Consider the following 115,343-nt stretch of genomic DNA (forward strand, 5'->3'; position numbering starts at 1 on the left):
CGAAATGAACGCCCGGTCGACTACTGCTTTCTAGAAGTCAATACCGCGTTTGAACGACAAACCGGCATCGTGAACCCGACAGGGCGACGCATGCGTGAAATTGCTCCATTGCATGAAGATTATTGGTTTGAAATCTTTGGGAAGGTAGCTACCACAGGTGAACCTGTGCGTTTTGAAAATCATGCAAAACAACTCAACCATTGGTATGAAGTATACGCATTCCGTACCGATCCGGAACAGCGACAGGTAGCCGTATTATTCAAGGACATAGATGCTCGGAAAACGGTTGATCAATTAAAGGACGATTTTATTAGCGTTGCCAGCCATGAATTGCGTACGCCGCTCACAGGTATAAAAGGTTATACCGATCTGTTAAAACGGCAACTGCAAAAGCCAGCAAAGAACGGCGACCTGCTCACCTTGGTCAACAAGCTCAACAAACAGGTAAACAGGCTGAGCAATCTCGTCAACAATCTTTTAGAAACCACCAATCTGTCCCATGGCAAACTTGTCCTCTCTAAAAACTGGTTTGATCTCAATGAATTGATCGTTGAATGTATTTCCCAGTTACAACCTATTACCCCCAAACGCAGACTGACCTTAAAGCTGGCAACTTATCCACCCATCCTGGCCGACCGAAAACGCATCGCGCAGGTGGTGACCAATATAATTTCCAATGCAATTAAATATACAGAAACGGATGGAACGATCGTGATCAGCACGACCTTGGATGGAACGAATGGCGTAAAAGTTGCGGTACACAATATCGGAGTGGGTACTGAACAAAAATATACTGGAAAAGTATTTGATCGTTTCTTCCGGATCAGCAGTACCGACATGCCCAGTCGCTCGGGCATGGGATTAGGCCTTTACATCTGCGCAGAAATCATCAAATGCCACGATGGTAGGATAGCTTTGGAAAGCACTCAAAACAATGACATAATCGTTTCCTTTACGCTCCCGTACAAGGTCTGAGCGTTGTATGGCCTAAATGCGCAATCGCACATAACGCAACACAAGACATCCATTGTCAAGTTCCATATTGTCAAACTTACATTGCCAAGGCAAACAGCCAGCTGTAAATCAACGACAATACATATCACACATCCAACCGCCCCAAAAAAAATTAAAAAAAACAAAAGTTAGTGATCATGCCCGAAATTTGGCACTGTTTTCGCTAATGAAGGATAGGTTTAGGTTGATAGCCCCTAACCCCATTGGGGCGGCCGTCCCGACTACGTCGGGACGGTTTTTTTATGCCCCGTATTTCCCTTAACTTCGCACCATTATATCTTCAATAAAGCCCGTAGGTGCAACATATGAGAAACATAACGATACTCCTGATAATAATGTGCAATGTTTGGAGCGCTGCTGCACAGGAAGAAACCCGATTATTACGTTTTCCCACCGTACATGGTGATCAAGTGGCCTTCACCTATGCCGGCGACTTATACCTGGTGTCTACCAATGGAGGGGTAGCGAGACGCTTAACCAGTCATCCAGGCCATGAACTATTCGCTCATTTCAGCCACGATGGCAAACACATCGCTTTCACAGGGCAATACGATGGAAATACGGAGGTATTTGTCATTCCTGCAACCGGGGGAGTACCCGAGCGCATTACCTATACAGCTACCCTCAATCGCGATGACCTCGCCGATCGCATGGGGCCCAATAACATTGTAATGGGCTGGACCCCGGATAATCAACATGTCATCTACCGCAGCCGCGGCACCTCATTCAATGCCTTCAAAGGTAAGCTGTATTTAGCCCCCTTGGACGGGGACCTTAGTCAGGAATTGCCCTTTTCTGTCGCATCGTGGGCCTCCTACAACGCTGACGGATCCAAGCTGGCCATGAATCGTGTATTCCGTGAATTCAGAACCTGGAAATATTACCGCGGGGGCATGGCTGACGATATCTGGCTGGTCGATCTTACCGCTGGCGATACGAAGAATGTGACCAATCATCCTGCCCAGGATGTATTTCCGATGTATTATCAGGACAAAATCTATTTTGTAAGTGACCGGGAGCGCATAGCAAATCTGTTTGTGTATGACACGCAGAACAAGCAGACAGAGAAAATTACAAATTTCACGGAATATGATGTCAAATTTCCTTCCCTGGGAGACCAAGCCATTGTTTTTGAAAATGGCGGCTATATCTATCACTATGACCTAATAAACGGACAAATCAAAAAAATTTCCATCGTCATCGCCGAAGATTTCGCTTCAGGCCGGACGAAACAGGTTGATGCGTCCAGATTTATATACAGTGCTGACCTTTCTCCCGATGGCAAACGAGCAGTATTTGGCGCAAGGGGAGATATCTATACTGTACCCGCCAAAACAGGCGTTACCCGTAATCTCACACAAAGCAGTGGCGCACATGATCGGAATGTAGGCTGGAGCCCTGACGGACAGTGGATCAGTTACCTTTCTGACCGTACGGGTGAAGACGAACTATACATTCAAAAACAAGATGGCACGGAACCCGCCCGCCAACTGACCAAAGGAGGTGGTTCCTATAAATTCAATCCGGTGTGGAGCCCAGATAGTAAAAGTATACTTTTTGGCGACCGTAATCAGGATCTCTATCTCGTAGATATCCAATCGAGTACGCAACAGTTGGTAACCCACTGCGACGAGGGAACAATAAGTTCCTATACATTTAGTCCCGATAGCAAATGGATTGCGTATTCGCTACCCGGTAAGGCACGTGAATTTTCGGTTATCAACTTATACCACATGGATACAAAACATACCATCACGGTTACCGACACGTGGTATAACAGCAGCCAACCCGAATTTAGCCCCGACGGCAAACTTCTTTATTTTGTTTCAGAACGCGACTTTAATCCTACCTACGGCAGCACGGAGTGGAACCATGTATACAATGACATGAGCCGTCCATATTTAGTCCGACTAAGCGCGGCCACCCGGTCCCCTTTTGCCGAAGAAAGCGACGAAGTATCCATCGTAACGTTGGAGGAAGAAGACACAAAAAGAGAAGATGAAGTCATCGTTTTAGTAGATGAAGAAGGATTGGCCGACCGCATTGAAAGTCTACCCGTATCCCCGGGTACTTATTTTGGCCTAATTGCGACTGCAGAGGGCTTATATTATTCCGGCGGAAACCAACGGAATCGTGGATTCAAGTTTTTTAGCCTTTCGGACAAGAAGGAAACCGAAATCGGAAATTTCAGTGGCTACGCCGCCACTCCGGATAAAAAGAAAATATTGATCCATAGCGGGGAGGATTTTTTCATTGAAGATCTAGGCAAGTCTAAAATCGCCGCTCCTGCTAACAAAGTAAGCTTGGCAGGTATGAAAGTAATCGTCGATATGAAAGCGGAGTGGAAACAGATTTATGATGAGAGCTGGCGCCAGATGCGGGATTATTTTTATGATCCCAATATGCATGGAGTCGACTGGAAAGCGATGCATGACAAATATGCTCCGCTGTTGCCCTATGTCAACCACCGGGACGATCTCACCTACCTCATCGGCGAGTTAATCAGTGAACTCAATGTAGGCCATGCTTATGTAAACAGTGGGGACCGCCCGTCTGTTAAACGTATTCCCATGGGATTGCTGGGCGCCGTTTTCAGCCGCGATAAAAGCGGTTACTACCGGATAGATAGTATTCTTTCGGGTCAAAGCTGGAACACCACCCTAATATCCCCACTCCGCGCCCCAGGAGTAGGCGCCAAACGCGGTGAATATATCATTTCGATCAACGGCACGTCGATGAAAGACGTAAAAAACCTTTATCAAATGTTGATCGCAAAAGCCGATCAACTGGTAGAAATCGAAATCAATGATTCACCAACCGCCAGTAATGCGCGGAAGGTACTTGTAAAACCAATAACCGATGAATCAGCGCTCTACTACCACGAATGGGTCCAGCAAAACATTGCCAAAGTAACGGCAGCCAGCAACGGTCGGATTGGTTACGTGCATATACCAGATATGGGGCCGGACGGACTCAATCAATTTGCCCGCTATTTCTATCCCCAGCTTGACAAGGAGGCCCTCATCATTGACGATCGGGGCAATGGTGGCGGCAATGTATCGCCGATGATTATCGAACGGTTGCTCCGCAAGCCGGGTTTGGGCACCATGCGTCGTAATAATAAGACCGCTTCCATTAAACCTGATGCCCACGTGGGCCCCAAAGTATGTCTCATCGACCAATATTCAGCCTCCGATGGCGACCTCTTTCCCTGGCAATTCCGCTACTACGGCATTGGGCCGCTAATTGGCCAACGTACCTGGGGTGGTGTTGTCGGCATCAGTGGAACGCTTCCATTCATCGATGGAGGCGATATGCGCAAACCTGAATTTGCGCACTTTGCAGCCGACGGTTCTTCGTTCATTATTGAGGGCGAAGGCGTACATCCCGACATAGAAGTGTCGAACGATCCTTACGATGAGTATCAACAACACGATGCTCAACTGGCCCGTGGTATAGCGGTACTCCTTCAAAAACTGGCAGAAGGCGGCGTAAACGGCGTGCCAAAAATACCGGCGTTTCCGAATAAATCAAAATAGCTCGTAGAGCAGCAACTACCGATGGAAGATTTCTCACGAAAAGCGATCACGCTGCGGAGCTACTTTCTGCATCACATCAAGGATCCAATTACGCGGGCTTTGACCTTCACCTATCTTTTGAGTGTATCCTTAACCATTCTCAAAATTATTGTCATTCTCCCACATTTTTCAAACGACACCTTCCGTATTGTTGTCTTTGCCGTTGTTTCCGCTACGGCGATTTTCCTCTGTGCGCGTGCAGCGAAAGGTCCACACCTCATTAGACGATATTATCACTTTGGCCTGATGGTGTATGTCGGCTACCTTGCCACCAGCATATTTCTACTCAGCAAGGGAATCAATATCTCCACGCTACAGGAATTTTACCTTGTCATCATGTGGTCTTTCTTTGGTCTTGGAATACATTGGGGCGTTTTGTATGCCGCATTGACAATCGGGATGGCTGTCGTCTTTTTGGTCTATTCCAACCAATCCATCACAATCATTGATCTTTTGCCTCCCCATATTCCATTTTGGACCGCAATTTTTGTCATTATCACAAACTTCATCTTGGCGATCTTCAGCCTCTACACCTATCAGCGGGCCATCGCAAAAACGTCAGCAGAAAAAACAGCCTTAAATAAACAATTAAACAAGTTGCTTGACGCAAAAACGGACTTTTTATCCACGATGTCACATGAATTACGCACGCCCTTAAATTCAGTGATCGGCATTACGAACCTCCTCATCGACGAAAACAAAGACGAGTCACAGAATGAGGACCTTAGAAATTTACGCTTTTCAGGAGAAAGCCTGCTGGTGCTCATCAACGATATCCTTGATTTTCAGAAAATGGACTCCCACAAACTGGAAATGGAATTAATACCTTTTAATTTGTCGGATTTATTGGAGGATACCTGCGGAAGCCTGAAAACCAAAGCCTCAGAAAAAAAACTGTACTTCGAAGTCAGTAGCGATCCAAGGTTAACAAGCTTCGAAGTGATAGGCGACCCCACACGGCTAACACAGATATTGTTTAATCTGGCAAGCAATGCAATCAAGTTTACCGAAGTGGGCGGTATCAAAGTTTCCTGTCAGCTTATAAATGACGAGGACAATCAGGCGACCATACATTTTTCAGTCGAAGATACAGGCATCGGAATAGCTACTGACCAACAAACTGCTATATTTGAACCTTTTATCCAAGCTTCTCGAAATATCTCCCGAAAATTTGGCGGAACGGGGTTGGGATTAGCCATCGTCAAGCACTTGGTCAATCTTCACGGAAGTGCCATTCATCTGAAAAGCACCCAAAATATGGGTTCCTCATTTTATTTCGATATCGTCTACAAGAAATACCACCGGAATTTGACTTTGCAGCGCCCCCTTTCCACACCGAACAGCCGGGCAATCAGTAAGGAAAGCTTGAAAGGCCTTCGTGTCCTGTTAGCAGAAGACAATCAGATGAGCATCCTATTCATGAAAAAATTATTTGCCAAATGGGAGATTGAACCGGATACCGCCGCGAATGGCCAGGAAACCATCGACAAACTAGCGCAGCACGCTTACGACGTTATTTTGATGGATCTTCATATGCCGGTCATGAACGGTATCGAGGCAACTGCATACATTCGCTCGCTTCAAGATCCCTCAAAATCCCGGGTTCACATTCTCGCATTAACTGCTTCCGTCTCAGACGAAATTATTGCCAACATCAAATTACTCGGGTTTGATGATTACTTGGGCAAACCTTTTCGACCCAATGACTTACATCACAAACTTGAGAAAATATTACGGAATCAACTCTCCTAACAGTACACCACTATATTAATCCGGTTATCCATGCGGGATATACCCCAAGCAATAACGTAACCAAAATTGCCACTGTCAATACCGTTTTGTAATAGCCATTGACAACTATTTGGTCGCGGTCTAGCGGTTTAAAGTACATAGCCACGATAACACGGAAATAATAGAAAATACCTATCGCAGCATTCACCACAGCCAAAACAACCAATAAAACGTGGTAATCGGCCAATACGCTGGAAAACATCATAAATTTACCGATAAAACCAGCTGTAAGTGGTATTCCTGCTAACGACAACATAGCGATGGCAAGCGCCAGCGAGAGGTAAGGGTTTTTCTTAGCCAAGCCATTAAAAGCCTCAAAATGATCACTTCCCGTTGTTCGCTTTACCAAGATAAGGACACCGAAAGCAACCACGGATGCCAACGAGTAGGCTCCGACATACACAAGCACAGCCTCAGCAGAAGAAGGACCAGCGGCGATAATGGCAAATAGCATATATCCCGCATGCGAAATGCTTGAATAGGCCAGCATTCGTTTAAAGCTTTGCTGTATAAGTGCTGTAATGTTGCCAATGAACAACGTAACGACTGCCATGATCAACAACACAGGTATCCAAAAATCCTGCAGCGGAACGAAACAGGAATAAAACAAACGGAGGAATCCCGCGAATGCAGCCGTCTTGACGACTGTACTCATAAATGTGGTAATCAGTATGGGAGCGCCATCGTAAACATCGGGCGTCCAAAAATGGAAAGGCGCTGCGCCTACCTTAAAAGCTAGCCCCACGATTAACAGCAATATACCTCCATATAATAAGGGAGAAACCGTGTGTGGATTGGAAACCACATAATCCTTAATTGCCGCCAGATCAAAAGAACCGCTGGCACCGTACAGCAGTGCTATACCAAACAGCAGAAAACCGGTAGAAAAAGCCCCCATCAGAAAATACTTCAACGCTGCTTCGTTTGAGGCAAAATCCTTTTTCCGGATACCCGCAAGTATATATAATGCCACAGACATGATTTCTATACCAATGAACAGCATAGCTAAATTATGAAATGACACCACCAATAAAGCTCCTGTCAGAGAGAACAGGATCAGCGCATAATACTCTGCCACATGGGTGCTGCCCGCGTCGAAATAATTTTTTGAAAGCAATAAAACCAGTGCAGTTATTAACACGCACAATACCGAAAATGCAACTGCATAATGGTCAAAAAGCACCATTCCACTGTATAAAGGCACAGCTTGTCCATCCCATTGGATGCCATACAACACCAACGTACTCACCAATCCCAATAAAGATACCGGCAGCAGTGCACGCCGGGCTTTGAACAATCCCAAATACAGCACCAATATGGCCAACAAAGACAGCGTAATGATTGCACTCATGTTTGTTTATCTTAACTCCCGTCCGGTTCAATAACCGTCGGATCTGACTACGTTTACTAGTTATTTATCAAATTTACCTTTTCAACCAGCTCCGTAACGGCTGCTTCGGAGATATGTAACAACGGCTTGGGATATATACCGATACCGATCACTAACACCACGATAACAGTCAATACCAGCCATTCCGTTCGGTTAATATCCAAAAAATTAGAGGTCTGCGCATTCGAATCACCAAGCATCACTTTTTGATACATGCGTAACATGTAAACCGCTCCCAATATCAAGGTGAGCCCTCCAAAAACGGCATACCAAATGCCATAGTGATATACTCCCATCAACAACAAAAATTCCCCGACGAACCCATTGGTCAACGGTAATCCCACGGCCCCCATTACAATCACCAAAAACACAATCGCCAGCACAGGCGCTGTCTTGGCAATTCCTCCCATAGCCTGCATTTCGCGTGTCCCTAACCTTCGGGCAACGATATCCAGCACAAAAAAGAGACCTACTACGCTGATGCCGTGATTGATCATCTGAATCATTGCCCCCTGTAAACCCTGTACATTCCATGCAAAAACTCCTGCACCGATAAGCCCTACGTGTGCAATGGAAGAATAGGCCACCAAGCGCTTCACATCCTGTTGCTTGAAGGCAATAATGGACGCATAAACCACACCAATCACACATAAGATAAGCGCCAATTGCCCATAAGCCGCAAAACCAAGTGGTGCTATTGGAATCAGCCAGCGGATCACTCCATATACTCCCATTTTAAGCATAATCCCTGCCAATAGCATGGTACCTGCAGTTGGCGCTTCTGTATAGGTGTCTGGCTGCCATGTGTGGAATGGGAAAATTGGCATCTTAATGGCAAACGCAAGAAAAAATGCCCAGAAAACCCACCGTTGTGTACCGGAGTCCAAGGTAAGCTGATAAAATGACGTCAACTCATAATCACCTGATGGCACCTGTAGGTGTAAATAGATGATGGCAATCAACATCAACAAGCTTCCCAAAAATGTGTAAACAAAGAATTTAAGGTTTACACGAATCCGGTTTTCTCCGCCCCACAGTGCGCAGATAAAATAAATCGGTATTAAGGCGATCTCCCAACCTACATAAAATGCGAAAGCATCCAGCGCGGTAAAAACCAGCAATAAGCCCGCCTGCATAAACAATATTAGCGCGTAAAAGCCACCTTTATAATCATAGCTGAACGCCGACAGAATAATTAAGGGAATCAACCCATTGGTCAACAACACCAATGGTAAGCTAATACCATCGATACCAATATGGAAATGGATACCCAACGCAGGTATCCATGCAAATTGCTGTTCAAATTGGATACTGGCATCGGGCACAAAATTCAATAGGAACGGAATCGTAAGTCCCAGTGAAACCAAAGACACCGCCAACGCGAATTGTCGAGCCGACTTTACCTGATTTACAAAAGCGAGCACAATTGCTCCAAGGACTGGAAGTAATAAAAGTATAAATAGATTGTCCATGTACGCGATATAACTTCGTCTCGATTAACCGTTAAAAATACCGTAGGCCAAGAGCGCGATTACCCCAATGACCATCATAAAAATATAGAAACCCACGTTCCCACTCTGCAGCAAACGGATTCCTTTGCTCGACTCACCCGCAGCCTTCCCTATGCCATCAACGATACCATCAATCCCTCCCTTATCCACCGTACGGTAGAAGAATACGGATAGCGCATTCAACGGCCGTACTACCAAGGCATCATATAACTCATCCACATAAAACTTGCGATAAGAAAGCTTGGCTAACCAACCGCGGGGCACCTCGTCGGGATCGGGTACCACTGCCTTTGACACATATAACCGATACGCGACCACAGCCATGACCACGGCCGCCAATGCAGATATCCCCATCAAGACATATTCGGTGCTGTGCTCCAAATGAAATTCCCCGGTTTTAGCAACCGAATCCGCAAATACCGGAGCAAGGAAGTTAGCCAGCGCATGCCCCCCCCCCAATGCCGACGGTACATTGAGTAAGCCGCCTATTGCAGCCAACACGGCCAATACGATCAACGGAACCGTCATCGTAGCAGGTGATTCATGCAGGTGTTTTTCTTGTTCCGATGTACCTCGGAATCGGCCGAAGAAAGTGAGAAATAACATACGGAACATATAAAAGGCTGTAAACAGCGCTCCGATGAACCCGAGTATCCATAACAGTTTGCTATGAGCAAACGCATGAGCCAGGATTTCGTCTTTAGAGAAAAAGCCTGAAAGCGGTGGGATACCGGCAATAGCAATTGTTCCGATCAGCATAGTCAAGTAGGTCACCGGCAAGTGTTTTTTCAATCCACCCATACTCCGCATATCCTGCTCGTCGCTCATCGCGTGGATAACCGAACCGGCCCCTAAAAACAACAATGCCTTAAAAAATGCATGGGTAATTACATGGAAAAACGCACCGGTAAATGCCCCGACCCCCAATCCCAAAAACATATAACCCAATTGCGAAACCGTGGAATAAGCCAATACCTTCTTGATGTCATTCTGGGTGACGGCGATAGCCGCGGCCAATAAAGCTGTGCAGATGCCGATGGCTGCCACCACTTGCAGTGTAATCGGTGACAACGTAAAGAGGATATTAGAGCGTGCAATCATGTAAATACCCGCCGTCACCATGGTTGCGGCGTGGATTAACGCTGATACCGGTGTGGGACCCGCCATCGCATCCGGCAACCAGGTAAACAACGGAATCTGAGCCGATTTACCCGTTGCCGCGACGAAGAGCAATAACGTAATCAACAACAAGGTGGTGTCACCCGTGACCATCTTAGCTGCCTGCGGAAATACGCCCGTAAATTCAAAGGTACCAAACGTAGCAAATATCAGAAACACCGCGATGAGGAATCCCAGATCACCGATACGGTTCATCACAAAAGCTTTCTTGGCAGCGGAGGCATAGGAAGAATTTTTGAACCAAAAGCCGATCAACAGGTATGAACAAAGTCCCACACCTTCCCAACCGATGAACATCACAATGTAATTTGACCCCAGCACCAACAGCAACATAAAGAATATGAACAAGTTTAGGTAAGCGAAAAACTTTGCAAACCCAGCATCTTGCTGCATGTATCCGATGGAATATACGTGAATGAGGAAACCGATGCCTGTGACAATAAGCAGCATGACGGCACTCAGCGGATCCACCAAAAAAGAAAGTGAAACCTGTAGGTTACCGGCACTGATCCAGTCAAAAACCGGCTGTGTGAACGCAGCGACCTCTCCCGCTTGTCTGGCCGCGTAAACGGTAGAAAACACACCGCAACTCAGCAGGAAAGCAATCAATACCACCCCACACCCGATGAAACTAACCAATGACTTTGGCAATACATTCCTACCGAGTCCATTGACCAAAAATCCGACCAACGGCAGCAATGGGATCAACCATACTAAATCTATCATGCTATTTAATAGTTCAAATCTTCAAATTCAACAACAAATTCGTCATCATTATCCCCGCAGCCGATTCAATGCGTTGATATCGACCGATCGTGTATTGCGATAAACCATCACAATAATCGCCAAACCGACCGCCACTTCAGCTGCGGCCAATGCCATAATGAAAAACACGAATACCTGTCCCGAGGCATCTCCGCTGTGTGCGGAAAAGGCCGTCAACAGCAAATTCACCGAATTTAGCATTAATTCGATAGACATCATGATGATGATGACATTGCGGCGAATAAGTACGCCAATAACTCCAATGGTAAAAATTAGGCTGCAAAACAGGATATAGTGATTTAGCGGAACACCCTGTATCTCTTGTACGATAGTCTCCATTTATGCGTTTTTTGGATCGTTTTTGGCCAGTAACACCGCCCCTACCATAGCGGTCAATAACAAAATTGAAGAAATTTCAAATGGGAGTAAAAATTCGCTAAACAGCACTTTCCCTAGATTGCCTACTAAGCCTATTTCCGTATTTCCCACAGCATCCGGACCGGTCACCTCCAGCACCCGGAAGGAGCCCGCCAATGTCACCAACAAGCACAAACCGGCAATCACACCCATCACCTTAACCAAATTGGATTTAAGTGGTTCTGTATCCTTGTTCAGGTTAAGCAGCATGAGCACGAAAAGGAAAAGCACCATGATGGCTCCCATGTATACAATGAAGTTGACGATGGCGAGAAACTGGGCATTCAGCAAAATATAATGTACAGTAAAGGTGAAAAAGGTAATAACCAAATATAATACACTGTGAACTGGGCTTTTGGCAAAGATGGTCATCAATGCAAAAAAAATCGACAGAAAGGCTACAAAATAAAAAACACTCATCAGGCTATCGTTTTTTGCTCCTTTTTATAGTCAAACCGGGGTTCCACCAATTTGTCTTTGCCATAGATAAAATCCTTACGTAACTGTTCAGGTGGCACATGCGATCCATCAAGGAAAATAGCCTCTTTAGGGCAAGCCTCTTCACAAAGTCCGCAAAAGATACACCGCAGCATATTGATTTCGTACACCGCAGCGTATTTCTCTTCCCGATAAAGGTTCTCTTCCCCTTTCTGCCGCTCGGCAGAGATCATCGTAATGGCCTCCGCAGGGCATGAAAGTGCACATAATCCACATGCGGTACACCGTTCGCGCCCTTCCTCATCTCGTTTAAGCGAATGCTGGCCACGGAAGTTTTTCGAATAGGGTCGTTGCACTTCGGGATACTTATAAGTAGCTTTCGGCTGGAAAAAATACTTAATCGTGATGCCAAGCCCACGGACAATCGCGGGCAAGTACATCCGTTCCCAAAAATTCATGGGCTTCTGTTCTAGCACTTTCTTCCGATTACTTAATGATTGCATAGTCTCTCTCCCGAATCCAAATTAAAAATAGGTGTCTTTCACGATGGTCGCAATACCCGTCAATACGATATTAGCCACCGCCAAAGGTATTAAAATCTTCCATCCCAACCGCATCAATTGGTCATAACGAAAACGGGGTACAGTCCATCGGATCCACATGAAGAAAAAGATGAATGCAAGTATCTTCGCAAAAAACACTAACACGCCGATAATGGTAATCCAATTCTGAGACAACCCCAGATCATACATAAACGGAAAATTATACCCGCCGAAGTATAAAGCCGCCATCAACGATGATGACACAAACATATTGATATATTCGGCAAACATATAAAAGGCCAGTTTCATGGAAGAGTATTCCACATTGTAACCACCTATCAGCTCCGTTTCGCATTCTGCTAAGTCAAAGGGCACCCGGTTACATTCAGCAAACGCACACACGAGAAAAATCAGGAAGCCCAGCGGTTGTACCCAGATATTCCAGTTAACAAAGCCTTCCTGCTGTGCAACGATCTCCTTCAACGAAAGTGTGCCGGTTATCATCAGCAAGGCTATCAGCGAAAGTCCCATACCAATTTCGTAGCTGATACTTTGCGAAGCAGCACGCACAGCCCCCATCAATGCATATTTGTTATTGGAGGCCCAGCCACCGATCATGATGCCATATACACCCAGCGCAACGACCCCAAATATGTAAAGCACCCCAACATTTATATCGGCAACCTGCAACGTAAACACCTTCTCACCGATGGTCAATTCCTGTCCCCATGGTATCACCGCACTGCTGATACAAGCCGTAAACATGGCAATCGTCGGTCCAGCAATAAACAAAGCCTTGTGTGCTCCGGCTGGAATAATCTCTTCCTTGAAGAAAAATTTACCCCCATCGGCCAAGGGTTGCAGCAAACCAAAGGGTCCTGCACGATCCGGACCGAACCGGGCTTGCATAAAACCTGCCACCTTACGCTCCACTAATGTGGAGTACATGGCAATAAACAGGGTAATAGCAAACACCACTACCACCAAAATCGTTTTTTCTAACAATAACGCTGATTCCATCGCTTTTAAAATCGTTAAAGCAGTTCCTTAGCACGTTCAAACTGATCCTTATTTGCTTCCTGCAACGAGAGGCTCTTCTTCACTACCGGAGGCGGCGCCAGTTCATCGTAGTGATTTAATGAAATGACCGAGGTAGGTTTCACGTCACGTGGACCTTCGATGGTCCAATCCGAAGTAGCTTTCTTGTCAAAGCGGCACGTATTGCAAATAAACGCCTCAACCTCCCCATACTCATCCTTTCGGGCCGTTACCCGTAGTACTTCTTCACCTTTATACCACAGCGTCACCTTACCGCTGCATGTCGGGCAGTCGCGATGTGCTTCCACCGGTTTGGTAAACCACACCCGATTTTTAAAGCGGAAGGTCTTATCGGTCAATGCACCTACCGGACAAACATCAATTACATTACCTGAAAATTCGTTATCAATTGCATTTTCGATATAGGTTGATATTTCGGCTGCATCACCGCGGCCAAGTATCCCATGCACACGTTGCGGGGTAAGCTGATCGGCCACAAATACGCACCGATAGCAGAGTATGCAACGGGTCATGTGCAACTGGACCTTATCTCCAATATCGATCTTGTCAAAAGTTCTTCGCTCAAACTCGTAACGCGTACTGGCTAAACCATGCTGGTAACTCAAATCCTGTAAGTGGCATTCGCCCGCCTGATCACAAATCGGACAATCCAACGGGTGGTTGATGAGTAACATCTCCACCACCCCTTTACGTGCCTCCATGACCTCGGGCGAAGTAATGTTCTGTACTTCCATTCCGTCCATAACCGTCGTGCGGCATGAGGCCACCAGTTTGGGCATAGGGCGTGGGTCTTTTTCCGATCCTTTGCTTACTTTCACGAGGCATGTCCGGCATTTTCCTCCACTGCCTTGCAGCTTGGAATAATAGCACATTGCAGGAGGCACGATATCGCCGCCGATCTGACGCGCGGCATTCAATATCGTCGTTCCCGGTGACACTTCCACCGGAATACCATCGATGCTTACCTTAAATTTTACGTCTTCCGCCATCTTTATTTGCTCTCGGCCGTCAGCCATCGGCATTCAGCCCTGTTAACTTCCTCCTTCTAATCCCGTCTTACCTAATTCTCACACCACCGGTTCCAGCGGATCCGCATAATGAGCTAATCCGAAATTACGTGCCTGTGCCTCTTGGCCGTTGGTGATATGCCACTCAAACTCATCCCTGAAATGGCGGATCGCACTGGCTACCGGCCATGCGGCCGCATCACCAAGCGGGCAAATGGTGTTTCCTTCAATTTTCTTGGACACATCTACCAGCAAATCGATGTCGCTGAACGAGCCATGCCCATGTTCAATTTTATGTAACACTTTTTCCATCCAACCTGTGCCCTCGCGGCAGGGAGAGCACTGCCCACAGCTTTCGTGGTGGTAAAAGCGGGTGAAATTCCATGTATTGCGTACGATGCATTGATCTTCGTCAAAGGCAATAAACCCGCCCGATCCTAACATCGTGCCGCTTTGAAATCCGCCGTCAGCCAACGATTCATACGTCATTAAACGCGATTCGCCTTTCAACGTTTTCAGAATCAGATTCGCAGGCAGAATGGGAACCGAAGATCCTCCCGCCACAACCGCCTTTAATCGCTTACCGTTTGCAATGCCACCGCAATATTCATCCGAATAAATAAATTCTTCAACGGGCAATCCCAGCTCAATTTCATATACGCCGGGGTTATTCAAATTACCGCCCGCAGAAATGAGCTTCGTTCCTGTGCTGCGTTCGATGCCGATCTTGGCATATTCCTCGCCTCCATCGTTGATGATGGGTACGGTGGCTGCTATCGACTCAACGTTATTAACCACCGTTGGGCAATTGTAAAGTCCAGACACGGCGGGGAACGGAGGTTTTATCCGCGGATTGCCCCGCTTGCCTTCCAACGATTCCAACAACGCCGTCTCTTCGCCACAGATATAGGCCCCACCGCCGGGTTGCACATACAGCTCCAGGTCATAGCCCACACCTAATATGTTCTTACCGAGAAATCCCGCCTGCCTCGCTTCCGCAATTGCTCTTTCGAGAATACGCACTTGGGGCATCATTTCTCCACGCACGTAGATATACGAAGTATTTGCACCCAGCGCATAGCTGGCCACAATCATTCCTTCGATCAACGCATGGGGAATGTGTGTCATTAGGTAGCGGTCTTTAAACGTTCCCGGTTCTGACTCATCGGCATTGCATACCAGGTAACGCGGTACGCCCTCAGGCTTGGCCAAGAAGCTCCACTTCATCCCCGTGGGGAAACCAGCCCCGCCGCGCCCCCTAAGTCCAGATTTCTTCACTTCATCCACCACCTCATCCGGGGTAAGCGTCTTCAAGGCTTTCTCCACAGCCCGGTACCCCCCTTTCTGACGGTATACATCAAACGCCTGAATTCCCGGGACGTCGATATGTGTCAACAGTAACTTACGAGCCATAACAATTCGCTATCAGCTATCGGCTATCAGCCAATAGCTACTGCTTTTTCTTTTAGTTCATCAATTAATTTGTCTACGCTTTCCTCGGTAAGGTTTTCGTAAAACGTATACTCCGGACCGATCTGTAGAACCGGGCCGTAGCCACAGGCTGCCAGACATTCCACACCCCGCCAGCTGAACAGCCCGTCAGGCGTCACCTCGCCTTCCTTCACACCCAGTCGGCTTTCGAGATGCTTCATGATCCGCTCGGCTCCCACCAAACAACAAGGCCCCGTACGGCATACTTCCAATGCATACTTCCCCTGCGGCCGCAGGAAAAACATGGTATAAAATGTGGCTACTTCATATACCTCGATAGGTTCAATCCCGAGATAAGCAGCCACGCGATCCATTGCCGGTACACTTAGCCAACCATATACTGCCTGCACCTCGTGCAACACCGGTAACAAGGCTGATTTTTGCCGTCCTTCCGGATAACGTGCTACAATCTCGGCAAATTTGCCGAGCAGGTCTTCCGCGAACTCCACCGGTTCGTTATGTTTCACACTAAGCATCCAGTTCTCCTGCTATAACATTTAAACTACTCATGTTGATAATGGCATCCGACAGCAGCATCCCGCTGCTCATAGGCGCATACATTTGATAGTTGATAAATGAAGGCCTACGGAAATGCAAACGATAAGGCGACCTACCTCCGTCACTGATCAGGTAGAAGCCCAACTCTCCGTTGGCCCCTTCCACACAATGATATAATTCCTTTTTCGGAGCGTCTATTTCTCCCATGACAATCTTGAAATGGTAAATCAATGCTTCCATATTGTTATACACCTCCTCTTTCGGTGGCAGGTAGAAGTCTGGGACATCCGCATGAAATATGCCTTCTGGTTCCTTTTCAATCTTTGCTAAGGCTTGGTCAATGATCCGCAGACTCTGCCACATCTCACTGTTACGTACTAAAAAGCGATCGTATACATCGCCGTTGGTTCCAACGGGTACTTCAAAATCAAATTCCTCGTAAGATGAATACGGCTCGTTGGCCCTCACATCATAGTCGATTCCCGTAGCCCGGAGGATGGGGCCGCTCCAGCTATAGCTCAGGGCTGTTTCAGGATCAACGGCCGCCACACCGGCAGTCCGTTCTATAAAAATCCGGTTCCGCTCAAGCAATGCTTCAAATTCCTTCAGTACTGCTGGAAATTCCTTTGCAAATTGCTTGATTTTCGAAAATGCCGTCTCATTGAAATCCCTTTCAAACCCTCCAATACGGCCAATATTTGTCGTCAGGCGCGCACCGCAAATCTCCTCAAAAATCTCGTAAATAAATTCCCGCTTCACCATCATCGGGATGAAACCGGCAAATGTGCCGGTATCTACCCCCAAAATACCGTTACAGATAATATGGTCGGCTATACGGGATAACTCCATGATGATCACCCGCATATACTGCACCCGTTTCGGAAGTTCAATCTCCAGGAGCTTTTCTACCGTCATGTGCCATCCCATGTTATTAATGGGCGACGAACAATAGTTGAGCCGGTCGGTCAGTGTGGTAATTTGGTAATAGGCACGGTGTTCCGCTATCTTCTCAAAAGCGCGGTGAATATATCCGATGGTAGACACGCCACTGATGATGCGCTCGCCGTCCACCTGCAGCACATTTTGGAACACACCGTGTGTAGCCGGGTGAGTCGGCCCCAGATTGAGCGTAAACAATTCGTCCTGTGGATCATTGTCTACAAAAATCGGCTTATTGTTCGTAATCTTACTGATTGAATCACTCATACTGATACCGCTTACCTTCCGAAGAAATAATCCTTTTTATCCACGCGATTGGGATCTTCCAGGGGATACTCTTTACGCATGGGGAATACCTCCATATCGTCTACATTCAATATTCTACGCAGATCGGGATGTCCAACGAACTGGATTCCGAAGAAATCATACGTCTCCCGTTCCATCCAGTTTGCGCCATTCCAAAGCACAGTAGCCGTTGGAATCGCCGGATAACTGCCTTCCAAAAAGACCTTGATCCGGATCCGTATGCTGTTCACCAAACTGTGCAGGTGATAAACTACGGCAAATTCCTTTGGAAGATCCGGATAATGAACTGCGGTGATATCGGTGAGATATCCAAACTGCAACTCTCCGTCCGACTTCAAAAACTCGAGAACGTCTAAAATATCCCCTTTGCCCACTTCCAGGGTCAGCAAACCATAGGACTCGTCCAATTGATTGAATCGCCCTTCAAACCGGGAGTTAAGGCGTGCGATGATGCTTTCGTTACTCAGCTTAGCCATTGGTATTGAATCCGTATTTCTCCAGCAACGCCTTATATTCTGGCGTTTGCCTCCTGTTTAATGGTTCGTCTTTTACAATTTCCTGCAGTCGCATCACTCCATCAAGGATGGCTTCCGGCCTTGGAGGACATCCCGGCACGTATACATCTACGGGAATGATCTCATCTATGCCCTGCAATACGGAATACGTATCAAATATTCCCCCACTGGATGCACACGCCCCTACAGCGATTACCCAGCGAGGTTCCGCCATTTGCGAATAGACCTGCCGTAGCACGGGCCCCATCTTCTTGGCAATGGTACCCATCACCATGAGCATATCAGCTTGCCGCGGCGAAAAACTGTTACGCTCCATCCCGAATCGACCCGCATCGTACGTAGCAGCCATCGTAGCCATAAATTCAATACCGCAACATGAAGTCGCAAATGGCAACGGCCAAAGCGAATTGGCCCTTGCCAGGCCAATAGCCTTATCCAACGATGTTGCGAAAAAACCAGACCCTTGAATCCCCGGGGGAGCTTCCGCCAATTTTATATCACTCATTACTAACCCCTTACCTATCTAAAACAAAAACCCATCAGTTATAGACCGATGGGTACAAATTTACAATATATTGCCCTCTAATCCGGCTATTTATATTATTTAGAAACGTTCTAACAAACTTAATCCCACTCCAACACCCGCTTTTTGATGACATAGATAAAGCCCAGAAGCAGCAGCGCCATAAACACAAACATTTCGATCAGTCCAGACAACCCGAATTCCCGAAAGTTGACGGCCCAAGGATACATAAAGATGACCTCAATGTCAAAGATCACAAACAATATGGCAACAATAAAGTACTTAATGGAAAAGGGTTGCCTGGCATTCCCGACGACTTCAACCCCAGATTCGAATGACCCCAACTTGGTAGCCGTTTTCACTTTTGGCCCAATAAAATGAGTCAGTAAAATCACACCCACAGAAAACAAAGTAGCTACGCCAAATTGAATAAGAATCGGCAAATAATCCGCTGGTGTACTCAATACTTCTGATTCCATATACATAATCGTAAGACGCGTCAAAACTAAAAAAAAAAGCGCTAATTTTAAAATTAGCGCTTTACTGAATCTATAAAAATAAATGCTATGCTACTGCCCGGTTGCTGCACCCGTAGATGCTGCAGACTCTTGTTCCAAATACTGCAACGTTTGCTTAGCCCATGCATTTTCCGGATCAAGCTTAAGGATTTCACCAATCAAATCCCTACCTTTTTGATAATCGCCCCGCTTCACACTAACCACCGCAATGGTACTATACGCATCGACAAGCTTGCTCTTATTCTTTTGGATTTCAGCATCCCCGCCTTCTTTTACCATTTCAATATACTTCAAGAAATAAGGTTCTGCCAATCCTTTTGGATTTTCGGTATCATCCAGCAAATTGTTGACATTCGCACGGAACAGGTAAGCATCCTGTGTGGTAGGGGCCTTCTCAATAACCACCCCAAAGGCTGTATCGGCTTTATGCAACAAGGCAGTTTCAGCTTCTCCGCGTTGGGCTACGGGTTTTGTTGCAACGGCATAATACGCGGAGTATCCCAAATAGAAGTTATCGTAAATGAAATTCCGTGAAGTGGGTGTATAAGCTGCTATTTCAAACACTTTGGAAGCGTCTAAAAATTTCTTGGCAGTAAATAACTCCTTACCCACATCGTTCAAGTCATCCGCTATGGACGAGTCAGCAGCAACTGCTTTCTTCAATTGTTCAATACCCGTATCGAATAACGTAGCATCCGTCGGGTTATTTTGCGTGGCGAGCTTTATATCAGCCAACCCCAGGTGTAAATAATCCCGTGGAATGATACGCTCGGCTTCCATACGGGTAAACAGTTTATCCAACGCATCCTTACTTTCCTGATACTGCTTATTCTCATAGGCTGAATATCCAAGGTAACGCAAGATCTTCGGATTTACATCTTCTAACTGCGCCAATTCCGCTGCCTGCACCTGCAATTCGGTATAATCTTTTACGTATACCAGGAAGTCGGCATAACGGATGCGAGAATCTACCGTATAGTCGGTCTTATCCATATACTGCTTATAAAACTCGACCGCTTCTTTATTCCGGGCATTGTAATCGTCAATGGTGGTGGCGGTATTCGCCCAAGCGTGATAGGTTTCTGCCAATTCACGGTAAGTCGGTGCATAATCCGGCACGTCAGCCGCAATCTGCTTCAATCCATCAATTGCTTCTTGCCAAGCGTGCGATCCCCGGGTAATTACCTGCATTTGCACACGGGCGCGGGTAAGCGTATTATCCAGATTGGCTGCATCCCGATATCCTACATAGGCTTTACTTGCATTCCCCAATCCCATATAAGCATCGCCCAACGCCAAAGGAATCAAGGGGTCTTCGGCGTTCTTCGCCTTCGCTTGATCCAGGTATTCCACTGCCTTTTGGTAATTCGGCTCAGGAGCATCGATATAAGCACGTCCGATGTGGTATAATTCCAGGTAATCCCTGCGCTTAAGCTTCTCGGTCGCCGCAGCAAACTTGGTGGCCGCAGCGTTGGCGTCCTCTTTATAGAGATCCACAATACCTTTTCCGACTGTATTCAGGTTGTTTTTCGGATCGGCTGCAATCCCTTGGTCAAAAACGGTCAAGGCCGAATCCAAATGCTCATTATGTAAGTATACAAGCCCTAAATAAAAATAGTTTTCTCCGTCCTTCGGCTTGTTCTTCACAAGCGTCTCCAGCATTGTTCTAGCTTGGGCAAACTGCTCCGCATCAATCGCCTTCTTTGCATCGTCCAAACTCTGCGCACGCACCCCTGTAACCACAAAAGCAAGGGATATACCCCATATCATTGCTTTCTTCATCATGTTCATCTTATTTAGTTTTAACTTTTTATTTACTCTCTAATAATCAACTCTCTTGGTGGTATACTATCCGGCAATAAGCCAGCTTTCAGAATCACCCGCTGACCGGATTCACCGGTCAGGTGGGCGGCAAACCCCATGCCTAAACTTTTGCGCGGTTCCGCGTTGATAATGTAAACCGGCCGGGCCAGTGCATATAAACTGTCTGCCAAATTAGATTGTGAAGGCTTGTAATAACCGCTACCTGCCGGTTCACCATCGCGACCCTTTATGGCCAGGACCTTAATTCCTTCCACATACTTCTTCGTTTCATTGTCAGGTCTCACAATCCAGCTAACGCCAACCACGCCCACGGATTGAGGTGTTTCATACACATATTTCAACACATCGAGATTTGACTTCAATGCATACACACCACTAGGGGGCAAAGAATCCACACCCGCTATTTCTTTCAAAAATCTTACTGTGCTCGAATTGGGGTTATCAAACACCAATCTATTCAAAGCCGCTCCCGTTTCCTCGCCGCGCATGATTTTAACTAGATGATCCAGCGTGATCACCGAATCTGAAACCTGCTTATTTACAACCACAGCTACCGCATCGATTGCAAACCGATACACGCGAGGTGTGAATTTACGCTTTTTAAAGAACTCATTTTCCCGCGCTGTCAGTTGTCTCGTCAACACAGCCACTTCCACTTCCCCATTCAAGAGTTTGTTGATGATCTGGTTTTCCTGAGCACTCGTCATATCCACTTCTGTGCGATCGTATAAATGCTCAAATACCGCCACCTGTTCTTCCATAACCGGGAGCAGCGTTTCGTCCGTTATCACCTTCACTTTTCCGCTCACAATCGTTTGAGCCCGCTTTGGCTGTGTATTATCACAAGACCAAAAAGCAGTCATTCCAACAAAAACGAGCTGTAATAATACTAATTTTTTCACGGTTATGAAAAAATAACCAATTTTTTACAAAAAATCAAACCCACTCACATTCTACCGGTTTTGCCAAAGCCGCACAAACCGAAAGAAAGAATAAACAACGAGTAATACGCCAAATAATGTCCGCAGGGTTTTATCCAACTGAAGCGGAAAATCCTTCCAAAAAATAATTGCCAATCCCAAAGCGAAATAAACGCCGAACATGAAGAGTCCCAAAACAGACAGAAACCGCTTGGTGGGCGATTTCTGTCTGCCATTTGCTTTTTGTTGATGCTGTTTCAATGCCAAGCCTCGCCTTATTGTTGAAGGTTAAGTCGTATAGGCAATGTATACGCTACCCGCACCGGGCGGCCGTTCTGCACACCAGGGCTCCACTTCGCTGCTTTGGACAACAGCTTTGCTGCTGCCTCTCCCGTACCGTATTTCAGGTCCCTAACCACCTTAATGTCCGTTAGGCTGCCATCCCGTTCCACAACGAAAGACACCTGCACCTGCCCATTCACACCGGCTTCAATGGCCGCTTGCGGATAATCGTAATTTTTGGCAATCCATTCCATGAACGACTTCATGCCACCAGGAGGTTGAGGCTGCACCTCCACCGATTGGAAGATCTGATCACTTGAGGATTCGGTTACTTCAGCATCCACCTCACCTTCACCAACCGGCAAATCTATCCGGATTTCCGCATTCGGATCCCCTTCTATGGTTTTTGATCCCGGATCCGCCAGCTTAAGCTGTTCAACCGTAGGAGGTTCCTCATCCTGTACCTGTTCCGCCGGTACCACTTTCGGTTCAGGCATACGCACCTGGTCTACCCGAGGCGGAGGTGGCTCGACCGGTGGGGGCGGAGGTGGCTCCTCTTCATTCACGGGTGGTGGTTCGGAAAGCACCACCTCAGTTTCAATAATTTGTTCTGTCGGCTCGCTACTACCTAAGTCTATTCCCATCCACCTCGCTATTGCAGGTGATAACAGAAGCAGTACAAACGCAATGGACGCCGAAAACAACCCGATATTGGTAGCTTTGGGTGACAACTTACGGAGCTGGTATGCCCCGTAAGCCTTGTTACGACCGTCAAACACCACATCGAGCCATTCTTTCTTAAAAATATCCAATTTTGAACCTATCATAGCTATCGTATTCTGTGGTTATTCATCAATCATTATACAGGTTATCCCGTTGCAATACTTCAATTTCCGGATCGCTGATCGTACCGATCATATAGATTGGCGCCTTAATGATATTCATTTCATCCAATATGTCTACCAAATTGCGATGCGTAGATTTTTCACTGGGGCGTAACACTATGATTAAGTCTTTCCCGGTCTGTTGCTTTACCTGCTCCATCTTTTTCATTAAGATGGGCCGAATGCCCTCTTTACCGTAGTCGACGATTTCGGGCCCTTCAATGGGATTGCTATAATCGCCATGATACCACTCAATCTTGTTGTTGCTGCCGAGCAACAGCGTCAACGTCCGGGTATCAGCCACCTCCAGTCGGTCCTCCGGATCCTCTTCATTCTTATCCGGCATCGCCACATCCATGGCATTGGGCTTGTTGATCGACGTTGTAAGCATGAAAAAGGTGATCAAGAGGAAGGCCAAGTCTACCATGGCTGTCAAGTCCACTCTCGGCTGCTGCTTACCGCCGGTATTTAATTCTGCCATTTCTTATTTTCTTTACTGTTAAACCGTATTGCCTTACAATTCTTCTCCCGCACGGAGACTGGTAATCAAGCTGAACTTATTCACCTTTTGGCTTTGCAATACATCGATTACTTTTTTGATTTCCGGGTATTTCTCATCCGCATCCCCTTTAATCGAAACCCTCATCTCAGTATTTTTCAGCTCTTTGGTTGCCACACGCGCTGAGTAAATCCAATGAAACAGTTCGTTGCTTAGCGCATCGGTAGAATCGGTAGGAATCCCAGGTTGAAGTCCCGGCTTCACCCGGTCGTTCGGCCCCATGTTAATCAGTTGCTTTAAGTTACCCATTGGCACGCCGAACGTCTCGATTGTCGAAAATTGAGCCTTTTCTTCCGGTGTGAACGGAATCGAGTACTTTTCCGACATAAGCTCCAGCATCCTAGTCCGCGCATTGCGATTCACCACGCCGAAGAAAATTTTCCCCCCGTCGCCAACCGTAATCAGTCCCAAATCGTCGTCAGGTACTTTAACCTGCGTAACCGACGCGGGTGTATCTACCTGCAACGGCTCGGGTTGCCGGGCCGTAGCCGTCAATATAAAAAATGTGAGCAGTAGAAAAGACACATCGCACATGGCCGTCATGTCTATTGTCGTACTGGCTCTCTTTACTTTAACCCTTGGCATATGTGTTTCTTTTTATCTTTACTTATAGATGCATCATCCACCGGCTTTCCATAAATCGCCGGAATTAATTTTTATTTATGCGAAGCTGCATACGTTTGGACGATGGAAAACCCTGCCTCATCGATTGAGTAGGTCAACGTGTCGATCTTTGAAGTAAAGATGTTGTAAAATACAACAGCGATGGCAGAAGTAGCAATACCCGTTGCCGTGTTAATCAATGCTTCCGAAATACCGTTTGCCAATTGTGCTGAATCGGGGGTGCCACCAGTAGCCAGTGCCGAGAACGCTTTGATCATCCCTGTTACTGTACCCAACAGACCGGTCAATGTACCGATGGATACCAGCGTAGCCATAATGGTAAGGTTCTTCTCAAGCATGGGCATTTCCAATGCAGTAGCTTCTTCAATTTCCTTCTGGATAGCAACCGTTGCTTGCTCCGTATCGAGGCTGGGATTTGCAGATACATCTTTGTATTTCAACAAACCAGCTTTGATCACGTTCGCTACCGAACCTTGCTGTTTGTCACATTCTGAGATGGCTGAATCAATGTTGCCTCCGCCAATAAGAGACTGGATTTTCCGCACGAAATTGCCTACGTTACCTTTTCCGGAAGCCCGACCGATTACGATAAAGCGCTCAACTGCAAAAACCCATACCATCAAGAACAATCCCAACAACACAGGAACCACATACCCTGCGTGGTATACCATCCCTAAGTAGTTGCCTTCCACTGGACGATTTTCAGGGTTTCCATCCACGAAATTATTCGGGTCACCCATGATATATCTCCAAACCAATGCTCCGATAACGAAACAGATAATAATTGCCAGACTTGCAAAAACATTGGATGTTGAGTTGCTCTTCTCCGTTTTAATTGTGCTTGTTTTTGGTGCGTTTGCCATCTTTTTGAATTTTTAGATTTTAATGTTGTTAATTATGATTTTTAAGTAATTTGTACAATTTAATCCGTTGCCAGCCACAAAAATGGCTAAAGCAAATATAGTATTTTAAAGTAAAAACAAAATGTCCCCCGTCAATAATTGTTTAGTAACTTCTTAAGTTTAAGGAATGCGCAGCAGCAGCATCAGCACACCCTAATATTCAATGCTATTGTAATCACAAAGCAATTTCTGCACAATGAAAACTATTTTTTTTTGTAATTGCAAATTAAACATTCAAAATAAATAGGTTTTAGCAACGCATAAATGACAATTTTACATTTATTGATTCTGCTAACCGCCGTCTTAACCTCTATTAAACAACTAGTTGTCAACAATTTAATCAAAAAACACGATCCTTTTCTATCCGCCGGCAAGTTTAACCCGATATCCTTCATCGCTAAGCAATTGCAGAATACGTTGCTTAAAATCTCCTTGGATGATAATTTCTCCATCTTTTGTACTACCTCCTACCCCACATTTTTGCTTTAGCTTTTTTCCGAGGGCGTCCAGATCATCCACGGTGCCCACAAAACCCGTTACCAATGTCACTGTTTTACCTCCACGCATCTTTTTGTCCAACATCACCCGCAGCTGTTGCTTATGATTAGGCAACGTCTCCGTTTCGTCACTGTTTGCCTCCTGATAAGCGAAGGTCTCATCCGTCGAATATACGATGCCACTGTATCGCTGTTTTTTCTTCATTCAAAATAACTTATTCTTTAAACGCCTTATGCAACCCGCATTGACAGGGAAGGTCATATCCTTTACTAAACGGTGCTTTTATCAATAAATTGTTTTTCGTTTGCGGATAATCCCTTCAGCAGAGTATGCGTAGCGTATCGGGGTTTACGGTAATATCTAATGTCGCGCCCATTTCTTTGGGTTCCCCATCCACGTGCACTGCGTCTGCGGTATCTCTTTCGATACGAATCTTTTTACCCGGTACAATCTCTACATATTCCGATTGATCGGCTGTTTTGTTGAATAAATGAAACAACATCATCGGAATGGTGTATAAAGGAAATTTATGGATAATGCAAACATCCAGTGCCCCATCTGTCACGGAAGCCTGCGGAGCGACGTACGCATTGTTTCCGTATTGCGGCGAATTGGCCACACTGATCATAAATGCCTCCCGTTCAAAAATCTTCCCATCGATATCCAACACGTAACGTTTCGGCTTATAGGTACTGATTTCACTTAACACAGCTTTTAGATAGCCGATCGGACCACGAATGTTGTCATTGGCAAACCGGTCACTTACCGACGCGTCAAAGCCGATGCCTGCCATATTGAAAAAAGCCAGCCCGTTGATTGTCCCGCTATCGATGGTAATGGTTTCAAACCGGTTCAGCCGCCGCACTGCCGCACGCTCGTTAAGCGGGATTCCAAGATACAAAGCCAGCCCATTGCCAGACCCTTCGGGGATAATTCCCAAGGCCGTCTTTGTCCCATTTAATGCCGACGCAATTTCGTTGATGGTTCCGTCCCCCCCCACGGCCACCACGAGATCAAAACCGTCCTTTACAGCTTCCTTTCCCAATTGATTTGCATGGCCTGCATATTCGCTATACGTAAATTGCGCATCGTACAAATCTGCATCGAGCCCCTCGCGGGCCCGCCTTTCAAACCCCTTCTTCTTTTTGCCACCCGATATCGGATTGACGACAAATAAAACACGTTTCTTCTTCCCAACGCCCTTCATAGGAACCTGTTTATCCTTGCAAATGTATAGCATTATCCATATAAACTGCTTTCTGCTGTGATATTTTATATAAATTTAATATAAGGCCGTGGTCTCCATTTTGAAAACGACAAAAGTATCGTAGCTTTGCTGCCGAAATTACATAGCAACATGCCTTATTTATTTACATCAGAATCCGTTTCGGAAGGACATCCCGACAAGATTGCCGATCAAATTTCCGATGCGCTTATCGACAATTTCCTCGCTTGGGATGCCGACTCCCGTGTAGCTATCGAAACGCTGGTGACCACCGGACAGGTAGTATTAGCCGGAGAGGTTAAATCCAAAATATACCTGGATGTACCCAAGATCGCGCGCGCGGTCATCGAACGCATCGGATATACCAAATCCGAATATATGTTTGAAGCCAATTCGTGCGGCATTCTATCGGCCATCCATGAACAATCGCCTGATATTAATCAAGGAGTAGACCGCAAAGAGAAACAAGAGCAAGGTGCGGGCGACCAGGGTATTATGTTTGGATACGCCAGTAATGAAACCGAAAACCTCATGCCATTAGCGTTGGATCTCGCACACCGGTTGCTGTATGAGCTGGCCGCCTTGCGCCGAGAAAATAAGGAAATCACGTACCTCCGACCGGATTCAAAAGCGCAGGTAACGCTCGAATATGACGACAACCACAAGCCCATCCGTATCGATGCCATTGTTGTATCCACCCAACATGACGACTTCGATGCCGAGGAAGCGATGCTGGCAAAGATCAAGTCGGATGTGATCAACATCCTGGTTCCCCGGGTAAAATCCCAGTTAAAATCTGAACTACAGCATCTGTTCACAGACGACATCAAATATCACATCAACCCAACCGGCAAGTTCGTCATTGGTGGCCCTCACGGTGATACCGGGCTGACAGGGAGAAAAATTATTGTTGATACGTATGGAGGTAAAGGCGGTCATGGAGGAGGTGCTTTCTCAGGGAAAGACCCATCCAAAGTAGACCGTTCGGCTGCATACGCAACCCGGCACATTGCCAAAAACCTGGTCGCAGCAGGTGTGGCAGATGAGCTGTTGGTACAGATATCCTACGCCATCGGGGTGAAAGATCCCATAGGTATCTATGTCAACACCTACGGTACGTCCAAAGTCGCACTGTCAGACGGTGAAATCGCCCGCAAAATCCATGAGTTGTTCGATATGACGCCCTATGGTATTGAGACGCGACTGAAACTACGCAATCCCATCTATTCGGAGACTGCAGCGTATGGCCACATGGGACGTGAACCCCGTACCGTAACCAAAACGTTTGAAAACAGCAATGGTGAAACGACTTCTAAAGAAGTCGAATTATTCACTTGGGAGAAATTGGACTACGTAGATCAGGTAAAAGCCGCTTTTGGCTTATAAAACAGCCGCCGCGGTTTCCATTTGCCGATTTATTTTCTTCACCAACCCCTGTAACACATTACCCGGCCCCACCTCGGTAAACGAGGTTGCGCCTCCTTCAATCATGTGGAGGATCGTTTGGGTCCAACGTACAGGTCCTGTAAGCTGCTCAATCAGGTTCCGCTTGATAGCAACTGAATCTGTATATGGCTTTGCATCGATATTTTGATACACGGGACATACCGGTTCTTGGATTTCCACGGCTTCAATTGCAGCCTGCAACTCCACCCGGGCTGCCTCCATCAACGGAGAATGGAAGGCGCCTCCCACATTGAGTTTAAGTGCCCGTTTAGCACCGGCTTCCAGCAATAGCTCACATGCTTTTTCAACGCCCGCAATCGTCCCCGATATGACCAGCTGTCCCGGACAGTTGTAATTAGCGGGTACCACCACATCGCTGACACGCTGACAGACGTCTTCCACCGTGAAATCGTCGAGTCCGAGGATAGCAGCCATCGTGGAGGGTTGGATTTCAGTAGCCTTCTGCATGGCATTTGCGCGGGCAGCCACCAATCGCAAGCCGTCCTCAAAGCTCAATGCTCCCGCTGCTACCAGGGCTGAAAACTCGCCCAATGAATGCCCTGCGACCATCTGAGGATGAAAAGCTTTGCCTAAGGCTTTGGCTAGAATTACCGAATGAAGAAAAATAGCCGGTTGGGTTACGTTAGTCTGCTTTAAATCCTCGTCGGTTCCTTCAAACATCACATCCGTAATGCGGAAGCCTAAAATCTCATTGGCCTGTTCAAAAAGGAATTTTGTTTCTTCACTGTGATCGTACAGCTCTTTACCCATGCCTACAAATTGGGCTCCTTGTCCGGGAAAAATGTATGCTTTCTTCATTGTGTTGTTCAGTTAATCCAATACAGGTATTGTTTGCAGATGTCTGCAAAGATAGGATAATTCCAAATTCTACCATCGCTCTTAAAAATAAGGTCGACTTATTTTGGATAACTTGTTTTATTTAAGCCGATAATTCCCACCTGTTTGATCCAACTGCCAACAACGATTTTCAGTTAAATCCATTAAGGAAAAAAATTCCTGATTGTGGAGATTTATTGTCAGCGACCAATTTTCCATACGACCGGTTGCACGGTACTCCCCCTTTTCCCCAATCAATCTCCAATCCTCCAGTCGGGTCAGTTCGTCCATAACCAATACATGTACAGCAATCCGGTCAGTTTGCGCATCAGGTTCAATGGCGCGATAAATTAACCCGCTTCCGGGCTTCCCTTCACCCGTCCGGGCAGGTTCCGGGTGATACGCATCATGGGCGTATCCATATATTGGTCCGATGGGTACGGCGCCACCGCCTTGATGTATTTTCAGCCCCGCTAATGGCCGTTGTACCGTCAATTCCCGGTCCTTGATTGTTACGTCAGCCAATCCATCCCGGTTGTTGACTACCCAATTCCAGCAGGTCCGTACAGGTATTTCTGACCGAATCCTATCAACGACAAAGACTACATGGCTCGCCGCACTGATCCAAAAACGGGAAAATTCCGTAATCGGTTCGCCGTAAAGCGCAGCAGCCTCCGATCCAACAATAGTCACCGCACCGACTCGCTCGGTAATCAACCGTCGGTTGCCCCGAGTAACCGGTTTGCCGACAACACCATCTATTATCCAACGCTTGTTTAAGATGCTCTGCTGTTCCAGTAGCTTCGTTTTCGTAAGGTCCTCCTGTAAACCTATTCCATTCGCTTCGATCAGAAATGTACAGGTATTATGCGTTTGACTGCTGCTCTCAAGTCCGTGGATTAAATTGCGATAACAACTATGACCGGGATCGACCAATAACCGCTCTTGATTATATACCATCATAAAGCTATTCACGTCACCGTGTAAATGACCCGGCCCGTGTAAAGGCTCCGCTCCGCCCTGGATGGCGATGACTGTTTTCCCGTCCCAAGCGTCCCGGATAAACGTATTACCATTCTCAAAGGAAGCAGTAAGCGGCAAGCCCGCTTCTGCCGGGGATACAGGCTTTGCTGTATTAGTAAGTAACGGTAAGGTAAGAAATCCCCAATCGTTGATAAACCCGAAACTTGCCAAGTGATGCGGCTCTTGGTAAGGATTGGTTGAATAATACGCCTGAAAGAGATAACCCGCCAGTCCGGCGAGGACCGGGTTGTGTTGCTGCTGCCGACAGGCAATGTGCAATAAAACATCTCCTGAAGGTCTGAAAATAGCGGCACTGTCGTTAAAATTAATCGCTCTGGCCCGTGGTTCTGTACCCCAACCTGATAACGGTTTCGCATATAACATACTGGAAGCAACCCAAGGCATGCCCTTCGCATAGGAATCTATACCGATCGTAGCTGCATAATCCGGAAATAACCTCACCAACGATTCATAAACCAAACTGAGCGCCAGCATTAAATAGTTGCCATATTGCAACGACTCCGCGTAAGATCCATCCGGCTGAAATGCCGCCAAGCACGCTTTCATATGGGGAACATAAGCGGCCAACCGCTTCTTATCGCCCAACACCGCAGAAGACACAAGTACTCCGGCCAGTACGATGCCCCGCCAGTTTGCCAAGTGGGTATGTTTTGACAGCCAACGCTCGCAAAGGATCACACCTTTTTCGATCAGCATCCGCTTCACCTCATCGTACTCAGACGCTGTAAACACCGAAGCGGCCAAATCCAACACACTCGCTACCCCCCAACAGACATGGGCGGTTTCCAAATGACCCAGGTAAGGTTCGCTGTGATCCCTAAACCATGGGCCCACCCACTCGCTAACAGGACGCCGTGCAATGGAGAGCGTTACCTCCCGAAGCCACTCTGCTGTTGGCTCATGTTTTTCAATTGCATGCAACATGGCCGCATCGGATAGGTATTCAAAGGTGAAATACCACCATGCCGTTCCGTCCCCGGGTTGCGGCAACCCGGGGTACCGGATGCGATCCAATACCCGGCTACGGAGCGCTTGCCGAAAGGCATCTATCGCATTGCCTCCCGTTACGATGCGCTGTCTTTCATCACGGCTAAGGAAACAAGATAGATTATCCATCCTGATATCACTGGATTTGTTCATTACAGTGCAACAAATATTTCATTCCTGACGGGTTATCATCGATTCGTTCAAACGCTTGTTGAATATCGGTTAACGGCAGCACTTCAGTAATTATACGGGTTAGCGGCAACTTACCCGAGTCGACCAACGCAATCGCCATTTCAAAATCTTCCGGTTCATAAACCCTCGCCCCCACTAACTGCAGCTCTTTCCAAAAAAAATCAAACAGCCGTACAGGTTTAGGTTGACCATGGATTGCTACCATCACCGCCCTGCCGCGCACCCTCAACAATTGAGTCATGGTATCTACGGCCGCCGCTACGCCCGATACTTCAAACACGACATCTGCCATAGCATCTGCCGTGAATTGCGCAACCCGGTCCACCACGTTTTCCACCATCGGATTAACGGTTTCAAATCCCAGAGACTGGATAAGCTCCAACCGATGGGGGTTGACTTCGGAGACAAGCACTTCGGCACCTTGATGGCGAGCAACCAAGGCAACCAGTACACCGATGGGACCGCCGCCAAGCACTACCGCCCGGTCACCCGATTTCGATGCACTTAAACGCACGTCATGGCAAGCAACGGCCAAAGGCTCAATGAGTGCAGCTTGTTTGAGTGACACGCCGCCAGGCAATTTATGGAGCGTATAAGCCGGCACCACCCAAGACGCTTGCATACCGCCCGGGGTGTCAATTCCGATGAATTTTAAGTTCTTGCCGATATGGGTGTATCCGTTGTCGAACGCAGTTGCTTTTCCGGGTTGCAACGGGCGGACGGTAACCGCTTCGCCCACCTGGAAGCCGGTTACTTCCGGTCCAACCTCACTGACGACACCCGATACCTCATGACCAATCACTTGTGGGATTTGCACCCGCTGGTCCATGGTTCCATGGTAAATATGCACATCGGTACCGCAGATGCCACAATAAGCCACATTCAAACGCACCGTTCCTGCTTCCAACGGCGGTAAGTCTGCTAAGGGTTTTACGGTAAATTGTTTGTTTCCTTCGTAATATGCTGCTGTCATTTCCATTCAAAAGTTTCTTTCTAGAATCTGTAACAGGTTTCCCTCCGGATCGACCAAATTGCGTACGCGTCCGCCTCCAATAGCGGGCATCACGTCGCCCCCCCATTTTACCGCCTTCCCATCCAGGTAGGTAATGGCTTTGTCAATGCTTCCGACCCGTATCGCCAAGTGAGACCATCCTGGTGTCCAAGTTGTCCGTTCAGGTCGCACCGTATCATCTTTGGGCATGATTTCCAACAACGTTCCATCTGCCGCGCGGAGTATCCAAACGGGCTTATCATGCCGGAAATGCCTTTGATATCCGAGTACATCACAATACCAATCCGCCAAACGGTCTACATTATCCGCGGCCAGCGCCGGATGATCCACACCCGTAAACACCTCTTTTTTATCATCATTAGTTCCCATTGCTCCGCTGTTAAAAATACCCACCCCGCTTTACCACTTCCGTAGGTTTCAAGCCGCTTTCTACCATCGCCTTGATGTCCACTTCTTTAACCTTGATGGCCTCTGCTGCCACAAGTACATCATAGGCAATAGCTGCAGGAATAGCGATCACGCCATCGATATCGCCGAAAATCCAATCACCGGGTTTAATAATGATTTCTCCGATCAATACGGGTTTCTGGTAGTAATACATCCGGAAACGTCCAAGCATACCCGTATTGGATTTGTACTGATAAAAGACCGGAAACCCTTGATCCAAAATTGACTGCGTATCGCGGATTCCATTAATCAACGCACCACGGCAACCGGCCTTACGTGCGGCCATCGTCATCACTTCGCCCCATTGAGAAGTAACCGTATCACCGGTGCAATCCCAAATCACCACAGAATCTTCGTGCAGTGCTTCCAGCATTTCCGCCCGCAGTTCAAACTCGCCGTCGGTAGTGATATCCGGTCCGCCTTTGATCGTAAACGCCTGACCCACCATCTTCATTTCTTCCCGAAGTGGGCGGTAGCTGGCTGGCAAGCTCGTGGCGTGCATCTTATAGTTGAAACGCAATACATCGTTAATTGCTCCTGAAAATAATTGGAGATACCGTTCACGCATCTCAGTTATCGGAACAGGATACTTCGTCCCATTCACCGAAAAGTTATCTTTTGACAGTGTTCCCATCACGTATTATCCTGCTAAAAACTTCATGTTATCAAAATTAATTTCCCGGATGACCAGATCCTCCGGCTGGCTCAATACAAAGAGAATGATCTTTGCCACATCTCCTATCTTTAAAAACTTCTCCCGGGGTACCTTCCGGTCGCCCCAATAGTCGCTATCCACAGGTCCGGGGTTTACATCTGTCACTTTAATGCCCAACTTCAGCACTTGATCAGCAAAACCGCTGCTTAATCCCCGCGCACCAAATTTGGATGCACAATACAACGGTGCATTGGGGTTTGTACGTTGTCCGGCCATGGAAATCAGATTGAGAATATGTCCTTTACCTATTGGTTTCATCATCCGCACGGCTGCCCGGCTGCAGAGAAATACACCACGCATGTTTGTGCCCACCATCTGTTCGAATGTTTCTACAGTTGTATCGGCCAAATCAGGAGTCGGTAAGCCTGAACCCGCGTTATTGATCAGTACATCAACTCCGCCGAATGCCTCTTTACATCTCCGGAAGGCTTCCTCGACATCTTGTTCGCTGCTTACGTCTCCGGCAAACGTTTGGTGATTTAGCCATTCGGATATCACCTGCCGCCTGCTCATGGAAAACACCTTAGCCCCCTGTGCCAACAGTAACTGCTGCACCGCAGCTCCTATTCCTGACGACGCCCCCGTCAGGAATACCACTTTATCGTTCAACTGATTCATATTCTTTTTTTTCACTCTTTCCTATTGTTTTTTGATAGTTGTCTCGATTGTAAAACCACAGCACTAACGCCAGCACGGCACATCCGATACCAGCACCAAAGGAAAATCGTCCACTGGTGTCTTGGAAGGAAGGCACGCTCATTGTCATAAATAATATGCCGGTAAGCGCAAGGGCAAAGGCATAAAGTCGATTCATCGAACGTTGAAATTCCCAATTTTCTTTGGGTTTCTCGGCTTCTGTAAGTGGCGTAGCTAGCTTCCGGAAGAAGGCCTTAATACGCTGTTGGTAAGCCGAGGTACTGCTCCCTATGTAGCCTGAAAGTAAAAATACCCCTGTGCAGGCCATAATTTCGATCAGTGTAGCCAACTCCCAAGATAAAGAAGGAATGGTATTCAATGCCAAACCCAATACCACACCCAGTCCGAGCGTCGCCAATGCCCCCCATGGCTGGGGCCGTTTCAGGGCAATACCCAGTACCAACGGAATGGTCATCGGGATAGCGAACAATCCGGTAAACAATTTATTCGCCTCAAAGGCCCCCCCAAAACCACCGATGTACAATGCTCCCACCGTGATGACGGCCCCTAATAAAAACGTCATCACGCGTCCTACCCAAAGCAATTCCTTGTCCGTTGCACTCGCATTAAACAACCGCTGGTAGATATCTTTGGTAAGCACCCCCGCCGTGACATTGTATTCACCGCTAAGTACCGACATCGTTGCCGCAAACATGGCGGCGACCATCAGTCCCATGATGCCATGCGGAAGCAGCTCCAGGCATACACTGACATAAGCCATTTCCGGATTTTCCAAATTCGGGATAATGACTCGTGCCGCCAGCGATGGAAATAGAAAAATGACCGGAAAAATAAAGAAAAACACCGCAGTAAGTGCCGCCTGCTTTTGACTGGCTTTTTCATCACGAACACTGTAAAACCGCTGAATGAATGTCCAGTTACCACTGTATTTGATCAAAATCATTACATAATACACCATGACAAACAGGGGGGTACCCTTCGCACCATTGAACCAATTGAAATGATCGGGAATGGTATCCATGATCGTTTGTAAACCTCCACCGGCCTGAATGGTAAGGGGCACAAGTATCAAGGTAGCGACAATCAGGATGATAAATTGTACAACATCGGTAACCACTACCGCCCATAAACCGCCGATGACGGTATAGAGGGCCACAATCACGCCACATATCAGAATACAGGCCTCCAGACTCAGCGGAGTTGCCGCCTTGAGAAACAGTCCTAACGCATACAACCGTACCATGTTGTCCAACAATTTGAAAAGAACACCTCCCCACGAAAGTATCTGCCGAACCGGTGCGTTAAAGCGTGTTTCCAAGTATTCCACCGGAGTAATCACGCCTGCCCGGCGCCAACGTTTGGCGAAGAATGCCACACCCAGCAACGCCGGCAGTACCGTACTCCAGATCAATGTAAGCGCAATGATCCCATCGCTGTACGCAATGCCCGCATACGCCACGAAGATAAACGTACTGAATTTCGTCATGAAGTTACTGATGGCGCCGGATATCCAGGGAATGGCATTCCCACCCTTGAAATAATCACCCACATTTTTGATGTATTTGCCAAGAAAAATTCCAATACCGGCCATCATGACCATGTAAATAGCTATCGCGGTATAATCGAGTGGTTGGAGGGTGTTCATCGTTTCGTCAAATAATTTTGTAAAAATCCGGCAATGTACCCCGCCTGTGCCATGCGTGCGGGGACTTGGTAGTGGACATGGTCAATGACCTCTTCTCTTCCCAATGCAATGGACAGGCTATACAAGTCGATAACGGGAATTTTTTTTGCTGCACAGACCTCATCCGCAATTCGGTTGAATGCATCCAGGTCGGCGGCATACCGCTTAAATGCATTCGATCGCTGATTATGCACCGAATCAATGACCATCGTGGTTCGCATCCAGATCAATTGGATGTCATGCATGGCCAAAAGGTTGTGAATAGCAAGCAAGTTCTGGCGATATGCGGCAGAATCGACTTGCGTTCCACTGCCGTTGATGTCACGTTTTATATCGTGCAACCCACAATTTAACAACAAGTAATCCGGTTTAAAATCTCGATTGGCTATTTTCTTTCTCAGATAAGCCAATACCATACGGGAGTCGCCACCATTTGCTCCCGTAGGTACGTCCAGGTTTTTTTCAGCACTGCCGTCATTTTCCTTTCGTTCCAGTTCGGCAATTCCGTCCAGATATTGTTGCAAATAAGGTCCATATTGAATGGAAATGGAATCACCGATAAGGAAAAGCTTCGGTAGTTTGGGCCGGGTGCTTGCCACAATAGCTACGAAGATGATTACCGTTGAGAAGTAGACATACATTTTTTCTGATTTCATACAACATTTCCTTTCTCCATAATCAACAGCGGGTAGTCGCGCAAAGGAATAAATTGAAAGACCTGCGCTTCCTGGTTAATCCTCCACTTGTCATCGTCATTCATTCGCGAGGAGCTGCCCAACTCGTAAATGGCGCCCGTAAATGGATCAACAAGTACAGGTTCATGGATTCCGTTGGTCTCCCAATCCCATAACATCAAATGAATTTGTGCTTTATCTTCCAGCGTATCTGCTGCCTTCTCGGTATTCCAATAGGCCAATGCCGGTCCCATATCTGTGTTAAACAGCGCTGCCTGGAAATTGGAAAGGCTCTCTTTCTCCCCGTTGCCGAACGCACGGTAATCGGCTTCTGTAAAAGGCTGACTGGCCTGCATAGCTTGCAGGATGGCATTCCTTGTTTCTATATGACCATGGATGACACTGCCAAGATGTTGAAGTGCATGGTAAGCGGGCTTTGGCGATATTTCCGGCTTTGCCCGTAGCACACCCTTGTAGTTGACTTTTCCAGATCCTTTGGGATAATCGTGAATGTCGACGATTAAGAACCAAAGTGTCATCGGAAGGCCCAGCGAGCAATCAGTTAGTAGCCGCCGAAGCATATTTTTCGCCTGAATATTTTCGGTCCATGGGCCTTCACCGGAAAAACCCGTGCTTCCGGGCTGCGAGGGGTATCCGTTCTCCCCCTGCCAGATTTGAAGAGTCGGTTTATATTGAAGAGCCAGCTTTTGGAGCGCTTGGATACGCGCATTGTAATGCTCGGGAACAGTCGTATAAGGATGAAAAGAAAAGATATCGATATGCTCTGCAATCCCTTCTTCGAATAGCTGCCTGATATAGGTTTGGGGTAATCGGGAAACCACTCCACCAACGATCACCGCTTCCCGATGCCCCTCACGGATCAGCGATGCGGTTTCCCTAACCAATGCTACGTATTTAGCCGGGTCTGGAGCATCCGGTTTCCAAAAACCGCCGAGGTTGGGTTCATTCCAGATTTCATAATGCGTAATCCGGTCGCGGTAACGTTCCACCAACAGGCGTACAAAGTTCTTCCACCCTGATAATGCCTTGGTATCATTCATCGGATGAAAGCCAACACCGCCGCCACTGTAGTGTGGGTTACCGTACCCCACATTGAAAAATGGGTTGATTCCTACGTTGACCAAACCATCCACACTCTCATCCAACCAGCCCCAATCGTAGGTTCCCTTGATTTTTTCGACCCGCTCCCATCCGGTCTGTAGCCTTGCCCACTTCACCGGTAAAGACTTTATCCAGGGATATACTTCACTTGGTTTCCATAAATCGCGATCCAACGTTTCACAGCCGATACCAAATGGTGAGCTGGCAAATTCTGAGGGGGCTTTAAGTTTTATCCTGCCGATCTTGACAAGCGTTCTGGTAGCTGATTCAACCCACGGCGATTGCGGATTTGATCGGTTTTCCGTGGAGTTATGCAGCTGAGCCGCTAAGGGTAGTACAGCTGCTGCTTTGATAAAAGTTCTCCGGCTCGTTGTGCTCATTTTAACAAATCTTAGTTACGTTCCCGTTAAACACATTGCATTGATGCAATGAGTGTGCATTCAGCTGGTAGTCGCCCTCGTATCCGGTATCACCCAGCATATGAGCCATCAAAGCGATGGATAAGGGATAGAACCATGAACCCAACATAATGTGGGTACGGTCCGGATCCTCATCCCGTAACTCTGCTGTCGCTTCTGCCATTCCCGGCTTCCATATCCAATGTGGCCTTGGCACCCAATCTTTTGGGTTGCTGTCCTTACGATGGAGCAACCATCCGCAACCTTGTGGGTCCTCGTGCATCAGTGCATGTTGGAGATAGCGCCTCGCAGCGGACTCCAGGTCTTCCCGGCGATAGTTCGTGAGTTCCGCAAGATTTGCCATCATATAGGCTCCGTCAAAATCGGGACAATCCGATCCCCCCGGCCAAAACGAACCGTCGGCCAATTGGCACGCTAAGGTGGAATCCACATTACGCTCCGCAGCACGCAATGGCCAACCCTGGGCAAAATAAATCGGTGTGATGTGTATGGTTCCAAATAACCCATTGGGTAGGTTTGCACCGAATTGCGTACCCCAGAAACCAGTTTGCTCGTCCAATAGTTCTTCCAATGCCGGATACATACCGTATTCCATAATCCGATCTACCTCCGACTCACCGAACCAATCCCGTAGTGCAAACAATGCGGTAGCACACGCGAGCACTTGATTACCCCCTGCCCAAGAATTTGCCCAATTGTATTTTTTTACCCAGCGATAAAGTGCATCCACACTAAGCAGTGGCTCCAGGAAATCCAAACGGAAATCCGGCTTCATGCCCAGCACCCGCAATGCCCAGATATTACCCCTCGTATAGTGCCAGTAGGGTTCGAGGTCGTTAACCGCTAAACGACGGGCATGTTCTTCAGCTTTGGGCGAAAAATACCCGTGCTGCGTTTGACGGTTGGTGAAATTTCGCGCCCATATCCGCCTGTCCGATTCCGATAGTTCAGCCAACCCGCCGAATAAATCCAAAATATGGGCAGCATGATAAGAGCCATAAAAGCTCTCGCCTTCGCCGGCCTCTTTGCGGTAAATACCCGGAGTTTCACCAATTTTCATGGCGTTGACAAACCCGAGTGACGTTTGCTTGATACGGCGGTAGCCTTCTGTTACATTTCCCATCATTTCATTCGTTAATAATCAAATCTATTACCTGCATTCCTGATAGGGAATTGCCGACTGGTCGGCAACCAATATCGGATAATCAGGTATCGGGATATTTTTAATCGTTCGTTTACCGTCAACCGTTTCGATAGCAGTTGCCGGAATCGCGAAAACATTTCCCGATATGAGGTCTACATAAACCGGGTTGTTTATCTTGTCATCAATCCGGATATCCTCCATCATCGGAGGGAAACTCTCCGCAGGTCTCTTTTCATGGTTCCAAAAAACATAAACCGGCGAACCTGTAGCAAGATGGCGATAGCCGAAAGCCGATACGGATTTCGGTGTAGTTTCAACCGATAGTGCATCCGGTTCCAATCGGCTTACCTCATCCAAATTAAAGTATCCCATAATCCGCTGCGCACTGAAATAGCTGATCTTCGGCCGATCAATCGTTTTGTCCTCATGGGTCTTTAACAAACCTTTCGAGTTCACCCCCGAAAAATGATCTCCCTGCTGATAATGCAAATCGCTAAGCGTAAATAGATTCGTTTCAATACCCCTCCCGTAATCGCCCATTAAGCGTCTGGCCACATATTTGGCCTGACTAAGTTCGGTCCAATCCAACTGCCTCAATGCGCCTACGCTGTTACTGCTCGGTGTAGAAGGGCAACCGTTCTCTCCTTGCATCAGTTTAATACGAGAAGCATATCCATGGACAACTTTCTTCAAATTTTCGATCGTCGGATAAAGGTCATCCGGGTTGGGTGGATACCCATGAAAAGTAACCACATCGACCAAATCCAATTTACCCTGGGCCTTCAGCACATCGAAAAATTCGGTCAGAAAATTCACCCTGCTGACACCCGCATAGCCCAACGCCAACAAGCGTGCGTCCGGCTGAATTTTCCGAACCAATTCTGCTGTCCGGATGTAAAAATCCGCATAAGCTTTACCGGTAATTTTCGGCGTCAAATCCGGTTCGTTCCATACTTCCCATTCGATAACTTTATTTTTATTCCGGGTGACTAATGCCGTTACCCATGCGTCCCATGCCTTAAGCGCCTCTTCCGATGTGGGAAGTGCCCCGCCAAGTTTGGGTTCGCCTCCCCCTTCGTATATCGGGTTGCCGTAGGAAAATTCCACCCAGGGGCGAACACCTCTGGACAATGCATCATCAATGATCTCATCCAGCCAGGTGAAATTATACTGACCTTTCACACGCTCACATTTCGCCCATCCTGCCTGTAGCCGGATCCGTTTGGCACCTAAATCACCCAGATACTTGCTATAAGAGTGGTAATCGGCGTAATCCCGGTCAAGTGTTTCTCCACCTATAGACCACGTGGATGACTTGATCTCCGAAGCAGGCTTGCCTTTCAGCACCCCCAGTAACTCGTATTGATCCGGACCTACAGGATATTGTGCTAAGCCCCAATTTGCAATACACAAACTTACAGCGGTTAACAATGTGCTTTTTGTTCTCATCAGCATTATAGTTTTAATATATGGTTATCAATGACTTCTCTATTAGTAGCACCGGAGAATCATAAAGCGGAACGTGAAAGAAGCTGAAACCTTCAGCCCCCTTATTCCAACTCTTGTCGTCGATTTCGAAAACATCTCCAGTCAGCATATCAACATATACAGGGTCTTTAAATTGGATATGTTGGAAATTCAAATTTTGATAAAATTTACGAGTGAAATCATTTGGGATCCCATTTCTCAACCATATCGATATAACATGATTGCTCGTTTCTTTCTGTTCAAAAGCATACACAGATAATGGAATATTAGCTGATGCCTTCCACCTAAAGTCAGCTAAAGGGACTAAGGAATCATCAAATATAGATGCCAAATGCTGCAAGACGGAATAAGTCATTTTAGGTCGAACAACATGTTGCTGATTGTCGGATTCCAATAGTCCTTTGGCATTTATCTCTTCCGGATACTTCATTTCCATAATCCCGAAATAACTGGAAGGAATCGCTCTGGCAAAATCATTTAACAAACGTCTAAGCGCCCATTTACTTGCAGATATTTCAGTCCAATCGTAGTTATTCAGTGCCCTTGTACGGTTCCTTTGTGTAGGTGCGCCACTTTCTCCCTGTCGAATTGTGATGCGTGTGTCGTATCCATTAACAACCTTTCTGAGGCTATCAACTGCTTTATAATCATCCGGATCAAATTGATGTCTATGAAAGGTTATTTCATCGACTAGCGAAATCTTATTCCGCGCTTCAACGATCTTCAACACCTTATTCACATAGTGATAATCCACGCCACTACCCAACGCAAAAGCCAATATTTTGCTTTCCGGATCTTCCGTCCTAATTACCTCTGCACTGCGGATAAGGAGAGTTGCATACTTATCAACGGAAATGCGATAATTCGGCTCATTCCAAATCTCCCACTCATGCACAACACCTTTATAGCGCTTTACCATTGCCTTGAGCCAGTTATCCCAAGCCACTAGCGACTCAGGGGTATCCGGCACACCTGCTTCCGCAACCTCATCCCCTCCATAAATCGGGTTGCCATAGCCAACATTGATCCATGGCGTCACCCCCAGATTTTTCATATCGAATACGATGGAATCAAGCCATGCGAAATCGTATACACCTTTTTCTTGTTCTGTACGTGCCCAACCTGATTGAATCCGGCACTTCTTAAATCCCAAAGGAGCCAAATACGATTTCCAATTCTCATAGATTGTATAGCCGCGGTCCATGGTCTCCGCACCAATTGACCAAGTATTTGATGTTATTTCGCTTACATTTCGGGGTTTTATTTTACCGATCTTTTCCCAATAAACTCCATCTACCTGGGCCGCCAATAGCTTACATAAAAGCATGCTGGTTAGGATCATTGTGATTTTCATTGGCCTTACCTGTTATTTCTACTTACAGCACTCACCAGCCCGGGTTCTGCGGAAATGGTTTGTCTAAATTTGCGTCAATAACCGCCTGCGGAATCGGATACAGTGTATCCCTTTCGGTTACATACGGTCCCGACTGATCGTTATACTGTTTGGTACGGTCCAGCCAACGTCCCAATCGCAGCAATGTATACCTTCGGTGTTCTTCTGCGAAAAGTTCCCTGGCCCGTTCATCCAGGATGAAATCGATGGAAACTTGGCTGGCATTGATGGTAGAAGCATGGGAACGCCTTCGTATGATGTTAATATTCTCCGCTGCCAGGTCATTTTTCCCTTGCAGATGTTGCGCTTCGGCAAGCAGTAGATAGGTTTCGGCAAGCCGCAGATAAGGCTGGTCTTTATACCCCGGATCTGCCACAAGATTTTCTTCAAATACATCTTCCCATTTTTTGGTCGACGGCCAGTTGTAGGGCCTGTCTGGCGCCGTTTCTGGAAAACTGCCGATCTGAAAGGCACCCATGTATTTATCCGGATCGGTGGTGGTAAACACCGTGTCGCCATTGTCTTTAACCACGTAGCGATAAATAGCATACTCCGAAGCCCGATCATCCTGTGCTTCATACAGATCAAGGCCCTGCTTCGTTATCCCATACCATCCCGATCCTCTACCGCCTGTTTGAAATCCTACTGAAGTCCCTTTAATTTGCCAATACCATAATACCCAGCCTCGTCGCATCAAGTTCGAGCTTCCTCCCTGCACCTGCCTGTTAAACGGAATTGCCCATAACACCTCGGTATTTCCTTCACTATAAAGCGCATTTCCATCATAAAATGCATCCATAAACGGAACGCCCGGCTGGCCGGCCCGCACGCCGTAGCGCTCAGTAATTAAGTGGTAATTGGGGTTATCAATGGCCGCCTGGGCTTTTGCTTCCGCCAGGTCAGGCCTTCCTTTTATCAGGTAAAGTTCAGAAAGATAATGCTGGGCAGTCGCACGGCTTGTACTCCCTGCATTTGCCTGCACCGACGGCAGATGTTCTTCGGCAAAAAGCAGATCGCTTTCCATCTGATCATATATTTCCACTTTGGGGGTGCGCCCCCAATCGTTACCAAAATTACTTCCGGAAATCTCTTCCGTCACCAAGGGGACATCTCCCCACAAATACGTAAGGTGACGGTAAGACCAAGCCCTTATCAAACGGGCCTCTGCAATCACAGTGTTCTTCTGCGCATCTCCTCCCCATTGTACCTCTGGAGACTCCGCCCGGTTAATGATGGTATTCGCTGCGCGCACAATTTGATATAAATAATTGAACCAAGCCGTAATATCAGAACGGGCACTGTTCATATACGTTCCCCACTGTACCCAAGGCATTTCCTGATTCCGCACAATGGGGAAATAAAAATAATCCGTTGATGCAGAGATCGCCCGCCCCATCATCGTCTCCGTCCCGCTGCCCGGCACATTCCCCCTTTCGAATTCACGAAACATGCTGTACAACCCGTTGAGTGCAACTTCAAAACCTTCCGGGGAGGTATATAACTGATCTGCCGTAAGGGTTGATCTAGATTCTTCATTCAAAAAATCCTTCTCGCTGCATCCCGTCAGCAAAAGCAAAAATGACAAACAAGTCAGAAAAAATATATTGAATTTCATAACATTTCCGCGTTAAAATGTAAGGTTCAAACCAATGTTATAAATGCGATCCATCGGAGTGGCCCGCTGACTCGAATACTCGGGATCAAGCCCATTCCACGGTGTAAACGTAAATCCGTTTATCAGGCCGACAGAAATCTGGCATCTCGAAACTTTCAGGCGATCCAGCGCCTCTGCCGGTAACTCATAGGTCCCACCTATCTGGTTTATCCGGATAAAGCTTGCGTTCTTGTAGAACCTGACACCAAATGGATTTGCACCATCCCGATTAGCAGGATAGTCATTGGTGGGATTATCCGGGCTCCACCAATTCTGCTTTAATGTGTTTCTGATTGCATCCGCATAGACAATATCGGTATCCCAGAATTCATTGATCCGCGTAATGCCCGTCCGGCCGGTCACGGTGATATTGAGTGAGAACTGTTTGTAAGTTACCTGATTAGTAATGCCGAATGTAACCTTCGGTGCGCGCTGACCGATGAATGTACGATCATCAGGCGTAATTTGTCCATCTCCGGTTGCATCCATAATTTTCACATCGCCGGCCTTGGCGGTTGGCTGATGCGAATTCGGAATATCATCGTTCAATTGCCAAACACCTTCATAGAGATAGCCAAAATTTGTGCTAATGGGGCGGCCAATAAACCAACTGTTGGCAACGTCATCTTCTCCATCCCCATATAAGTCCAATATCTTATTCTTGTTATGACTCACATTGAGAGATGTCATCCATTCAAAATGCTCGTGTGTGATGTTGCGTGAGGTCAGTGACAACTCGATCCCGGTATTTTGAACCTTGCCGATGTTTGAAAGAATATTGGTCACTCCATTTACGGATGAAATTGCTCTATTCAACAATAGATCTCTTGTGTTCGATTGGTAAAAATCCAGTGCACCCGACAAGCGTCCGCCAACCAAGGCATAGTCAAGACCTACATTAAGCGAACGGGTAGATTCCCACCCCAGGAGTTCATTCTCCATGGTTCCCGGAAGATAACCTACTCCCTGCTGGTCGCCGCCCGGTCCGGTCAGGTAATCGCTCCTGCTCATTTTGGCCAACGTCGAATAAGCAGAAATCGCTTGGTTGCCATTTTCCCCATACGTGGCACGCAATTTCAGCTGGTCAATCCAGTTGACATCCTGCATAAACCCTTCACGGTGGATATTCCACCCCAACGCAATCGAAGGAAATACCCCGAACTTCTTTGCGGATCCAAACGCTGAGAAACCGTCCCGACGTACCGTGGCAGTAACAAGATACTTGTCATTAAATGAATAGAATACCCGTGCCATCTGTGACAAATAGGATTCCTGCAAAAAGCTCCTGCCCGGTGTTATAAACTCCGCCGACCCCGGTTGGTACCAGGTCAGGTCTTCGATCGGGAAACCTCTTGCATATAAGGTTGCTGTGTTGTCCCTATTTTCCTGTGAACTGTAGAGCAGGGTTACATCCAGCCGGTGCGCCCCGAACGTACGGTTATAAAACAGCAGGTTCTCAATGAGCCAATCCGTCTCTTTGGTATCACTTGAATACGCTTGCCCCGTATTCTGGATTCCTTCAATGGTATTTGATCCCCAGAAAATATCCCGGTTGGCAGACCGGAAACTGTATCCGGTATTGAGTTTGTAGGAAAGTCCCTCCAGTGGAAGTTTGACAACGAGGAAATTATTACTGAATAAACGCCTGTTGTAATCCTCATCCTGCGCATTCCGGGTAGCCAGTGGGTTGGGATAGGTAGGACGTTCTTTCCAGGGAATGATTGCCAGATTCCCGTCTTTATCATACGGAGATACCAGTGGGTTCATGAAAAAAGCCCCGCCAAGCCCTCCCGCATCATGAGGTGCACTGCCGCCACCCGAAAATGCCACTTCGATACCCGAATTATCCATAAAGGTATATTGCGAATTGGTCCCGATCTCCAGCCATTCCGTCGGTTTGACGGTCAAGTTAGCCCTACCCGTTACCTGCTGATAATCATCTCCCTTCGCGATTCCCCCAACGCCCGAAAAATTACCTGCAAACAAATAGTTGAATTTATCCGTTCCGCCTGAAAGGGTTACTGCATGCTTCTGCTGCCTACCGATCTGGGTTGCTTCCTTTACCCAATCGGTGGATAAGCCGTTCTCATAATTGGTTGTACGGGTGGAATCCGCCAAAAGCGGTCCTTCGCCATACCGCTCCACACCGAAGGCCCAATGCTCAGGCCCAGTTAATAACCGTGGAATCCCGTATGCCTGTTTCCATCCGTAGCTCCCCTCATAGGCAATGGTAGGCTTGCCTGTCATGCCTTTCTTAGTCGTGATAATAATTACGCCATTGGCTCCGCGTGCTCCGTAGATAGCCGCAGACGACGCATCTTTCAGAATTTCTACCGAGGCAATGGTACTCTGGTCAATGTAGTTTAACCCCCCGGTATACGGAACACCGTCTAAAATAACAAGCGGATCGTTGCTTGCAGAAATCGAATTCTGACCCCGGATATCGATACTGATGGATCCCGAACTAGCGCTGTTGCCCGATTGCGTAATATTCAACCCCGGCGCCGCTCCTTGCAAGGATTGGACAAAGTTAATCCGTGGTCCCTGTTTTTCCAGATCTTCGGAACGCACAGAAGCCACACTCCCTGTTAAATCACTTTTTCGCTGCGTACCATACCCCACAACAACCACCTCATCGAGTGCCGTATTGTCCGCTTGCAACGTGACGGTCAATACCCGTTGTCCTTCATACGTCAATTCTTGCGATTCATAGCCAACTGACGAAATGACCAGTACACTTCCGGGCTGGGGCGCTGGCATCCGAAAGTTGCCCGCCGCATCTGTCAAAGTCGTCACGGTGGTGCCCTTCACCAGGATGGTTGCCCCTTCAAGACCTTTTGATGATTGGTCAATTACCTTTCCCTCAAGTTGACCGGTCTGAGCCGCCAACCGTTGCACGGAAAGGACCAATACGAAGACAAAAGATCCGTAAAAAATTAGTCGAATGTATTGTATCATAATTTAAATTGGTTTATTGTTTAATTTTTACTCAATTAATATTGAATAATAATTCAACAATGCAATATTATAAACTATAATGCTTTTTGCCAAATCTTTTTCAAAAAAAATGAAGTTTGTTACAAACAACTTAATTTAAAATACGGAAACGCGTTTTTCAGCAAAGGGAATAACCTGCATCACGGCTATAAAAATTTTTCAAACCGGATACTTGTTCCATGGTATTATTTATTATTATTGAAAAATAATTCATTTCACACATGATACAAGTCATCCATAGAGCATTGAATATACTGGAATACGTAGCCAAGCATAAAGAGCGTGCATGCTCACTCACAGAGATCGCAGCCAGTCTCGAACTCAACCAGCCCACCTGCGCAAACATCTTAAAAACCTTGGTAGATGCGAATTACCTCGAACACCTTGGGCGAAAAAAAGGCTACCGCCTTGGCCCAATGGTGTATCAACTTACGGGCGACCTATCATACAATCAAAATTTGCTACAAGTAGCAAAACCCGAAATGGAAAAACTAACCGATAAGTTAAATGAAAGCTGCATCCTGGGTATTATCCGCAATCAAAAACGCTTCATCCTACATACAGTTAACTCCGACCAAGACCTCCAAGTACGAAGTAAATCCGAACGCGACATTTACGAAACCGCCAGTGGAAGGATGCTGCTCGCCTTCCTTCCTGAAAAGGAACGTGATGCGTTGACGGCTAGCATCGGCTTACCCAAGCCCGAAATCTGGAAGGGAATCAAAACTAAAGCGCTACTGGATGCAGCTTTCCAAAAAATCAGGGAAGACCGATTGGTGATTACACTCTCGCCTTCTCACATCGTCGGGCTCGCGGTACCCATCGAAAAAAATGGTACAGTCATCGCGAGCCTAAGTATATTTCTTCCCGAAAGCAGGTATAACCGAAAAGGCAATGCCAAAGTGGTGACGGAAGCATTGATCGAAGTGGGCAATAAGATCAACCGCGCAATGAGCCTGTGACGATGCTGCTGAACCGGGTGCTCACACCTCCATCAAAAACTCCGTAAGATTTTTGCTATGGGGCAGGTTTAACTTCTTCCGCAGCCGGTACCGCCTGATCTCCACCCCACGCGTGGTAATATTGAGTAAGGAAGCGATCTCCTTACTGCTCATATTCATGCGCAGGTATGCGCACAACTTCAAATCATTGGGTACCAGCTCCGGATAATCCGCCTTAAGCTTCTTGAAAAAATTTTCATGGGCCTCATTGAAACTTTCTTCAAAGATATTCCAATCGCGTTCATCGCTGCGGGCATCTTCGATAATCTTGTTGATTTTACGGAGCTGCTCCCCCGAGAGCTTACGCCCCTCATTGTCTCTTAATTCCAATAACTCATCGTGTACATTATTGAGCAGTTCATTTTTATAGACGATATTCATCGCCGAATTGGCTAATTCCCGGTTCTTGCTGGCCAGCTCCTGTTCCAGTTGTTCATTTTTGAACCGGATAAGACGCTGTTCATTTTCCTCCGCTTCCTTCCGAAGCAATTCCTGTTGCTGCCTGGTCATGTTTTCCTGCACAATCCGACGGTGCTTCCGTATCTTGTGGCGATACCAATTGCGCCCTGCAAACAAAACAAGTATAAACCCTACTGCATATAAACCAATCGCAACCCATGAAAGGTACCAAGGCGGTAAAATGGTAAACCGGAAATCGGTAATGCCCGACACGGTACCATCTGGTGCCATGGCCCGTACCCGAAACGTATAGGCTCCATACCCCAAATTGGTAAAGTCCTTTTGCGCCGCCTCATCCCATTCAGACCAAGTCCGTGAATATCCCTTCAGGTAGAACTGATACCGCAACGGAATGGAACTATACCAAGGCGCTGCATAACTGATCCGAAGGTTATTATGCCGATAGGGAATTTCTGGTATCGTATCGCTGTTATACCACCTACCCGAAAAACTATCGGTAATATTACGGACAGTCCGGATCAACGGGCGGGGTAGCTGGGGTGCTGCAACCGTCGAATCCGTGGCTTGATAAATGGCAAAGCCATCGTCCAGCCCAATTAAGTACACATCGTTCTCAATACGGTTAACGCTTTCATAATAGTTCATCATCCGACCATTGAGCACGGCAAATTGCGTGGAATCTACTTGTACAACTCCCTTCGGACCGAAGTATACCAACGACATCCGTGCGCGGTTGATAAACCAATAGCGCTGGGCATCTGCCCGAATGATTTTGTTAGCAAACGCAAACGATCCCAATTGCTCATTGAGCTGATCGTATCGATAAAACCGATCTGTGATTTCATCGTACCGGTAAAACCCACTATCTGTAGCAAAAACCGGACTGCCGCCCAATTCAAATACATTCACAAACGTACTTTCGGGCAGCCCACTCGCCGAATCGTAGGCATGTACCTGTTTCACGTTATGCAGTGCACTGTCCAGCGAAAGGAGCCGTAGTCCCTTGTATCCGCTGGCCCATACTTCGGTTTCCGAAACGGGCTCTATAAATTGAGTGGGATCGCTGTAACCCGTTACACGATTTTCAAATTGCCACCCTTTTGCGGTTTTTCCAAATACCGCCAACCCTGTATAAGTTCCCTGTAAAAGCGTATTTGGCCGGTTGACCAACGGCTTCAACGCCCAACCCCCGGTCACAGACGACAGACGCTCCAGCCGATCACCTAACACCCGGAAGGTGCCATCGTTGTGGCCACAAAGCAATTCACCGTTCACAATCGACAAGTCCCACACCTGCCCCTGCGATCCTTCAACCAAAGAGAAAGAAAACGGTTGGTATCCTTCCTCCAATAACCACCGACTGTAAAACAATCCCTGATTGGTACCGAGGTAGATATAGTTACCGAAAATCCGAGCGGTATAGACCGTGCCGATACTGCCACTGTTATCGGCATAATAATAAATGGGCGCGTTAATTTCAATCCGGTCTATACCGTTGTCCAACCCTACCCAAATATTTTGCTGAAGATCAGCGTGTATACCAAGCACGGTATTATTTTGTAGACCGTTTCCTTTATGGACATGCTGTACAATGTTGCCTCGTTCATCGATGATCACCAACCCCTGGAGAATAGTTCCGAACGCATAATACCGATCCAGCACTTTCAATCCATTGTTAAGCTGAGCAGCCCGCAGCAACCCGTTCGCCGCATTTTCCCATTTATGGATGATGCCGTCGCTATCCATCCGAAACAGACCGGATTTGGAGGTACCGATCAGAATCTCCTTTCCACCACCGAAGGGCAGCATAGTGAGTACATTCGCTCTTTGCAAAATATCCTTGTTCCGTACCGGTACCAACGCATTTCCCTGTAATTCGTGGATTCCGTCCGGAATCAACTCAATAAATATTCTGCCCCGTACCTGATGAAGGAATAAAAAAGGCTGCCCATTGCCTTTCACCGTCTGCAAGCGATTGTCTTCGTAGATATATAAAGTAGAAAATGATTGAAAAAGCACACGATTGCCGTCAATGGCAATTTTCCAGATTTCATCCCGTATCGCATCTTCAGGGTCCAGCAACCGGCTGATCGAATGATACCGCATATGTCCGCTCCCGGTATCTTCCCAATAGCCAAATTCGGCCAGTCCACCCGTATAGATTCTGCCGGTACTATCCACCGCTACACTGCGGACCGTACTTTTGTTGGGGAGATAATGCAAGTCCCAATATTGTCCGTCAAAAACCAACAACCCATCTGCATTGGCTACATACATGATGCCATCTTTCCCAGCGGCCACTGCCCAGTTTTGATTACCGGCTTTGTATTCAGCCTTCGGGTATTGCTGTACTAAAGGCGAGCCGATACGGGGTATTTCCTGCGCATTGACAGCTCCAAAGAAAAGAAGTACACCGACAAAAATGGCTACAATTGATCTTTTGAACATACTCGTCCGACAACACTAACTAGACAAACATAAGGAATTCGCAGGTGAACAACAGACCACTATGAATTTTCCATAGATTATTAAGTATTTTTTAAGGGTTTTCTAGGGGATTCCTAGGGGATTTATAGGTAATAATACGTATAGTTCCCCTATTATATAAGATTAATATAAGTCTAATATTTTGCTTAAATTTGGGTATTGAAAAGACGGTATTCTATCTGGGATAGATAAAAAAAACCGCCGCCGATTCACATCAGCGGCGGCGAACCACAAATTTATATGCCCAAACACACTAAGGCATATTAATACGGCTTTTTTCCTCGCTCTGGGTCTCCCGGCGGGCGCCGTTTTTCAGATTCCCAAAGCTGTAAGTGAAGGTAAGCCGCACAACCCTTGTCTCATTTTTTTGATTGATCACTGTATTCATGTTGTTATAGCGTGTCCGTACATCCTGTATACGGGTATTGAAAATATCGCTGACGGACAGCTTTAAATTGGCTTTCTTATCATAAAAGGATTTATTCAGTCCGGCATCAACGGACCATTGGGCACCGATATGGTATACGCTGTATATCAATGACGACTGATAGTTGACAGACGCCTCAGCTGTCAACGTGCTCAAAATGTTGAACGTATGGTTGCTGCGTAATTGCCAGGCAAATTGCCCCTGCTTCAGGTAGTCGCCGTTCAATGGTCCTTCAAATCCCATATAAAAGGCATTCAGGTTGGTATTGGTGTTCCAATATTTAGCCACTTTTATTGGCAGGTTAAGGTTGGCGTACCAAACTTCCTGCATGGCGAGGTTATCACGGGTCACCCATGTACGTTTAGTTACGGTATCCTGATTCATAGACTCCGCAATCACATCGTTTGTGCGGTTATAGCCAACACTCAAGTGATATTTTTGCTTCAGGGTATAGGAAGCATCAAATGCGTGCGTATATTCCGGCCTAAGGTAGGGATTCCCCTGTTCAAAAGTGTATTGATCCAGAAAATACTCAAACGGATTGAGGTTGCCGTAGTTCGGCCGATTAATCCGTTTGCTGTATGAAATTCCTGTTTGGTGATCGTCAGAAATGTTATAATTGATGAAAACGCTGGGGAATAGATCCAGATAATCCCGTTTGACACGATTGGATAGGGTAATGGAATTTCCGTCCGAAACCGTATATTCACCACGCAATCCCATTTGAAGGCCCCATTTACCCAATTGTGTGCTATAATTCATATAGGCCGCCGCTACCTGTTCCTCATACAGAAAGTGATTGGTTCTCCCGACATCGTTCTGCCAGCTTCCGTTCTGCTGATTTTCGAACCGCATATCGTTGTCTGACGAAACGTTGCTATATTTCAAGCCGGCCTCTACCTTATTTTTCTTGCCCATCGGATGCGTATAATCTAGCTTCGCTACCCGGATGTCAATAATAGTGGGCATGTCGCTGCGTGACAGCAGCGGCTCATCCTTTATAACTCCCGAAGGCAGGTAGAATGTATTGTTGTAGTTCGCCCGGTTGTGGTTCGAGAACCGCGACAGATCCACGTCCGCAACCAGCTTCCTGCCATTGGTATCAATGGTAAATTGATTGTTTACATTCAGAGCGAAGCTGGTATAGCTGCCATCGAAAATCGACGAGGTGGCCAGCGTAGAGTCCGGAACGGTCAGGGTACGACCGATCAACGTATTGCTCGAATTATCGTTGTCATTGCCGCTCGCATATCCGCTCAACAGGACGCCGAGCACATTTCGATCTGATGTATTGTAATCAATCCCCGCCCGGTAGTTGTGACTGCGATTCCTACGATTAAAATTAGTATATTGCTGAAAATCGGTGTTGCCATTTTCCTGCACGATGGAACGGAAAATATCAAATTCATTTCCTCCCCGGTTATTCATGTAGCTGTAGGTTCCGAACACATTGACATCACCTACCTTGTGGTTGAGGTTCACGGAAGTATTGGCTTTGTGACCAAAACCATAGCCCGCTCCCAGCGTGAATGTACCGTTCGTGCCCGCCAACCGGTTTTTCTTGAGCACGATATTAATCATACCCGCGGTACCTGAAGCGTCGTATTTAGATGAGGGGTTGGTAATCAGCTCAATGGATTTGATCGTGTTGCCATCTGTGTTTCGCAGGAAATTAGCCAGCTGTTCTGCGGACAGATAGGTCTGCTTGCCGTCGATCATCACGGTAACTCCCTGTTTGCCCATGAGGCTAATGTTGTCGTCTTTGTCTACAGTTACACCCGGAGAGCGTTCGAGGATATCCATGGCGGTATTACCTGCAGCAAGTGTAGAATTTTCCACATTCACCACCAGCATATCCGGCTTGCGCTCCACCAACGGCCGCTGTGGGGCCGCCACCGATACCTCATCCAATACGGTATTTGTGTTTTTAAGCACCAATGTGCCGACATTCCGTGAACCTGCGGCCGTAGTAATTTGGATTACCGGGCTCACTGCATCGGCATAGCCCACCAATGCCGCAGCAACCAGGTACTCGCCCCGAGCGACATTAGCAAAAGTATATTGACCTTTTCCATCCGGAAAAGCGGTCTTTAGGACCGTTGAGTCCTTCGCCTGTAATAAATTGACTGTTGCCAGGTCAAGCGGAATATGTTGTTCATCTACTACCGTACCCTCCAATGTGGCTTCCTGAGCGTATACCGCTGAGCATAGCGAAAAGGTAACTAGTAGAATTTTGATAAGATTATCCATGTTTCATATTCACATACTTGGCGCAAAAAGTTCCCCATTAAAAAACCTTGTGTTTTTTAATAATAATGGTGTCATTCTGAAAAGAGTGGGCAACTACTGTTTACGCCTGAAGAATGCTATTTTATATTTTGTTGTTCTTTATTCTTTACCTGGTAAGACGCCACGATGTCTCAAAAAGTTGCACGAGTGGCCAAATTTAATTTTTAATAGCAGCCGTATCCGGTACGTTTATACTGTCTATGTGCGTGGTATCGGTCGCCTCCGGGTTTTCTTCGATCACCGGCGCAGCTATTGCGCATTTCAATCCTGACTCCAGCATCACCCATTCGGTTTTGTCAGGGCGATTCCCATCGGGATACTGGTAATTATCTTCGCACTGGTTAAAGGGCAGATCCGAAATATGTCGTTGCAGGTCCCTGTCAATGATAAGCCGCGCTCCGACGGGGATATTCAATTTAAGGTACAACCGCTGGTCACGCATCAAATCCTCATCGGTCAAGTTGAAATGGCTGTCGAAAACCAGCCGGTCTGCCTGCTGCTGGAAATGATAGTCGATTCTGCCTGCACGCTCGGCCGCGCCTTCATACGTCGCTCCATGTGCCGAATATTCATAGGTCAGGGAAGGGAGTTGGGTGGAATCCACTTTCACGATGCGCATATACATGCGGCTTTGCCATTCCATCATGTTGCGATTGCGAATGATGGCCCGCTGACGGATCAATGAAGTCCGGTCGGTTGAGTCATTTTGCAGCCGGATAACCGTCATGTCGTTTTTCGACAGGTGGTATACGGGTTGCTTCTCCAGCGGGCGTTCTTCGACAACGGTACTCTCTTCCCGGAAATCGTTGGCCGTACGGACTGCATATACTGTCGTGAAACCCACGGCAATCAGCCAGATAGCCAGCAGGGCGAAGCCGGTATATTGCCCCATTGCAGATTTGTTGAACAATATACGGATGATCAACGCAACCAATGCTACGAATGGAATGATGGCGACAAAGAGCGCGCTGACGAGCATAGGAGTGCGATAAGCCGGCTCGATGACATTGAGCGGAAACATGGCCATATCCGTATCGCTCCCCAGGAAACCGAAGGAAGCAATGATACTGATGACTAAAACAACTAACCCACCGCATAAGCCGATGATGAAAAGCACACCGACAACCTTAGCCAAGACAATAAATGCGCTCATCAGAAAATTACCGGCCGAGTTCAAGCCTCTTTTAAGCCCTTCCTCGGCCCCCGTAAAATTTGAGCGGAGGCCCTCCATCTCCTCCTGAAAACTGCGTTTGAAATTCTGCAGATTGGGCGCCTCTCCGCGCATGGCCATCCGGTCGGCACGCGTACGGGCTAAAGGCATCACAATCCAAAGAATAATATACAGCAGAAACCCGGTACCTCCAAAGATAAATAGCAGTACGAGAATAAGCCGGATCCAGCGCGATTCGATACCGAAATAGTGGCCCAGTCCGCTACATACACCTCCGAATACTTTGTCGTCCGGGTCGCGCATCAGCTTACGCTGTCCGCTTACCGGCGGAATATCATAGGTTTCGTCTGCCGGAGCATACGCTTCATCGGAATCTCCAGCTTCAAAATCGCTTACCCTTCCCATCTGGGCGATGACATCATTGACATCCTGCATCGTGATGACTTCTTTTTTACCCTGCACAATACGCTCATTGAACATCTCGGCAATACGGTTCTCGATGTCGCCGACAATCTCGTGGCTATCTGCCGTGTACCCAAAGTGTTTTTTGACATCTATCATATAAGCGCGGAGCACTTCATAAGCATCTTCTTCAATGTGAAAAACAATGCCGTTTATATTGATAATGATGGTCCTGTTCATTTTTTTGTGGTTTTTATTGTTCGTTTTCTGATGTATTTTGAATATCGCCCTCCGTTGAGGTCTCGGATCTGATACCTGATGTCTGACGTTTCACGTCTGATGTCTCTCCACGCCCCTCCATGGATGTTCTCACAGCGAATACCAGTTCTTCCCATGTGGTATCCAATTTGTTGAGCACTTCCAGCCCAGCAGGCGTAATCTGGTAATATTTGCGGGGAGGCCCCGATGTGGATTCTTTCCAGCTGTAGCTCAGCAGTCCATTGTTCTTAAGCCGGGTAAGTAAGGGATATAAAGTACCCTCTACCACCAGCAATCGCGCCTGCTTTAGCTCGCCGATGATGTCTGAGGCATAAATCTCGCCCCGCGAGATAATGGAAAGGATACAGTATTCTAATATCCCCTTCCTCATTTGGGTTTGCGTGTTATCTACTATCATAATACAAAGATATATGTTTTAGTTTGTACTATGCAATACATAGTAGTGTACAAAAACACAATTGGCTGATTATCAAAGATAAAAAAATAATTATAGAAATAAAGATGAATGATTTAGTTGGCAGGCTCCACACGAATCCCTACATCGGTAATTTCGCGCAGCGGATTTTCGCGCATATTTTGTTCCAGCGTAAACACGTAATTGCCGGTATCCGGAAAGTGGATAGATTCCTTGATCAGGTGTTGATGGGTATACACACTTCCGTTGCCCCGGCCCAACCACCTCCCGTCGGATTCGGCAAGGGTCAGTTCGAGACGTTCGGTCGTATCACGTCCGTTGGGCTGACGTTGGTGCAGCAAAACAAATACATTGGAGTAGGCGTAATCGGGCGTATGTCTTAGGTTAAGGTAGATGTTATACGGTCTGGTCACATCCGTAATATGCGCGGTGAGCTGAGGCTGATCTTCGTAATGCCAAGCATGGTTGACAATGGCAACATTTTGATCCAATACCGCAGTATCTGTGCAGCCCCCCCCAGAGAGAGCCATTACAAACACAACGCTCATTATTCGCAAACGGTTGCCCATCGATCGTCAACTATTTTGCCCGGCTTGCGGCTGTCCTCCATTCTTCCCTTTCCGGTTATTCCCCCGGAAACGTTTTTTGGGTTTTGCCGTTTTTGCTTCGGCAGATTTGTTGTCCTTCTCCGATGCCGATTGCTTATTTCCTGCAGTCGCGCTTTTTTCCCGCGATGGATTTGAAACGGCCTTTTTCTCCTCAGGCTTCCGTTTGCTTTTACCCGAACGTCTTTTTTTCTTATTCCGCTCGTCCAAACGGGTAAGACTATCTTGCCCTACCACGTTTTCATAATCATAGCTAACCGGCTTTTCTTCTGGAGTTTCCAGTACTACGGCGCCAATCTCTGCAGGCTTCACGCCTTCCTTATTCAAGTGGTGAATTTCCTTTACCCGATCGGTCGTAAGTGGTATCCAGTTTTCCTCTCCCGGATAACTAAACCACATTAACTTCTTAAAAATGTCAGTTTTCTGCAGGAAAGCGACGCCTCGCTGCGTTTCAATCCGCTCGATATTGTTCGGAATGTCCTTCAGGGCATCCATGTAGCTATCCAGCTCATAATTGAGACAACATTTCAGTTTTCCACATTGCCCCGCCAGCTTGAGTGTATTAAGCGAAAGATTCTGATAGCGTGCCGCTGAAGTGGATACCGTCTTAAAATCGGTAAGCCAGGTGGAGCAGCAAAGCTCCCGCCCACACGAACCAATGCCGCCCAGCCTACTCGCTTCCTGTCGCATTCCGATCTGCCGCATTTCGATACGGATGCGAAATGCTTCAGCCATCCGCTTGATCAGTTCCCTGAAATCCACCCGGCCATCGGCGGTATAGTAAAATGTAGCCTTGGATTTGTCTCCTTGATAATCTACATCACTAATTTTCATGGATAGCCCCAAATCCAGCGCCAGCTTACGCGCACGGTGCATGGTTTCCCACTCAAGATCCTTGGCTGCCTGCCATTTCTTGATATCCGCATCAGTAACTTTCCGGTAGATTTTTTTAGTTACGCTGGTAGCATCTACGTTGTTCTTCTTTAGCTGCAATCGCACCAATTCGCCCGTCATAGACACATGCCCGATGTCATAGCCACCCGCATTTGGCTCTACCGCTATCATTTCACCCATTTCAAGGTACAGGTTTTCGTGGTTGATATAGAAATCTTTCCGCGATCCTTTAAACCTGACCTCCACAATATTGAAGGGTTTATAATTTGTTGGCATGTCCATGTGGGCCAGCCAATCGTATACATCCAATTTATTACATCCGCTCGTCATGCAGGCACCGTTATTCTCGCAACCTGCCGGTGTAGTGCCACACCCTCCGCCGGATGAGCAACTGCTACATCCCATAGTGATCAATATATGTTGAGTCCGCCAATTGACGGAACGTTTGATATTTAAACAGTAAAACCAACTGCAAAGATACGTCTAAAAATAATATCTTCGGATTGGCATTTCGCTCAATATGATAATGTGCCTCCTCAAACAGGCGGATTGCCGCATCGATTTGATCCATCCGGTAATGCTTGCTGAATTTCCCCACGAAATCAAGCTCTGCACCCGGCAGGTGTACCAATCGAACCATGTTTTCCTTCAACAACACCACCTGCCTCATCATATTAAGCGTGTAAAGTAAAAAACTTTTTTGGTTTTCACGTCCTAATTTCGACAATTCGTCTTCACAGACTTTTATGAGCGGAAGGCCCGTATCGGTCACGCAGCAGCGCAGCCAACGGATCATCAGATCGAAATGATCCTTTGTATCTTCGCCCAGCAAATTGATGGCCTGTTGGATACTACCGCCGCTGATAAAGGCGATTTCTTCGGCTTGGTGTTCACCTAATTGTTGCCTTTCCATCAGGTAATCCGACACCTCGGTATCTGTCAGACGATTTATCTTGACAAGCTGGGTACGGGATATGATGGTGTTGAGTATCCGGTCCTGGCTTTCCGCCACTAGAAGAAAAAGCGTTTTATCGGGCGGCTCCTCAATAAGTTTCAGTAGTGCATTTCCCTGCGAATCCAAATACTCCGGCAGCCATAAGATAAGCACTTTGTATTCGGACTCAAATGCCTTGAGGCTTAGTTTTTTGATAATATGGTGTGCTTCAGCGATGTTGATGTTCGCCTGCTTGTTTTCGGCATCAAATTGCCCTCGCCAGTAATCAAGGCCAAGGTAGGGATTCTCCAAAAAAGCCTTCCGCCATTCCTCCGCGTACGTTGCTGCGGTATCTTCTTTGTGTTTAGCAAAGAAAGGATACGAAAAATGCAGGTCAGGATGGATAAGCTTGTTGTATTTGCGACACGATGCACATTCGCCACAGCTGTCATCGGGTTGTCGGCTTTCGCAATTGATATATTGTGCATATGCTACCGCCAATGCCAGGCTTCCACTGCCCTCCGGACCTAGGAAAAGCTGGGCATGACTTACGCGGTTTTCCTTAACAGTGCTAATGAGGCTCCGCTTGATCGCGGTCTGCCCGACAATTTCATTGAATAGCATACGGCTCCTGATCCTCCTCCCTTATCAATTCCATAGTTCGTTCTTATGTGTCAGAATGGCGGGATCGCCATCCGTAACCACAATCGTGTGCTCGTGTTGCGCCACTAAGCCGCCTTTATTGCCCACCAATGTCCATCCGTCTTTTGTGGTTAGCGCAAGTGTTGAACGATTCGAAATAAACGTTTCGATCGCTATTACGGTGTTTTTCTTAAATCGGCTCCTATTAAACCGGTCATAATAGTTAGCGATTTCACTCGGCTCCTCATGCAGACTTCTGCCCACGCCGTGACCCGTCAAATTTTTAATAACCGTGTATCCACGTTTCTTTGCTTCAGTTTCAATCAACCTCCCGATATCAGCAATGCGTACTCCTCCCTTGATCTGATGAATGGCTTTCCATAAAATATCCCTGGAAGCATCAACCAACGGTTGGTAGCCACGGATATCCCGCCCTAGCACAAACGACCCGCCGTTGTCTGCCCAATAACCGTCAAGCATGGCGGAAACGTCTATATTTACCAAATCGCCCTCCTCCATGACACGATCAGAGGCAGGGATTCCATGGGCAATCTCCCCGTTCAGGCTGATACAGGTCCAGCCCGGAAATCCATACGTTAATGTTGGCGCAGACTGTGCTCCGCTCGCTTCTAAAAGCTCATGTCCGTATTCATCCAATTGCTTGGTGGTCATGCCCGGTTTAGCGTATTCCCGCATCGCCTTTAAGGTGGTAGCTACTACCTCGCTGACACGCTGCATTCCTATCCATTCAGATTCACTGGTAATTGACATCGTTATTTTTTTTGCTATCCTGATCCCGGCTAGATCGCCCTATACCTATCTATTATCGTGATAAAACTTGCATAAGCCGTTTAATCAAATTCTTTTCTGAGCGGCAGCTCACGCTCGTTTCAAAGGTACGAAAAACATCGATAATCCGTGAAGCACACCATTGGGGTGCTAATCAACGTGGATTTCACCGGTCAGGTATAATCTTGCCTGACCGCTGATTTCAACCCGGTTACCCAAATGGGCAAACCGCCGCCGGATTGCCGGAAAAAATCCGATCGGTAAATGCGTCAATCTGATAGATTCTTAGTTTCATTTCTTGCCGGCTAAGTGAAACAAAGATAAGAAATGCATCCATCTGTAACCGTTTAAAAACGGATATATTCGTTTAACATCCGGGTAATCGATTTTGATAGTCTCACCTTTGTGCTGTCGATGGTCAGGAAAATCCATCGTTCGTTAATCACAGGTTTCTATTTAATTCAACACATTATGAACACCTTAAAAAACAGTGTGCGCCTCACAGGGTTCCTAGGCAACGACCCCGAAGTAAAAACATTCAGCAACGACGGAACCTTGGCCCGTGTTTCCATTGCGACCAATGAACGGTACCGAAACGGGCAAGGAGAATGGGTCACCGATACCCAGTGGCATAGCCTTGTATTCTGGGGGAAACAAGCGTTGTTTGCTCAAAAGAGCCTCAGCAAAGGGTCGGAAATTGCAGTCGAAGGCAAATTGGTCAACCGTCAATACGTAGATAAGGATGGTGTCACGCGTTATGTCACAGAGGTCAATGTAAATGAAATACTTCAATTCAACCGCAAGCCCGAGTAACGTGTGCTTTGAGCCTGGTGGGTTTGAGACCCGCCAGGCATTCTCTCAGCGGCGTTTAACAGAACGATCCGCTAACTTCATATCCTTTTTGATTGGCAATTCATGCAGGTTTCAGTAGCTTTGCGCCGAAATATAAAAAGCCACGCATGATTAAGAATACGGCTCTTACCGATCTACACATTACCCTAGGTGCCAAGATGGTTCCTTTTGCAGGTTTCAATATGCCCGTCCAGTATTCAGGCATCAACGATGAGCATGAAACCGTACGCAACGGTGTAGGCGCGTTTGATGTTAGCCACATGGGCGAATTTATACTCAAAGGAGACCGCGCACTGGACCTGATACAGAAAATAAGTTCCAATGATGCATCAAAGCTCTATGATGGCAAAGTGCAATATGCTTACCTTCCCAATGAAACCGGTGGCGTGATCGATGATTTTTTAGTTTATCGCATCGATGAAAAAACGTATTTTCTTGTGGTTAACGCCTCAAACATCCAAAAAGATTGGGATTGGATTTCTCAACATAATACGTTTGGTGTGACCCTAAAAAATATTTCGGATGAAACGTCTCTGTTTGCCGTCCAGGGGCCCAAAGCCGCAGAAGCGTTAGCGAGTCTTACAGACATTGATCTTCCTACCATGGAATATTATACGTTCGCCAAAGGCAGATTTGCCGGTGTAGAGAATGTATTGGTTTCTGCGACGGGTTACACGGGGGCGGGCGGATTTGAAGTGTATGTAGCCAATAAAGATGCCAAAACAGTGTGGAACGCCATCTTTGAAGCAGGAGCACCTTTTGACATTAAGCCCATTGGTTTAGGTGCTCGCGATACCCTCCGGCTCGAAATGGGCTTCTGTCTTTATGGCAATGACATCGACGATACAACTTCGCCCCTGGAAGCCGGTTTAGGCTGGGTGACGAAGTTTTCGAAGGACTTTGTGAATGCAGATGGGTTAAAAAGGCAAAAAGAAGCCGGTCTGTCGCAGAAATTGGTGGGCTTCGAAATGATCGACCGCGGAATCCCCCGCCAGGGATATACCATTGTGGATGCCGATCGGATGCCGATCGGCCGCGTCACATCCGGAACGCAGTCGCCCACACTCAAAAAATCCATCGGATTGGGGTATGTCCCCACCGCATATGCAAAAGAAGGAAGTGAAATTTACATCGACATTCGTAATCATTCTATTAAAGCTTCCGTTGTCAAACCTCCATTTGTAAAGTAACGCAAGTAACACGCCAATGAGCCCGAAAAGCATCCGTGTCTGTTTGAGTCCTGCATTGTTGCCCTTTTACGATTTGAGCGATACCATTGCGGTGGTGATCGATATTTTCCGAGCCACCTCATCCATGTGTTACGGATTGGCAAACGGAGCAAACGCGATCATTCCCGTGGAAGAATTGGCTGAATGTCTTTCTTATCGGAGCAATGGGCATCTCCTGGCTGCGGAGCGTGATGGTAAGGTTGTGGAAGGATTTGATTTCGGAAATTCGCCTTTCTCGTATACAAAGGATAAGGTTGAAGGAAAAACCATTGTGCTGACCACCACCAACGGTACGCGGGCGATCCAACGATGTATCGGTGCAGAAGCCGTAGTCATCGGGTCATTTCTCAACATCAGCGCCCTTACCGATTGGCTTAAAAATCAATCGCGTCATATCTTGTTGGTGTGTGCCGGCTGGAAAAACCATTTCAATCTGGAAGATACCGTATTTTCCGGGGCACTTGTACACCGCCTCAAAACTACGGATATAGAACTGGACGATGCCGCTTACGCAGCAGAAAGCCTCTACCTTGAAGCCCAAGGCAACCTATCCACTTACCTCAGCAAGGCCTCGCATAGCAAACGGATGCAACATCTGCAAATTGCACAGGATGTTGCTTTCTGCTTACTGGAAGACCAAGTATCGGTTATACCCATACTAAAAGGCCATGAACTCGTCCCCTTAACGTTGCCGCACCTGCTTTAATAGCCGATACTTCAGGTATCCCAATATCCCGATAATTAATAACGAAATCCCGAATACCGTATATTCGCTGCTTTGATATGCAGCTACTACACTGAGGAACATTAAGATTAAACTGATGTTCAACAGGACATTATAAATGAAATATCGCTTCATGCCGACGGGTCACAGCAATCAATAAACCTGCATGTCGGGATCAAACGCATCACGCCAAGCCAATATCCCCCCCTGCAGGTTATATAGATTGTCAAAACCTTCCTGTTCCAGCAACATAATGGCTTGGGCACTGCGCTTCCCGCTGCGGCAATGAATCACTACCGGCTTATCACGGGATATCTTATCCTGCTCCAAAACCACATCAGCTAATGGGATGTGCTCACCGTCTAGGTTGGATGTTTCGTATTCAAATTCCTCCCGGACGTCTATCAATTGGAAATCTTCGTTATTATCGATTTTATCCTTAAGTTCTTCGACTGTAATCTCTTTCATAACCTTGTCATCTTTTTATGTATCCAAACTTAGCTAAAGTTGTTCTTTTATGCAATTATAATCACATTAAAAAAAGCAACCTTATTCGCCGCAGCTTGCTTCCATAAATACTCATGATTGCTTCGCAGCTACCGGTTTCTCCTCCGCCGCCGAGGACAACTTTTAATGGGGGAAATAAGTGGTTATTCAGCAAGGCGGAACAATGGAATCATGAAAATTGTTAACTTTGACAATACACAACAGATACAATGAACATTATCCATCGTTATATAGGAGTCGCTGTCTTCCTGTTGGCCGGCTGTACGGTCCGCCAGGCAACCGATCGGATCGTCGACAGGGACGAAGTGAAGCGGATACTAACCACACTGGCGGCAGACGATATGGGAGGTCGGGCTGCTTTTTCATCCGGCATCGAACGTGCAGCCGACTTCATCGCAACTGAATTCGAAAAAATCGGATTGCAACCCCACGCGCAAAATGATTTTCGCCAAACATTCCAGGTGTCCCGGGTCCTCCCTGTAACTTGGGAGGTTGCATTTGACGGAACCGATATCCCGAGCGAACATATTATTATATCCAGCAATAATCCGGGGGTCAACTGGAACGACGAACCGGACGTATCACTTATACAGATTCAAGCAGGCGATGATTTTGCACAGCGCTTCCGCGATGCGTCTGTTGGAAGGAAAGACGCCATCGTTGTTATAGATACCAGTTTCGCCTCTTTGTTTGAACGGTATCGTGGATATTTGATGCAGGGAAGAATCAACCAGCAGGGCCAGACTTCGCAGCCCCTGCCATCGGTGGTCTATGTACTTACCAATCAGATCCCCAAGTCCTTTCGTGTGAGTTTTACAAACAAGGTGGAGGAGTTACCGTTGTCGAACCTAGTGGGTATGCTCCCCGGCAAGTCAAAACCGGGAGAGTATGTCATCTTCTCTGCACACTACGATCATATCGGTATACTTCAGCCTGTCGGACAAGATTCAATTGCCAACGGGGCGGACGACGATGCCTCCGGAGTGTCTGCCGTAATCAGTCTAGCAAATTACTATAAGCGGCTCAACGACAACGAACGTTCGCTTCTCTTTGTTGCATTTACCGCGGAAGAAATCGGATTGGTAGGGTCGAACTATTTTTCTAAACAGCTTCATGCTGATAGTGTGGTGGCAATGATCAACATCGAAATGATTGGTAAGGATGCGAAATTCGGTCCCAATTCCTTATATGTGACAGGATATAACCAATCCAATTTAGCGCAAATCATGCAGCGGAATGTTCAAAATACAGCTTTCACATTTCATCCCGATCCGTATCCCACACAAAATCTTTTCTACCGCAGCGACAACGCATCACTAGCTGCTCTCGGAGTCCCAGCCCATACGTTTGCGACGGTTCAGATTGACCAAGACAGTTATTACCATTCAGTAGCAGATGAGGTTGAAACGCTGAATATTGACAATATTGTTTCGTCCATTAAGGCCATTGCGATCGGTGCAAAAAGCATCGTGGCCGGTAAAGACACGCCAAGCCGTGTTCCCAAACTGGAGCGGTAACATGTCTTTACCCTCACTTCACTCTACCAGATCATGCCTTCGTGAGATGGCTTAATCGTTCCTGTATACCATTTTGGAGCAGCTTCTTTCGTTAGCTCTTTACCGGCTTGCCGGGGTTCCGGTTGGGCTGCTTCGACCTTTTCTTTTTTTCCGGGGTTCCCTGCTGTGTCCACTACCTCGAGCAGATCAACGGCTTTGTCTTTTTTGGCCAACATCATCGTGAACTTTTACGGTGCTAACATACTTGCATCACCTTTGTTTTGGTAAACTTTGAGTTGCTAAAAATCCCAAACAAATTAAAATTCGGAGTGTTGGCAAATAGAAACTCAACAATTCACTTAATTAGGGAGGTAAGATGGGAACCGACAGACATGAAAATGATATCCGGCGAAAGGGACGACCGGGCGGACACGGCAAATCCGGCACCAACTTAGCCGATGCTTTGGCAGTACACAACGCCGAACAGGACAAACAGGTGGCAAATCGCTACCTCGATGAGGAAGGAAAGCCGGCAGGCGCAAATGCAAAACTAAAGCATCCAAACCGGAATCCCGATAAAGGCACTCAAGAATAACGTAAATTTTAGTATCATGAGCACTTCCAAACAAACCAGCGACCATGAAACCATACGGAAATGGGCAGAGCAGCGCGGTGGTGTACCCGCTAAGGTACGTGGCACCAGTAGTGGAGACGATGAAGGAGTTTTGCGCATTCATTTTCCGGAAAACAGTGAAAACGACGACCAGTTTGAAAAAATTCCGTGGACTGATTTCTTTGATAAATTCGATGCTGAAAAGCTTGATTTTCTCTATCAGGAACAGAAAGCGGATGGCGAAACCAGTACATTTCATAAATTCGTCAATCGCGAATAGCCTGCGCGCTGAAAAATTTCCATTGCATGCATGAACTCGTCACACCCCTAGGCGCTTATATTAGCGCTAACAACCGTTGTCGTTTCCGACTTTGGGCGCCACAAAAAAAAAGAGTCCAATTGCATATTGTATCGCCCGCTGAACGCCGGGTTCCGATGAAAAAAATAGATGCGGATTATTTTGAAGCCGAAATATCGGATTGCCCAGCGGATACCTTATATTTTTATATACTTGACGATGGGAATGATCTGCCAGATCCAGCATCGCACCATCAACCTCAGGGCGTACATGGCCCCTCAGCAGTAGTAGACCAGCGTACGTACCCGTGGTCGGATCAATCGTGGAACAATCATCCACTTCAGAAGTTTATACTTTATGAATTGCATGTAGGGACCTTTACGGAAGAAGGCACATTTGAAGCCATTATCCCACGATTGGATGCCCTAAAAGATCTCGGCATCAATGCCATCGAGATCATGCCGATTGCACAGTTTCCCGGCAGCAGGAATTGGGGATACGACGGGGTTTTTCCCTATGCCGTACAGCATTCATATGGCGGACCCGATGGCTTAAAGAACCTGGTCGATGCCTGCCACAACAAAGGGATAGCTGTTATTCTGGACGTAGTTTATAACCACCTTGGGCCCGAAGGCAATTATTTCACCGCTTATGGCCCTTATTTCACCGCGGCCTATCAGACGCCCTGGGGCGAGGCACTGAACTTTGATGGACCGTGGTCTGACGGCGTGCGCGATTTCTTTGCTGATAATGCCCTGCATTGGTTTCGCCATTACCACATCGATGGTTTGCGGTTAGACGCAATCCACGCCATTCTTGACAATGGCGCCGTTCATGTATTGCAATACATGAATGAAAAAATAGACCGTTATATCCAGCATACCGGGAAAACCGTTTACATGATCGCCGAAAGCGATCTCAATGCACCCCGCGTCATTCAGAATTTCAAAACGGGCGGATATGGCTTCGATGCGCAGTGGCTGGATGACTTTCATCACGCTCTTTTTGTACTGCTGTATCCCGAAGGTAAAGAACGGTATGAAGATTTCGGCACAATGGAACAGCTTGTCAAAGCCTATACGGAAGGCTTTGTACATAGTGGAGAATATGTTAACGCACGGAGACGGAAATACGGTGCATCGTCCGCAGGAGTCCTTGGGTCTAAATTCGTGGTATTTGTTCAGAATCACGACCAAGTGGGCAACTATAAAAACGGTGATCGGCTGACCCATTTGGTGTCGGATGTGCGCTTGCGCATCGCTGCCGCAGCCCTGCTCCTCTCACCCTACATCCCCATGTTATTCATGGGGGAAGAATATGGAGAAGAACGGCCTTTTCTGTACTTCACCAGCCATGACGACCCCGAACTTGCCGCTCAGGTCCGAGCGGGGAGGCAACAAGAGTTCGAGCACTTTCTGGGTAGTGACCCCCCGCCTGATCCACAAGCCGAGTCGACATTCCAGTCGTGTATTCTCGATTGGTCCATCCGAACACATGGGAAACACGGCCGATTGTTGGAATGGTACAAAAATTTGATTGCACTCCGTCGCAAACACCCTGCGTTGCAAAATTTCAATAAGGCGGATACACAAATACGGATTATTGGCTCCGGTGCCTGGGCGTTAATCCGGCAGGATGAATCAAAGCAATCGCAGCTGCTGGCGCTATTCAACCTGTCCGATCGTCCCGTACCGTTTGCATTTCCTCCAAACAGTACGTGGACCCATTTGTTAGACTCAACGGCAGCAAGTCCCACCGATACAGCCACAACAGGTCCGGACGGCCTAACCGTACCGCCGGTAAGTGTGTGGGTGCTGGCCACTAAAGCATAAATAAAACAGATAGATGAAAGCACTTGTTATTTTTATGATGTTGGTTGTTACGTTGCTTGCCTGCAACCACACGCCGCCCAATGGGACGGATTCTTCGCGGAGGGACAGCATTAGCGATCCGATAAACCCGATGGACACCACGGTAGACCGGCTAGATCCCGATTCTGTTACCGATACGTCCAAATTAGAGTTTTAAAACATAGCTAGGATGTCCATGCCCGAAAATGTTCCTTGGTGGAAAACCGCAGTTATTTACCAAATCTATCCCCGTTCCTTTTCCGATGCCAACCGGGATGGCATCGGTGATTTGCAGGGAATCATCGGTAAACTGGATTACCTCCAATGGCTCGGCATACGAGCGATCTGGATCTCCCCGATTTACCCGTCCCCCATGGCGGATTTCGGATATGACGTGTCGGACTATACAGGAATCAATCCGATCTTCGGCACGATGGCAGACTTTGACCGGTTGCTGAATGAAGCACATGCCCGGGACCTTAACGTATTATTGGATTTTGTACCTAATCACACCTCAGATCGCCATCCGTGGTTTATTGAATCCAAGCGTTCAAAAGCATCTCCCAAGCGCGATTGGTATATCTGGCACGATGGCAAGCCCGATGGCAGTGCTCCCAATAATTGGAAAAGCGTATTCGGCGGCGATGCTTGGGAGTGGGATGCCGACACCGAGCAGTATTATTACCATGGCTTTCTCAAAGAGCAGCCAGACCTGAACTGGCGCAATTCGGCCGTGCAGGAAGCGATGTACAATGCCATGCGTTTCTGGCTTGATAAGGGTGTAGACGGCTTCCGTGTGGACGTAATGTGGCACATGATCAAAGATGCCCAGCTACGCGACAATCCACCGAATCCCGATTACGTTGAAAGCCAACCCACCTACAACCAATTACTGCCCGTGTATTCCACCGACCAACCCGAGGTTCATGCGATTGTAGCCGAAATGCGTAAAGTGGTTGATGCCTACGGCGATCGTGTCATCATCGGTGAAATTTACCTGCCCATCCAGCAACTCATGGCCTATTATGGCCCCCAGAATGACGGGGCACATATGCCCTTTAACTTCTTGTTGTTGAACCTACCCTGGCATGCACCGGAAATTTCCGCAGCCATTGATCAGTACGAAGGTGCGCTACCTGCCGAGGGTTGGCCCAACTGGGTGCTGGGCAATCACGATCGTCCCCGTCTTACCAGCCGCATCGGCGAACACCAGGCGCGTGTGGCCGCCGTGCTACTGCTCACGCTACGCGGTACGCCCACGCTGTATTACGGCGACGAAATCGGCATGCATGACGTACCCATCCCCGCAGAAGAGATACGGGATCCGCAGGGCCTTAACATGCCCGACAAGGACCTGAGCCGCGATCCCTGCCGCACCCCGATGCAGTGGTCTGATAGACCATACGCTGGATTCTCGGAAGTTGCTCCGTGGCTCCGTGTCGATAAAAAATACGCACGCGTCAACGTCGAGGCACAACGCAACAATTACTTTTCGATGCTTTCGCTGTACCGCAAGCTCATCCAGTTACGAAACGGTGAACCGGCATTGAACCAAGGAACTTACACACCGATATCCTCAACTGACCAGCTGATCGCCTATCGGCGCGATTCGCCTCATGGCGATAGCTTTTTGATCATACTGAATTTAACTTCACGCCCCTGCCGATACAGGCAAACAGACCTCCTTTTAAAAGGACAGGTAGTCGTCGCTACCGCACCCGAGCTGGAAGACACACCCATTGAAGCAGACATTTACCTGAGTGGAGATGAGGGCATCGTTGTGCGGTTAGAACCGATTGGTAATACTTCTTAATAGCTTTGATCATGGACGAACGATATCACGCCTTATTGGAAAAAGTGTGGCACTGTGCCCTTATGGCTGAAAAATGTGCCACCTCCTGCTTAACCTCGGAACGCATCGGTGAACTGGCTCCTTGCATCCGGCTAAGTTTCGATTGCGCCGAGACTTGCATGCAATTGGTACGTGCTGTAAAACGGCAATCGGTGCTCGTACCCTCGTTGCTTCGCATCTGTGATTACATTTGCCAGCTTTGCGCTGAAGAATGTGATAAACATGAGGACGATGCTTGTCAGCAATGTGCCGCAGCGTGTCTCTTATGCAGTGAAGCCTGCCGCAAATTAACCGATGACAACAAAATTCCAAAATCTACATCCCTCATGTAGCTTTCGGACACTTGACCGCAATATGTTGATCTCCTTGCACTTTGCAACAACTTTATCATTTTCGGTGGTTGGTCCGCTGCGGTCCTGTCAACTATTCAATACACCGATACACCTGAATCGCCCGACCGGTTATCTGCACTTCATTGCCGGCAGCGTACGTTTCTTTCGCCGTTTCTGTCTCCTCACGGCCCGTATCGATCACTTTCTCCCATATCCTGCCATATTTCTCTTTTTTGGGCAATACAAATTCCAGCCCTTCGTAGTGGGCATTGAAAATCAGGTAAAAGCTGTCATCTACGATACGCTCACCTTCTTCTCCCACAGAGTGAATCCCTTCACCGCTCAGAAACACGGCTAGGGAACGCGCAAAGTCGTGATCCCAGTTCTCATCCGGCATTTCACGGCCATCGGGCAGAAACCATGCGATGTCTTCCACACCGATTCCCTTGATGCGTTGACCGGTAAACCACTTCCGGCGACAAAATGCGGGGTGCTCGCGACGCAGTGCAATGAGCTGGCGTGTAAACAGTAACAGATCTTCGTCCAGCTGGTCCCAATGCAGCCACGAAATTTCATTGTCCTGGCAATACGCATTGTTATTTCCCTGCTGCGTCCGCCCCACCTCGTCCCCGGCCAGCAACATAGGCACTCCCTGGGAGAGCAACAGAGTGGTCAGGAAATTACGTTTTTGCCGTGCACGCAATGCATTGATAGCTGCATCGTCGGTAGGCCCTTCCGTGCCGCAATTCCACGAGCGGTTGTGATCATCCCCATCTTGGTTATTTTCTTTATTCGCTTCGTTATGCTTATCGTTATACGATACCAGGTCATGCAGGGCGAACCCGTCGTGGGCGGTCATAAAATTGATACTTGCTGTGGGCCGGCGATAATCATCCTGATACAAATCAGAACTTCCCGTAAAGCGCTCGGCAAATTCGGAGAGCATGCTATCGGCTCCCCGCCAATAATCCCGCACGCAATCCCGGTATTTGCCGTTCCATTCGGCCCATCCCGGCGGAAAATTACCTACTTGATAGCCCCCTTCGCCCAAATCCCAGGGCTCAGCAATGAGTTTCACCTGCGAAATTACCGGATCCTGGTGGATGATGTCGAAAAAAGCGCTCAGGCGGTTTACCTCATGAAGCTCACGGGCTAACGTGGCTGCCAAGTCAAACCGGAAACCATCCACATGCATTTCCGTAACCCAATACCGGAGGCTATCCATGATCAGCCGGAGCACGTTGGGTAGATTGGCATTCAATGTGTTGCCCGTACCTGTATAATCCATGTAATAGCGGGGATCTTCAGTAAGCCGGTAATACGTAGCATTGTCAATTCCCTTAAAGCACAGGGTAGGCCCCATGTGATTGCCTTCCGCGGTATGATTGTACACCACGTCCAAAATAACCTCGATACCGGCGGCATGCAGTGCCTTTACCATGTTTTTGAATTCCTGTACTTGCTCACCCCGAATCCCTGAAGCCGCATAGCGCGCCTCGGGAGCAAAAAAACCGATGGAATTGTATCCCCAGTAATTGGACAAACCATCGGACTGCCGGTCGTTGACAAACTGGTGCACCGGCAATAACTCAATGGCGGTTATACCCAGCTTTTGGAGGTAATCCACCGTAGCAGGATGGCCCAGCCCGGCATACGTACCGCGCAGGGACTCAGGAATTTCGGTATTGAGTTTTGTAAATCCCTTTACATGCGTCTCATAAATGATGGTTTTATGGAAAGGGATATTGAGTTGTTTATCGCCTTCCCAGTCGAATGCCGGGTCAATTACCACCGATTTGGGCATATAGGGTGCACTGTCCACTTTGCTGAAGCTCAGGTCACCGTCCGGATGGCCGAGTTCGTATCCCAGATGAGCTTCGTGCGCATCGAGGACACCCGCTATCGCCTTGGCATACGGATCGAGCAGGAGCTTATGCGGATTATAGCGATGCCCTTCATTGGGTTCAAAAGGTCCATGCACACGGTAGCCATACCGCTGGCCGGGCTTCAAACCGGGAACATAGCCATGCCATACTTGATGGGTGCGCTCCGTAAGGTTGATCGTTTCCTCGTTGCCATCGGCGGCATCGTTGTCAAATAGACACAGTTGTACGTTGGTTGCATTTTCGGCATACAGTGAAAAATTTACCCCTTCCCCGTCCCACGTGGCACCTAAAGGGTAGGGTTTCCCCGGATAGATTGAGCGTTCCATAAACCAACAACCGCAGTGCGCTTACATTTGTTTTTAAATTTCTCATCGGCCGTACAGCCGCACCCATTCGTCCAAATCTTGTTGTAAACGGGTGGTCAATTGCTTAGCTTTCAACCGCCATCGCCAGTTGGCCTGCGGTGCTGCCGGTACATTCATCCTTGCTTCGCTATCCAACCCCAACAGGTCCTGCATGGGAAGGATCGCCAACCACGCCGGCGATGCATATGCCATCCGGCAAAGTGCACGGCCGGCTCGCTGCGGACTCAGACGCCGTGCGCCCGTATATGCCTTTAACTGTGATTTGCCTGCTGCCTGCAGTTCAGCGCGATACCATCCCACGGCGGTATCGTTGTCGTGTGTGCCGGTAAATACCACATCGTTTACCGTATGGAAGTGAGGCGCATGAAGGTTGGTCCCCACGTCTTCGCCGAAGGCAAACTGCAATACCTTCATGCCGGGAAAGCCCAACTCGTCGCGCAAACGGTAGATATCTTCGTGGATATCGCCCAAGTCTTCCGCGATAAAGGGGAGCTCACCCATCGCATTCCGGACGGCATTGAACAGCGCGATTCCCGGCCCTACCTGCCACCTACCCTGCTTGGCGGTTTCAGCTTCCTGAGGGATCTCCCAATAATCGTGAAATGCCCTGAAATGATCCAACCGTAAGAAGTCATATAATTCCAGGTTCTTACGTATCCGTGCGATCCACCATCCGTAACCCTGTGCAGCATGGCTTTCCCAGCGGTACACGGGCATTCCCCAGTTCTGTCCTTCGGTATTGAAATAATCAGGTGGCACGCCGGCCATACCTATCATCCGTCCCCGGCTGTCCAGGCAGAAAAGTTCCCGATGCGCCCATACGTCCACCGAATCGTGGTTAACATAGAAGGGAAGATCGCCTATGAGCTTGATTTCCGCCTGGTGACAATAGGTTTTGAGACACTGCCATTGTGTATGAAATTGGTATTGCAGCCATTTTGTCTGCTGTAGCGCATGGGCATGCTTGCGCCTGAAAGTCGCCATCGCGGTTTTGTCCCGGTCGCGGTAAGCCTTGGGCCAGGCATACCATGGTTTTCCCCTGTAGCGTTCACGTAATGCTGTGTAATCCGCATAATCGTCCAGCCAATCGGACTCGCGCACACAGAAATCGCCAAATAGGGGGTCTTCTTTACCATCCCGTTGCTGCAAGTAGTTGCGGAATGCTTTGCCAAAGAAAAAATGCTTCAATGCCTGCGCTTGGCGATAGTCCACACAGTCGGACATCGGGAGCTGATTTACCGTTAATTCACGCCCGGTAATCCACCCTTGCCGTTGCATTTCATCCAAGCTGATCAGCAGTGTATTGCCCGCCATCGCTGAACGGATACTATAGGGTGAATAATCCACTCCCTCATCTGTCGGATTATGAGGGAGCTGCAGCCAATAGCGTTGACATGCGCCACGCAGGAAATCGGCAAACCGATAGGCCTCCGGACCCAGATCGCCCACGCCATAAGGTCCGGGGAGCGAAAATAACGGCAGCAGTACCCCTGCGCTCCGCGGACTTTCACGCGATACTTCCGAAGCCGTCCATACCCCAACCGGCAACTGCCGAAGGGCATCGTTGAGCTGCACCGCACCGCCCGTTTCATATACCGCATCTATAAAAACATTTTGCCACCGCAGCGGCGCTTCCTTTGGCAGCTGTATCAGCGTGTTCCCCCAGTCGATGGGTTCTTCGCCATCCGCATAGCTTATCACCGACTGCCGCATGTGGAGCGGTACAATAACCAACAGCCATTCATTGCCCTGCCTGCGCGCAAACGCGAGTACATGTTTCCGTTGTTTTCCCGTTGCCGCTAACGGCACGTAATTCCCCTGAAAAAGTGCTTTATGCGATAGTCGCAGTTGCGCCAGCCGCTCGGTGATGCCATATTTGAGCAATCCGCTGTACCGTTCCTTCCACCATTCCGCTATTGCATCAACTCCGCGGCGTTTTGCCCTTTCTAGTTTTCGCTGCCACTTCTGCCGCATGTCAAAATCTACCTGTCGGCGATTGTCCGGATCCACGAACGACAGGTCCCATCCTTCACAGCCCTGATAAATATCTGGGATACCTGGACAGGTAAACTTCAACACTACCTGTGTGACTGAATTGACGATAGCAGCATCTGTCAATTCCCGATGCAAAGCCCCGAACTGCCGGAAAAAGGGCGTATTGGGGCGCAGCAGCCGACGAACGAATCGACAGGTTGCTTCTTCATAGGTCTGGTCGGGATTTGTCCAATCCGTATGCCGTTTGGCTTCCCGGAGCGCTTTGATTATATAGGCTTCCAGTCGGGATCGGTAGGCGCTGACTGCCTGGCCAGGCATCGGAAAGCCGCCCCACAGTGTCTGGTATATAAAATATTCATCGTTTACATCCGGCATCCCACTTGTTTTATAGGAAGCGTTTACCTTCATCCAGCGCTTTACGGCTGTCGTCCATATGCGCGGAAACGCGGTAAAGGTTTGTAAGCGTGCCCGCACATCCTCCCCCCGCTTCGTATCGTGGGTAGCGGTGGCATTCAGTGAATGTGGACATAACTGTGCCCGTTGCTGCATAAACCGGTGGAAGTCAGCAACAGCGATGCTGAATACCGCCGGCGTACCGCCCACCTCGTTGGCACCGATATAGCGGTGGTAGGTATACATGAGCGTATCTTCCAACCCTTTGGCCATCAAAGCCCCGGTAAGCTGCATGCACCGTTGATAAAATTCTGCCAAGCGTTTCACCTGCCGTTTGGAACCCGTCAGAAAAGCGGGGACTAGGTAGCTCTCCAGAAAACTCAGTCCTTCCCGTAATTCCGGCGCGGAAAGCGCCGCCTGTTGCAGCGTATGCCGCACTTCCTCCGCTTCCGGCTCCGGCAGTGGGAAGGTACGTCCATACCAACGGTATACCGGACAGTGTACCACAAAGGATGCCAATGCCGCTTTCAGCACGGGTTCCTGCACGTTTTCGGGCAATTTTTCGCCGCTTAATACTGCATCGCGAAAAAAATGAAACAAGTTATTCAGCTCGCCCTGCATGGCCGTGTGTAACTGCGTGCGTTTAGCGTCCCTCAGCAGCAAGGGCAGCGTGGTCCGGCCAACCAACTTATCATAAAACCGGGATAGCTGTCGCTCATTGCTCCCGTCTGTCAGCAGCCCGTTAACCACAGTCAGAAAGTCGTACCCGGTGGTGCCCTGCACAGGCCAATAGCCTGGCAGCGTTTCCTCCTGCTGAAGTATTTTCTCAACCACCAGATACGTGTTTTCACCGACCAGCTGCCTAAGCCGGAGCAGGTATCCAGTAGGATCAGCAAGGCCATCCACATGATCGATCCGCAATCCGGTGAATATCCCTTCCTTCACCAATTTGGCGATCATCCGATGGGTAGCGTGAAAAACACGATAGTCCTGTACGTTCATTGCAATCAATCCATTTACCGTAAAAAAGCGGCGGTAGTTGATCCGACATTCGGTTTCTTTCCAATAACAGAGTTCGTAGTGTTGACAGGAAACCACCTCCCGGATAAGCGCTTCAGGCCAGGTATCCGAATCCGTTGCCGTTTCTGCCGCCGGGTACTTCCCAAGGTGTGCACGGATCAATGCGCTTCCAGCCGCATTGATGGGCCAATGCAGCCCGTTGTGCGCCAAAAGCAACTTATTGCCCTTCGGCTGTATCGTTAATCGCCCTTCCACCATTACGTCGTTCAAAGGCGCGTCGAGAAAGGGGACCATCAGGCGGCCGTGAAAATAGCTAGAAGCTGCATAGGGGGTGTCAAAAAAACGGCTGAACGGTGAATCCGGTCCCTTTTCCAACACGTCCCAAAGCCAGGTATTTTCCGGGTGATAGGCCATGTGGTTGGGCACAATATCCTGTATCCAGCCAATCCCTGCTGCCCTCAGTTTTTTGGCTACTGCCCGCAACTGCTCCAGGGCACCGATTTCGGGATCGATCTGCAAGGGATTCGTTTGGTCGTATCCATGCATACTTGAGGGCACCGCCCGAAAAATCGGCGAAGCGTAGATAGCCCCGGTTCCCAGTTGTTGAAGATAAGGAATCAGTTGTTCCAAATCAGAAAGCGTAAAATCCGTATTGAATTGGATCCGATACGTTGTTGCGGGCACGTTATTCATACGTAATGGGTTAACCCGCTTATCGCATCATTGTTCGAAATAGTTTCTTTTTTAAAAAAAATTATTTTTTTGACGCGGTGGGCCAAACAAAGCGGCCTTCCAACTGTTGGCGCAGAAAGAGAGACAATCAAAAGAGGGATAATTATGAAAACGCTGGATAGGTATCAATTGGAAGGAATGGGATTCAATGCGCCGGAAGGCCCTTGTTTGGCCAACGGCCGACTGCTCCGATTTTTTATCTTACGCAACAAACCTTGGCTGGGTGTAGAAGAGTATCTGCCGGCTCAGGCCGACCAAAATGACGAAGCGGAGAGCGAGGTTTATGCGGTTAACTATGGAAAGCATTATATGCAACCTATTCAAACCCTGGAAGACATCCAGGATTTCCTTTATCAACAATATTAACAGCCTTCACCCGATCAGTTATCCTTACGCCTTTTTTCCATCACGTAGCGGCATCGGATGGAGCAGCATAAGCCTGTTAAGGGTTGATTAGCGCATCAAGTTCATGTGCATCATCCAAATGTGTACGCAATGTGGGCAATTTAGTGGCCGCCCATTCCCTTAGATCGTCATCTGGTACGCCGTCCGGCCCTGACGCACGTTCAAATAATGATACAGCCTCTTCATGCGACAGCACCATCTTCCGCGCAAAGTCCTGATCAAATGCGGTACCTTCAAGTACCGTCAGGTCTTCTAACATCTTAATTGTCGCCCGACGGTCTTTTTTTCAGTCGCTATCATCCTCGCTGTAATCCGGTGTGGAACCTGCATCTTCAAAAACAAACAACAGGTCGGTAATTTAGGACACTCACCCGCGTAAGGCCTTCGTTGACGGCCTTTGGTGCTTTGGCTTGAAATTTTCACTACCTCTGTTCAGTAAACCAGGTAACTGAAAAATAAAATTATTTTTTGCCCGGTAGCGTTGACACCGTCTCGTTGTCTGGCATAAGAAGCGATAAAATCAAACAAGCCATGAAAGCACAAACCACAACAAACATTCTCCCACTTATCGTATGTTTTTTGATAAGTGCTTGCAGCACTTCTACGCGCATCACCGGTTCCTGGAAAGATCCAGCTGTCGATGCAAGTACCGGTGAAAGCAAGAGCGTATTGGTCATGCCATTAAGCCGTAATATTGAGGTGCGCACAAAATTAGAGAATGCATTGGCTGCAAAAGCTGCCGAGTTAAACATCAAAGCGGTCAAAAGTTCGGATATTTTTACACCCGACTTTTTTCAGGAAATTCCACCACGTGATGAACTACTTAATAAAATCCGGCAAACGGGCGTTGATGCGATTCTCACGGTATCGCTTATCGACACGGAAAGTGATACGCGGTACGTACGGGGTACCACCCGTTATGCACCTTTGCCCCTGTATAATTGGTATGGTGGCTTCTACAGCTATTTCAATTATTGGCATCCCATTATGTACGATCCGGGCTACTATGTGACGGACAAAACGTATTTCTTGGAAACAAATCTCTATAACACCCAAACAGACCGCTTGATTTGGTCCGCGCAGTCGGAAACGGTCAACCCGTCAAGCATCGATGCTTTTGCTAAGGAATACCCGGAGGTATTGTTGGAAAGAATGATCAAAGACGGCCTGTTGCTGCAGGTCCAGCCGTAGCATCGCTGGTTACGAGATCTGAGTACGCACATTCGCCACAAGTGTTTCCAGTTCGTGAATTGAAAACGGCTTTTCAAGTACAGCATCTGCCCCGGCGGACGCTGCTAGCACTTTGATGTTGGGATCAGCAGAAACCATCACAACCGGAATACCATTTGTTTGCGTATTGGATTTAAGGATGCGGCATAATTCCAATCCATCGATTCCTGGAAGCTGCTTGTCCAACACGTATACATGAGGAACATCGCGCTCGTCCAACAGTTCTTCCGCACTATTGAAGACACGGACGGTAAATTTCGGCTCTCTGAACACCAATTGGGCAATATCCTGAAGACTTTCGTCGTCTTCAACAAAAAATAACGTCTTCATAGGTAATTATCTTACGGTATGTAATGGTAGTTCAAAATAAAAGGTGGAACCTTCGTCCAGAACACTCTCCACGCCCATCTTTCCGTGATGTTTTTCAATGATCTCATGGCAAATGTATAACCCAAGCCCGATGCCTGAGACAGCTTCGGCTGACGCGCCCTTAACTCGATAAAACCGGTCGAAAATCTTTTCCTGCATTGATTTGGGTATGCCCATGCCGAAGTCTTGTACACTCACACGGACGCAGTCGCTCCGGCTTTCAGCGCTGACGATAATATCGCCTCCTTTTGGCGCATACTTGATGGCATTGGATATCAAGTTATCCACCACTTGTCCCAAGCGTTCGATATCGGCGAGCACCAAGGGAAGTTTTTGTCCGGAAAACGCAATGTGGTGCCTTGATGTGGTAAGTTGTCCCTGAAGCACATGCTCTTCCAGCAGTGCATTCAGATCAACGGGCTCAAGCTGCAGCGCCAATTGACCGCTCGATATCCGACTTGTATTCAAAAGCGAATAGATGAGTTTAACCAGTCGGTTTACCTGTATATTCATTTTGGTAATGAGCTGCACGATGATCGGTGCCGTAGTTTTGTCCATCATCCCCACTAAAATCTCGCCATACGCTTTAATGCTGGTAATGGGCGTTTTCAGCTCGTGGCTGGCGATACCGATAAACTCATCCTTTTGTCGCTCTAACTCTTTCTGTCTGCTGATGTCGATGGAGACAATTGTTGCGGCCTCCACGTTACCCTTTTTATCAAAGATAGGCGAAACATGGTTGTTTACCCATATTACCGAACTGTCTTTCCGGACCATTCGCTTTTCGATCTCATAGGCCTCTCCCTCGGATGCTAGTTTCTTAAAAGCAACCATATTACGCTCCTGGTCTTCTCTATAAACAATGTCGTTAATGCCCAGTTTTAATAATTCGGGACTGTCATAATCCAGCATGCGGCAAAATTGGTCGTTGGCAAAAATAACGTTTCCCCGGAGACTAACTTTTAGGATACCTGCTATACTTTGGCTCACAATGGAACGGTAATTCTCTTCCGACTCGCGCAAGGCTTCTCCCGCTTTTGCCTGCTCTACCGCTACCCACGTGCGCTCAGCGGTCTCCCGCGCCATTTCAATTTCCGCCTCCGTCCAGTTTCTGGGCTCGCAACACGTGATGCATAACATGCCACACGGATTGCCTTCTTTTATCACGGGTACATCGACAAATGATATCACCTGTAACTGGATGCACAATTGCCTTAACTCCTCATCCAGTAACGTTGTGGTATGTGCATCGTAAACAACGAAGGGACTTCCGCCATTAATCGCAGCCGTTAATATCGGAAAGTTATCGAGTGGATAAACATTGGATACCGAAGTCAGATTGCCACGGAACGCATCTCTCCGGATGGTAGCCTTTCCATTTTCTATTTCACAATAATAGCACCGGTCTGCCTTGAAATGATGCATAGCCAGTTGCGTTACCGCTTCCTGTATCTGAATTGGGTCGGACAACGAGCGCAATGTATCACTTAACTGCAGCAAATACGCCTGTAGCTCGTCCCGTCTTTTGCGCTCAGCAATGTCTTTGAATAATACGGCGACCTGTGCATCTTTGGGGTCGCCAATGCGAAAGGCGTAGACATCGTAAAACCTCCCCAGTGCCTCCGCAGCGTGTTCAAAACGCTCGGCTTCTCCTGTCAGTGCAATGCGTCCATAGATCTCAAACCATTGCTGCTCGTGTTCAGGAGCAATTTCACGCATCGTCCTTCCGAGTGGATTTTGGATGCCGGTTTGTTCTTCAAAGACGCTGTTTACCTTTAAAAACCGGTAATCAATAGGGTGCGCATTGTTGTCAAATAAAATTTCAATAATGCAAAATGCCTCATCCAGCGAATTAAATAACTCATTGTACCGCTCTTCCAACTGAAAGAGTTGCCGATGTTGGTATCTGACAGTTTCTTCAGCACGCCGCAAATCCAACAAGCAGGAATCAAGGCTCTCCGGTAAATCACTGGAGCCCTCACCATGGTGGGAGAATTGACCGGGTCTTATTTTTTTTCCATCGCTTGTGTCCATCTGTTAGTTTATATAACCTTACCTAACGGAAACAGTTTACTGGGATATAAGTTTAAAAAGAACCGACTTACTAGCCGCCTCTAAAATAGTTCTTTTTTCGTAACAACCAAATAAGGCAGCCTGGAGGTGGTGCGAGGCATCCAAGCTTGCTCCGCAGGTTCCGTTTAGGTTTTGATGCGTCGCCCAGCCCCGCGCAAGCAGCCGCATTAAGATGGTTCATGCCAAGCCTCGCTTCGTTAGCAATAATTAAACTCATCGGCTATTACACCACCACATTCTTCACCAGCGTAAATTTAATCGAATGATATTCTCCCAGCTCCCGCTCACCCACCAATCTATACTAACAATCCATGCTCATGCTCCAATCGTTGAAACCGTAGGTGTTGTAGGTAAAATAGACGCCTTCCACATTGGTAGCGAGGTCAAGCTGAGAGACTATACCGACAAACGTATAAAGTAACTTGCCTGACAATTCGGTTGGTGTCCCATTTCCGCCGGGTTCCTCATCGCTCTTAGAACAAGATAACAGCACCATGCCCAAAGCCATCAGGCTTAGTGACAGCAATGCATGTAATTTTTTCGTAATCAGAATCTCCGCCCGTTGGTGAACAACAAAATTAACCGGTAGTTCCGGCACAAACAATCCACGAAAACAAGGAAATTATTGTGGTTTCTTTGCTGGATTTTTTTCAGCGACACTGAGAATAAAGATTTTGCTCTTCCTCATTAGCGATGTATGTGCGTTGAAATCACATTACATAAGGTATCGATCGAAAAGGGCTTAGTCACGGCGCCATCCGCCCCGGCCTCTTGCGCCAACTCCAGGATGTCAGGGCTTGCGGAAAGCATCAGAACCGGGACGTTACTGTATTTTTCACTGCGTTTAATGAATTGACAAAGATCCAATCCGTTTATACCTGAAATGTTTTTATCCAGCACGAATAAGTCGGGCGCGCCAATATTTCGCTGAAGAATCCTAGCTCCGTCTTCCAGTGCGACAATTTGGTAGTCTTTCTCAAGCACAATCAAGAAAATATCCCGGATATCCGGATCGTCTTCCACCAAAACAATCCTTTTCTTCTGCTGACGTGACATAGTAATATTAACGCCTTAAGCAAGAATAAGTTTAGAACAACCATCTTTAGCAAAGACATAATTACGCCCGGTGTGCGGAGTAATCAACGAAGCCCCACCCTGATTAAAAGGAAAACTCCCACTAAGAGTAGGGCTATGTACACATACCTATAAAACTCGTTGCTTCCCAGTCTATTATTCAAATACCTTCCAAAAAATATTGCCGGAAGCGCCGCAGGAATGGCATATAAAAAATTGACAACTACGCTTCCAGATATCAGCCCCTTGTATGCATACCCGATGATACTCACCGTACTTGCTACGAAAAAATAGGCCTGTAAAGTCGCCCTGAACCGATTTGCACTCCATCTTTGCAATTTTCCATAAACAACCAAAGGCGGCCCGTTGATACCGTACGCTCCGCCAAAAACCCCGGATAGAAAACCACAGATGAAAAGCCACCACTGGTCATTAGTCACCTGATGCGGCCGTTCTTTTTCCAGAAGCGAATACAAGGAATGGAACACAAGTAATAATCCCAATACTAATTCAACCCAAAAATCGCTAGCAAAAAGCAATAGCATTAGGCCTACGGGAATTCCCGGCATAGCATATAAAATAAGCCATTTAGCACTTTGGAAATGAATTTTGCGATGATCCTGAATAACCACGATTACAGCAATCAAAACCGAAAGGAGTACGGACAGGGGCACTGAAATTTCGATAGGCAAAAACAAAATCAGAAGTGGGACGGCTATGAGTGATTCTCCGAAGCCAAATGTCGATCTAACAAGTGTCGCAACAAAACTGATCAAAAGGACGAAAAATGTTGTCATAATTCTTGCTGAAAATACGCAAAATCCGTCTTTCTGTCAAGAAAAAGTTGCCTTATTCCATGCTTACCTGACCAGCGGAAACTCAGATACACGCAACGTAGTACAACCGTAAGGGATCAGTGTAATCTCTTCAACCGGCGCATCACTGTGTCCGGTTGAATACGGCAGTGGACCGGTCATTTCGTTGTACAGTTGCCAGGAAGGAATCCGTTTTGCCTTGGTTTTGATCTCGATAGGTGCATTTTGGAAATTCCAGGGATATGTTCCTTGCTGCTTCTGCTCATCGATAACTACTTCGAAATGTTGTTGGATATCCTGCTCACGGAAGGCGACAATCCCGTAATTCCAGGGTGTAACGGAAGTAACTTCCTGATACGTGTTTCCATATCGGGTTCGTTCGGCATCGTCAAAGGTTTTTGTCTCCCAACTTTCTGCCATCTTCAATCCATATACCAATGGGCCACGTTCCACGGCAATGGAGTTTTCATACCAACGGCTGGTCCTGATGTCCATCGGCAACGTCAGTTCCACCTGATCACCACTTTTCCAAGTGCGCCTGATTACCGCTATTTCTCCGCCCTTCACATGTTGATCGGGAACACCGTTGATCGTAATCGCCGCTTGCCCACACCACGCTGGCACACGAAGATGCAGGGGAAACTCCACCGTTTTGTCTTTTTTATCAACCACGTGAATGGTAAACGTTAGCAGGTCATCCATTGGGTAATGGGTTTCTTCAACAATTTTTACAAGCGATCCGTTTCCAACTTTGGCAGTCACCTCAGATGGGGAGTAGACTAAGGCAGCTAAGCCATTGTCAGGCGTAGCATACCAGAGGTGTTGCGTAAATTTGGGCCATCCCTGGTGCATGTTCGAGGCACAGCAGGGATAGCCTGTCAACAGCCCATATGTAACATCTGTACCACTGTGGTTGTGATCTTCGTAGAAATTACGGGCATGACGGGTAATCATTACCTGATTCGCCTGTTGAAGATATTGTTTGTTCATGAAGTCATCCGTTATCTGAGTGGGAAGCGCATTGAAAGCAATGCGCTCCAAATGATCTGCAAAATCGAGGTCTCCGGTCACCTCCAACATCTTTTCCAGCGAGAACATTAGCTCAACCGAAGAGCAGAGCTCCGATCCCTGTGTTGGGTTATTGCCATGCAGCCCTTCGTCGCCGCCATACATGCCCTGGGGTTGTCCGTTATACTGCCGGATATCGGCAAATCCCTTCTTAACGGCATCCAGAAAGCGCTGTTCGGGTTGCTGCTGGTAGTAGATCACCGGTGCCTTAATGCCTTGGGCAAGATTGACGCAATGAATGGTATTGAAACGTGTCAGGTCGTCGCGATTCAGGAACATATCCACAAAATCATAGCCCTGCTTATGCAACAGCTCTCCCAGATCTAGGAGAAACGGTTCACCGGTAAGGTTGTAAAGCCAGTATACCGCCTGTAAATTATCACTGGCACGGTATTCTGCCCAGAACGTCCAGTTGCCCAACGGAACGGTTGGCAGCGTTTCCAGTTGATAACGGAAATACCTTGACATAAACGTGATAATGCGCGGGTCTCCCGTTGCGGAATAATACTGTTGCAGCACCTTGAGCATCACCATACGGGGCCACCAGTCGGCTGAATTATCCCGTTGCAGGCCCGCTTCGGGCGCATAATCTTTCGCTGGCCCGAAAAAGCCATTTTCCTGCTGGCTGCCAAGCGTCCATTCGATCCAAGGTTGGACTTTTTCCTTCAGTTCCTGATCGTCCAGCAGATAGGCCAGTGGCAAGAGACCATCAATCCAATAAGGCCCTCGTTCCCACTGATCGCCGTCGCCGCCAAGCCATCCATTGCGGGGTCCCATGACCGTCGGGTACAATTGATCCATCTGGCTGGACGCACCCCGTTTCTGCCGTTCGAGCATCTCCAGCAGCCATCCCTTGGCCTTAATGGCTCCTAGGGGCAGCTCCATATAAGGTTTGCGCTTCAATGGATAGCGGTTATTGGGGTAGTGGTCGTTTGCTTTACCCCATGAACACAACAGGGGCATCAACAAGGATAGTGAGATGAATTTGAGAAGCATAGCCTATGGATTGTGATAGGGTCTTGAATGTTGTTGTACGTCGAGTGTCACCGGCCCCAGCAATCCAGACGCCCTCAGGGGCGAATCTGCTCCGGGCCCGGCGATTGTCCACGTTTTGCGTTCGTTCTCGGGCTGTTGGGCATCGTAAACGAGACGGTTGAACCACGTGCTGGTCACCTCAACGGTAAGCGTATTTTCACCAGCTTGAAGCTGATCGGTCACGTCAACGCGGTAAGGAGGCGCCCACAACGTGACGGGTTGACCTCCGTTGATCGCTACGACGGCTGCCATATCCACATCCCCCAAGTTGAGGATATATTGCTGACCCGGCTCTATTTTGTCGATGTCGATGGTGGTTGTGTAGGTTGCCGTGCCGGAAAAAGCCTTTCCCTCTGCCGAGATATCCAGGTCTTTCCAAGGTTTGAGATCGGTCAGTTGTAGTGCCTCCGGTGCACCCCACCCCGCGGGGAATGCCAGTGTCCACGATCCCGAAACCGGTAGCGATGAAACCGCCTCGCTTTGCGGTACTGCCGGGGGTTTCCCGTTGCCACCTTTACGGAAAACGACAAAACATGAACCGGCACGAGCCAAGTCGAGCTTGACGGTGGTCCGGTCTCCGTGACGTTGGCTCTCAGCCGCCATGCTGCGCCCGGTTACGGGGTCCCACAATTCCACCACCTCTCCGTTGCTGCGGAAATCGAGCGTACCCTGGAATCCGCTCCCTTTCGGTGCGGTGACGAAATACCAGTCGGCCCCTTCTGCCTGGCGATGTACCCACAGGGCATCCCCTCCGATGACATCGGGTGCGATATTTAACGCAGACAGCGCGTCCTCCAGGGATGTACCCGAGAAAACAATTCCTTTCCCGACTTTCCGCATTCCCTTGCTGCCTGCCGTTCCCCATATATCGCTCACCACTGCATCGAAGCGCCGTTGAGCATCGTCGCCACCTGAAAGCGTCGCTAGCCCCAAGGGGGCATCGCCGATTACCGTAGCGCCATCGCGGACCAATGAGCGTATTTTCTCCAGCGTCTGTGGCAGCATACGCGGCGATTCGGGCAACCAAAGAACCCGGTAGCTAACGCCCTCGGGTGTTACCAGTAACCCATTTTCTACCGCCAAACGGTTCAACAGGATATCCGGATTGCAATAATCGTATTTAAAGCCTTCGGGGAATGGAGCATTCTGGTAAGGTTTGTGGTTGATCTCATCACCAAGATACCAAAGCACATCCGATACCGGTTTGCCACGCTCCAGCAAGTAGCTGCATCGCGATAGGTAGTTGGTGAATTCCGGCATAAACTTCCACCAGGTTTGGCCCCGCAAAAAGGGTGTACCAATCTTGGCCCCAAAGGAAGTGCCCGGCGGAAGAAACGGTGTTTGCGGATTGTGTGTATAGGTATGGAACACCAAGTGGGTAACGCCCTGCGTACTGTTGAAATTGGCAACTTCCTTCAACATCTCAAAATGTTCGTCCCAGGTCAAATCAAACGAGGTAAACGACTCGGCCGCCACACGGGTCTTGCCATACAGCCTCGCTGCGGAAGCTGTGGGCCGGATGGGCTTGAAATTGGTTGAGCCCACAAATCCATCTGTCATCGGTTGCCAGAATTCACACATCGGTACGTCCGCATATTTAAAAAATTCCATGATATCGGCCGGAAAAACATCGCCGGCAGCCGTTTCAAAGGTAATGTTTAATCCGTTTTCATGGGCTAATTCCGACATACGCCCATAAAAATTATGGGTAAAAAGATCATTGATGGTTGCCCGCCAATCGTATAGAAAACGGGTAGATGTTCCATGGTCTTTGATAACATAACCGAACAACGCGGGTAACCATTTACGGAGCGGATAGTTACTGACCCGGTTAAATTCATTTTCCATATCTTCTGTCCAGGTTTGGGTATAACACTCCCAACTATCTATCAGCATCCCATCCAATAATCCGTCCGCAAGCGGCCCATCTTCACCGATAAGCCTTCCAATGTAACCTGCAAATTGTGCGTTGGGCCCGGCTTTGGAGAGCTTGTTGGCTTCCCACCCGGTGCCCTCCGGAGGCGCTGGACCGTTTTTTTGCCCCGTATTAACATGACCGATACGTAATATGGTCCATTTGCCCGCTGGAGCTTTCCAATTCAGATGGCCATTTTGATCCATTTGATCAGAAATATCTAAAATCTTATCAGGCGAAATAAATGCCTCTGCTGACTGATCCGGAAACCGCCCCGTACGCTCGATCGCCCGCAAGGTCCATGCCGCCTCTGATTCCCAGCTATGTTTACGTGCAGCTGAAAAAAGACGAAGTGATGAAAGTGCCATAGGATGTTTATTGACAAAAGAAATCCGATACGTTTTTACATCCGGGATTTCAGAACATGCCAATGTGATGGGTTTGTCATCCTGTGAATTTGCCTGTGGCATTTCGACATCCAGTATCTCTCTTAATGTTCCATCAGCCAGAACAGCCTTAATGCTAACGGTCACTCCGGGTTCATGGCACTGTGCGTGATTAAAGCTGTTAATACTGGGAAACTCTACCGAACGCAGTAAAACAGGTTCAGCAAATGTCACTTCAACCCACTGAGGCTGATCCGGAGTAGTCGGTGCAAATCTAATTGGCTTTTCAGCCTTTCCCAAAAAATAATCATTCCATGACGTTTCCGTATTGCTTTTAATAAACTTCGGCGCCAAAGGTTCTCCCGTGTCATCGGCCGGTGTCGGAAAAGCCAATACCGCAACACTTTTGTAGTTACGCCAAGGTTCATCGCTCGGCTGTGGCATATCCAATACTTGCTTGATATCCGTACCTCCCGTTACATCCGTACGACTCCACACCAAGTGGCGCATCGCATTTTCAGGCTCAATCCACGGCCCCCCAGAAGTAGCCCAGCCTGGGCAATTCAGCTTGGTGAGCCGCAGTCCCAACCGACGGCACTCCGCTGCCGTATGCCGTACGGCGTCGTCCCAGTTTTCGCTTAGACTTGTAATTTGAGGTTCAACTCCCGGCCACGGCCCCCCGAACTGTCCATGGAACAGTTGAATACCGGAAATTCCAGCTTTTGCTATAGCTTCAAGATCCCTTGTAATTCCCTCTTTCGACATGTTTCCACCAATATAATGGAACCACGTTTCGGGACGGTAAAGTTTAGTCGGCGTTTGGAACAACTTTTCATCGTGTTCCCCAAATCGACGATCAACCTCTTCCCAAGAAGGAAAAAAGGGTGTTTCTGTAACCTGTGCAATCAAACGAAACCCACCTGCAAGAAAAAGTACAATCGTTGCGGAGAGAAGTATCGGTAATTTAATATATTTCATTTTCATACAAAAACAGTTTGATTTATGAAGCTAATCATCATCACTTACAATGCTGGCTTTAATCCTTCCCATTTCACCACCCATGAACCATCATCGGGGAATCCAGGCGCATCTGTATCGGGGCCTCCATCCCAGCCCGCCGCCATCATAGCCACCGCATACAACAGTCCGCCATTGCCCGGGAAATAAGGGAAAGGCGCACGGCCACCCCCCACCAATCCGTGCTCGTCAAACAAAAATGCCGGGTACTCCAGCAGGTAGTCGACGGCCCGCTCAGGCTGCCCCAATCTCGCTGCTGCCATAGCCAGCATCGGAAAATCCCAGCCCCATGTTTCGTGAAGTTTCCATTCCTGATGTACTTTTTCGAGGGTTCTCCCCATGGTTGGAACATCCACGCCGTCGCCGGGGAGCATGCCAAATGCCCCGATCAGCGCAGGATGTTCCCAATTGTACTCCGTCCACATCTTCTCGATCCCTTCATGGGTAACATATACGCCGTCGTCAATCGGTAGCGGAGAAAGTTTATCCAGCACGTCATCCCATTTCTTATCGCGCGGCAGTTTCATCCGTTCTTTCCAGGTTTGCGCCGTGCGCAGGCCGAACCTCCAATAGGCCAATTCAAACGTTGGATTGATCGTCGTACGCGGATCGGTATTCTCCGAGACGATGTAAACCGGTGGCCCGAGCACATACCGGTCTTTTGTCGCATCGTAATGCGCAAAGTCGGCCATGAATTCAGCGGATGCAAATACTACTTCTTTCCATTTATCCAATGTGGCCGGGGTGGGATGCAACCGATAGTCCTGTTCCGCAAAGAAAATGGGGTGCGGCTGCTGCCAGATTAACGTCGCATGAACGGGATGGGGCCAGTCCCTGTCCAGATCGGCTGTACATTTTGGCCACCTCGCCCCTTTGTAGCCCTGCTCTTCTGCGCGCGCTGTGGAGGTGGACAAAAAATCGGGGTAAACATGCAGGCTTCTGTTAAATAGCGGCCAGCGGTCCCATAGCGCAAAATGAGCACCATGCCACCAGATCATCTCAAAATGAAAACGGCCATACCAACCGTTATTGACCAATCCACTCTCCTGCGGCGGCCAGCTGCCTGCTTCATTTACTTTCATCACATACTGTGATAAAACAATCCGGCGTTCCAGCTCTTTCCAACGGGGGTCGGCACTTTCCGACAGGTCAATGGCTGCACCGGACTTCCAGTAATCGTTCCACGATGTTTCGGAAGATTGGCGGCATTCCGAAAAATTCAATCGGGTTTCCACACTTGGGTCGTCGCTAAATGCAAAAACAAACTCCAGCGTATTCCCCGATGACGGCACCAACTGAAAATCGTGCTTGCCTACCTCATGAAAACCTGCTTCCGTCATCCAGCTTACGGAAACGCCGTAATCGGTATCGTCCAACGTGCGCACAAGGCGTGCGAATTTGCCCTCAGCGGTAACCCATTTCGTGGTGTGTACATCGGGCTGATCGAACGTACTGTTTACCTGCTGACTTCCATCCGGATAGGGAAAAGAAAAGGCAACGGCAATCTGTCCGCTTTCTACCAGTCCGGACGTAATCTGCACACCAATGGCATCCTTTTCGCCGTGACTCAATGTCGTTACCCGGACCGGAGTCCCTTCCAATTCGAACGTGCTGGTGATTGTGCCTGCCCACAGATCCGTTTCCTGCCGGGTATTCGCCAGATCTTCCAACGAGGCAAGGGTACCATCTGATTTTTTCAACACCAACCCGATCCGGCCCAGATTGAGCGAGTGGGGATTGCCGGCCAGCCAGGCAGATAACTCCGGGTGATCTTCATCCCAGTCGTCATAGCGAACCTGCCTACCATACGTATCCCACATTTTCCCGTTGAAATCTTTGATGTCAAGGCCTTTGGGAAGCGGAAAGCTATGCCATCCCCAATGTGCCATCGTCGCATGCGTTACGAATGTCTGGAGACCGGTGATATCCACGCCGAACGCAAATTCGCCATTGCCTACCTGCGCCGGACTTCGCGGGTTATTTTTTTCAGTGATGATCCGATGGCGGTTTACCACCGCTTCGCGGTCTATCCTGTCATTCCCGCATCCGACGAGCGGCAGTAAAAGAATCAACGATAAAAAAGTGTGTCGTATCATTCGGCGCTTTTATTTAGTATCCTTCGTTCTGCGTTAACGAGTTCAAGCTTTTTTCAACCTCTGCACGGGGAATCGGAAGCCGGTAGTGCTTTTCCTGGAAATTGCGCTCGTTGGAAAGCACGCCTATCGAATAGGTTTTGGCACCATTCGGCTGTTTCCGTATCGTGATTTTCAGCAAATCCTGATTTTCCGTTTGCTCGGCAATCATCCAACGTCGCACGTCAAAGAAACGATGTTCTTCATAGGCGAGTTCCACCCGCCGCTCGTTATAGATCCGTGCGCGCAGCTGTTCGCCTGTGTCCGTTACAGGTGGCATCTGTACGCTTTCCCGTGCCCGGACTTGATTGAGATAATTGCGTGCCGTTGCCTCGTCACCCAATTCAAATGCGGCCTCCGCATAATTGAGTAAGATCTCCGCGTACCTGAAATAAATCCACGGATTGGTGGGCCGTTCCGTATTTCCGGTAGGAGGTATACGCTCGATCAAAAACTTTTTCAGGGCATAGCCGGTAAGTGAGGCATTCCAAGGCTGCACGCTGCTTTCGGGTGAATCCAGTCCTCCCACAAATGTTTCGGTCTCACGTCCCATCCATAGGGCGCCATCGTGGAGGATGGTGGCATAAAAGCGCGGATCCCGGCCTGCATAGGGATTGTTTGGATCGTAGCCCGATTGGGAATTTACCGTCAAGTTACCGTTATCCTGCACAATGTAAGGACTTAATCCGGTGGCTTTCATCTCATAGGCGTTAACTAAGTTTTGGGTAGGTCCTTGGTAATTCCCTCCTTCATCCCCATTTCGTCCATTTTTCCAGTTATAATCGGTAGCGTTGCCCTGGGTGAAATACCGTGCCCAGATAATCTCATCGTTATCTTTCAGGAATAATTCCTGGTAATCCGGGTACAATGTATACGCTTCCAATAATGCTGCCGATGCGTCAAAAGCCCTTTGCCACTTAGCCCGGTCGTTTGAGGGGTTGTTCAATTTACTGGCGGCATACAGGAGCACTCGGGACTTGAGTGCCTTACACGCATCTCCCGATGCCCTGCCTGATTCGCTCGCGGGTTGTTTCGCCGGCAACAGCTGAATCGCCTCATCCAATTCACTGACAATAAAGTCCACACAGGCATCGTAAGAATCCCGCGATAAGGTGTAATCCTCGTTCAATTCGTATATTTTGGTAATGATGGGTACCCCTCCATACCGCCAGATCAGGTTAGCATATACGCATGCCCGAAGAAATTTCATTTCTCCTTTCATCAACGCTTTCTGACTTTCATCAATCGGAGACTCATCGATCTTAGCGAAAAAAACATTCATATTTCTGACCTGGCTGAACCCCAGCTGCCAATAGTTCACCCTTCCGGAAAGTTGGGTGATGTTATCCGCGGTCACTTCTCCCCGCTGCAAAACAAACATGTTTCCATGGTTATGCAAATCGTAAGACTCATCGCTCGCCGCAGCAAATACATCATCGACATAACCATGCAATACGGCATTATAATTCGCATTCACATACAGTTGAATCAAGGCAGGGTCAGCCCAGGTATCATCTTCTGATAATTTGTCCAGCGGTTTCAAATCCAAAACGTTACACGAAGACAGGATGATCAATATCCCGAATATATAAATAAACTTTTTCATTGCTTCAGGTTTAAAAAGTCAAATTCACACCAAAATTAAGCACACGTTGCAGCGGATAGTACCAGAAATCATGAGTTTCCGGATCAAAGCCCATATCTTTCATGTGGTCGTAAATGATGAGGAGGTTGCTCCCACTGACGGACACGCGAAGGCCTTGGGCACCAAATGATTGACAGAGGGCCGTCGGCAGGTTATACCCCAACTCCATGTTTTTCAGTCGCAGGAAGCCGGCGTTTTTCATCCAATGTGTTGAGGCGTACGAACTATTGGTACTGGTTGTCCATAATGCCGTGCTGCCCCGGGGCATGGTTGCGTCCATATTGTCAACTGCCCAACTATCCCGTGCACGCCAATCGAGGAAGTTACCGAACGTATGGCTCATCACGGGGAACCAGCCGCCAAAATATTGCTGGGCATTTTCCTGCCCTTGGAAAAACAACGATAAATCAAACCCTTTGTAGGCAAAATTAGCGGTCAACCCGAAAACTATTTCGGGGATGTTCGTTTGATTGATCCGTATCCGGTCCCGGGAATCAATCTCTCCGTCACCGTTTACATCTTCATAAATCAGATCTCCCGGTTTTGTCCCCGGCAGATGCGGCGTAGCGTCCACCTGCGCCTGGTCTCTGTACACGCCCATGGCGTTGTACAACAGTGCTGCTCCATAGGGTCTACCGGTGGCATATTGATACGGCTCCGCCGCCGGTTGTTCGTCCGCAAATACCACCTTGTTTCGCGCAAACGACACGTTGCCCGACAGTTGATACGAGAATTCGTTTACCTTGTGGGTGTGGGAGAGCACCAATTCAAGCCCCCTGTTATCCACAATCCCGATGTTCTCATCGGGAAGTGTCAGCCCGGTATAATCGGGCACGGTCGCATTCCGTTTGGTCAGGATATCCGACCGCCGCGATACGAAATAATCAAATTCAACGTTTAGCAGACCGTTCCACAGACCGGCCTCAAGACCAGCATTCCACGTTTCCGCGGTTTCCCACGTGATAAACGGGTTGGGCACATTTGTCTGCACCAATCCTGACACATCGTTGTTGCCGATCACGTAATTGTTGTTAAAACCATACGTCATCATGTATTGGAAAGCGGGAACGGCGTCATTGCCCATCTTGCCGTACGATCCTCTTATTTTAAGGTTGTCGATGAAATTCAGGTCCTCCATAAACCCTTCTTCTGAAATTCGCCAGCCTAATGAGGCACCGGGAAAAAAGCCAAACCGCTTTTCCTTTGGGAATTTCGAGGAACCGTCGGCGCGTAGCGTAACCTCAGCAAGGTACTTGCCAGCGTAATCGTAGTTTACCCGTCCGAATACATTCTGTCGGGCGTCCTGACCCGAAAAGCCCGAATTGGATTGCTTCGCTTTGTCACTGCTACCCATATTTAGTTCGGGTAAGCTGATCGACAAGAAATCACTCCTTCCCGCTTGCATGGTCGAATTCCTGACCTGAATTTGTTCGTAGCCTGCCATCAATGCTACCTGATGTGCATCGAATTGCCTTGCATAGTTGATTTTTGAATTTACATACATTTGGGTTACGGCATAGCTGGTTTGGTTCAGGTTTGCCAACGAACGGCTCATCCCCGACAATCCCTTCACATATTGTCCTCCTTCCTCGCGATACACATAACTTGGTGTTTCGAATTGTTTCCCGTAAACGCCCGAGAAATCGTAGCTACCACTGCCGTCTATGGATAACCCTTCAACCCAAGGCAATTCCCATTTGAAAAAGAGGTTGCTCTGTACCGCCCGGGTATCTTCCTGTTGATAGCCTGCATTGTCGGTTACCCAATTATGGATATTCTCACTGCCTCTCAGCGGTTGCATGTAATTCGTGCCCGGCCAATACGGCTGCCAGTTGGGTTGATACAGATAGATGTGGCTGTTTAGCTCATTATTAGTCCGGAAAGGATAATGCCTGTTATCGACCCGTCCGGAAACGTTGAGGCCCACGGTTAGCTCATCGGTTACCTGAACATCGACGTTTGAGCGTACGTTGTACGACTTGAACTTGGTGGATCCGCCTTCATACTGTCCTGACTGCGCCAGATCGCCCAGGGAAAAATAGTATTTCGATCGTTCATTGCCGCCGGACACGGAGATGTTGCCGCGGTGCTGTGGCGTAAACGGTCTTACAATGTAGTCGTACCAATCCGTATTCGGATAATTGGGGTCGCTTCCATCCCGATATTTTTGAAGTTCGTCGTCCGAAAAGATAGCTTCCCGTCCTTCGTCGATTTCGATGTTGTTGGATATTTTACCAAACGTATAGGCATCGGCCATTCTCGGATTCCGTGTTGGCTGACTAAATCCTTGATTAAACGAAAGACCGATTGTCGGCTTCCCTACAGATCCGCGTTTTGTGGTAACCAGTATTACACCATTTGCCGCACGGGAACCATAAATTGCGGCCGAGGCGTCTTTCAATACCGTTATGGTTTCGATGTCGTTGGGATTCAGCTGTCCCAATCCCCCGCGCTCTACGCCGTCGATGATCACTAACGCACCCGTGGCGCCCGTCGTACCGCGGCCCCTGATCAGGATCGACGGATCGTCCCTGCCAGGTTCGCCGCTTCGGCTGTTGATGATCACACCGGGTAACCGTCCGGCAAGCGACTGAGAAACATTCGCCGCAGGGCTTTTCACGATATCGGCACCTTTGGCTGTAACGATAGATCCCGTCAGCGACGCTTTCTTCTGCGTTCCGTATCCCACCACTACTACTTCCTCTAGATCGGCTACATATGTTTTTAGGGTAACATGAATGGTTAACGATTGGCCGACTGCTATTTCCTGGTTAACATAGCCCACGCTGGAAAACACCAGTGTATTTCCTTCCCCGGTTGGTACAGAAATTTCGTACCTCCCCTGTGTATCTGTGTAGGTTACCGCGTCGAGTCCTTTGACATGCACAGATACCCCTTCAATGGGCATACCCGCTTCATTGGTGACGATCCCCTTCAGGAGCTTTTGCACTTGGTCTGCCGCCAAGGTCAGCGGCTCGTTTTTAAACCTACCTTGAACATGCGTAGGCCGTTCTTTGATGATTATACTTTGTATTTCGTCCAGTATCGTGTAGGTAAGCGGCTGGTTTGCTATCACCCTTTTCAATACATCTTCAAGCACTTCGTCTTTTGCCTGGATCGAAATCTTTCCGACCTTCTTAGCCAACGATTTTTTGAATAGGAAGTTATAACCGCTTTGTCGGCGTAGTTCGGCAATCACCTCTGTGAAGGTGGCGTCTTTCTTGTTCAGGGTGACACGCTGTGCCTTCAGGTTTCCGGCAAATCCATAAACCATCATAACGGTTAATAGAAAACAAGTAACGGTCACGCGCATCATCAAGGCCTTTAATACGGATCCTTTTTTTCGATTTCCTGATAATTCCAGGCAGTTCCTGCGGTATTTCCCACCGCTGGTCAGCTTTTTTTCTTTCATAAAAGTTGCATCATGCAACCCGTTCGCAAACGATTAGCCTACGATGGCTCCGGTATTGCCGGAGCAACAATTATTGCCTAAGTTTGCAGGGTCTGCGTTTAACATTGGTTTTAACGAACACTGATTTTTCCGATGTATATCGGACAAAGAAACCAGACATCACGGCTTCCGGTTGCCGCCGGGGCCGTATTTGTTTGGTATCTCATACATGTATAGCTATTTCATGATGGTTAACCTCCTTTTCCGCTGATTTAATGATTCTCCCGGTTGATGCCCGGCTATTTCCTCGACCTTGAATTTCAGACCTCCGTCGATTTCATTGACCATCCGCAGGATGTCGCTCAATTTCACATCACGGGAGATCTCGCCGACCAGTTCCATGCTGGCGTCTACATTGTGTTCAAAAATCACCTCCACATCGTACCACCGCCCGACCTGAGCCATGATATGCTGTAAACTACCGTTCAATTTAAAGTAGCCGTCCTTCCAAGCTGTAAAGGACTCGGTATCGACTTCCTGTTTGGTTACCGACCCTTCTTTGGAAACCGCCTGTTCACCAGGAAAAAGTGACACACTGACGCCGTTAGTTCCAACATGTAGACGCACAGCCCCGGTTACCAACGTCGTTTTTGTCGCGCCTTCATCGGGATACGCTGATACGTTAAACTCGGTCCCCAACACTTCGATCTGCTGTTTGTCACTGACCACCCGAAATGGTCGTTTGGTATCCTTCGCTACGGAGAAAAAAGCCTCACCGGATAGTTCCACCGTCCGTTCCTTCCCGTCAAACCGGGAAGGGTATTTGAGTGTTGAGGCTGCGTTCAACCAAACCCGGGTTCCATCCGACAGCGTAACCTGATAGGTGCCACCTTTCGGGGTCGTGAGCACCAACGGCAGCAAGGCTTCGTTGAAATTGCCCAACTCCAACCCGCTAATGGGAGTATGATCGGCATAAACGATGTGTTTCCCATCCATCACGATATTCGACTGATTACTATCCAATTGCAGGGACGGACCGCCTGCTACACTCAGCACAGCACGATTACCTCCCGGTAGGATCTCCGAAGCCAATCTATTTTCGCCGGTCCCACTAGGCTTATCCAGGAATAGGTAAGCCACGGATACGAATGCCAGCAGGGCAGCGGCGGCAACAAAGGATGCCCAACGTTGCCATATGCGCCTTTCGTTCTGGGCAATCTTCCGGTGGATGCTCGCCAAACTTCCAGTCTCCAGTTGCCGGTATGCATCGTCAGATAGGGGTGCCCTGTCTGGTAACGGCATGCGGTTGAATGCCTCAAACAGCATACGCTCCTCTTCCGGCGTACATTCGCCTCTCCGATATTTATCAAGTAATGCCGAAGCCTGATCTTTATCCATATAGGTTAACCCGATACCGGGGTGTTTATACTGATGAATTGCATTATTGGGGCAGTTGTGCTACCTAATAACGGATAAAAATTATAAGCGATTGATTTACAGAAATAAAAAAATAAACGTAGTCAGTTTTTTCCGGAGGATTTTCAGGGCATCGCTGATATGGTGCTTAACGGTATTGTCGGAAATCCCCATTTTTTCAGCTATTTCCTTATACGAGTTTTCTGCAATCCGGCTGAGTTCAAAAGCTTCACGCATTTTAGGGGGTAAATGCTGGAGTTCGGCCTCGAAGCGGGCCACCAATTCCGCATTCAACAAGGATTCATCTGCCGCTGGTGTCCCCGATTGCAACACATTCCGCAGGGTTTCCAGGTAACGGGAGGCAATCTGCGAACTCCGGATACGCATCAGCACTTGGTTCCGTGCCGCGGCATAGAAGTAATGCTTCAAAGAGAGGTTATCACTAAGGGTGCTTCTTCGTTCCCAAAAAGAAACAAATACGTCCTGTACGGCATCATTTGCCAGGTCTCCATCGCCCAGCATGCGGCTTACCAACCGGTGCATGACCGGCCAATACCGATGGTATATTTCGTCAAATGCCCGGCTGTTGCCGCTTTTCAGCAACTCCAACAGGGCAGAATCGGTATAGTTACGGAAACCCTCCATGTTAATAGCGAATACAAATTAATGCAAACTTAGCGAAAGATTAACACTAGGCTGGCAAGGTTTACCCAAAAGGCAGGTCGGCTGGGAAAACTGTGCTATCAATCTATCAGTCGGTGATCCGTTTCGTCATCGTCAAGGTCATGTCGCTAGCCGACTGCATTTTTTCTCGTAACCCTATCAAAAAGGCCAACGCCGCTGAATAGGAATTGCTAACCGAATAAAGATGCGGGCAGCATGGTATAATAGGTTTTTGAACCAAACGGGTCGACGTCCCAGAAACGCATACTGTTGATAAAGCATCTGCATAACGGATGACGCCAATACATGGGCACATACTTCGTTTTGGCGGTGTGCAAATTCTGGGCGCATCACATCGAAAATGAGCACAAGCCGACGGTGCTGGCTGTTATTCCATGCGGTATGGACATGGGCATCGCAGAAGGGCAGGATCTTCCCCTCTTCCCATCGCCTGATCTGACCCGCAACCTGAAAACCACAATCGGGTAACCCCTTCGGAACTAACAATCCTAAATGGCAGCGAATAATCGCATCCGTATCTCCTTGATGAGGATTGATATTGGCGTTTGGCTCAAGCACACTGAGCGAACAGGAGGTGAGATTAGGAATGGATTTCAGGATTTTGACCGTTTCTGGACATCGCTTGCAGTTGCGATGCATGGTGTACTTCCAGAAATACAATCCCATGGTTTTCCATTTGCGCGGAGGAAAGGACATGGATTTGTTGATGAAGTAAGGCTTAAGCCGGCCGGGCTTGTCAGCCAGCAACTTGGTCATTTCATCTCGGATAATCGTCCAGTTATCCTCGAAGGTCTTTGTCCAAGCAAGTTGTTCCCGCTCGTAAAAGGCAGGTTCAGTGCCCATGTAACGGCCACCAAATATATTATACCAGGGGTCTGTGGCTTTTTTCGGAGAACTGGGTGGATTCATATGACTCATACGGCAGACAAGTTGGGGATGCGATTCGGGATCTGGGATTCAATCAGCGCAATTAATGCTTCTCGATTTTCGCGCAATAAATCATGTCCCCCCTCGAGGAAAGAAACGGAAAAATCATTTTCGGTGACATGGACCCATTCGCGGATATTTTCCGGCGGAGCAAGCACATCATTCTTCCCACCAATTGTTACTACCGGCACAGTTATCTTTTCTTCCGATGGCCTATACGTTTCCAATAGGTTTATATCAGTATGTAACGTATTTTTCCGCGATTCATCCAAGGCAGCCCCGTGCTCTTCCAATAGCGTCTTAGCGTTGAACGTTGCGTTTACACCCCCTGGGCGCCCACAACCAGAAAAGAAAATCGCGGTGGGTAGCTGCTGATTTGCCTTTTTCAGCGCGGCAAAAAGCTCATAAGCAACAAGCGCTCCCAAACTATGCCCGAAGAAATAAAAATCCCGGCCGTTTCCGTCAAAAGACGTAAGCAGCTCTGCGATAAGCGGAGCCATGGTTTTGTGGGGCTGTTCGCTGTTACGCTCTTCACGGCCCGGCGCCTGAATAGCCACCAACGCTATATGGTTGGGTAAGGCACTAATCCAACTGCTATAAACCGAAGCACCTGATCCTGCTGCAGGAAAACAGTAGAGGGTAACAGCGCCGAGACCTGTGGCCTCCTTTAGTGTCACCAGGCAATCGCCCTTTGTGTGCATCACGGCATCATCTACTACCGATTGCGATGCAGAAAGCGTTTCTACCTGATCACCATAAGGGTAGTCAAACAGCGCTTCAAATATAAAATCGTTTACCGCCCTAATGGTCGGATAGTTGTACGGGAGCATACTAGGGAGCTTTAGCCGAAAACATTCTTCCAAGTTGACAACAAACGATATGGCCATGAGCGAATCCAATCCCATGAAATTAAAGCGCTGGTGCGCATCGATCTCATCCGTGGACTCGATCAGCATCACCGAGCGCAATTCATTGCGTATGGCTTGGCCAATAAGCCGGTGCGCATCTTCTGCATTGCTGCGCTTGATTTTTGCTAACCTATCTTCGTTTCGGGAACCCAACGGTGTATCTTTTTCGGCGAAATTAGCAAATAGGGAAGGCTGCAGCGAAAAGTTAATAAATGCACTGAATTTCCCCCAATCGATGTCGGTTATTACAGCCTGTGACACACGGTGGTTCATGGCCTTTTCCATTTCACCAAGGGCAGTCTTTGCCGGAAAGAGCCGGAATCCCATTCTGCTTAATACCTCCGTTTCACGTTCGGCAGCACTCATGCCTACTTCAGCCCAAGGCCCCCAGTTGATGCTGAGTGCCGGAACACCCAACTTATTGCGTTGATGGGCCAGCATATCCATAAAATGATTGGCGGCAGTATAATGACTTAACTCCACGGAACCCCACAATGCCGAAACGGAGGAAAAAAGCAGGAAATAATCCAGATCGAGCTGCTGGCTTAACCGGTGCAATGCCCACGCAGCATGCATCTTGATCCGGAGCGTATCCAGTAAAACATCGGTATCGAGATCAGCCACTTTGGAAAACCAGTTTACACCAGCGGCATGAATGATTCCCCTTACCGGCAATTCCCTTTCACTCAGCTCTCCGAAAACCGCCTCCAACCCAGCCGTATCCCGCACATCCAATGATACGATGCGGAGTTGTGCTCCTTGGTTTTTTAACTGGATCAATCGTTGAATACAATCGTAATGCTCACATCCCGCAGGAAGTAGCTCCCACTCTTCCTGCGGGGGCAGTTGTTTGCGGCTGATGAGCAACAGGTGCCTGCTTCCATTGTCGAAGGCCCATTGTGCACAGGCGAGGCCCAATCCGCCCAAACCACCGGTAATCACGGTAACGCCATCAGACCGGAAGGGCTTTTTCAGGCCGACTGGTGCCTCGCTGGCTGGAATTGGCGTAAGCTGCTGAACATATTGCTGATTACCTCTTATCGCTACACAGTGCTCATGCTGGGGGTTCAATATTTTCGCTAACAGGCTCATCGCCAAACTTTTATGATCCACCGCTTCCACATCTACCAAGCCTCCGCGCCACTCGGGATGTTCTAAAAAAAGTGTTTTGGCAAATCCCCAGATTGCAGAATGGGCAAGCCGAAGCAGCGCATCGCCGTTTTCTGCCGTGCCGACATGCTGCGCTTGCTGTGTAACAATCCACACTTGTGGATGAACGGCATTTTTGTGAAGCGCCCGAAGGAGGAGCACCAGCGAGGTGATGCTATCTTTGATATCGCTATCAAGAGCGGATGCATCTGCACGCTCCAAAAACGCGTTTACTGCCGCGCACGAAAAGATCATCTTCCATTGATTGATGTTCTCTTTCTTCTCGCGGTGGCTGATCTTGTAAATCAACCGGTCGTAATCGGTTTGCGTGGCTTTGGCAGGTATTCGGAAAACACTGGTTCCCGCCGCTTTCAGCAGGTCTGAAAGGGCCTCATTGAACGGATGCGTCGCTCCGACAACCAACCAGTTCGTGTCGGTGGTTTCCGTTAGGTTTGTCGGAGGCAGTGCTCCCACCGGAATCCAATCAGGTATAAATTGGATCGGTTGCCCCGCCGGAGATGAAGGTACCGAAGCAAACGTCTGAACAGACGGAGTACCGGTATCGGCAAAATGTGCCAGTCGTGCAGGAGTCAATTCTTTCAACCAATACGATTGTTGCTGGAAGACGATGCCCGGTATTTTCCCCGGGAAGACATTGCCGGGGAACAAGGCATCCCACCGTATGTCAATTCCGCCCCGATAAAGTTTCCCCACTGAATCAAGGAAAAAAAAGGCTTCAGTACGATCTCCTTTTTTTACATTCAATGAACGCAGCAACAGCGCATCGGTGGCTACCCCGCATTCATTGACAGCCATCAGAGAGCTGCCTCCCGGTCCGATCTGAATGAAGGCAGCAACTGCTTCTTCCGGCAGTCGGTCGGCCGCGAGCCTAAAATTGACAGGTTGGCGAAGATGCGCCGCCCAATAAGCTGCATCGGGCCGGGTATCGACCCGCTTGCCGGTTACCGAAGATATCCATTTACGTTGCGGCACGTGAAAATCGAGCTCCGCCGCAAAGCGTTGAAACTCGTCTACAATCGGGTCGAGCAACGGAGAATGAAAAGCCTGACCGGTACGCAATAAGCTGTGCGTAATCCCATTGGCAGAAAGAACATCCTGAAGATCGGTTATTTCCTCTTGCCTTCCGGCCAGCACAATACGGCTGCTGCTGTTGATTGCCGCGATACAGACGGAACCGTTTCCGATAAATTCCTGAATCTGATCTGGACTTGACGTTACCGCAAGCATGTGCCCTTTTATCGGTAACGAGGATGCCAGCGCTGCCCGCTTCTTGAGCAGAAGCATAGCTGTTTCCGGAGAAAAACATCCTGCAATACAAGCCGCTGCGTATTCGCCAAGGCTGTGTCCAAGCACTACATCGGGTATACAACCTACGCTTTCCCAAAGTTGCGCCAACGCGTACTGCACGGCAAACAGTACTGGCTGTATATACATTTCGTCAAGCGAGCCCTCGCCGGTCTTGCCGAACGCAATCTCATACAAGGAAGGTGCTTTGCTATCTTGTTCAAAGGCGTTGCTGCACCTGTTAAAGGCTGTACGAAACGCGGGGTACCGATGATACATCTCCCTGCCCATCTCTGCATACTGCTCACCCTGCCCAGTGAACAAAAAGCAGATGTGTTTATACTGCCCGAGCGAAGAAAAGGTGTTCCCATTGCTGTTTAACAGTTTTTTACGCAAGTCAGCTGCCGTATCGGCCAACACATAGCTCCGGTACCTGAAGGTACTTCGGTTAAGTGCCTGAGCCGCGGCAAGCTCCTGTACCGATGCTTCCGGCTGATCTGCTAACCACGTAGTCCAACAATCAGCCAACGCGCTCAACGCTTGCGGTGTGTGTGCCGACAACGGAAAAATTGTCTGACCGTACTGTTTCTGTTCGGGATCCGCAGTGCATTCAATGGGCATTTCCACGTACTCTTCAAGAATTGCATGCACCAGGGACCCGCCAAATCCAAACGAACTGATGGCCGCCATGCGCGGGGATTCCTCTTCTTTCCATTCGGTCAGTGCATCGGCGATTTCTAATCTTGATCCGTTGAGCTGGATATGGGGATTGAGCCGTTGCAAGTGAATGTGTGGGGGAATTTTTTTTTGCTGGAGCATCCATACGATTTTAATCACACTAGCAATGCCGGCAGCAGCTTCCAAATGACCGATATTCGATTTAACTGACCCAACGTAGCAGGATGCTCCTCCGGCTTCTCCATACACTTTTCTAATCTGCGCCATTTCCACAGGGTCGCCCACGGAAGTTCCCGTTCCGTGCGCCTCCACATAAGAGATGGCCGATGCAGCGATACCGGATTGTTGAATGGTCTCTCGCAGCAACCGATGTTGTGCTTCGGCGTCGGGCGCCGTGATCACCGCACTGTGCCCATCCTGGGCAGCCTTTGTAGCACGTACCACGGCCAGTATGCGATCGCCGTCGCGCAAAGCAGCGGAACGTCGTTTCAACATGACCAAACCGCAGCCTTCGGAACGTACGTAGCCATCCGCCGATGCGTCAAACGTTTTGCATCGCCCCGTTGCCGACATCATCCCAAATTGGGAAAGCGTAATGGTGGGCCCGGGTGAAAGCAGCGCATTCACACCACCCACAATCGCCTGCGTGCATTCACCGTTCCGCATCGCCTGAACGGCCAGGTGAAATGCAGTAAGGGAGGAAGAGCAAGCCGTATCAATGGCCATACTCGGACCTTTCAAATCATAAAAATAAGATAGCCTGTTGGCTGCGATGCTATTTGCGTTGCCGAGCCCCGAGTAGGCATTGAAACTTTCCATTCCCGGGATCAGCTTGATTTTCATATAAAGGTAATCATTCGTGGAAACGCCAATGAAAACTCCGGTACTGCTACCAGCTAATTCCTCCTTTTTTGTTCCAGAATTTTCCATTAGCCTCCAGGATGTTTCGAGTAACAGGCGGTGCTGTGGATCAATCTCTGGAGCTTCGTGTTCAGAAATGCCGAAAAATGCCGGGTCAAAGAGGTCCATGTCTCCGACGAAGCCCCCCCATGCGGTGTTGGTTTTTCCGGGTATGGCGGGCCGCTCATCGTAGAACAAGGCGTTATCCCAACGTGACGCGGGGACCTCGGTAATGGCATCACGGCCTTGAGCCAACAGTTCCCAGAAGGCCTCAGGCGAAGTGGCTCCCCCAGGAAACCGGCAGGCCGCACCGGTAATGACGATCGGATCTGCCTCGTCGGGCGATACGCCCACCCGCATTTCTTCGTCAGCACGTTGCGTATAGAGCGGCTGAAGCTCCTCGGCAAGGTACCTTCGCAGGCATGCTTTCCGGGAGATTTTATAGTTCGCGGTACGGGGCAAAAAACCTGTGGGCAACAGAACAATCTCATCAGGTACAATGGCGTAGTTGTCAGCAAGGTTCGCCCGGATGTGGGCTACAGTTTGCTTATAGGCGACGACCCCGAGGTGGCGATCTATTTCCTGAAATAGATAAAATCGTTCACGATTGGCGGCGGTATCACTCACGGCTGCTGTGAGGTCATTGCTACGGACAAAGGGTTGGCCCATCCGGGCTGCATGTTCAATGTCTTCCGACGAATGGTTGACGCCCCGGATAATCACGATTTCCTTGCTTCGTCCCGTAATGTATAAAAAATCACCGCTGAGGAATCCACGATCGCCAGTAGCCAACCCGTCCATACCGGCTTCATCACCGTAATATCCGGAAGACACTCCATTCCCTCTGATGTATATCTCTCCTTCCTCTCCTTCGGCACACGATTTCCCCCCTGGCTCTTTTCGGATGGTAATCGTTGTCAGGTCGCTGACCCGGTAGGGTATCAATGCCCGGCCTAGCTTGTTACCGGTATCTCTTCGTTGGACAAGCTTGTCCAGCGTAGACAAACTATCACCTCCACCAGCCACCAACAGGGTAGCCTCCGCCAAACCATATACAGGCTTAAAGGCCTCCTTACGGAATCCGGTAACTGAAAAATGGCCTGCAAAGCCATCCAGTATTTCAGGAGATACGGTTTCGGAACCTACGTATGCATATTTCCAGCTTGAAAGATCCAAATCACCGGACGGATTTATTTTACGCACGCAATGCGCAAAGGCGAAATTAGGCGCGGCAGCACTATTGGCTTTATAGGTGTCAATGGCACGCAGCCAACTGTCGGGTTTCGCGATGAACGAGGTAGGAGGAAGCAAAATGGCGGTTCCAGTTTCATAAAGCGCTGTAAACAAGTGCCCAACCAGTCCCATATCGTGATGAAGGGGAATCCAGCCAGCCACGCGCACACGTTCGCTGCGCTGGAACACTTGGTACATTTGAAACAGATTCGCGATCACATTTTCATGCCGAAGCACCACACCTTTGGGCATAGAAGTGGAACCAGAGGTGTATTGGATATACGCCGTGTGGTGTGGCAGAATATCGGGAAGTGAGCAGCTGGAAGATTGGTTTTCCGATAGCCGGTCAGCGGCTACGATCGGCAAACTGAGATCGGATTCCTTGTTGAGGAATGCGTCTACGAAACCGCATTGTTCGCCGGGAACCAATAGTGCATGTGCCTTCCGTTGCTGCGCAATAGTTTTCAGCCTGCCCATACCCGACTTGTCGTTCCGGCCTCGCAAAGGAGGCAAAGGTGCAGGGATACGACCGGCTAATATACATCCGAAAAAACAGCGGATAAACGACTCGTGATCGTCTACGGCCAGCAAAACTACATCCCCGGCATCACCGACAGCTAATAAGCTTTGTGCAGCTTCCAGACAGGTGGCTCTGAGTTCTTCAAAATTCAGTCGCTTTTTTTCCTTCCCATATGAATCCAGTAATATAAGGGCAGTTTCCTGTCTAAATTCATCAGGGAAATTGAGTACGAGATCAGCTACGTTCTTTTTGTCCATTTTTGTTACCAGTATTCGTGTTGCGGTATGGTATGCCGACTACCATCACTCGTCCGTATAGCCCATAATTTACGTTGCTCTTCTTCAAAACCAAAATAAATGTTATAGGTCGCTGTTTCCCAAGTATATATATCAAAAACAATCCGGTTGTCGCCGTATCCTAACGCGTCGGCAATTGCTTCTACGCTGTCCACCTGTTGACCGTTGATAACCAGATTCTGGCATTGGGGAAGTCCATCCCAATTTGTATTCCATGTCGTGATATCGCCTAGGATGTAGAGCATATCGCCTTTAGGCTGAACATTCAGAAAGTTGCAGATTTGCTGCAGATCTTGCTGGGGAGCCTGGGGAAAGAGCACCGCATGACCTCCGCGACGCGTCGCATCGGATAAAACCGCGGTAAGGGCTAAACAGCTGTTGATACCCGGATAAAGCAAGGTATCCGCCGGATTGACGGTGTTTGTTTGTCCTTCGGTGATCGAGATAATAGGCATACTATTTCGTTAGTTACAGGGTCCGTTCACATTCTGTATTTGTCCGCCATTGAGGCTAGCCACCAATGCAGCTCTTGCGCGGCTGGCCACATAAGTTTGTCTCGCTTGGGTAGAAGCGTTTGCCAGGTTGCCTTGTATAATGGCTGCAGCGATGGTAGATGCCCCATTAACACCGTTGATCTGCACCTGCCAATTTCTTCCTCCTCCGGGCACCGCACCCTGCACATCGAGCCTTACGGTGCTTTGATTGATGCGAAAGGGGGGCATGCGCCATAAATCGCCAAAGGTAAGCTGTGCAATAACGTCGGTGGCATCTTGTCTATTTTGATTGGACGGATTCAGATAGCGGTTTGGGATCGGGCCAAGGGGTGCAATGGTGATGGTACAGTTAGGATCCGTCATCACCGCTTCGGGGGTTGCAATACGGGCTGCATCCGCATTAGTTTCTATGTTGAGCAGGGAAACGATGGTTTGCCCATTTGCAGCGGTACCCGTCAACGTGTAGGTCTCGGAAGTCGTAAGCGTAACGATTTGCGACCCGCGCTGAATACGCTCGCCGGTAATCTGGATAGTACCCGGGTTCAGCACGAGGGTACTTACGTTGGCCGTCACCCAGGTTAATTCATATTGTCCACTGCCTTTTGACTCGGCCTCAAAATACTGTATTTGTGGATGCGTGGTGTCGCCGGACCCGAGATAAAACAGTGACGTGGCACCCCCGGGTTGGTAGATGGCAAATGTATTCAGTTCGTTGCTGAGCTGAAGTTCCGTGGCGCCCCAATCGGCCGGATCGGTCTGCACCTTGACACCAGAGAGCATGCCTTCATTGTTCATCGTGCCGAACTTGAAATAGGCAAGGCCAACAGGCGAAATTTCAAAAGACATGGGAGCAGTGGCGGGGTTGAGATAGCCATTTACCGTGAGTGGGTAATTCGCGGTGGCGGGCATATTCCCGAAATTTCCCCGATAGGCTTCCACCAAATCGTTACCCGGGTGTACCTGTACCGGAGAATCGGGATTGTTGATGATCGCTGCCGGAGTGGATATCGCGGTCGACGAGCCATATAAACTTCGCCAACTCAATACCACCGTGTCGGCTGCTCCGATTTTTGCACCCTTATCCGCGTCATAAGATAGGATTAAGGGCGGTTGCTGCGTGAGCGTAACGGTGGTTTCGCGGTGTTGGTTATCGCCTGTATACACTTTTGCCGTATAGGTACGCTGCGGAATGGTGGTCGACGCGATTGTCACTTTACAGCTGTCGGCATACGGCGGTTGGCCTGCCACGGGGAATTTTTCAGCGCCTGAACCGGAAGGAAATCCGGATATTTCCACACCGATGCCTCCCATCGACTGCCAATAGAGCGTGGATGGCTGATTGAGCCCCACAATCAATGGGTCGAGCCAAGCAATGATACCCAGTTGGGCGGGAAGTTTGTCGATATTGACCGATATGTTTCCCGATTCGGAACCGATATATTCCTGAATAAGGACGCTCGCAGCAGCGGGAGGGCTGGTGGTAGCACCGTTTATTACGACATTGACGAAATTTATTTCGATGCGCTCGCCCGGTTGCACCGTAGTACCGATAGGCGATTTAACGGCAAAATAGGTCCCCCCTGCATCCAGTGCACACGTAAATCCCTCGGTGAGCGAAGTGGCTGTAAAGGTCAATGCATTGACTAAATCGGTATTGCCACTACCAACTGGAAAGGTGATGTCAATTTCGTCGCCGTCCGGACCTCCGGCAAAAAATACCGGTGTGCCGGTTACGGGATTTTCAATCACCAGCTTTAAGTCGACCGTCGTCGCAACAAATACTTGCGGAGGCTGGAAGGAGTACTGGAAAAGTGTTTCAGAATTCATGGTAACTGTATTTAATTGGAATTGGTTGTCGGGCCGGACAACGTGATCCAGCCTTCGATTAATTTCACGGCATTATCCTGGAGTGTCGCCACCGGACTGTAGGGTGCAATAGCTACCTCGGGGTTCCAACCGGTAACATCCTTGCGGGCACACCAACCCCAGTTACCCTGCACCTGCGCCGGTGTCGGCATTTTGATCTTCCGCGGGTCGAGCAGTAGAGGCCCCGCCCGGAAGGTGGTCTTTATGTTGTTCAAGGCCCGCGTTACCGGGCCATTTGGAAGTGCTAGGGTACTGGATGGCAAGCTGCCGGGAATAAGCGGTACCGTACCGCTGGGATCCACGAGCAGCGTAAGTTTCGCATGCGCTCCGTTGGCCGGAAGTGCAATCACGTGATCTGCCTGCACATAGTCTGTTTTAAAACCCGGCGCATCCGCTGCCGACGCGAGGACCGATAAGGTGTTTCTGTTGCCGCCTGCTTTTGCTGGCATGCCAGCCGCGGCATAGGTTTGACCCCGATTACCGTATACGGCATAAAATGTATGGTATATATCGTCCTGAAAATACCCCAATACGCCATTTCCATCGAAAAATGAATCGCCTACACGTACGTTGAAAAGCGCTCCCATGTAAGGCGGATCAACCGGATCATAGGTACCGTCCCTGTTGTAATATGCACCTGTACTGACCCAGCTTTGGTTATATAAGGGCGTCCCAGCCACCGTCAATGCCACTTCCGCTCTTATCACTGCCAACGGCCGTCCCAAAAGGAGGGCCATGTTCCCATTCTGGTTATTGAAATTGGACATGTGCCACAGGGTCGCATCAATGGCAGACAAAAGGTCACTGTAGGCGTCAGCATCCTGAGTGAGTCCGGTTTGCAGCAGCCCCAGAATAAATTGCTGAAGATGGCTATTTGGCAGCTCGGGCGGCGCACCAAGTGCGGTATTGCTTCCAGGAACCGCCTCCCAGCGTATCGTATATTGCTGCGTCAACGCGTTGGAAAAATCGGTCACTTCGCGTTGCACCTTCATCACTGAGCCCAGGTTCTCCCCATTTTCATCAAATACCATCAGCGAATTGTCCAGGTGATTAGCCATCACCCAACCACATATCGGATTGGTCAGGTCTGAAGAATTGGTCGGTATGTTGTCATTATCACGTTGCAGGAAGTTAATATTTGCCTGCGCCGCCTGTGCCAAACGGGGCGGAAGCTGGCCATATTTGCTGGCATCTTTACCGCTGTATTCGGGGCTATGTGTGTCGATACTCTCCGACCAATAAATAGTAGGAATAGGCGATTCCGGCCCAAGTTGTGGGTCTTTACCCCGCAGCACCTGTCCGAAAGAATCTACGACCCAGAGATCGATCACCTGAAAGTGCCCCGAACGAATCGGAAAAAAGGGAAGCGGATCCGGTTGACTGTCACCGCCGGTGACGGGCCGGTAATTGACACTCGTATCGGTTAGTAACGCCGTGATTTCAGGATCATCGGGATACCTGTTCATGGCCATAAGCTGAGTGGTGAGCTGGCGGGTAAATCCGCTCATGGCCTGGGTCAGTACATCCAACTCACCGATCCTACTGGCAACCAGGGCCAAACTTTGCTGCATGTATTGTGGAAGAAAAGCATAGTTCGGATCGGATTCGAATGAGGCAAATTTACCCTGTATATTTTTAGCTACCCGAGCATTCAATATGGCCCGTCCCTGGAAAATCAGTTTGTTGGGTGGAGCAGGAATTGCGGTTCCCTGCCAGGCATAGTCGATATCGCCCAGCTTCCAATCGGTAAGCTGCTTCGTTTCATCCGAAGAGGTGGGAAACCAGCTCACCTGCCAGTCCATGTAGATCGGGGTCCACGGTTGGCCCTTACGGAAACTCACGCCAACCGCCGCGGGTATAAGCCCGTTGAAACCCGCTACTTCGCCTAAGGTTTGTGTAGGGACACCTATTTTTTCAGCCGGGTTCCAGATCGCACTCTGTTGAATCTGGATCTGATGGGCCAACGTGCTGAGATCGGCCGGTGTGTAGCTCACGCCGCGCTTATTGAAATACAGCAGGGCTATAAGGGTAGCATTACCGGTATCCAAGATGAGCGTTTCTACCCAGATATCCATGACTTCTTTGGGTATCGCATTCCATACCGGAAAGTTGACCGCTGCCAGCAGTTCCGCAGCACCGATAGTTTCGGTAATTGACACGCCATCCAAGGTATAGCTCACGTTGATACCGGAAACGGTCTGCCCGGTAATACGCACAAAAAGTTCGCCGTTTTCTTGTGCAGCAGACGGTTCAAGCAGTTTACTATCCTGTTCGACTCCTGCAACCATAATGACCGGATCGCGTGGGACTGAATAAGGTAATCGATCAACCGCCTTCACCAGATAAGTACTGCCAATAAGGGTTTGCAGGGCAGCAGACTGAGATTCTACCGCTTGCGACAACTCCTGGTATTGCTGCAACCGGTCGCTAAGCTGACTCTTTATCTCATTGATACTCTGATTGACGGCCGTTACAATCGCCGAAGGGGTCTTCCGCCCCATGTAGCTGCTTTTTATGCTAAGCATAAACAGCTCGCTGCGCAGCGACTGCACCTGTGCAAGATTATCGTTCAGCTGATCCTGCAATGTATTGAGGGCAGTGAGTGCATCCGTTTCCTCCTGATTTAGCGGAATACTTTGCTGCCCGGCGGTTTCCGTTGGCTCTTGCACGGAATTTTCAGGCCTTACCACCATCCATTCCTGCCCACTATATTCAGACTCGAAACGGGAATTATGCAGGAGCATTTCCACCTTCACCGGATCTTTGTCCAAATCGAATATCAGATCTTTCTGAAAGGCTTCCAGTACGCGCTCTATGGAATTAATGATCGTTTTATCGGTGATTCCTTTGTTTTCAGCAACCATATGGGCCATGTATGTCGAAATGGATTCGATGGAATTATTACCTAAGGAAATTTTCGGATATTTCAGCCCTCCTCCGGGTACACCGGTACCATAAGCAGTTTGGTTGCCCTGCCAATTTACGGTGGCCACCATGGAATGACAGATGGTTTGGCGGGGAAGCGCCGCTTCCTGTGTATTGACACCGTATTGCTGCTGCCAATTATACCAGGCAACAATAGCCGCTTTCGCTTGGGGAGGAAGGTTAATGCCTGCTGGATCCCAGGGGCCTTGTAAGCCATGATCACGCTGCCACGCCAACCAGGTATCCACGGCCTGTGTTACCTCATCCTGGCCGTCGCCGAGTGTCCATCCATAGGTGCTGGAGAGTGACTGCTGCCAGTCGTCGTTGTTTTCTGTGGGTATGCTGTACAGCAGGTCGTTGGCCGGGTCGGCATACCAGCCGATGATCGAATAGGTATACACAGCGGCATCCGCACTCAGGTCGTCGTGTAATGAAAGCACATTCTTGATGTTGTCATAGCCCACCGACCAGGCAAGGTCGCCAGGGCCGGCTGCCTGCAGAAAGTAACCACTGGGCCCTGCAACGCCTGCCCATCCGTCTAAGTTGATGTTTTGGCCAATACCCCGCACCGGATAGGCCGTATCGGATGGATAGGGATATTGGTTGTAGGCATTCGGATTATTCCCGAGATCAAACAGCAAGTCACTTTGCAGGATACGTGCCACCACCGTCGGAGCTACCCCGGGTTGCCCATATTGAAACCGCGTAATTAGCCACCGATTGGGGATAAAAGGAAAATCCACTTCGGCGTTGTCTTGTTGTGAAGCCTGTTGACTGCCTTTCCGCAAGGTATAGGGAAGTGTCCACATCACATGTGCGCCGACTGGAGGACATTTCGTTTGATTGAAAGCCTGTGGGGAATCAGGCAGCTGCTGCATCCACAGGTTGTAGTAATTATTCTTTGTGCCCGACCAGGTTGTTTGCGAATTGAAATCCGGCTGCCCGATAAGCAAAATATCCGTTGTCATCGGTACCAACACACATGGGCCAGGCCATACAGGCATTTTAGTTACTTCACTCATTGAGATTATCGGTTTTTTTTACTCCGCTTCGCAGATCGGGTAATTTTCTCCAAAAACATATTGCTGAAACCCTGCCCCCTGCACCATTTGAACGGCAAATCCACCCGGAGTAAGCGTTCCATTTTCGAGTGCGCCCGATGGAAATTTACTTTCCAGGGAGCTGACCAGGTCGGTTATGGCGACCACTCCTTTTTCCGTGCCTCCGCGCAGGCTACTGCTTGCCTGGAGGTATCCTCCCGGGGTGTCCGGGTCTTTGATCTGTTCACCCGCTGGATACGCTCCGTCTTTTGGGAAGCCCAACCCACGCAGGTAAATGTTGAACGTATCGGCATCGGCTTCCCGGTTGATGCCAAAGTGGAGCCCTTCACCAGGTTCAATGAAATCCACCGTATCGGGTATACCGTTAAATAAACATAGCAGTGTATTGTCCGACAGCCGGTCCATCCGGAGTAAATCCAGCGCAGTCCCCTTGGCACTGGCGTTCACTTCCAGGCCCGGCCACCCCGAAACGACCTGAGAGCGAAACAGCAAGCCGGTTAAAGTACCGTCAACTACTTGCCCTCCGTTATTGGTGCTGCGCAGAATCGCTCTCAGCTGAACTTGCTTTTCGTTCACCTGCGCGTAAATGCGCTCAAAAAAAGCTTCATTGAAAACCTTTTCCATCGACGAAAGTACACCGACGCTGATGGCTCCATCTATCAGCCGGTTGGTCCAATTGCGATCTACGTAAAAAAAACGCATGGATTCCGTGGGCAATAGGCGGGCGTCAGCCACCATGTATTCTACAGGCACACCGTAAAGCAGGCTGAGCTGAGCCAACCAGGTCGCCAGCTCATCGGTAAGCGGCAACGTTGTGCTTGTTGATTCCGAAGCTTGCAGCAGGCTGCTCGCCACTTCTTGATGTAAGGCTTCGTAATTTCTCCAGGATTTTATCATTGTTCTGATTTTTGCTGTTGGATTTTTTTCTTGATAAACAGGATCGGATCATCACCGCTCAGGTGAATGGCCTGCTGTTCCTTGTCGCTTAACAGCCCCGGAAGGTCTTCATTGGCACGTCCCGGGACTTTGGGCCAGTCTACGTTGCTGAAATCAGACGCCAATACGTGCTGCAGACCGGCAACAATGGAATACCTCTTCCGTTTGCCGTCAACCGCTTCGGCACCCAATGCCTGGGCTTGTTTTTGCGTCACAGACCTTTTAGCTTCCTGCAGCAGCGACTTCAGGTAGTCGTTTCTCCATGAAAAAAATCCGGCGGAAAAAGCGGCATCGGAAAGTGCCAAGAGCCGCCCGATCTGCCAAGCAGCACTGTACGCATGGTTGAACATACCATATTCAGGATCGTAATGCATGGCGTGATCACTGAAATGATAAGGGCCGTAAGCAGCATCCTCTCTCGTGGGAGCAGCTACGAATGGGCCTCTGTACCACGATGTAGCCCTTTCGCCCACCCGCATGTCGTTTTGAAGGGGTACATAACCGATTTCCAACGCCTCTTTAGCCAGCGGCGAAAGCTCCCCGGCCACTTCCGCATCGGGCATTTGCAGCAGCTTAACCCCTCCGCGGCCTGGTTTGCAAAGATCCTCCATGAGGTTCAGGAAACTACCGCGGTTGGCCAGCGTTGAAAATTGCCAGCTGCCAAGCAATGCCAAACGTATTTTCTGATACCTGGTTTCAATGGTGCTTCCATGCAGGTGTGCCTGATGGCCTTCATACGAAACGAGATAAATGGTATTCTGATCACCGGCATTCGGCAGACGATTGCCGATGATGACCGAGAAACATCCATCGTCTTCCATCCCCAACATCACTTTGCCATCGGTATTGACCACGCGCGAATGTGCCAGAAAGGGAAGTTCTTCCAACGACGGTGAAATCGCTTGAAAATAGGAGATATCCAGGTCTACTACAGCTACCTTGTTGTCCATCGGGCCGTAGATTTTCCCCAGATCCGGTGGCAATACCGTGTCGTCAGCAGGATTGACCAGTTCCGAAACACTTACGGAAAACGGTGTGCCGGCCTTGGATCCAGTGCCTTCCAGATCCCCGGAATAGATGGTCAGCAAGCCCATCCATGGAACCTGATTAATAGGTGTATCCCCATCAATGGGCGCATCAGCAGCTCCGGAAGGGTCGATCTCCCTGGACCAAGGCAGTGAAAAATTACTGAATACGATGCTGGGAAGCGAATTGCTGAAATCCCCGCTCTGATTCGCCGGCGGATAGACCATGTGTATCTGCGCGGGGTTTAGCGCGAATCGGGGACCGTCGACCAATAGTTGCTGGCTGGCGTCATATACCGGATCGCTCGTTTCACCTGGGAGATCTTTTACCACCTGTGTTGCCGTAAGCGTATATTCCCCGGCCGGAAGAGGTGGCTGTATGGAATCCAGAAATTGGATGTGGCCCGGAGCCACACTTGCCGGTTGTGTGGAAATTCGATTCATTTCAATGTGAGTTTAATGCAGTTGCCAGCGTAACCGTTGATGAATGAAGCGTCGACGACGCAATGTCGAGACCGCAATACGCCAATTGAATCTGAGGTGTTTGATCTTTTGACCGAAACTCGTCTGCCGACAATCCGTAGACACCTTTGATTTTTCCCTTTGATGTAAGTGGTTTCAAATGTACATGAATAGCTATGGAATGCTGATTTTCAGCAGTGACGGCGTAGATGAGCAGGATGTGCCCGTCGATGGTATAAGAACGTATCGGCTGCACGATGTCATCGCGTGTGCCCCTCCTATTGATACCGATAGACACCGAAACAGCTTCCCCTGTTACGTCCGGGCCATCCAGCAGTACGGCAACGTAACTGATTCCCGATTGGAAGACGGACTCCACCCAGCCGGGTATACGTCTGTTTCCGGCACTGATTACCGTGTTGTTATCCAGCAGACGACCTGCATCGATGGTTCCTATTTGATTGCCCTGACGATCAACAGCGGTACGCTGCATATTCTGGGTACGCATCATACAGCCCGGTCCTATCGCCCATGAAGCGTTTACTTTAGCCATCCGTGTATTCCACTGCCAGCCGCAGGCTGTACTTATCTCGCTTTTTTCCACGCCTTGGATAACTACCTCAGCGGCACCGATTTCCAAGGGAAGGGCCGGCGCCCCTTCGCTGACGGACTGTAGCGAAATCAATTCGTGGTAGGGATCGAAGACAAAGACGTTAACGAGTAGTGCCCCCCTTGTATTGAGCGTGGTTTGAGCCTGATGATCTATTTTCCAGATGACTATACTTCCATCGTGTAACACTTTTTGTGTGTCATTGGCATATAACGCCGTATGCAACGCCGCCGTGGAATTCTTCAACAGTCCAGAAGTAAGCCGCCACTTCCCTCTTACCGCATTGCGGTGCAGCGGAAGTGTTCCCAACGCCAGTGCCCCACCATGACTTACCTGATAGGCTTTGAATAGCGCAACCAGTTCGGGTTGCTTGGCTAGTTGGTCGGGGCTTGCCAAATGCTGATCTGACACACCGGACATGGGCAAGACCCTGGACGTTGTATGCACCTCATTATCCTGATAAATATCGATGGGCGCAATGACCGGAAGAGCCTGCAAAATCATCTCTGCAGAAGAGGCCATCACACTCAGATCCGGATCAGCGGGCGCATGGATATTGGCACGGCGAAGGGCAGCGTACACCTCGTTACGGCGCCCGGCAACTGCGGCTTCCATAATCGACGATTTGATCACCCGATAAGCGGTATTCTGGTCAGAATCCGGATAGGGAGTACCTGCCGGGTACTGCGGGGTAACCGTGAAGGGCAGCTGCTTTATATTTCCTTTCGTATATTCCAACTCATCGATGGCAAACTCAGGGACATTGCCCGTAATTACGTAACTGCTCGCGCTGAACAGCATCCCACATAACGCGTCGGCAATGACCATGTCTTCGGAAGACGGGGCCACCGTACGGTTAAGCGCCGATTTCGACCACATGGCACTCGCCACGCCGTTCAGCAGGATGTCCAGCGTGATCTGACGGGAAAGCGGATCGATTGTATTGCCTGCTGCATCGCGCAAGGTAACGATAAGGGGAGCGTCCAGATCCGCACTATATCCCATGGGTCTGACACCAACACTTGCCCCAGCTTCCGAAAATGCCGAGTCGGTCACCGAGAGGTTGGAAACCGGAATAGCGGTATTAACCGAAAGGGAGAATGGGACAGGCTGAACCAAGTAGCGGGAATCGGTATCATTGATTAATCCAGATTCCGCCTTCCATTTTACCACCTGCTGCACGGGTTGCTGAGCATCCAGTGTGGCGGCCTGTAGTTTATCGGAATCCGATTCGGGGGTTTGCGGGGGCGGAAGAAAACTTTGCGCAAAGCCTTCCCAATCCAGGTTATTATCATCTGTGGCTGTCTCGCCCGATCCCACGGGAATTGTAAAGGAAATCACGTACCAGTCCACTTCTACGGATCCGTGGGTAGGTGGACCTTC

88 protein-coding genes (2 of these 88 only partly in view) are annotated in these 115,343 nt (G+C 48.5%); 17 read left to right on the plus strand and 71 right to left on the minus strand.

Features of this window, described 5'->3' with window-relative positions; translation table 11 throughout:
- From BMZ56_RS08415 to BMZ56_RS08425, 3 genes are all read left to right on the plus strand, one after another.
- On the plus strand, positions 1-975 hold the 3' portion of the coding sequence (locus BMZ56_RS08415; RefSeq protein WP_177195090.1) for a PAS domain-containing sensor histidine kinase. The gene continues 216 nt to the left of window position 1, outside the view; the window shows 975 of its 1,191 coding nt (coding positions 217-1,191); the start codon falls outside the window, past its left edge; it ends in the stop codon at positions 973-975.
- Between the two features lie 344 nt (positions 976-1,319).
- Positions 1,320-4,553: a S41 family peptidase gene (locus tag BMZ56_RS08420; protein ID WP_090626118.1), complete on the plus strand. Its 3,234-nt coding sequence runs from the start codon at positions 1,320-1,322 to the stop codon at positions 4,551-4,553.
- 21 nt (positions 4,554-4,574) lie between these two features.
- The gene (locus BMZ56_RS08425) at positions 4,575-6,344 is read left to right on the plus strand and encodes an ATP-binding protein (protein WP_090626119.1); all 1,770 of its coding nucleotides are present in this window, start codon (positions 4,575-4,577) and stop codon (positions 6,342-6,344) included.
- Between the two features lie 10 nt (positions 6,345-6,354).
- Here the strand turns inward: BMZ56_RS08425 and BMZ56_RS08430 are convergent, their stop codons facing one another.
- The 23 genes from BMZ56_RS08430 to BMZ56_RS08540 all read right to left on the minus strand — a co-directional run bounded on the left by BMZ56_RS08430 (position 6,355) and on the right by BMZ56_RS08540 (position 27,181).
- Complete coding sequence (locus BMZ56_RS08430) at positions 6,355-7,734, minus strand: NADH-quinone oxidoreductase subunit N (protein WP_090626120.1); 1,380 nt, start codon at positions 7,732-7,734, stop codon at positions 6,355-6,357.
- 56 nt (positions 7,735-7,790) lie between these two features.
- Entirely contained in the window at positions 7,791-9,245 is a 1,455-nt protein-coding gene (locus BMZ56_RS08435) for a complex I subunit 4 family protein (RefSeq protein WP_090626121.1), read from the minus strand.
- Positions 9,246-9,269: 24 nt separating this feature from the next.
- Complete coding sequence (nuoL, locus tag BMZ56_RS08440; protein WP_090626122.1) at positions 9,270-11,189, minus strand: NADH-quinone oxidoreductase subunit L; 1,920 nt, start codon at positions 11,187-11,189, stop codon at positions 9,270-9,272.
- Between the two features lie 48 nt (positions 11,190-11,237).
- Positions 11,238-11,567 carry an NADH-quinone oxidoreductase subunit NuoK gene (gene nuoK, locus BMZ56_RS08445; RefSeq protein ID WP_090626123.1) on the minus strand — a complete coding sequence of 110 codons (330 nt, stop codon included), beginning with the start codon at positions 11,565-11,567 and terminating at the stop codon, positions 11,238-11,240.
- A complete protein-coding gene (locus BMZ56_RS08450; RefSeq protein WP_090626124.1) occupies positions 11,568-12,065 on the minus strand; it encodes an NADH-quinone oxidoreductase subunit J family protein in 498 nt (165 codons plus the stop codon).
- On the minus strand, positions 12,065-12,586 hold the full coding sequence (locus tag BMZ56_RS08455; protein WP_090626125.1) for a NuoI/complex I 23 kDa subunit family protein: 522 nt from the start codon (positions 12,584-12,586) through the stop codon (positions 12,065-12,067). The genes BMZ56_RS08450 and BMZ56_RS08455 overlap by 1 nt, the downstream gene beginning before the upstream one ends.
- 21 nt (positions 12,587-12,607) lie before the next feature.
- Positions 12,608-13,645 carry an NADH-quinone oxidoreductase subunit NuoH gene (nuoH, locus tag BMZ56_RS08460; RefSeq protein ID WP_090626126.1) on the minus strand — a complete coding sequence of 346 codons (1,038 nt, stop codon included), beginning with the start codon at positions 13,643-13,645 and terminating at the stop codon, positions 12,608-12,610.
- Between the two features lie 14 nt (positions 13,646-13,659).
- Complete coding sequence (locus BMZ56_RS08465; protein ID WP_090626269.1) at positions 13,660-14,673, minus strand: NADH-quinone oxidoreductase subunit G; 1,014 nt, start codon at positions 14,671-14,673, stop codon at positions 13,660-13,662.
- A 78-nt stretch (positions 14,674-14,751) separates the two neighbouring features.
- Positions 14,752-16,104 carry an NADH-quinone oxidoreductase subunit NuoF gene (gene nuoF, locus BMZ56_RS08470; protein ID WP_090626127.1) on the minus strand — a complete coding sequence of 451 codons (1,353 nt, stop codon included), beginning with the start codon at positions 16,102-16,104 and terminating at the stop codon, positions 14,752-14,754.
- A gap of 26 nt (positions 16,105-16,130) precedes the next feature.
- Positions 16,131-16,658, minus strand: coding sequence for an NADH-quinone oxidoreductase subunit NuoE family protein (locus BMZ56_RS08475; RefSeq protein ID WP_090626128.1), 528 nt, complete (start codon positions 16,656-16,658; stop codon positions 16,131-16,133).
- Positions 16,651-17,886, minus strand: a complete 1,236-nt coding sequence (locus BMZ56_RS08480; protein WP_177195091.1) for an NADH-quinone oxidoreductase subunit D — start codon at positions 17,884-17,886, stop codon at positions 16,651-16,653. The genes BMZ56_RS08475 and BMZ56_RS08480 overlap by 8 nt, the downstream gene beginning before the upstream one ends.
- 11 nt (positions 17,887-17,897) lie before the next feature.
- Positions 17,898-18,401 carry an NADH-quinone oxidoreductase subunit C gene (locus tag BMZ56_RS08485; protein ID WP_090626129.1) on the minus strand — a complete coding sequence of 168 codons (504 nt, stop codon included), beginning with the start codon at positions 18,399-18,401 and terminating at the stop codon, positions 17,898-17,900.
- Positions 18,394-18,945, minus strand: coding sequence for an NADH-quinone oxidoreductase subunit B (locus tag BMZ56_RS08490; protein ID WP_090626130.1), 552 nt, complete (start codon positions 18,943-18,945; stop codon positions 18,394-18,396). The genes BMZ56_RS08485 and BMZ56_RS08490 overlap by 8 nt, the downstream gene beginning before the upstream one ends.
- A gap of 119 nt (positions 18,946-19,064) precedes the next feature.
- Positions 19,065-19,442, minus strand: a complete 378-nt coding sequence (locus tag BMZ56_RS08495) for an NADH-quinone oxidoreductase subunit A (RefSeq protein WP_090626271.1) — start codon at positions 19,440-19,442, stop codon at positions 19,065-19,067.
- 90 nt (positions 19,443-19,532) lie between these two features.
- Positions 19,533-21,266 (minus strand): tetratricopeptide repeat protein, encoded by a 1,734-nt coding sequence (locus BMZ56_RS08500; RefSeq protein ID WP_177195092.1) that lies wholly within the window; start codon positions 21,264-21,266, stop codon positions 19,533-19,535.
- 29 nt (positions 21,267-21,295) lie between these two features.
- Positions 21,296-22,207: a PstS family phosphate ABC transporter substrate-binding protein gene (locus BMZ56_RS08505; RefSeq protein ID WP_143072876.1), complete on the minus strand. Its 912-nt coding sequence runs from the start codon at positions 22,205-22,207 to the stop codon at positions 21,296-21,298.
- Between the two features lie 51 nt (positions 22,208-22,258).
- The gene (locus tag BMZ56_RS08510; protein WP_245893140.1) at positions 22,259-22,492 is read right to left on the minus strand and encodes a hypothetical protein; all 234 of its coding nucleotides are present in this window, start codon (positions 22,490-22,492) and stop codon (positions 22,259-22,261) included.
- Between the two features lie 8 nt (positions 22,493-22,500).
- Positions 22,501-23,334, minus strand: coding sequence for an energy transducer TonB (locus tag BMZ56_RS08515; RefSeq protein WP_090626133.1), 834 nt, complete (start codon positions 23,332-23,334; stop codon positions 22,501-22,503).
- A gap of 25 nt (positions 23,335-23,359) precedes the next feature.
- The gene (locus BMZ56_RS08520) at positions 23,360-23,872 is read right to left on the minus strand and encodes an ExbD/TolR family protein (protein WP_090626134.1); all 513 of its coding nucleotides are present in this window, start codon (positions 23,870-23,872) and stop codon (positions 23,360-23,362) included.
- A gap of 33 nt (positions 23,873-23,905) precedes the next feature.
- Positions 23,906-24,535, minus strand: coding sequence for an ExbD/TolR family protein (locus BMZ56_RS08525; RefSeq protein ID WP_090626135.1), 630 nt, complete (start codon positions 24,533-24,535; stop codon positions 23,906-23,908).
- 71 nt (positions 24,536-24,606) lie between these two features.
- Complete coding sequence (locus BMZ56_RS08530; RefSeq protein WP_090626136.1) at positions 24,607-25,437, minus strand: MotA/TolQ/ExbB proton channel family protein; 831 nt, start codon at positions 25,435-25,437, stop codon at positions 24,607-24,609.
- Between the two features lie 399 nt (positions 25,438-25,836).
- Entirely contained in the window at positions 25,837-26,178 is a 342-nt protein-coding gene (locus BMZ56_RS08535) for a translation initiation factor (protein ID WP_090626137.1), read from the minus strand.
- A 115-nt stretch (positions 26,179-26,293) separates the two neighbouring features.
- The gene (locus BMZ56_RS08540; protein ID WP_090626138.1) at positions 26,294-27,181 is read right to left on the minus strand and encodes a diacylglycerol/lipid kinase family protein; all 888 of its coding nucleotides are present in this window, start codon (positions 27,179-27,181) and stop codon (positions 26,294-26,296) included.
- A 150-nt stretch (positions 27,182-27,331) separates the two neighbouring features.
- Between BMZ56_RS08540 and metK the strand changes: the two genes are divergently transcribed.
- Complete coding sequence (gene metK, locus BMZ56_RS08545; RefSeq protein ID WP_090626139.1) at positions 27,332-28,585, plus strand: methionine adenosyltransferase; 1,254 nt, start codon at positions 27,332-27,334, stop codon at positions 28,583-28,585.
- Here metK and fabD read toward each other — a convergent pair.
- From fabD to BMZ56_RS08615, 14 genes are all read right to left on the minus strand, one after another.
- A complete protein-coding gene (gene fabD / locus BMZ56_RS08550) occupies positions 28,580-29,464 on the minus strand; it encodes an ACP S-malonyltransferase (protein ID WP_090626140.1) in 885 nt (294 codons plus the stop codon). The two genes, metK and fabD, sit on opposite strands and share 6 nt — an antisense overlap.
- Before the next feature lie 117 nt (positions 29,465-29,581).
- Positions 29,582-31,666 (minus strand): heparinase II/III domain-containing protein, encoded by a 2,085-nt coding sequence (locus tag BMZ56_RS08555; protein ID WP_218146517.1) that lies wholly within the window; start codon positions 31,664-31,666, stop codon positions 29,582-29,584.
- A complete protein-coding gene (locus tag BMZ56_RS08560) occupies positions 31,650-32,684 on the minus strand; it encodes a zinc-dependent alcohol dehydrogenase (RefSeq protein ID WP_218146518.1) in 1,035 nt (344 codons plus the stop codon). The genes BMZ56_RS08555 and BMZ56_RS08560 overlap by 17 nt, the downstream gene beginning before the upstream one ends.
- The gene (locus BMZ56_RS08565) at positions 32,685-33,086 is read right to left on the minus strand and encodes a VOC family protein (protein ID WP_090626141.1); all 402 of its coding nucleotides are present in this window, start codon (positions 33,084-33,086) and stop codon (positions 32,685-32,687) included.
- Between the two features lie 10 nt (positions 33,087-33,096).
- Complete coding sequence (locus BMZ56_RS08570) at positions 33,097-33,798, minus strand: RraA family protein (RefSeq protein ID WP_090626142.1); 702 nt, start codon at positions 33,796-33,798, stop codon at positions 33,097-33,099.
- Positions 33,799-33,804: 6 nt separating this feature from the next.
- Positions 33,805-34,497, minus strand: coding sequence for an SDR family oxidoreductase (locus tag BMZ56_RS08575; protein ID WP_090626275.1), 693 nt, complete (start codon positions 34,495-34,497; stop codon positions 33,805-33,807).
- Positions 34,478-36,181, minus strand: a complete 1,704-nt coding sequence (locus tag BMZ56_RS08580; protein WP_090626143.1) for a sodium:solute symporter family protein — start codon at positions 36,179-36,181, stop codon at positions 34,478-34,480. The genes BMZ56_RS08575 and BMZ56_RS08580 overlap by 20 nt, the downstream gene beginning before the upstream one ends.
- Positions 36,178-36,876, minus strand: coding sequence for an SGNH/GDSL hydrolase family protein (locus tag BMZ56_RS08585; RefSeq protein ID WP_090626144.1), 699 nt, complete (start codon positions 36,874-36,876; stop codon positions 36,178-36,180). Before BMZ56_RS08585 ends, BMZ56_RS08580 begins: the two co-directional genes overlap by 4 nt.
- The gene (locus BMZ56_RS08590) at positions 36,873-38,396 is read right to left on the minus strand and encodes a GH39 family glycosyl hydrolase (protein ID WP_090626145.1); all 1,524 of its coding nucleotides are present in this window, start codon (positions 38,394-38,396) and stop codon (positions 36,873-36,875) included. The genes BMZ56_RS08585 and BMZ56_RS08590 overlap by 4 nt, the downstream gene beginning before the upstream one ends.
- Before the next feature lies 1 nt (position 38,397).
- A complete protein-coding gene (locus tag BMZ56_RS08595; protein WP_143072877.1) occupies positions 38,398-39,561 on the minus strand; it encodes a hypothetical protein in 1,164 nt (387 codons plus the stop codon).
- 24 nt (positions 39,562-39,585) lie between these two features.
- Positions 39,586-41,028, minus strand: a complete 1,443-nt coding sequence (locus tag BMZ56_RS08600; protein WP_177195093.1) for a GH39 family glycosyl hydrolase — start codon at positions 41,026-41,028, stop codon at positions 39,586-39,588.
- A 13-nt stretch (positions 41,029-41,041) separates the two neighbouring features.
- Positions 41,042-42,421: a glycoside hydrolase family protein gene (locus BMZ56_RS08605; RefSeq protein WP_090626148.1), complete on the minus strand. Its 1,380-nt coding sequence runs from the start codon at positions 42,419-42,421 to the stop codon at positions 41,042-41,044.
- 31 nt (positions 42,422-42,452) lie between these two features.
- Complete coding sequence (locus tag BMZ56_RS08610) at positions 42,453-44,075, minus strand: RagB/SusD family nutrient uptake outer membrane protein (RefSeq protein ID WP_090626149.1); 1,623 nt, start codon at positions 44,073-44,075, stop codon at positions 42,453-42,455.
- A gap of 12 nt (positions 44,076-44,087) precedes the next feature.
- Positions 44,088-47,072, minus strand: a complete 2,985-nt coding sequence (locus tag BMZ56_RS08615; RefSeq protein WP_090626150.1) for a SusC/RagA family TonB-linked outer membrane protein — start codon at positions 47,070-47,072, stop codon at positions 44,088-44,090.
- 260 nt (positions 47,073-47,332) lie between these two features.
- On the opposite strand from BMZ56_RS08615, the gene BMZ56_RS08620 reads away from it, so the two are divergent.
- Positions 47,333-48,073 carry an IclR family transcriptional regulator gene (locus tag BMZ56_RS08620; protein ID WP_090626151.1) on the plus strand — a complete coding sequence of 247 codons (741 nt, stop codon included), beginning with the start codon at positions 47,333-47,335 and terminating at the stop codon, positions 48,071-48,073.
- Positions 48,074-48,094: 21 nt separating this feature from the next.
- On the opposite strand, the gene BMZ56_RS08625 is transcribed toward BMZ56_RS08620, so the two are convergent.
- From BMZ56_RS08625 to map, 8 genes are all read right to left on the minus strand, one after another.
- Complete coding sequence (locus BMZ56_RS08625) at positions 48,095-50,980, minus strand: ligand-binding sensor domain-containing protein (RefSeq protein WP_090626152.1); 2,886 nt, start codon at positions 50,978-50,980, stop codon at positions 48,095-48,097.
- Between the two features lie 292 nt (positions 50,981-51,272).
- Positions 51,273-53,696, minus strand: a complete 2,424-nt coding sequence (locus tag BMZ56_RS08630) for a TonB-dependent receptor (protein WP_090626153.1) — start codon at positions 53,694-53,696, stop codon at positions 51,273-51,275.
- 196 nt (positions 53,697-53,892) lie between these two features.
- Positions 53,893-55,548 (minus strand): PspC domain-containing protein, encoded by a 1,656-nt coding sequence (locus tag BMZ56_RS08635; protein ID WP_090626154.1) that lies wholly within the window; start codon positions 55,546-55,548, stop codon positions 53,893-53,895.
- A gap of 13 nt (positions 55,549-55,561) precedes the next feature.
- Positions 55,562-55,984 carry a PadR family transcriptional regulator gene (locus BMZ56_RS08640; protein ID WP_090626155.1) on the minus strand — a complete coding sequence of 141 codons (423 nt, stop codon included), beginning with the start codon at positions 55,982-55,984 and terminating at the stop codon, positions 55,562-55,564.
- 113 nt (positions 55,985-56,097) lie between these two features.
- Positions 56,098-56,550, minus strand: a complete 453-nt coding sequence (locus BMZ56_RS08645) for a gliding motility lipoprotein GldH (protein WP_177195094.1) — start codon at positions 56,548-56,550, stop codon at positions 56,098-56,100.
- A 27-nt stretch (positions 56,551-56,577) separates the two neighbouring features.
- On the minus strand, positions 56,578-57,906 hold the full coding sequence (locus BMZ56_RS08650) for a PSP1 domain-containing protein (RefSeq protein ID WP_177195095.1): 1,329 nt from the start codon (positions 57,904-57,906) through the stop codon (positions 56,578-56,580).
- Positions 57,896-59,059, minus strand: coding sequence for a DNA polymerase III subunit (locus BMZ56_RS08655; RefSeq protein ID WP_090626158.1), 1,164 nt, complete (start codon positions 59,057-59,059; stop codon positions 57,896-57,898). Before BMZ56_RS08655 ends, BMZ56_RS08650 begins: the two co-directional genes overlap by 11 nt.
- Before the next feature lie 24 nt (positions 59,060-59,083).
- The gene (gene map / locus BMZ56_RS08660; RefSeq protein ID WP_090626159.1) at positions 59,084-59,848 is read right to left on the minus strand and encodes a type I methionyl aminopeptidase; all 765 of its coding nucleotides are present in this window, start codon (positions 59,846-59,848) and stop codon (positions 59,084-59,086) included.
- Positions 59,849-60,337: 489 nt separating this feature from the next.
- On the opposite strand from map, the gene BMZ56_RS08665 reads away from it, so the two are divergent.
- From BMZ56_RS08665 to BMZ56_RS08675, 3 genes are all read left to right on the plus strand, one after another.
- Positions 60,338-60,679, plus strand: coding sequence for a single-stranded DNA-binding protein (locus tag BMZ56_RS08665; protein ID WP_090626276.1), 342 nt, complete (start codon positions 60,338-60,340; stop codon positions 60,677-60,679).
- A 149-nt stretch (positions 60,680-60,828) separates the two neighbouring features.
- On the plus strand, positions 60,829-61,908 hold the full coding sequence (gcvT, locus tag BMZ56_RS08670) for a glycine cleavage system aminomethyltransferase GcvT (RefSeq protein ID WP_090626277.1): 1,080 nt from the start codon (positions 60,829-60,831) through the stop codon (positions 61,906-61,908).
- Between the two features lie 16 nt (positions 61,909-61,924).
- Positions 61,925-62,653 (plus strand): 2-phosphosulfolactate phosphatase, encoded by a 729-nt coding sequence (locus BMZ56_RS08675; RefSeq protein WP_090626160.1) that lies wholly within the window; start codon positions 61,925-61,927, stop codon positions 62,651-62,653.
- Here the strand turns inward: BMZ56_RS08675 and BMZ56_RS26150 are convergent.
- Both BMZ56_RS26150 and BMZ56_RS08680 read right to left on the minus strand, forming a co-directional pair.
- Complete coding sequence (locus tag BMZ56_RS26150; RefSeq protein WP_104443702.1) at positions 62,630-62,806, minus strand: DUF6358 family protein; 177 nt, start codon at positions 62,804-62,806, stop codon at positions 62,630-62,632. The two genes, BMZ56_RS08675 and BMZ56_RS26150, sit on opposite strands and share 24 nt — an antisense overlap.
- Before the next feature lie 18 nt (positions 62,807-62,824).
- Positions 62,825-63,139 carry a rhodanese-like domain-containing protein gene (locus BMZ56_RS08680; protein ID WP_090626161.1) on the minus strand — a complete coding sequence of 105 codons (315 nt, stop codon included), beginning with the start codon at positions 63,137-63,139 and terminating at the stop codon, positions 62,825-62,827.
- A 248-nt stretch (positions 63,140-63,387) separates the two neighbouring features.
- On the opposite strand from BMZ56_RS08680, the gene BMZ56_RS08685 reads away from it, so the two are divergent.
- On the plus strand, positions 63,388-64,695 hold the full coding sequence (locus tag BMZ56_RS08685; RefSeq protein ID WP_090626162.1) for a M20/M25/M40 family metallo-hydrolase: 1,308 nt from the start codon (positions 63,388-63,390) through the stop codon (positions 64,693-64,695).
- Between the two features lie 23 nt (positions 64,696-64,718).
- Here BMZ56_RS08685 and BMZ56_RS08690 read toward each other — a convergent pair whose 3' ends face one another.
- Positions 64,719-64,913, minus strand: coding sequence for a hypothetical protein (locus BMZ56_RS08690; RefSeq protein WP_143072878.1), 195 nt, complete (start codon positions 64,911-64,913; stop codon positions 64,719-64,721).
- 137 nt (positions 64,914-65,050) lie between these two features.
- Between BMZ56_RS08690 and BMZ56_RS08695 the strand changes: the two genes are divergently transcribed.
- From BMZ56_RS08695 to BMZ56_RS25425, 6 genes are read left to right on the plus strand one after another with little or no spacing between them, the layout of a single operon-like run.
- Positions 65,051-65,269 carry a hypothetical protein gene (locus BMZ56_RS08695; RefSeq protein WP_090626164.1) on the plus strand — a complete coding sequence of 73 codons (219 nt, stop codon included), beginning with the start codon at positions 65,051-65,053 and terminating at the stop codon, positions 65,267-65,269.
- 16 nt (positions 65,270-65,285) lie between these two features.
- Positions 65,286-65,567, plus strand: coding sequence for a hypothetical protein (locus BMZ56_RS08700; protein WP_090626165.1), 282 nt, complete (start codon positions 65,286-65,288; stop codon positions 65,565-65,567).
- 26 nt (positions 65,568-65,593) lie between these two features.
- Entirely contained in the window at positions 65,594-67,417 is a 1,824-nt protein-coding gene (treZ, locus tag BMZ56_RS08705) for a malto-oligosyltrehalose trehalohydrolase (protein ID WP_090626166.1), read from the plus strand.
- A gap of 13 nt (positions 67,418-67,430) precedes the next feature.
- Positions 67,431-67,613: a hypothetical protein gene (locus BMZ56_RS25420; RefSeq protein ID WP_143072879.1), complete on the plus strand. Its 183-nt coding sequence runs from the start codon at positions 67,431-67,433 to the stop codon at positions 67,611-67,613.
- A 12-nt stretch (positions 67,614-67,625) separates the two neighbouring features.
- Positions 67,626-69,248 (plus strand): alpha-amylase family glycosyl hydrolase, encoded by a 1,623-nt coding sequence (locus tag BMZ56_RS08710; protein WP_245893141.1) that lies wholly within the window; start codon positions 67,626-67,628, stop codon positions 69,246-69,248.
- Positions 69,249-69,259: 11 nt separating this feature from the next.
- A complete protein-coding gene (locus BMZ56_RS25425) occupies positions 69,260-69,619 on the plus strand; it encodes a four-helix bundle copper-binding protein (protein WP_143072880.1) in 360 nt (119 codons plus the stop codon).
- 91 nt (positions 69,620-69,710) lie between these two features.
- Here the strand turns inward: BMZ56_RS25425 and glgX are convergent, their stop codons facing one another.
- Positions 69,711-71,831, minus strand: a complete 2,121-nt coding sequence (gene glgX, locus BMZ56_RS08715) for a glycogen debranching protein GlgX (RefSeq protein ID WP_090626167.1) — start codon at positions 71,829-71,831, stop codon at positions 69,711-69,713.
- A 42-nt stretch (positions 71,832-71,873) separates the two neighbouring features.
- Entirely contained in the window at positions 71,874-75,971 is a 4,098-nt protein-coding gene (gene treY, locus BMZ56_RS08720; RefSeq protein ID WP_090626168.1) for a malto-oligosyltrehalose synthase, read from the minus strand.
- Between the two features lie 144 nt (positions 75,972-76,115).
- On the opposite strand from treY, the gene BMZ56_RS08725 reads away from it, so the two are divergent.
- A complete protein-coding gene (locus BMZ56_RS08725; RefSeq protein WP_143072881.1) occupies positions 76,116-76,376 on the plus strand; it encodes a hypothetical protein in 261 nt (86 codons plus the stop codon).
- A 76-nt stretch (positions 76,377-76,452) separates the two neighbouring features.
- On the opposite strand, the gene BMZ56_RS08730 is transcribed toward BMZ56_RS08725, so the two are convergent.
- Positions 76,453-76,674 carry a DUF4142 domain-containing protein gene (locus tag BMZ56_RS08730; protein WP_090626170.1) on the minus strand — a complete coding sequence of 74 codons (222 nt, stop codon included), beginning with the start codon at positions 76,672-76,674 and terminating at the stop codon, positions 76,453-76,455.
- 272 nt (positions 76,675-76,946) lie between these two features.
- Between BMZ56_RS08730 and BMZ56_RS08735 the strand changes: the two genes are divergently transcribed.
- Positions 76,947-77,606 carry an iron-containing alcohol dehydrogenase gene (locus tag BMZ56_RS08735; RefSeq protein ID WP_143072882.1) on the plus strand — a complete coding sequence of 220 codons (660 nt, stop codon included), beginning with the start codon at positions 76,947-76,949 and terminating at the stop codon, positions 77,604-77,606.
- A gap of 9 nt (positions 77,607-77,615) precedes the next feature.
- Here the strand turns inward: BMZ56_RS08735 and BMZ56_RS08740 are convergent, their stop codons facing one another.
- The 20 genes from BMZ56_RS08740 to BMZ56_RS08835 form a co-directional block, all read right to left on the minus strand.
- On the minus strand, positions 77,616-77,975 hold the full coding sequence (locus BMZ56_RS08740) for a response regulator (protein ID WP_090626172.1): 360 nt from the start codon (positions 77,973-77,975) through the stop codon (positions 77,616-77,618).
- A 6-nt stretch (positions 77,976-77,981) separates the two neighbouring features.
- Positions 77,982-80,048 carry a GAF domain-containing sensor histidine kinase gene (locus BMZ56_RS08745; protein WP_090626173.1) on the minus strand — a complete coding sequence of 689 codons (2,067 nt, stop codon included), beginning with the start codon at positions 80,046-80,048 and terminating at the stop codon, positions 77,982-77,984.
- A 340-nt stretch (positions 80,049-80,388) separates the two neighbouring features.
- Positions 80,389-80,685, minus strand: coding sequence for a hypothetical protein (locus tag BMZ56_RS08750; protein WP_143072883.1), 297 nt, complete (start codon positions 80,683-80,685; stop codon positions 80,389-80,391).
- 89 nt (positions 80,686-80,774) lie between these two features.
- Entirely contained in the window at positions 80,775-81,143 is a 369-nt protein-coding gene (locus tag BMZ56_RS08755) for a response regulator (protein ID WP_090626175.1), read from the minus strand.
- An 83-nt stretch (positions 81,144-81,226) separates the two neighbouring features.
- Positions 81,227-81,958, minus strand: a complete 732-nt coding sequence (locus BMZ56_RS08760) for a sulfite exporter TauE/SafE family protein (RefSeq protein ID WP_090626176.1) — start codon at positions 81,956-81,958, stop codon at positions 81,227-81,229.
- Positions 81,959-82,021: 63 nt separating this feature from the next.
- Positions 82,022-84,040, minus strand: a complete 2,019-nt coding sequence (locus tag BMZ56_RS08765) for a beta-L-arabinofuranosidase domain-containing protein (protein WP_090626177.1) — start codon at positions 84,038-84,040, stop codon at positions 82,022-82,024.
- A gap of 3 nt (positions 84,041-84,043) precedes the next feature.
- A complete protein-coding gene (locus BMZ56_RS08770; protein ID WP_218146519.1) occupies positions 84,044-87,364 on the minus strand; it encodes a glycosyl hydrolase in 3,321 nt (1,106 codons plus the stop codon).
- Between the two features lie 38 nt (positions 87,365-87,402).
- Entirely contained in the window at positions 87,403-89,493 is a 2,091-nt protein-coding gene (locus BMZ56_RS08775) for a hypothetical protein (protein ID WP_090626179.1), read from the minus strand.
- Between the two features lie 13 nt (positions 89,494-89,506).
- Positions 89,507-91,135, minus strand: coding sequence for a RagB/SusD family nutrient uptake outer membrane protein (locus BMZ56_RS08780; RefSeq protein ID WP_090626180.1), 1,629 nt, complete (start codon positions 91,133-91,135; stop codon positions 89,507-89,509).
- Positions 91,136-91,145: 10 nt separating this feature from the next.
- Positions 91,146-94,586 carry a TonB-dependent receptor gene (locus tag BMZ56_RS08785; RefSeq protein WP_090626181.1) on the minus strand — a complete coding sequence of 1,147 codons (3,441 nt, stop codon included), beginning with the start codon at positions 94,584-94,586 and terminating at the stop codon, positions 91,146-91,148.
- A gap of 216 nt (positions 94,587-94,802) precedes the next feature.
- On the minus strand, positions 94,803-95,963 hold the full coding sequence (locus BMZ56_RS08790; protein ID WP_090626182.1) for a FecR family protein: 1,161 nt from the start codon (positions 95,961-95,963) through the stop codon (positions 94,803-94,805).
- 96 nt (positions 95,964-96,059) lie between these two features.
- Positions 96,060-96,626 (minus strand): RNA polymerase sigma factor, encoded by a 567-nt coding sequence (locus BMZ56_RS08795; protein WP_090626183.1) that lies wholly within the window; start codon positions 96,624-96,626, stop codon positions 96,060-96,062.
- A gap of 177 nt (positions 96,627-96,803) precedes the next feature.
- Positions 96,804-97,583, minus strand: coding sequence for an aspartyl/asparaginyl beta-hydroxylase domain-containing protein (locus tag BMZ56_RS08800; protein WP_090626184.1), 780 nt, complete (start codon positions 97,581-97,583; stop codon positions 96,804-96,806).
- Complete coding sequence (locus BMZ56_RS08805; RefSeq protein ID WP_090626185.1) at positions 97,580-104,542, minus strand: type I polyketide synthase; 6,963 nt, start codon at positions 104,540-104,542, stop codon at positions 97,580-97,582. The genes BMZ56_RS08800 and BMZ56_RS08805 overlap by 4 nt, the downstream gene beginning before the upstream one ends.
- A gap of 5 nt (positions 104,543-104,547) precedes the next feature.
- Entirely contained in the window at positions 104,548-105,036 is a 489-nt protein-coding gene (locus BMZ56_RS08810) for a hypothetical protein (protein ID WP_090626186.1), read from the minus strand.
- A 9-nt stretch (positions 105,037-105,045) separates the two neighbouring features.
- Entirely contained in the window at positions 105,046-106,902 is a 1,857-nt protein-coding gene (locus tag BMZ56_RS08815; RefSeq protein ID WP_090626187.1) for a hypothetical protein, read from the minus strand.
- An 11-nt stretch (positions 106,903-106,913) separates the two neighbouring features.
- A complete protein-coding gene (locus BMZ56_RS08820; protein WP_143072884.1) occupies positions 106,914-110,888 on the minus strand; it encodes a hypothetical protein in 3,975 nt (1,324 codons plus the stop codon).
- 18 nt (positions 110,889-110,906) lie between these two features.
- The gene (locus BMZ56_RS08825) at positions 110,907-111,824 is read right to left on the minus strand and encodes a hypothetical protein (RefSeq protein ID WP_090626189.1); all 918 of its coding nucleotides are present in this window, start codon (positions 111,822-111,824) and stop codon (positions 110,907-110,909) included.
- Complete coding sequence (locus BMZ56_RS08830; protein ID WP_090626190.1) at positions 111,821-113,332, minus strand: hypothetical protein; 1,512 nt, start codon at positions 113,330-113,332, stop codon at positions 111,821-111,823. The genes BMZ56_RS08825 and BMZ56_RS08830 overlap by 4 nt, the downstream gene beginning before the upstream one ends.
- A gap of 1 nt (position 113,333) precedes the next feature.
- Positions 113,334-115,343, minus strand: the end of a protein-coding gene (locus BMZ56_RS08835; RefSeq protein WP_090626191.1) for a DUF6603 domain-containing protein. 7,497 nt of this gene lie beyond the right edge of the window; the window shows 2,010 of its 9,507 coding nt (coding positions 7,498-9,507); its start codon lies beyond the right edge, outside the window — the gene reads right to left on this strand; the stop codon is at positions 113,334-113,336.

Origin of the sequence: Parapedobacter indicus (genome assembly GCF_900113765.1) — a bacterium.
GTDB classification, from domain to species: domain Bacteria; phylum Bacteroidota; class Bacteroidia; order Sphingobacteriales; family Sphingobacteriaceae; genus Parapedobacter; species Parapedobacter indicus.

What these genes read in the sequence shown, in the direction of transcription:
- BMZ56_RS08420 (WP_090626118.1), top strand. Translation starts at nt 1,320, where the DNA reads ATGAGAAACATAACGATACTCCTGATAATAATGTGCAATGTTTGGAGC.
- BMZ56_RS08425 (WP_090626119.1), top strand. Translation starts at nt 4,575, where the DNA reads ATGGAAGATTTCTCACGAAAAGCGATCACGCTGCGGAGCTACTTTCTG.
- BMZ56_RS08430 (WP_090626120.1), bottom strand. Translation starts at nt 7,734, where the DNA reads ATGAGTGCAATCATTACGCTGTCTTTGTTGGCCATATTGGTGCTGTAT.
- BMZ56_RS08435 (WP_090626121.1), bottom strand. Translation starts at nt 9,245, where the DNA reads ATGGACAATCTATTTATACTTTTATTACTTCCAGTCCTTGGAGCAATT.
- nuoL (WP_090626122.1), bottom strand. Translation starts at nt 11,189, where the DNA reads ATGATAGATTTAGTATGGTTGATCCCATTGCTGCCGTTGGTCGGATTT.
- nuoK (WP_090626123.1), bottom strand. Translation starts at nt 11,567, where the DNA reads ATGGAGACTATCGTACAAGAGATACAGGGTGTTCCGCTAAATCACTAT.
- BMZ56_RS08450 (WP_090626124.1), bottom strand. Translation starts at nt 12,065, where the DNA reads ATGAGTGTTTTTTATTTTGTAGCCTTTCTGTCGATTTTTTTTGCATTG.
- BMZ56_RS08455 (WP_090626125.1), bottom strand. Translation starts at nt 12,586, where the DNA reads ATGCAATCATTAAGTAATCGGAAGAAAGTGCTAGAACAGAAGCCCATG.
- nuoH (WP_090626126.1), bottom strand. Translation starts at nt 13,645, where the DNA reads ATGGAATCAGCGTTATTGTTAGAAAAAACGATTTTGGTGGTAGTGGTG.
- BMZ56_RS08465 (WP_090626269.1), bottom strand. Translation starts at nt 14,673, where the DNA reads ATGGCGGAAGACGTAAAATTTAAGGTAAGCATCGATGGTATTCCGGTG.
- nuoF (WP_090626127.1), bottom strand. Translation starts at nt 16,104, where the DNA reads ATGGCTCGTAAGTTACTGTTGACACATATCGACGTCCCGGGAATTCAG.
- BMZ56_RS08475 (WP_090626128.1), bottom strand. Translation starts at nt 16,658, where the DNA reads ATGCTTAGTGTGAAACATAACGAACCGGTGGAGTTCGCGGAAGACCTG.
- BMZ56_RS08480 (WP_177195091.1), bottom strand. Translation starts at nt 17,886, where the DNA reads ATGAGTGATTCAATCAGTAAGATTACGAACAATAAGCCGATTTTTGTA.
- BMZ56_RS08485 (WP_090626129.1), bottom strand. Translation starts at nt 18,401, where the DNA reads ATGGCTAAGCTGAGTAACGAAAGCATCATCGCACGCCTTAACTCCCGG.
- BMZ56_RS08490 (WP_090626130.1), bottom strand. Translation starts at nt 18,945, where the DNA reads ATGAGTGATATAAAATTGGCGGAAGCTCCCCCGGGGATTCAAGGGTCT.
- BMZ56_RS08495 (WP_090626271.1), bottom strand. Translation starts at nt 19,442, where the DNA reads ATGGAATCAGAAGTATTGAGTACACCAGCGGATTATTTGCCGATTCTT.
- BMZ56_RS08500 (WP_177195092.1), bottom strand. Translation starts at nt 21,266, where the DNA reads ATGATGAAGAAAGCAATGATATGGGGTATATCCCTTGCTTTTGTGGTT.
- BMZ56_RS08515 (WP_090626133.1), bottom strand. Translation starts at nt 23,334, where the DNA reads ATGATAGGTTCAAAATTGGATATTTTTAAGAAAGAATGGCTCGATGTG.
- BMZ56_RS08520 (WP_090626134.1), bottom strand. Translation starts at nt 23,872, where the DNA reads ATGGCAGAATTAAATACCGGCGGTAAGCAGCAGCCGAGAGTGGACTTG.
- BMZ56_RS08525 (WP_090626135.1), bottom strand. Translation starts at nt 24,535, where the DNA reads ATGCCAAGGGTTAAAGTAAAGAGAGCCAGTACGACAATAGACATGACG.
- BMZ56_RS08530 (WP_090626136.1), bottom strand. Translation starts at nt 25,437, where the DNA reads ATGGCAAACGCACCAAAAACAAGCACAATTAAAACGGAGAAGAGCAAC.
- BMZ56_RS08535 (WP_090626137.1), bottom strand. Translation starts at nt 26,178, where the DNA reads ATGAAGAAAAAACAGCGATACAGTGGCATCGTATATTCGACGGATGAG.
- BMZ56_RS08540 (WP_090626138.1), bottom strand. Translation starts at nt 27,181, where the DNA reads ATGAAGGGCGTTGGGAAGAAGAAACGTGTTTTATTTGTCGTCAATCCG.
- metK (WP_090626139.1), top strand. Translation starts at nt 27,332, where the DNA reads ATGCCTTATTTATTTACATCAGAATCCGTTTCGGAAGGACATCCCGAC.
- fabD (WP_090626140.1), bottom strand. Translation starts at nt 29,464, where the DNA reads ATGAAGAAAGCATACATTTTTCCCGGACAAGGAGCCCAATTTGTAGGC.
- BMZ56_RS08555 (WP_218146517.1), bottom strand. Translation starts at nt 31,666, where the DNA reads ATGAACAAATCCAGTGATATCAGGATGGATAATCTATCTTGTTTCCTT.
- BMZ56_RS08560 (WP_218146518.1), bottom strand. Translation starts at nt 32,684, where the DNA reads ATGGAAATGACAGCAGCATATTACGAAGGAAACAAACAATTTACCGTA.
- BMZ56_RS08565 (WP_090626141.1), bottom strand. Translation starts at nt 33,086, where the DNA reads ATGGGAACTAATGATGATAAAAAAGAGGTGTTTACGGGTGTGGATCAT.
- BMZ56_RS08570 (WP_090626142.1), bottom strand. Translation starts at nt 33,798, where the DNA reads ATGGGAACACTGTCAAAAGATAACTTTTCGGTGAATGGGACGAAGTAT.
- BMZ56_RS08575 (WP_090626275.1), bottom strand. Translation starts at nt 34,497, where the DNA reads ATGAATCAGTTGAACGATAAAGTGGTATTCCTGACGGGGGCGTCGTCA.
- BMZ56_RS08580 (WP_090626143.1), bottom strand. Translation starts at nt 36,181, where the DNA reads ATGAACACCCTCCAACCACTCGATTATACCGCGATAGCTATTTACATG.
- BMZ56_RS08585 (WP_090626144.1), bottom strand. Translation starts at nt 36,876, where the DNA reads ATGAAATCAGAAAAAATGTATGTCTACTTCTCAACGGTAATCATCTTC.
- BMZ56_RS08590 (WP_090626145.1), bottom strand. Translation starts at nt 38,396, where the DNA reads ATGAGCACAACGAGCCGGAGAACTTTTATCAAAGCAGCAGCTGTACTA.
- BMZ56_RS08595 (WP_143072877.1), bottom strand. Translation starts at nt 39,561, where the DNA reads ATGATGGGAAATGTAACAGAAGGCTACCGCCGTATCAAGCAAACGTCA.
- BMZ56_RS08600 (WP_177195093.1), bottom strand. Translation starts at nt 41,028, where the DNA reads ATGAGAACAAAAAGCACATTGTTAACCGCTGTAAGTTTGTGTATTGCA.
- BMZ56_RS08605 (WP_090626148.1), bottom strand. Translation starts at nt 42,421, where the DNA reads ATGAAAATCACAATGATCCTAACCAGCATGCTTTTATGTAAGCTATTG.
- BMZ56_RS08610 (WP_090626149.1), bottom strand. Translation starts at nt 44,075, where the DNA reads ATGAAATTCAATATATTTTTTCTGACTTGTTTGTCATTTTTGCTTTTG.
- BMZ56_RS08615 (WP_090626150.1), bottom strand. Translation starts at nt 47,072, where the DNA reads ATGATACAATACATTCGACTAATTTTTTACGGATCTTTTGTCTTCGTA.
- BMZ56_RS08620 (WP_090626151.1), top strand. Translation starts at nt 47,333, where the DNA reads ATGATACAAGTCATCCATAGAGCATTGAATATACTGGAATACGTAGCC.
- BMZ56_RS08625 (WP_090626152.1), bottom strand. Translation starts at nt 50,980, where the DNA reads ATGTTCAAAAGATCAATTGTAGCCATTTTTGTCGGTGTACTTCTTTTC.
- BMZ56_RS08630 (WP_090626153.1), bottom strand. Translation starts at nt 53,696, where the DNA reads ATGGATAATCTTATCAAAATTCTACTAGTTACCTTTTCGCTATGCTCA.
- BMZ56_RS08635 (WP_090626154.1), bottom strand. Translation starts at nt 55,548, where the DNA reads ATGAACAGGACCATCATTATCAATATAAACGGCATTGTTTTTCACATT.
- BMZ56_RS08640 (WP_090626155.1), bottom strand. Translation starts at nt 55,984, where the DNA reads ATGATAGTAGATAACACGCAAACCCAAATGAGGAAGGGGATATTAGAA.
- BMZ56_RS08645 (WP_177195094.1), bottom strand. Translation starts at nt 56,550, where the DNA reads ATGAGCGTTGTGTTTGTAATGGCTCTCTCTGGGGGGGGCTGCACAGAT.
- BMZ56_RS08650 (WP_177195095.1), bottom strand. Translation starts at nt 57,906, where the DNA reads ATGGGATGTAGCAGTTGCTCATCCGGCGGAGGGTGTGGCACTACACCG.
- BMZ56_RS08655 (WP_090626158.1), bottom strand. Translation starts at nt 59,059, where the DNA reads ATGCTATTCAATGAAATTGTCGGGCAGACCGCGATCAAGCGGAGCCTC.
- map (WP_090626159.1), bottom strand. Translation starts at nt 59,848, where the DNA reads ATGTCAATTACCAGTGAATCTGAATGGATAGGAATGCAGCGTGTCAGC.
- BMZ56_RS08665 (WP_090626276.1), top strand. Translation starts at nt 60,338, where the DNA reads ATGAACACCTTAAAAAACAGTGTGCGCCTCACAGGGTTCCTAGGCAAC.
- BMZ56_RS08675 (WP_090626160.1), top strand. Translation starts at nt 61,925, where the DNA reads ATGAGCCCGAAAAGCATCCGTGTCTGTTTGAGTCCTGCATTGTTGCCC.
- BMZ56_RS26150 (WP_104443702.1), bottom strand. Translation starts at nt 62,806, where the DNA reads ATGAAGCGATATTTCATTTATAATGTCCTGTTGAACATCAGTTTAATC.
- BMZ56_RS08680 (WP_090626161.1), bottom strand. Translation starts at nt 63,139, where the DNA reads ATGAAAGAGATTACAGTCGAAGAACTTAAGGATAAAATCGATAATAAC.
- BMZ56_RS08685 (WP_090626162.1), top strand. Translation starts at nt 63,388, where the DNA reads ATGAACATTATCCATCGTTATATAGGAGTCGCTGTCTTCCTGTTGGCC.
- BMZ56_RS08690 (WP_143072878.1), bottom strand. Translation starts at nt 64,913, where the DNA reads ATGATGTTGGCCAAAAAAGACAAAGCCGTTGATCTGCTCGAGGTAGTG.
- BMZ56_RS08695 (WP_090626164.1), top strand. Translation starts at nt 65,051, where the DNA reads ATGGGAACCGACAGACATGAAAATGATATCCGGCGAAAGGGACGACCG.
- BMZ56_RS08700 (WP_090626165.1), top strand. Translation starts at nt 65,286, where the DNA reads ATGAGCACTTCCAAACAAACCAGCGACCATGAAACCATACGGAAATGG.
- treZ (WP_090626166.1), top strand. Translation starts at nt 65,594, where the DNA reads ATGCATGAACTCGTCACACCCCTAGGCGCTTATATTAGCGCTAACAAC.
- BMZ56_RS25420 (WP_143072879.1), top strand. Translation starts at nt 67,431, where the DNA reads ATGAAAGCACTTGTTATTTTTATGATGTTGGTTGTTACGTTGCTTGCC.
- BMZ56_RS08710 (WP_245893141.1), top strand. Translation starts at nt 67,626, where the DNA reads ATGTCCATGCCCGAAAATGTTCCTTGGTGGAAAACCGCAGTTATTTAC.
- BMZ56_RS25425 (WP_143072880.1), top strand. Translation starts at nt 69,260, where the DNA reads ATGGACGAACGATATCACGCCTTATTGGAAAAAGTGTGGCACTGTGCC.
- glgX (WP_090626167.1), bottom strand. Translation starts at nt 71,831, where the DNA reads ATGGAACGCTCAATCTATCCGGGGAAACCCTACCCTTTAGGTGCCACG.
- treY (WP_090626168.1), bottom strand. Translation starts at nt 75,971, where the DNA reads ATGAATAACGTGCCCGCAACAACGTATCGGATCCAATTCAATACGGAT.
- BMZ56_RS08725 (WP_143072881.1), top strand. Translation starts at nt 76,116, where the DNA reads ATGAAAACGCTGGATAGGTATCAATTGGAAGGAATGGGATTCAATGCG.
- BMZ56_RS08730 (WP_090626170.1), bottom strand. Translation starts at nt 76,674, where the DNA reads ATGTTAGAAGACCTGACGGTACTTGAAGGTACCGCATTTGATCAGGAC.
- BMZ56_RS08735 (WP_143072882.1), top strand. Translation starts at nt 76,947, where the DNA reads ATGAAAGCACAAACCACAACAAACATTCTCCCACTTATCGTATGTTTT.
- BMZ56_RS08740 (WP_090626172.1), bottom strand. Translation starts at nt 77,975, where the DNA reads ATGAAGACGTTATTTTTTGTTGAAGACGACGAAAGTCTTCAGGATATT.
- BMZ56_RS08745 (WP_090626173.1), bottom strand. Translation starts at nt 80,048, where the DNA reads ATGGACACAAGCGATGGAAAAAAAATAAGACCCGGTCAATTCTCCCAC.
- BMZ56_RS08755 (WP_090626175.1), bottom strand. Translation starts at nt 81,143, where the DNA reads ATGTCACGTCAGCAGAAGAAAAGGATTGTTTTGGTGGAAGACGATCCG.
- BMZ56_RS08760 (WP_090626176.1), bottom strand. Translation starts at nt 81,958, where the DNA reads ATGACAACATTTTTCGTCCTTTTGATCAGTTTTGTTGCGACACTTGTT.
- BMZ56_RS08765 (WP_090626177.1), bottom strand. Translation starts at nt 84,040, where the DNA reads ATGCTTCTCAAATTCATCTCACTATCCTTGTTGATGCCCCTGTTGTGT.
- BMZ56_RS08770 (WP_218146519.1), bottom strand. Translation starts at nt 87,364, where the DNA reads ATGAAAATGAAATATATTAAATTACCGATACTTCTCTCCGCAACGATT.
- BMZ56_RS08775 (WP_090626179.1), bottom strand. Translation starts at nt 89,493, where the DNA reads ATGATACGACACACTTTTTTATCGTTGATTCTTTTACTGCCGCTCGTC.
- BMZ56_RS08780 (WP_090626180.1), bottom strand. Translation starts at nt 91,135, where the DNA reads ATGAAAAAGTTTATTTATATATTCGGGATATTGATCATCCTGTCTTCG.
- BMZ56_RS08785 (WP_090626181.1), bottom strand. Translation starts at nt 94,586, where the DNA reads ATGAAAGAAAAAAAGCTGACCAGCGGTGGGAAATACCGCAGGAACTGC.
- BMZ56_RS08790 (WP_090626182.1), bottom strand. Translation starts at nt 95,963, where the DNA reads ATGGATAAAGATCAGGCTTCGGCATTACTTGATAAATATCGGAGAGGC.
- BMZ56_RS08795 (WP_090626183.1), bottom strand. Translation starts at nt 96,626, where the DNA reads ATGGAGGGTTTCCGTAACTATACCGATTCTGCCCTGTTGGAGTTGCTG.
- BMZ56_RS08800 (WP_090626184.1), bottom strand. Translation starts at nt 97,583, where the DNA reads ATGAGTCATATGAATCCACCCAGTTCTCCGAAAAAAGCCACAGACCCC.
- BMZ56_RS08805 (WP_090626185.1), bottom strand. Translation starts at nt 104,542, where the DNA reads ATGGACAAAAAGAACGTAGCTGATCTCGTACTCAATTTCCCTGATGAA.
- BMZ56_RS08810 (WP_090626186.1), bottom strand. Translation starts at nt 105,036, where the DNA reads ATGCCTATTATCTCGATCACCGAAGGACAAACAAACACCGTCAATCCG.
- BMZ56_RS08815 (WP_090626187.1), bottom strand. Translation starts at nt 106,902, where the DNA reads ATGAATTCTGAAACACTTTTCCAGTACTCCTTCCAGCCTCCGCAAGTA.
- BMZ56_RS08820 (WP_143072884.1), bottom strand. Translation starts at nt 110,888, where the DNA reads ATGAGTGAAGTAACTAAAATGCCTGTATGGCCTGGCCCATGTGTGTTG.
- BMZ56_RS08825 (WP_090626189.1), bottom strand. Translation starts at nt 111,824, where the DNA reads ATGATAAAATCCTGGAGAAATTACGAAGCCTTACATCAAGAAGTGGCG.
- BMZ56_RS08830 (WP_090626190.1), bottom strand. Translation starts at nt 113,332, where the DNA reads ATGAATCGAATTTCCACACAACCGGCAAGTGTGGCTCCGGGCCACATC.